At 59.7% G+C, this 112,410-nt stretch carries 102 protein-coding genes and 1 pseudogene; 51 read left to right on the forward strand and 52 right to left on the reverse strand.

From position 1 onward, the window contains the following. Nucleotides 1–202 precede the first annotated feature (202 nt). Entirely contained in the window at nt 203–901 is a 699-nt protein-coding gene (locus MHZ97_RS10095; RefSeq protein WP_239314488.1) for an RluA family pseudouridine synthase, read from the forward strand. A gap of 48 nt (nt 902–949) precedes the next feature. On the opposite strand, the gene MHZ97_RS10100 is transcribed toward MHZ97_RS10095, so the two are convergent. From MHZ97_RS10100 to MHZ97_RS10110, 3 genes are all read right to left on the reverse strand, one after another. Next, nucleotides 950–1,486, reverse strand: coding sequence for a DUF2058 domain-containing protein (locus MHZ97_RS10100; protein WP_239314487.1), 537 nt, complete (start codon nt 1,484–1,486; stop codon nt 950–952). A gap of 141 nt (nt 1,487–1,627) precedes the next feature. After that, on the reverse strand, nt 1,628–3,178 hold the full coding sequence (locus MHZ97_RS10105) for a methyl-accepting chemotaxis protein (RefSeq protein ID WP_239314486.1): 1,551 nt from the start codon (nt 3,176–3,178) through the stop codon (nt 1,628–1,630). Between the two features lie 208 nt (nt 3,179–3,386). Further along, nucleotides 3,387–3,617: a transcriptional regulator gene (locus tag MHZ97_RS10110; RefSeq protein WP_103795857.1), complete on the reverse strand. Its 231-nt coding sequence runs from the start codon at nt 3,615–3,617 to the stop codon at nt 3,387–3,389. A gap of 391 nt (nt 3,618–4,008) precedes the next feature. On the opposite strand from MHZ97_RS10110, the gene MHZ97_RS10115 reads away from it, so the two are divergent. Further along, on the forward strand, nt 4,009–4,212 hold the full coding sequence (locus MHZ97_RS10115) for a DUF3606 domain-containing protein (protein ID WP_103795856.1): 204 nt from the start codon (nt 4,009–4,011) through the stop codon (nt 4,210–4,212). A 9-nt stretch (nt 4,213–4,221) separates the two neighbouring features. On the opposite strand, the gene MHZ97_RS10120 is transcribed toward MHZ97_RS10115, so the two are convergent. Beyond that, nucleotides 4,222–5,667: a methyl-accepting chemotaxis protein gene (locus tag MHZ97_RS10120; protein WP_239314485.1), complete on the reverse strand. Its 1,446-nt coding sequence runs from the start codon at nt 5,665–5,667 to the stop codon at nt 4,222–4,224. A gap of 332 nt (nt 5,668–5,999) precedes the next feature. On the opposite strand from MHZ97_RS10120, the gene MHZ97_RS10125 reads away from it, so the two are divergent. The 4 genes from MHZ97_RS10125 (at nt 6,000) to MHZ97_RS10140 (ending at nt 10,882) form a co-directional block, all read left to right on the forward strand. Then, a complete protein-coding gene (locus MHZ97_RS10125) occupies nt 6,000–7,778 on the forward strand; it encodes a sensor domain-containing phosphodiesterase (protein WP_239314484.1) in 1,779 nt (592 codons plus the stop codon). Nucleotides 7,779–7,958: 180 nt separating this feature from the next. Further along, nucleotides 7,959–8,198, forward strand: a complete 240-nt coding sequence (locus tag MHZ97_RS10130; RefSeq protein WP_239314483.1) for a FeoA domain-containing protein — start codon at nt 7,959–7,961, stop codon at nt 8,196–8,198. Further along, the gene (feoB, locus tag MHZ97_RS10135; protein ID WP_239314482.1) at nt 8,195–10,321 is read left to right on the forward strand and encodes a Fe(2+) transporter permease subunit FeoB; all 2,127 of its coding nucleotides are present in this window, start codon (nt 8,195–8,197) and stop codon (nt 10,319–10,321) included. Before MHZ97_RS10130 ends, feoB begins: the two co-directional genes overlap by 4 nt. A gap of 288 nt (nt 10,322–10,609) precedes the next feature. Then, entirely contained in the window at nt 10,610–10,882 is a 273-nt protein-coding gene (locus MHZ97_RS10140; RefSeq protein WP_103795851.1) for a DUF333 domain-containing protein, read from the forward strand. Nucleotides 10,883–10,957: 75 nt separating this feature from the next. Here the strand turns inward: MHZ97_RS10140 and MHZ97_RS10145 are convergent, their stop codons facing one another. Beyond that, a complete protein-coding gene (locus tag MHZ97_RS10145; RefSeq protein WP_103795850.1) occupies nt 10,958–11,956 on the reverse strand; it encodes a 2-hydroxyacid dehydrogenase in 999 nt (332 codons plus the stop codon). Between the two features lie 143 nt (nt 11,957–12,099). Here MHZ97_RS10145 and MHZ97_RS10150 point away from each other — a divergent pair, with 143 nt between their 5' ends. The 3 genes from MHZ97_RS10150 to MHZ97_RS10160 are packed head-to-tail and all read left to right on the forward strand — an operon-like array spanning nt 12,100 to nt 15,226. Then, nucleotides 12,100–14,712 carry a YdbH family protein gene (locus MHZ97_RS10150; RefSeq protein ID WP_239314481.1) on the forward strand — a complete coding sequence of 871 codons (2,613 nt, stop codon included), beginning with the start codon at nt 12,100–12,102 and terminating at the stop codon, nt 14,710–14,712. Beyond that, nucleotides 14,709–14,897 carry a YnbE family lipoprotein gene (locus MHZ97_RS10155; protein ID WP_033747068.1) on the forward strand — a complete coding sequence of 63 codons (189 nt, stop codon included), beginning with the start codon at nt 14,709–14,711 and terminating at the stop codon, nt 14,895–14,897. Before MHZ97_RS10150 ends, MHZ97_RS10155 begins: the two co-directional genes overlap by 4 nt. Beyond that, nucleotides 14,897–15,226, forward strand: a complete 330-nt coding sequence (locus MHZ97_RS10160) for a YdbL family protein (protein ID WP_103795848.1) — start codon at nt 14,897–14,899, stop codon at nt 15,224–15,226. The genes MHZ97_RS10155 and MHZ97_RS10160 overlap by 1 nt, the downstream gene beginning before the upstream one ends. Nucleotides 15,227–15,281: 55 nt before the next feature. Here the strand turns inward: MHZ97_RS10160 and MHZ97_RS10165 are convergent, their stop codons facing one another. After that, nucleotides 15,282–15,881 carry an FMN-dependent NADH-azoreductase gene (locus MHZ97_RS10165; RefSeq protein ID WP_103795847.1) on the reverse strand — a complete coding sequence of 200 codons (600 nt, stop codon included), beginning with the start codon at nt 15,879–15,881 and terminating at the stop codon, nt 15,282–15,284. A 255-nt stretch (nt 15,882–16,136) separates the two neighbouring features. Here MHZ97_RS10165 and hrpA point away from each other — a divergent pair, with 255 nt between their 5' ends. Both hrpA and MHZ97_RS10175 read left to right on the forward strand, forming a co-directional pair. After that, nucleotides 16,137–20,039, forward strand: coding sequence for an ATP-dependent RNA helicase HrpA (hrpA, locus tag MHZ97_RS10170; RefSeq protein WP_103795846.1), 3,903 nt, complete (start codon nt 16,137–16,139; stop codon nt 20,037–20,039). A gap of 206 nt (nt 20,040–20,245) precedes the next feature. Then, a complete protein-coding gene (locus tag MHZ97_RS10175; protein WP_239314480.1) occupies nt 20,246–20,821 on the forward strand; it encodes an Ail/Lom family outer membrane beta-barrel protein in 576 nt (191 codons plus the stop codon). A gap of 66 nt (nt 20,822–20,887) precedes the next feature. Here MHZ97_RS10175 and MHZ97_RS10180 read toward each other — a convergent pair whose 3' ends face one another. From MHZ97_RS10180 to rstA, 5 genes are all read right to left on the reverse strand, one after another. Then, nucleotides 20,888–21,697, reverse strand: a complete 810-nt coding sequence (locus tag MHZ97_RS10180) for a serine protease (RefSeq protein ID WP_103795844.1) — start codon at nt 21,695–21,697, stop codon at nt 20,888–20,890. A gap of 284 nt (nt 21,698–21,981) precedes the next feature. Then, entirely contained in the window at nt 21,982–22,443 is a 462-nt protein-coding gene (gene asr, locus MHZ97_RS10185; protein ID WP_103795900.1) for an acid resistance repetitive basic protein Asr, read from the reverse strand. Between the two features lie 155 nt (nt 22,444–22,598). Then, nucleotides 22,599–24,086, reverse strand: a complete 1,488-nt coding sequence (locus tag MHZ97_RS10190) for a carboxypeptidase M32 (RefSeq protein WP_239314479.1) — start codon at nt 24,084–24,086, stop codon at nt 22,599–22,601. 20 nt (nt 24,087–24,106) lie between these two features. Beyond that, nucleotides 24,107–25,408: a two-component system sensor histidine kinase RstB gene (gene rstB / locus MHZ97_RS10195; RefSeq protein ID WP_103795842.1), complete on the reverse strand. Its 1,302-nt coding sequence runs from the start codon at nt 25,406–25,408 to the stop codon at nt 24,107–24,109. After that, complete coding sequence (gene rstA, locus MHZ97_RS10200; protein ID WP_103795841.1) at nt 25,405–26,133, reverse strand: two-component system response regulator RstA; 729 nt, start codon at nt 26,131–26,133, stop codon at nt 25,405–25,407. The genes rstB and rstA overlap by 4 nt, the downstream gene beginning before the upstream one ends. A 174-nt stretch (nt 26,134–26,307) precedes the next feature. On the opposite strand from rstA, the gene MHZ97_RS10205 reads away from it, so the two are divergent. Further along, nucleotides 26,308–26,724: a hypothetical protein gene (locus tag MHZ97_RS10205; protein ID WP_103795840.1), complete on the forward strand. Its 417-nt coding sequence runs from the start codon at nt 26,308–26,310 to the stop codon at nt 26,722–26,724. On the opposite strand, the gene MHZ97_RS10210 is transcribed toward MHZ97_RS10205, so the two are convergent. Both MHZ97_RS10210 and ydgH read right to left on the reverse strand, forming a co-directional pair. Further along, on the reverse strand, nt 26,721–28,112 hold the full coding sequence (locus tag MHZ97_RS10210; protein WP_103795839.1) for a basic amino acid/polyamine antiporter: 1,392 nt from the start codon (nt 28,110–28,112) through the stop codon (nt 26,721–26,723). The genes MHZ97_RS10205 and MHZ97_RS10210 overlap by 4 nt on opposite strands. A 203-nt stretch (nt 28,113–28,315) precedes the next feature. Next, entirely contained in the window at nt 28,316–29,269 is a 954-nt protein-coding gene (gene ydgH / locus MHZ97_RS10215) for a DUF1471 family protein YdgH (protein WP_103795838.1), read from the reverse strand. Nucleotides 29,270–29,805: 536 nt separating this feature from the next. Here ydgH and pntA point away from each other — a divergent pair. Then, nucleotides 29,806–31,338, forward strand: coding sequence for a Re/Si-specific NAD(P)(+) transhydrogenase subunit alpha (gene pntA, locus MHZ97_RS10220; RefSeq protein ID WP_239314478.1), 1,533 nt, complete (start codon nt 29,806–29,808; stop codon nt 31,336–31,338). A 3-nt stretch (nt 31,339–31,341) separates the two neighbouring features. Beyond that, a complete protein-coding gene (gene pntB / locus MHZ97_RS10225; RefSeq protein WP_239314477.1) occupies nt 31,342–32,730 on the forward strand; it encodes a Re/Si-specific NAD(P)(+) transhydrogenase subunit beta in 1,389 nt (462 codons plus the stop codon). A gap of 32 nt (nt 32,731–32,762) precedes the next feature. On the opposite strand, the gene uspE is transcribed toward pntB, so the two are convergent. Together uspE and MHZ97_RS10235 are read right to left on the reverse strand one after the other, a co-directional pair. Further along, complete coding sequence (uspE, locus tag MHZ97_RS10230; protein WP_103795835.1) at nt 32,763–33,722, reverse strand: universal stress protein UspE; 960 nt, start codon at nt 33,720–33,722, stop codon at nt 32,763–32,765. 174 nt (nt 33,723–33,896) lie between these two features. Next, nucleotides 33,897–34,649: an FNR family transcription factor gene (locus tag MHZ97_RS10235; RefSeq protein WP_224481751.1), complete on the reverse strand. Its 753-nt coding sequence runs from the start codon at nt 34,647–34,649 to the stop codon at nt 33,897–33,899. Nucleotides 34,650–34,967: 318 nt separating this feature from the next. On the opposite strand from MHZ97_RS10235, the gene smrA reads away from it, so the two are divergent. After that, nucleotides 34,968–35,534, forward strand: coding sequence for a DNA endonuclease SmrA (gene smrA / locus MHZ97_RS10240; protein ID WP_103795833.1), 567 nt, complete (start codon nt 34,968–34,970; stop codon nt 35,532–35,534). Here smrA and MHZ97_RS10245 read toward each other — a convergent pair. Continuing rightward, on the reverse strand, nt 35,531–36,451 hold the full coding sequence (locus MHZ97_RS10245) for a LysR substrate-binding domain-containing protein (RefSeq protein WP_103795832.1): 921 nt from the start codon (nt 36,449–36,451) through the stop codon (nt 35,531–35,533). The two genes, smrA and MHZ97_RS10245, sit on opposite strands and share 4 nt — an antisense overlap. Nucleotides 36,452–36,773: 322 nt before the next feature. On the opposite strand from MHZ97_RS10245, the gene MHZ97_RS10250 reads away from it, so the two are divergent. The 4 genes from MHZ97_RS10250 (at nt 36,774) to MHZ97_RS10265 (ending at nt 43,008) form a co-directional block, all read left to right on the forward strand. Further along, complete coding sequence (locus MHZ97_RS10250) at nt 36,774–38,108, forward strand: aromatic acid/H+ symport family MFS transporter (protein ID WP_103795831.1); 1,335 nt, start codon at nt 36,774–36,776, stop codon at nt 38,106–38,108. A gap of 69 nt (nt 38,109–38,177) precedes the next feature. Beyond that, a complete protein-coding gene (locus MHZ97_RS10255; protein ID WP_239314476.1) occupies nt 38,178–39,521 on the forward strand; it encodes a VOC family protein in 1,344 nt (447 codons plus the stop codon). Between the two features lie 98 nt (nt 39,522–39,619). Further along, entirely contained in the window at nt 39,620–41,137 is a 1,518-nt protein-coding gene (locus MHZ97_RS10260; protein ID WP_239314475.1) for a carboxylesterase/lipase family protein, read from the forward strand. Nucleotides 41,138–41,346: 209 nt separating this feature from the next. Next, the gene (locus tag MHZ97_RS10265; RefSeq protein ID WP_239314474.1) at nt 41,347–43,008 is read left to right on the forward strand and encodes a methyl-accepting chemotaxis protein; all 1,662 of its coding nucleotides are present in this window, start codon (nt 41,347–41,349) and stop codon (nt 43,006–43,008) included. Here MHZ97_RS10265 and MHZ97_RS10270 read toward each other — a convergent pair. Then, a complete protein-coding gene (locus MHZ97_RS10270) occupies nt 43,005–43,844 on the reverse strand; it encodes a LysR family transcriptional regulator (RefSeq protein WP_103795827.1) in 840 nt (279 codons plus the stop codon). The genes MHZ97_RS10265 and MHZ97_RS10270 overlap by 4 nt on opposite strands. 129 nt (nt 43,845–43,973) lie before the next feature. Here MHZ97_RS10270 and MHZ97_RS10275 point away from each other — a divergent pair, with 129 nt between their 5' ends. Both MHZ97_RS10275 and MHZ97_RS10280 read left to right on the forward strand, forming a co-directional pair. Beyond that, on the forward strand, nt 43,974–45,134 hold the full coding sequence (locus MHZ97_RS10275) for a methionine aminotransferase (RefSeq protein WP_103795826.1): 1,161 nt from the start codon (nt 43,974–43,976) through the stop codon (nt 45,132–45,134). 15 nt (nt 45,135–45,149) lie between these two features. After that, nucleotides 45,150–45,929: a transporter substrate-binding domain-containing protein gene (locus MHZ97_RS10280; protein ID WP_103795825.1), complete on the forward strand. Its 780-nt coding sequence runs from the start codon at nt 45,150–45,152 to the stop codon at nt 45,927–45,929. Nucleotides 45,930–46,010: 81 nt separating this feature from the next. Here MHZ97_RS10280 and MHZ97_RS10285 read toward each other — a convergent pair whose 3' ends face one another. Next, nucleotides 46,011–46,913, reverse strand: a complete 903-nt coding sequence (locus MHZ97_RS10285) for a pyridoxal-phosphate dependent enzyme (protein ID WP_103795824.1) — start codon at nt 46,911–46,913, stop codon at nt 46,011–46,013. 578 nt (nt 46,914–47,491) lie between these two features. On the opposite strand from MHZ97_RS10285, the gene MHZ97_RS10290 reads away from it, so the two are divergent. Both MHZ97_RS10290 and MHZ97_RS10295 read left to right on the forward strand, forming a co-directional pair. Beyond that, nucleotides 47,492–48,736 (forward strand): oligosaccharide flippase family protein, encoded by a 1,245-nt coding sequence (locus MHZ97_RS10290; RefSeq protein ID WP_255729436.1) that lies wholly within the window; start codon nt 47,492–47,494, stop codon nt 48,734–48,736. Beyond that, the gene (locus tag MHZ97_RS10295; RefSeq protein ID WP_239314472.1) at nt 48,737–49,600 is read left to right on the forward strand and encodes an ATP-grasp fold amidoligase family protein; all 864 of its coding nucleotides are present in this window, start codon (nt 48,737–48,739) and stop codon (nt 49,598–49,600) included. It abuts the gene before it with no gap. A gap of 182 nt (nt 49,601–49,782) precedes the next feature. Here MHZ97_RS10295 and pepT read toward each other — a convergent pair whose 3' ends face one another. After that, entirely contained in the window at nt 49,783–51,009 is a 1,227-nt protein-coding gene (gene pepT / locus MHZ97_RS10300) for a peptidase T (RefSeq protein ID WP_239314471.1), read from the reverse strand. A 122-nt stretch (nt 51,010–51,131) separates the two neighbouring features. On the opposite strand from pepT, the gene MHZ97_RS10305 reads away from it, so the two are divergent. Beyond that, nucleotides 51,132–52,721: an ABC transporter substrate-binding protein gene (locus MHZ97_RS10305; protein WP_239314470.1), complete on the forward strand. Its 1,590-nt coding sequence runs from the start codon at nt 51,132–51,134 to the stop codon at nt 52,719–52,721. Here the strand turns inward: MHZ97_RS10305 and MHZ97_RS10310 are convergent, their stop codons facing one another. Next, on the reverse strand, nt 52,722–53,630 hold the full coding sequence (locus MHZ97_RS10310; RefSeq protein WP_103795899.1) for a LysR family transcriptional regulator: 909 nt from the start codon (nt 53,628–53,630) through the stop codon (nt 52,722–52,724). Nucleotides 53,631–53,784: 154 nt separating this feature from the next. Here MHZ97_RS10310 and MHZ97_RS10315 point away from each other — a divergent pair, with 154 nt between their 5' ends. Continuing rightward, the gene (locus MHZ97_RS10315; RefSeq protein ID WP_239314469.1) at nt 53,785–55,206 is read left to right on the forward strand and encodes a M20 family metallopeptidase; all 1,422 of its coding nucleotides are present in this window, start codon (nt 53,785–53,787) and stop codon (nt 55,204–55,206) included. Then, nucleotides 55,203–56,477: an MFS transporter gene (locus tag MHZ97_RS10320; RefSeq protein WP_239314468.1), complete on the forward strand. Its 1,275-nt coding sequence runs from the start codon at nt 55,203–55,205 to the stop codon at nt 56,475–56,477. Before MHZ97_RS10315 ends, MHZ97_RS10320 begins: the two co-directional genes overlap by 4 nt. Nucleotides 56,478–56,733: 256 nt before the next feature. Here the strand turns inward: MHZ97_RS10320 and aldA are convergent, their stop codons facing one another. Further along, complete coding sequence (gene aldA, locus MHZ97_RS10325; protein ID WP_239314467.1) at nt 56,734–58,173, reverse strand: aldehyde dehydrogenase; 1,440 nt, start codon at nt 58,171–58,173, stop codon at nt 56,734–56,736. Between the two features lie 239 nt (nt 58,174–58,412). Here aldA and MHZ97_RS10330 point away from each other — a divergent pair, with 239 nt between their 5' ends. Beyond that, a complete protein-coding gene (locus MHZ97_RS10330; RefSeq protein ID WP_103795816.1) occupies nt 58,413–58,679 on the forward strand; it encodes a DksA/TraR family C4-type zinc finger protein in 267 nt (88 codons plus the stop codon). Between the two features lies 1 nt (nt 58,680). Here the strand turns inward: MHZ97_RS10330 and MHZ97_RS10335 are convergent, their stop codons facing one another. Together MHZ97_RS10335 and MHZ97_RS10340 are read right to left on the reverse strand one after the other, a co-directional pair. Beyond that, complete coding sequence (locus MHZ97_RS10335) at nt 58,681–58,779, reverse strand: YoaK family small membrane protein (protein WP_146053821.1); 99 nt, start codon at nt 58,777–58,779, stop codon at nt 58,681–58,683. Between the two features lie 27 nt (nt 58,780–58,806). Beyond that, nucleotides 58,807–59,130, reverse strand: a complete 324-nt coding sequence (locus tag MHZ97_RS10340) for a hypothetical protein (RefSeq protein WP_103795815.1) — start codon at nt 59,128–59,130, stop codon at nt 58,807–58,809. Between the two features lie 357 nt (nt 59,131–59,487). Between MHZ97_RS10340 and rhaT the strand changes: the two are divergent. Further along, nucleotides 59,488–60,522 (forward strand): annotated as a pseudogene (rhaT, locus tag MHZ97_RS10345) (L-rhamnose/proton symporter RhaT). Between the two features lie 91 nt (nt 60,523–60,613). On the opposite strand, the gene rhaR reads toward rhaT, so the two are convergent. Together rhaR and rhaS are read right to left on the reverse strand one after the other, a co-directional pair. Further along, the gene (gene rhaR / locus MHZ97_RS10350) at nt 60,614–61,486 is read right to left on the reverse strand and encodes an HTH-type transcriptional activator RhaR (protein WP_239314466.1); all 873 of its coding nucleotides are present in this window, start codon (nt 61,484–61,486) and stop codon (nt 60,614–60,616) included. A 12-nt stretch (nt 61,487–61,498) separates the two neighbouring features. Further along, entirely contained in the window at nt 61,499–62,320 is an 822-nt protein-coding gene (rhaS, locus tag MHZ97_RS10355; protein ID WP_103795812.1) for an HTH-type transcriptional activator RhaS, read from the reverse strand. A gap of 290 nt (nt 62,321–62,610) precedes the next feature. Between rhaS and rhaB the strand changes: the two genes are divergently transcribed. The 4 genes from rhaB to rhaM are packed head-to-tail and all read left to right on the forward strand — an operon-like array spanning nt 62,611 to nt 66,488. After that, on the forward strand, nt 62,611–64,092 hold the full coding sequence (gene rhaB, locus MHZ97_RS10360; RefSeq protein WP_239314465.1) for a rhamnulokinase: 1,482 nt from the start codon (nt 62,611–62,613) through the stop codon (nt 64,090–64,092). Further along, entirely contained in the window at nt 64,076–65,332 is a 1,257-nt protein-coding gene (locus MHZ97_RS10365; RefSeq protein ID WP_239314464.1) for an L-rhamnose isomerase, read from the forward strand. The genes rhaB and MHZ97_RS10365 overlap by 17 nt, the downstream gene beginning before the upstream one ends. A gap of 9 nt (nt 65,333–65,341) precedes the next feature. Continuing rightward, nucleotides 65,342–66,184, forward strand: a complete 843-nt coding sequence (gene rhaD / locus MHZ97_RS10370) for a rhamnulose-1-phosphate aldolase (protein ID WP_239314463.1) — start codon at nt 65,342–65,344, stop codon at nt 66,182–66,184. Next, nucleotides 66,174–66,488, forward strand: coding sequence for an L-rhamnose mutarotase (gene rhaM, locus MHZ97_RS10375; RefSeq protein WP_103795898.1), 315 nt, complete (start codon nt 66,174–66,176; stop codon nt 66,486–66,488). Before rhaD ends, rhaM begins: the two co-directional genes overlap by 11 nt. A gap of 60 nt (nt 66,489–66,548) precedes the next feature. On the opposite strand, the gene MHZ97_RS10380 is transcribed toward rhaM, so the two are convergent. Next, a complete protein-coding gene (locus MHZ97_RS10380) occupies nt 66,549–67,199 on the reverse strand; it encodes a TetR/AcrR family transcriptional regulator (protein ID WP_239314462.1) in 651 nt (216 codons plus the stop codon). A gap of 293 nt (nt 67,200–67,492) precedes the next feature. Here MHZ97_RS10380 and MHZ97_RS10385 point away from each other — a divergent pair, with 293 nt between their 5' ends. After that, on the forward strand, nt 67,493–67,750 hold the full coding sequence (locus MHZ97_RS10385) for a DUF1471 domain-containing protein (protein WP_103795807.1): 258 nt from the start codon (nt 67,493–67,495) through the stop codon (nt 67,748–67,750). Between the two features lie 31 nt (nt 67,751–67,781). Next, nucleotides 67,782–68,039 (forward strand): hypothetical protein, encoded by a 258-nt coding sequence (locus tag MHZ97_RS10390; protein WP_103795806.1) that lies wholly within the window; start codon nt 67,782–67,784, stop codon nt 68,037–68,039. 39 nt (nt 68,040–68,078) lie between these two features. On the opposite strand, the gene MHZ97_RS10395 is transcribed toward MHZ97_RS10390, so the two are convergent. From MHZ97_RS10395 to MHZ97_RS10410, 4 genes are all read right to left on the reverse strand, one after another. Beyond that, a complete protein-coding gene (locus MHZ97_RS10395) occupies nt 68,079–69,263 on the reverse strand; it encodes a sugar transporter (protein WP_239314461.1) in 1,185 nt (394 codons plus the stop codon). Nucleotides 69,264–69,434: 171 nt separating this feature from the next. Further along, complete coding sequence (gene cybB, locus MHZ97_RS10400) at nt 69,435–69,977, reverse strand: cytochrome b561 (protein ID WP_239314460.1); 543 nt, start codon at nt 69,975–69,977, stop codon at nt 69,435–69,437. Between the two features lie 124 nt (nt 69,978–70,101). Next, nucleotides 70,102–70,353, reverse strand: a complete 252-nt coding sequence (locus tag MHZ97_RS10405) for a hypothetical protein (protein WP_239314459.1) — start codon at nt 70,351–70,353, stop codon at nt 70,102–70,104. A gap of 168 nt (nt 70,354–70,521) precedes the next feature. Beyond that, nucleotides 70,522–71,781 (reverse strand): MFS transporter, encoded by a 1,260-nt coding sequence (locus MHZ97_RS10410; RefSeq protein ID WP_239314458.1) that lies wholly within the window; start codon nt 71,779–71,781, stop codon nt 70,522–70,524. Between the two features lie 93 nt (nt 71,782–71,874). On the opposite strand from MHZ97_RS10410, the gene MHZ97_RS10415 reads away from it, so the two are divergent. The 4 genes from MHZ97_RS10415 to MHZ97_RS10430 all read left to right on the forward strand — a co-directional run bounded on the left by MHZ97_RS10415 (nt 71,875) and on the right by MHZ97_RS10430 (nt 76,492). Beyond that, nucleotides 71,875–72,771 carry a LysR family transcriptional regulator gene (locus MHZ97_RS10415; RefSeq protein WP_103795801.1) on the forward strand — a complete coding sequence of 299 codons (897 nt, stop codon included), beginning with the start codon at nt 71,875–71,877 and terminating at the stop codon, nt 72,769–72,771. 138 nt (nt 72,772–72,909) lie between these two features. Then, the gene (locus tag MHZ97_RS10420; RefSeq protein ID WP_103795800.1) at nt 72,910–74,127 is read left to right on the forward strand and encodes an ROK family protein; all 1,218 of its coding nucleotides are present in this window, start codon (nt 72,910–72,912) and stop codon (nt 74,125–74,127) included. A 104-nt stretch (nt 74,128–74,231) separates the two neighbouring features. Beyond that, complete coding sequence (bioD, locus tag MHZ97_RS10425) at nt 74,232–74,930, forward strand: dethiobiotin synthase (RefSeq protein WP_103795799.1); 699 nt, start codon at nt 74,232–74,234, stop codon at nt 74,928–74,930. A gap of 182 nt (nt 74,931–75,112) precedes the next feature. Beyond that, nucleotides 75,113–76,492, forward strand: a complete 1,380-nt coding sequence (locus MHZ97_RS10430; RefSeq protein ID WP_103795798.1) for a nucleobase:cation symporter-2 family protein — start codon at nt 75,113–75,115, stop codon at nt 76,490–76,492. Between the two features lie 86 nt (nt 76,493–76,578). On the opposite strand, the gene osmV is transcribed toward MHZ97_RS10430, so the two are convergent. The 4 genes from osmV to osmY are packed head-to-tail and all read right to left on the reverse strand — an operon-like array spanning nt 76,579 to nt 80,016. Continuing rightward, the gene (gene osmV / locus MHZ97_RS10435; RefSeq protein WP_103795797.1) at nt 76,579–77,715 is read right to left on the reverse strand and encodes an osmoprotectant ABC transporter ATP-binding protein OsmV; all 1,137 of its coding nucleotides are present in this window, start codon (nt 77,713–77,715) and stop codon (nt 76,579–76,581) included. Further along, nucleotides 77,715–78,362, reverse strand: coding sequence for an osmoprotectant ABC transporter permease OsmW (osmW, locus tag MHZ97_RS10440; RefSeq protein WP_033747177.1), 648 nt, complete (start codon nt 78,360–78,362; stop codon nt 77,715–77,717). The genes osmV and osmW overlap by 1 nt, the downstream gene beginning before the upstream one ends. Before the next feature lie 9 nt (nt 78,363–78,371). After that, entirely contained in the window at nt 78,372–79,289 is a 918-nt protein-coding gene (locus MHZ97_RS10445; RefSeq protein ID WP_103795796.1) for a glycine betaine ABC transporter substrate-binding protein, read from the reverse strand. 13 nt (nt 79,290–79,302) lie between these two features. Further along, nucleotides 79,303–80,016: an osmoprotectant ABC transporter permease OsmY gene (gene osmY, locus MHZ97_RS10450; RefSeq protein WP_239314457.1), complete on the reverse strand. Its 714-nt coding sequence runs from the start codon at nt 80,014–80,016 to the stop codon at nt 79,303–79,305. A gap of 299 nt (nt 80,017–80,315) precedes the next feature. Between osmY and MHZ97_RS10455 the strand changes: the two genes are divergently transcribed. Continuing rightward, complete coding sequence (locus MHZ97_RS10455) at nt 80,316–81,779, forward strand: MDR family MFS transporter (RefSeq protein WP_239314456.1); 1,464 nt, start codon at nt 80,316–80,318, stop codon at nt 81,777–81,779. A gap of 83 nt (nt 81,780–81,862) precedes the next feature. On the opposite strand, the gene MHZ97_RS10460 is transcribed toward MHZ97_RS10455, so the two are convergent. Continuing rightward, a complete protein-coding gene (locus tag MHZ97_RS10460) occupies nt 81,863–82,159 on the reverse strand; it encodes a DUF1161 domain-containing protein (RefSeq protein ID WP_033747186.1) in 297 nt (98 codons plus the stop codon). A 55-nt stretch (nt 82,160–82,214) separates the two neighbouring features. Beyond that, complete coding sequence (locus MHZ97_RS10465) at nt 82,215–82,550, reverse strand: DUF1283 family protein (RefSeq protein ID WP_239314455.1); 336 nt, start codon at nt 82,548–82,550, stop codon at nt 82,215–82,217. Nucleotides 82,551–82,681: 131 nt separating this feature from the next. Here MHZ97_RS10465 and MHZ97_RS10470 point away from each other — a divergent pair, with 131 nt between their 5' ends. Then, on the forward strand, nt 82,682–83,011 hold the full coding sequence (locus MHZ97_RS10470; RefSeq protein WP_199187313.1) for a YnfA family protein: 330 nt from the start codon (nt 82,682–82,684) through the stop codon (nt 83,009–83,011). A gap of 37 nt (nt 83,012–83,048) precedes the next feature. Here the strand turns inward: MHZ97_RS10470 and ydfG are convergent, their stop codons facing one another. Continuing rightward, nucleotides 83,049–83,795 carry a bifunctional NADP-dependent 3-hydroxy acid dehydrogenase/3-hydroxypropionate dehydrogenase YdfG gene (gene ydfG / locus MHZ97_RS10475; RefSeq protein WP_103795793.1) on the reverse strand — a complete coding sequence of 249 codons (747 nt, stop codon included), beginning with the start codon at nt 83,793–83,795 and terminating at the stop codon, nt 83,049–83,051. A 354-nt stretch (nt 83,796–84,149) separates the two neighbouring features. Here ydfG and guaD point away from each other — a divergent pair, with 354 nt between their 5' ends. Together guaD and dcp are read left to right on the forward strand one after the other, a co-directional pair. Beyond that, complete coding sequence (gene guaD, locus MHZ97_RS10480) at nt 84,150–85,469, forward strand: guanine deaminase (RefSeq protein ID WP_239314454.1); 1,320 nt, start codon at nt 84,150–84,152, stop codon at nt 85,467–85,469. Between the two features lie 60 nt (nt 85,470–85,529). Further along, entirely contained in the window at nt 85,530–87,578 is a 2,049-nt protein-coding gene (gene dcp, locus MHZ97_RS10485) for a peptidyl-dipeptidase Dcp (RefSeq protein WP_239314453.1), read from the forward strand. A 29-nt stretch (nt 87,579–87,607) separates the two neighbouring features. Here dcp and hpxO read toward each other — a convergent pair whose 3' ends face one another. After that, the gene (hpxO, locus tag MHZ97_RS10490; RefSeq protein ID WP_239314452.1) at nt 87,608–88,765 is read right to left on the reverse strand and encodes an FAD-dependent urate hydroxylase HpxO; all 1,158 of its coding nucleotides are present in this window, start codon (nt 88,763–88,765) and stop codon (nt 87,608–87,610) included. A 278-nt stretch (nt 88,766–89,043) separates the two neighbouring features. Between hpxO and MHZ97_RS10495 the strand changes: the two genes are divergently transcribed. Both MHZ97_RS10495 and MHZ97_RS10500 read left to right on the forward strand, forming a co-directional pair. Then, nucleotides 89,044–89,304 (forward strand): hypothetical protein, encoded by a 261-nt coding sequence (locus MHZ97_RS10495; RefSeq protein ID WP_239314451.1) that lies wholly within the window; start codon nt 89,044–89,046, stop codon nt 89,302–89,304. Nucleotides 89,305–89,463: 159 nt separating this feature from the next. Beyond that, on the forward strand, nt 89,464–89,793 hold the full coding sequence (locus MHZ97_RS10500; protein WP_239314450.1) for an SMR family transporter: 330 nt from the start codon (nt 89,464–89,466) through the stop codon (nt 89,791–89,793). 215 nt (nt 89,794–90,008) lie between these two features. Here the strand turns inward: MHZ97_RS10500 and MHZ97_RS10505 are convergent, their stop codons facing one another. The 5 genes from MHZ97_RS10505 to MHZ97_RS10525 all read right to left on the reverse strand — a co-directional run bounded on the left by MHZ97_RS10505 (nt 90,009) and on the right by MHZ97_RS10525 (nt 95,363). Continuing rightward, entirely contained in the window at nt 90,009–91,076 is a 1,068-nt protein-coding gene (locus tag MHZ97_RS10505; RefSeq protein ID WP_239314449.1) for a nitronate monooxygenase family protein, read from the reverse strand. A 313-nt stretch (nt 91,077–91,389) separates the two neighbouring features. Then, the gene (locus MHZ97_RS10510) at nt 91,390–92,406 is read right to left on the reverse strand and encodes a transketolase family protein (RefSeq protein WP_239314448.1); all 1,017 of its coding nucleotides are present in this window, start codon (nt 92,404–92,406) and stop codon (nt 91,390–91,392) included. Between the two features lies 1 nt (nt 92,407). After that, entirely contained in the window at nt 92,408–93,247 is an 840-nt protein-coding gene (locus tag MHZ97_RS10515; RefSeq protein WP_239314447.1) for a transketolase, read from the reverse strand. A gap of 12 nt (nt 93,248–93,259) precedes the next feature. Continuing rightward, on the reverse strand, nt 93,260–94,558 hold the full coding sequence (locus MHZ97_RS10520; protein ID WP_103795784.1) for an MFS transporter: 1,299 nt from the start codon (nt 94,556–94,558) through the stop codon (nt 93,260–93,262). Nucleotides 94,559–94,613: 55 nt separating this feature from the next. Then, nucleotides 94,614–95,363 carry an SDR family NAD(P)-dependent oxidoreductase gene (locus MHZ97_RS10525; protein ID WP_239314446.1) on the reverse strand — a complete coding sequence of 250 codons (750 nt, stop codon included), beginning with the start codon at nt 95,361–95,363 and terminating at the stop codon, nt 94,614–94,616. A 196-nt stretch (nt 95,364–95,559) separates the two neighbouring features. On the opposite strand from MHZ97_RS10525, the gene MHZ97_RS10530 reads away from it, so the two are divergent. The 5 genes from MHZ97_RS10530 (at nt 95,560) to MHZ97_RS10550 (ending at nt 99,395) form a co-directional block, all read left to right on the forward strand. After that, the gene (locus MHZ97_RS10530) at nt 95,560–96,456 is read left to right on the forward strand and encodes a LysR substrate-binding domain-containing protein (protein WP_239314445.1); all 897 of its coding nucleotides are present in this window, start codon (nt 95,560–95,562) and stop codon (nt 96,454–96,456) included. Between the two features lie 210 nt (nt 96,457–96,666). Continuing rightward, a complete protein-coding gene (locus MHZ97_RS10535) occupies nt 96,667–97,683 on the forward strand; it encodes an XdhC family protein (protein ID WP_239314533.1) in 1,017 nt (338 codons plus the stop codon). Beyond that, on the forward strand, nt 97,680–98,246 hold the full coding sequence (locus MHZ97_RS10540; protein WP_239314444.1) for an NTP transferase domain-containing protein: 567 nt from the start codon (nt 97,680–97,682) through the stop codon (nt 98,244–98,246). Before MHZ97_RS10535 ends, MHZ97_RS10540 begins: the two co-directional genes overlap by 4 nt. Nucleotides 98,247–98,372: 126 nt before the next feature. After that, the gene (locus MHZ97_RS10545; RefSeq protein WP_239314443.1) at nt 98,373–99,056 is read left to right on the forward strand and encodes a hypothetical protein; all 684 of its coding nucleotides are present in this window, start codon (nt 98,373–98,375) and stop codon (nt 99,054–99,056) included. Between the two features lie 120 nt (nt 99,057–99,176). Continuing rightward, on the forward strand, nt 99,177–99,395 hold the full coding sequence (locus MHZ97_RS10550; RefSeq protein ID WP_239314532.1) for a hypothetical protein: 219 nt from the start codon (nt 99,177–99,179) through the stop codon (nt 99,393–99,395). A gap of 100 nt (nt 99,396–99,495) precedes the next feature. Here the strand turns inward: MHZ97_RS10550 and MHZ97_RS22460 are convergent, their stop codons facing one another. The 4 genes from MHZ97_RS22460 to MHZ97_RS10565 form a co-directional block, all read right to left on the reverse strand. Further along, nucleotides 99,496–99,912, reverse strand: coding sequence for an Exc2 family lipoprotein (locus MHZ97_RS22460; RefSeq protein ID WP_375337768.1), 417 nt, complete (start codon nt 99,910–99,912; stop codon nt 99,496–99,498). Further along, a complete protein-coding gene (locus MHZ97_RS10555; RefSeq protein ID WP_239314442.1) occupies nt 99,899–100,228 on the reverse strand; it encodes a hypothetical protein in 330 nt (109 codons plus the stop codon). Before MHZ97_RS10555 ends, MHZ97_RS22460 begins: the two co-directional genes overlap by 14 nt. Nucleotides 100,229–100,479: 251 nt before the next feature. Beyond that, nucleotides 100,480–101,613: a glutathione-independent formaldehyde dehydrogenase gene (locus MHZ97_RS10560; RefSeq protein WP_103795776.1), complete on the reverse strand. Its 1,134-nt coding sequence runs from the start codon at nt 101,611–101,613 to the stop codon at nt 100,480–100,482. A 212-nt stretch (nt 101,614–101,825) separates the two neighbouring features. Next, nucleotides 101,826–102,947, reverse strand: a complete 1,122-nt coding sequence (locus MHZ97_RS10565) for a beta-propeller fold lactonase family protein (protein WP_239314441.1) — start codon at nt 102,945–102,947, stop codon at nt 101,826–101,828. A 286-nt stretch (nt 102,948–103,233) separates the two neighbouring features. Between MHZ97_RS10565 and MHZ97_RS10570 the strand changes: the two genes are divergently transcribed. Beyond that, the gene (locus MHZ97_RS10570; RefSeq protein ID WP_239314440.1) at nt 103,234–103,974 is read left to right on the forward strand and encodes a nitroreductase family protein; all 741 of its coding nucleotides are present in this window, start codon (nt 103,234–103,236) and stop codon (nt 103,972–103,974) included. A 144-nt stretch (nt 103,975–104,118) separates the two neighbouring features. Here the strand turns inward: MHZ97_RS10570 and MHZ97_RS10575 are convergent, their stop codons facing one another. Then, nucleotides 104,119–106,473 (reverse strand): membrane-bound PQQ-dependent dehydrogenase, glucose/quinate/shikimate family, encoded by a 2,355-nt coding sequence (locus tag MHZ97_RS10575; RefSeq protein ID WP_239314439.1) that lies wholly within the window; start codon nt 106,471–106,473, stop codon nt 104,119–104,121. A 483-nt stretch (nt 106,474–106,956) separates the two neighbouring features. Here MHZ97_RS10575 and MHZ97_RS10580 point away from each other — a divergent pair, with 483 nt between their 5' ends. After that, the gene (locus tag MHZ97_RS10580) at nt 106,957–108,276 is read left to right on the forward strand and encodes an MFS transporter (RefSeq protein WP_239314438.1); all 1,320 of its coding nucleotides are present in this window, start codon (nt 106,957–106,959) and stop codon (nt 108,274–108,276) included. Between the two features lie 160 nt (nt 108,277–108,436). Here MHZ97_RS10580 and MHZ97_RS10585 read toward each other — a convergent pair whose 3' ends face one another. The 4 genes from MHZ97_RS10585 to MHZ97_RS10600 all read right to left on the reverse strand — a co-directional run. Beyond that, nucleotides 108,437–109,066 carry a DapH/DapD/GlmU-related protein gene (locus MHZ97_RS10585; RefSeq protein ID WP_239314437.1) on the reverse strand — a complete coding sequence of 210 codons (630 nt, stop codon included), beginning with the start codon at nt 109,064–109,066 and terminating at the stop codon, nt 108,437–108,439. Between the two features lie 658 nt (nt 109,067–109,724). After that, complete coding sequence (locus tag MHZ97_RS10590; protein ID WP_239314436.1) at nt 109,725–111,017, reverse strand: sorbosone dehydrogenase family protein; 1,293 nt, start codon at nt 111,015–111,017, stop codon at nt 109,725–109,727. Between the two features lie 12 nt (nt 111,018–111,029). Beyond that, entirely contained in the window at nt 111,030–111,437 is a 408-nt protein-coding gene (locus MHZ97_RS10595; RefSeq protein ID WP_239314435.1) for a DUF2231 domain-containing protein, read from the reverse strand. Between the two features lie 127 nt (nt 111,438–111,564). Next, a partial coding sequence (locus MHZ97_RS10600; protein ID WP_239323732.1) for an ABC transporter substrate-binding protein occupies nt 111,565–112,410 on the reverse strand: 846 nt, incomplete at its 5' end.

Genomic DNA, 112,410 nt, shown 5'->3' on the forward strand with positions numbered 1-112,410 from the left:
CTTGCTGTTGATAAGCTAATGCTCATCACACCCTAACGCCAGCGCCGCGTAAAAGAGAGCGCGGCGGTGCTGCTGCACGCAACCGCGCTTTGCCTTTAAACCGAAGGTCAGCGGGGCTTTCTGACTCTCAGGCGATCCGCCAGAGTCGCCAGCGCGGGCAAAATTCGCTACTATCCGCGCTCGCTCCCCAACTGGCCGCCTGATGTCTCTTATTGTCGATACCTTTATCGCCCCACCGTGCCCGGAAGAGATAGAGACGCTCTATCAGGATGCGCATCTGGTGCTGATCAACAAACCCGCCGGGCTGCTCAGCCTGTCGGGGAAAAATCCCCTTAACCTTGACTCGGTACACTATCGGCTGGCGGCGCTTTTTCCCGGCTCTACCCTGGTGCATCGGCTCGATTTCGGTACCTCTGGGCTAATGGTCATCGCGCGCAATAAAGCCATTAACGCCGCGCTCTGCCAGCAGTTCAGCCAGCGTACGGTGAACAAGGTCTACAGCGCGCTGCTGTGCGGACATGTTGAGGAGGAGAGTGGGGTTATCGAGGCGCCGATTGCGAAAGATCCGGCGCGCTTCCCCCGGATGGCGATTTGCGCCGCGAGCGGCAAACCGGCGCGCTCTCGCTACCGGGTCGTCGAGCGCTTTTATCAGGCGGGAGAGGGCGGCGCGACGCTGCCGTTAACGCGCGTCGCGCTGACGCCGGAGACCGGGCGCACCCACCAGCTGCGTATCCACTGCCAGCTGCTGGGACATGCTATTTTGGGCTGCGACCTCTATGGCGGACGGCTGCTGCCGGGCACTGAACGCACCCCGCGACTGATGCTGCACGCCAGCGAGCTGCATTTCACCCATCCGGTAAGCGGAGAGCGGATGGCCGCGCGCCATGCCAGCCCGTTTTAGCCGCGTTTCAGCGGGCGCTTCGCCCGGCAGGGCGCGATAAGGCGGGTGTTACCACATCAGATCGTCAGGGACTTTAAAGTCGGCGTAGGGATCGTCTTCATCCTGCTCTTCCTGACTGAGCGCGCTGTTTAACACGATGCTGTTGGCGTCGCGCTGCGCAATCTTATCGGCGACGCTGGCTGGAATAATGGCGTACTCGCTTTCGCCGTTCTCCGCTTCCAGCCGCGCGATGGCGAGTCGGCCGCTAATCAGCTGCGCCTGGGTCGCCTTATCCACCTCTATTTTTTTGATCAGATTATTGTCGGTGAAGTTAAACCCAATATTGCCGCGCGAAATCTCGATGCGGTTCATTTCAATCAGCTGCTTGATCTGCGCTTTGTACTCTCTGGACAAAACCGCCTGTTTCTGCTGCTCGTTCAGCAGCTTATCGCGCTCCTGCTGGGCCTTTTTATTCTCTTCTACCGCCTGGCGCGCCTCGCGCGCCTGAACGCGCGATTTTTTGGCGGTGCGCTGCACCTTGTCCATTTTCTTGCTGCTGACCAGGCCAGCTTTGAGCATCTGCTCTTGTAAGGTAAGTTTCGTCATCGTGGTTTCTGAGCCGGTTAAAAAAGTGAGCTGATTATACCTGTAAAAGGAGTAGACGCCGAGGGGCGCGCCTCAGCCTGCCGCCGCGCGCTTAATAAAAAACCTCGCATTTGCGAGGTTTTTTCAGGGTGAACCGGCCGATCAGGCGAGTTTAAAGATTGCCGTAGCGCGGCTGAGCTGAGCCGCCTGATCTTCCAGCGACGCGGCGGCAGCGGCGGCCTGTTCCACCAGCGCGGCGTTTTGCTGGGTCACTTCATCCATCTGGTTGATGGCGATGCCGACGTGCTCAATGCCGTTAACCTGCTCGCCGGAGGCGGTGTAGATTTCCGCCATGATGGTCGATACGTCGCCGATCGCCGTTACGATGCCGGTCATGGTCTTGCCCGCCTGCGCCACCAGGTCGGTGCCTTCCGCTATGCGGTGATTCGAGGCTTCGATCAGCCCTTTGATCTCTCTCGCCGCGGTCGCGCTGCGCTGGGCGAGGGCGCGCACTTCGCTTGCTACCACAGCGAAGCCGCGACCCTGCTCGCCGGCGCGGGCCGCTTCTACCGCGGCGTTAAGGGCGAGGATATTGGTCTGGAAAGCGATGCTTTCAATGGTGCCGATAATATCGACCACGTTCTTTGAGCTGTCGAAAATAGCGGACATGGTGGTAACCACTTTATCCACGACCTCGCCGCCCTGCTGCGCCACCAGGGAAGCCTCAGACGCCAGGCCGCTGGCGTTTTGCGCGTTAGAGGCGTTTTGCCTGACGGTCGCCGTCAGCTGTTCCATGCTGGCTGAAGTCTCTTCCAGCGAGGCAGCCTGCTGCTCCGTGCGCGCAGAGAGATCGGTATTGCCCAGCGCGACCTCTTTAGAGGCGTTATCAATAGAGGCGGCAGCGGTCTGAATATCGGAAACCACCGTTTTAAGCTGCTCCTGCATAGCGGTGAAGGTGGCGATCAGAATACCGGTTTCATCTTTTGAGCGCGCCACCAGCCGGGTAGAGAGATCGCCGGCGGCAATGGCTTTAGCCGCTTTGACCGCCTCTTCCAGCGGGAGGGTAATCGAGCGGGCCAGAAGATAACCCAGGGCAGAGGCGATACTTAATCCCAGCAGCGCGCCGATAAACAGCATCAGTCGCGTTTGGGTCTCCACCGCATTGACCGATTTCTGGCGATCGTTGAGCAGGTGCTTTTCACCACTGACAATCTCATCGATGGTGCTGCGCATCTGATCCATCTGCGGCTTGCCGGAATTGGCTTCAAAGGCGGCATTGAAATCCAGCTGCGTCATCGACCCGGCGTTAAGCGCACGGCGGTGATCCAGCAGGGGCGCGACGAAGTGCGCCTGCCACGCCTCCTCCTGCGCGAGTAAATTATCCAGGCGCTGCTGCTGTGCAGGGTTATCTGCGGTTAAGCCTTTGGCCTCCTGCAAAAGCTTTACAAAATCCGCTTTGCCTGCCTTCCAGGGAGCCAGCATTTCCTCTTTGCCATCAATAGCATAGCCGCGCAGACCCGTTTCCATATTTACCAGGCTCAGGGTCAGAGCGCGGCTTTTATCCACCACGCGCCAGCTATGAATATTCCAGTCGTTGGTCTTAACGATGCTGGAAAAGTTATTGTAGAACGTTGCGCACAGCGCCAGCAGTAAAACCACAACGGCGCCAAAGGCAAAAAAGAACTTTTTCTTGATCGGTAAATTTCTGAACATTTATTTCTCATTCCACAGACGTTAACAGAACAGCACAGATAGCCGTAAAACCGATAAGTTATCGGCATGAGTCAGTACGGCTTGAATTAAAAGTTCTGCCACGTCAGGCGGCGAGAAATAAAACTGAAGTCGGTCGATTTATGTTTAATTTCAGTTTGATAGCCAGATATAAACGCAATAGGCAGCGACAGGATAAATAAGCGAAACGCTAGCGCGGCGCAAGGGTAAAATGGGGGTGTTTGCCAGCCAGCAGCAGAAGAAGTTCATATTCTCCCTGGCTGAGTAATCCGGGGTTGGATGTGGCCTCCTTAAGCTGCCAGCCGCGCAGGCTGAGATCGAAGCGTTCGGCGGCGCGCTCCTGGGTCAGGCCAGCGGCAATGCGCAGGGAGCGGACATCAGACTGGACAATTACGCCAGGTTTGAAGGATTTATTAGGCATCTTTTTTCTCTCTTATGTCGCCAGCTTTGCTCCAGCAAAGCGCGTTTGGCCTACACAAAACAATCAATAAAGGGTGAACAGAGGTGAAGCATCACGGACCCTCACTTCTGTTGTGTTGGGTTGCGTTATCAGGTGCTGCGCACGCGTACGCGAAATAAACTTTCAGTTAGCGTAGCGGCTAATTCAGCGCGCTAGCCTGTTTTTAATGCTTTCAATGGTGCGCTGCCGGATTTAATGCAGCCTGCGCCACTCAGAACCCTCTCATAATTCCACGACAAAATCGTTTAGGGATAAATCCGCTTTATATCCTGAGCCAGACATTCAGGATGTGGTGCTTCACAAGATCTCTATTCTCCCGGCGTTCTGCTTTGCCGGTAATAAGGACACAAATATGAGAGACCCAATCGTTCGACGCGTTCCCGCCGATCTTTCCTGCGTGGAGGTCAGCGAACAGTGGCAAATCACCTTCTGGATGCTGACGCTGCACATTACTCAGGACCGGCTGATCCGGGCCGTTAAAGAAGCGGGCCCGGATGTGGAAAAGGTGCGCAGCTGGCTGAAAGAAAACCCGCCTCCGCGCCGTCCCTGTTCCTGATGGCGTCGGTCAGAGCACCGTGCCTGCCGTCAGCGGCGACGTAAAGCTTGCAGCGCCGCTGGCCGCCGCGTGCCCGCGCGCCTCTTCCGATAAGTCGGTCGGCATTTTAAAGTGGCTGATAACGGCGGCGAGCGTTTCCGTGCGTCCGTTCAGGCTGCCCGCAGAGGCGGAAACCTGCTGAACCAGCGCGGCATTCTGCTGCGTAACGCGATCCAGATCGGCGATAGCCAGCGTGACCTGCGAAATCCCTTTGCTCTGCTCCTCTGAGGCCAGCGCGATTTGGCCGATAAGATCGTTTACCGCTGAAACGCGCTTTGTCACGCTGCCCATGGTTTCCCCGGCGCGTCCGGCCGCTGCGGCCCCCTCCTGCACGCGCGTCACCGCGCCGCCGATCAGGCCTTCAATCTCTTTGGCCGCCGCGGCGCTACGCTGGGCGAGGATACGCACCTCGGAGGCGACTACGGCGAAGCCGCGACCCTGCTCGCCGGCGCGCGCTGCCTCAACGGCCGCGTTTAGCGCCAGAATATTGGTCTGGAACGCGATGCTGTTGACCGTGGCGGTGAACTGACGAATTTTTTCCGCTTGCTCTGCGATGTTGCGCATCAGCGTTGATACCGACTGCACCAGCGCCTCGCCCTGCTGGGTGGTCTGCGCGGCCGAGCCTGCCAGTTCGCGCGCTTCCCGGGCGCTCAGCGCGTTGTTCTTCACCGTGGCGGTCAGCTCCTCCATGCTGGCGGCGGTCTGCTCAAGCGCTGCTGCCTGGCGGGTAGTGCGATCGGAGAGGTCGCTATTGCCGGCGGCGATCTCCGCCGCTTCGCGACGCAGTACGCCGCTGTTGTCGCGCACCGACTGCACCGTAGTAAGCAAACTTTGCTGCATAAGCCGGACCAGCGGAACCAGCTGACCGACGCAGTTACGTCCAAAATCCTGCGGCTCGCGCGCGAGATCGCCTGCGGCGATGCTTTTGAAGTGTTCGCGCATCACGCCCAGCGGTTTCACCAGATGGGTGACAAGAAAGCGATCGCAAAAGGCGAGCAGTCCCAGCGTCATCAGCGCGGCGACAAGGAAGGCGATCTGCAGATGCTGACGATCGCGGGCGGTTGCCGCCTGATCCGAGGCGAGCTGACGCTGCAGCCCGTTAAGCCGTTCGCCTGACGCGGCGGAAAAGAGGGCGGGCTGGTCGTTCAGGGCGGCATTGAGGCGCGCCCAGTCGGGGCCAGCGGGCGCTTCAGCCCGCAGCGCTGCTTTTTCCGCAGCGGAACCGGAAGCCATAACATTTCCGGCGCGCGTTAAAAAAAAGAGCTGCGCGTTGAGAGCGTCTCTTGCCTCGGCGCGCTGGTGCAGGTCGCGCAAAACAGCAGAACCATAGGCACCGGCCAGCGCCACGACCAGCAGTGCGGCTAGCAAAATAACCTGTACAACCCGACGAATAGTGAAGTTTCTGAGCCAGTGCATATCTGGTTCCCTGGTGTTGTTAATGCTGTGTAAAAGGTCAACAATTTGTTGTTATTTGCATAGCCTGCTATTAAATTGCACGCAATCTTATTGAGTTCTTCATTTTGGCAGCGAATCGGGAAAAAGGAAACGATCATTTTGCAATTTTTTTGTTTTTCGGACTTTTTGATATTGTTTAAGATAATTTATTATGCCGAAGCGGCAAAAAGCGCATAAGATTTCCTTTCAGCCAGAATCTGATAGTTTCCTTTGTACGCTGGTCAGCTTTTCCCGGTCTGCTTTTAAACATTTTATTTCCGTTCGTTCCAGATCTGGGGCGGACCGGAGGAACCATGCACACAACTTCCAGTGACGATGAGAGTCGGCAGCGCGCGCTAGACGCGCTGCGCGAGCCCGACGAGAGTCGCGATGGCGTTCTTGAAAAGTTCGTTCGGCTGGCGAGCCAGGCGCTGGGTATTCCCGGCTGCTTTATCTCCATCGTTGACGATGAATTTCAGTACGTCAGAGCGGCGCGCAACTTTGCGCTGAAATTCTCGACGCGTGAAGATTCGCTCTGCCGCTATGTGATTGACTCCGCGGCGCCGATGGTGGTGCCGGATACCTGGCAGGATGAGCGCTTCGTTAATCACAGGTTCGTTATCGGCGATCCCCATATTCGTTTCTATGCAGGCGTGCCGCTGAAAAGCCGCACCGGCCATATACTCGGCACGCTCTGCGTGACCGACGGCGAGCCGCATCTGCTGAGCGCCGATCAGTTAACCGCGCTGACGCTGATGGCTGCCCTGGTGATCTCCTTTCTTGAGGCCTGGCACTCCGCCGGGTTTGTCGATCCGGTAACCGGGCTGCCTAACCGCCAGCGCCTTATCCGCGATCTGCATTACCTTACGGCAAGCGGCGACACGCTGCCCCGACGGCTGATCCTTATTGACTGCATCGATATGCCGCGCGCCTACGAGCTGGCGCGCTCGATGGGAATGGTGCCGGTTGAGGGATTGCTTAAGGATGTCGCCACGCTTTTGCCGCTGCGCCTGCGCCTCGGGCAGGGCGATCTGCTCTACACCGTGGCCACCGGCCGGTTTGCGCTGCTGACCAGCGAGAGCAGCTTAATCAGCGCAGCCTGGGTGGCGAATCGCATGGAGGGCATCAGCGCGGATCTGGGAGAGGGGCTGTCGGTGACGCTGAATACCTTTACCGGCGAAGCGGACTTTACGGCCGTGGCGTCGTCGGCGCAGGAGATATTGCGTCGCGGCATCAGCGCGCTGCATGAGGCGATCGGCAGCGGCGTGCCGACCCGCACCTATAGCGCGGCGGAAGATGTGCGCCGCACGCGCGATTTTAACCTGATGTATGAACTCGCCTCGGCGTTGCGAAACGATGAGGGGCTCTATCTGGCCTACCAGCCTAAGATTTGCCTGCAGAGCGGCGCGCCGGTCGGGCTTGAGGCGCTGATCCGCTGGCGTCATCCGCAGCTGGGCGAGCTGTCGCCCTCGGCTTTTGTGCCGCTGGCGGAGCAGACCGAGCTGCTGTCCGAGCTGAACGCCTGGGTGATCGACCGCGTCATTGCCCGCATGGCCCGGCTGCGAAACCACTGCATTCAGCTGCCGATATCCGTTAACGTCAGCCTGCATGACTTCGCGCGCCCCGGTTTTGCCGACATGCTGGAAGATAAGATGCTGAAAGTCAGGCTGCCTAACGCGCTGCTGGGCGTGGAGTGCCTTGAAACTGAACGCCTGATTGAAAGCCCGGCCGCGCTGCGCGGCCTGGAGATGCTCAAGCTGCGCGGCTTCGGCATCTCGTTAGATGACTTTGGCACCGGCTACAGCAATATCAGCTATCTGCGCCGCATGCCGCTGGACGTGATTAAGCTGGACCGCTCGTTAATCAGCGGCCTCGCCTCCGACACGGCGTCACGCATTATCGCGCGCAATATCATCACCATGCTGAAAGAGCTGGACTATGTCGTGCTGGCGGAGGGCATAGAGAGTGAAGACGTGGCCGGGATGCTGAGCGACTACGGCTGCGACCAGGCGCAGGGCTATTTCTATGCCAGACCGCTGCCCGATCGCGAGCTGGATAGCTGGCTGGACTGGCGGCTGCGCAACAAATGTTGACAAGACCCCTCTGCGCGCTTGCGCTTCGCTAGCCGCCAGGGGCGGCGAAGTATTGGGCATAGCGATCCCGCGTTAATCTCGCCATTTTTGCTCGCTTCTTGCGGTTAAAACGATCTACATCAATAACGATAATTGTTCGCAATTGCATAGTTGCGCCACAGAAATATCGGAGATGAGATCATGCTGATAAAACCCGGGAGTCAATGGCGTATTACAGGGTTCAGGAACGACCTGTCCGAGCTTTTCCGTCGCAAATTTTTATCGCTGGGCTTGGTGCCTGGCGCGGTGATCGATATTGTCAGATTCGCGCCGCTGGGTGACCCGGCGGAAGTGCGCCTTCGCCACAGCAGCTATGCGCTACGTAAAGCCGACCTGGCGATGCTGCGCCTTGAGGCGATTGACGGAGGCGAGCAGGCATGAAGCGTATCAGTGCCGTGCTGGCGGGCAATCCCAACGCCGGTAAAACCACGCTGTTCAATTTACTCACCGGGCTGCGCCAGCGCACCGGCAACTGGCCTGGCGTCACCGTTGAGCGCAAGCAGGGCACCTTTGCCACCGGCGAAGCCAGCGTGACCCTGATCGATCTGCCCGGTATCTACTCCCTCGAAAAGGTGCAGCCCGGAGATGGCCTCTCCGCCGACGAGCGCGTTACCTGCAGCTACGTGATGAGCGGCCAGGCGGACGTGCTGATCAATGTGGTTGACGCCTCCAGCCTGGAAAAGAGCCTCTGGCTTACCCTGCAGCTGCGCGAGCTGAACCTGCCGATGATTGTGGTGCTCAATATGGCCGACGTCGCCAGATCGTGCGGCGTCGCGCTGGACAGTGATGCGCTGGCCGCGCAGCTGGGTTGTCCGGTGGTGCTGATGTCCGCCTCGACCGCGGAAGGCGTGACGGCGCTGCTGGCGGCTATCGATAGCGTCGCCGCCGCGCCACCAGCGGATCTGCTGCTGAACCGAGCGGAGCTTGACGCGGAAGCGCGGCTGGCGCGCATCAGCGCCATCTGTCAGGCCGCCTGCGATCGTGGGTCGCATCGCGCCCATCGGCTGACGCGCGCGCTGGATAATCTGTTTCTCCATCGCTGGCTCGGTTTTCCCCTGTTTTTAGGGGTGATGTACCTGATGTTCTTCTTCTCTATCAATATCGGCGGCGCGCTGCAGCCGGTGTTTGACAAGGGCTCTGCGGCGCTGTTTGTTGACGGCACTGCGCAGCTCTGCGCGGCGCTTCACTTTCCCGACTGGCTCACCTCCTTTCTGGCGCAGGGCATTGGCGGCGGCATTACCACCGTTCTGCCGCTGGTGCCGCAGCTGGCGCTGATGTTCTTTTTTCTGACGCTGCTGGAGGAGTCGGGCTATATGGCGCGCGCCGCCTTTGTGGTCGATCGCCTGATGCGCTGGCTAGGGCTGCCGGGGAAATCTTTCGTGCCGCTCATCGTCGGCTTTGGCTGCAACGTGCCGGCGGTGATGGGCGCGCGCACGCTGGAAACCGAGCGCGAGCGGCTGATGACGATGCTGATGGCGCCCTTTATGTCCTGCGGCGCCCGGCTGGCGATATTCGCCGTTTTTTCCGGCGCCTTTTTCGGCAGTGCTGGCGCTGGGGCGATTTTTTCGCTCTATCTGCTCGGCATCGCGGCGGCGGTGCTCACCGGCCTGGTGCTGAAGCATACCCTGCTGAAGGGCGATTCATCCTGCGCGATTATGGAGCTGCCGCTCTGGCATGTGCCGGTGATGCGTAGCCTGCTGCTGCAGACCTGGTTTCGTCTGCACGCCTTCGTGATCCGCGCGGGTGCGGTGATCGTCGCCGCCTGCGTGGCAATTAGCCTGCTTTCTAACCTGACCGCCAGCGGCCATCTGGCGCAGCGCGTTGATGACTCCGTACTGGCCTCGGCCAGCCGCTACCTGACGCCGCTGTTTACGCCGATGGGGATTCAGCCCGACAACTGGCAGGCGACGGTGGGGCTGGTGACTGGCGCCATGGCGAAAGAGAGCGTGGTCGGCACCCTGAATGCGCTCTATATGGCGGAGCCGCAAAATGCGCCAGACGCTGCGCCCGCGCCGGGCCTGACGGCAGTTTTCGCCTCGGCGCTGGATGAGACCTGGCAGAACCTGAAAGCGGCGCTCAGCCCGCAAACGCTCTTTAACCCGGTGGAGGCCAGCAAAGGAGACGGCGAGATGAGCCAGGGCGCGGTGGGCATTATGCAGACGATGTTCGGCAGCTCGCTGGCGGCCTATAGCTATCTGGTTTTTGTGCTGCTCTATGTGCCTTGCGTTTCGGTTATGGGCGCGCTGGCGAAGGAGGCGGGGCGACAGTGGATGTGGTTCGCGCTGATTTGGGGAACGCTGATGGCCTATGGCGCCGCAACGCTGATTTACCAGATCGGCACCTTTACCCAGCATCCCGGGTTTAGCCTGCTCTGCGTGGCGGCCATCGCCGCGACGGGCATGGCGGCGGTTACGCTGTTACGCCATCTGGGCATCAATTTGCAGCCCGCTCTGCAGCCGGTAAAAGAGGGCGGCTGCGGCGGATGTAAAGGCTGTGGGCACTGACTGGGCAGTAAAAGTGCGCACCGCCGCCGCGCTGCGCAAAGCAGGCAGCGTCGATTAAAAAAATCGTGACATTGTCACTTATATGGCGGGTGACGCCGCAGCGCTGCCTGAGCAGGCGAGCCGCGCCAGAGAGGGCGGATAACCATCCTTAGCGCAGCGAAACAGGACTATTCTGCTTGCAAAGTCACAGAGAAAATTTTGTAAAAAGCTGTGTCGCCTCTCGACCGACCGCGATGCCTGTCTTATGCTTGAGCGGCCTTTAACCCTGACACTCCCGGAGTCCGACTGATGAAAGCAGCCACCTTTCTGCTGGCCGGTGCCGCGCTGCTGCTCTCGGCATGCAGCAGCAGCAGCGATAACGAACCGCCCCAACAGGCTACCGCAGCGCATATCCAGCCTCACGTCATTATGTCGTCGCTGGCGGAAAGCAACTGCGCCGGCGCAGGCGGCACGCTGGCATTTTCTCACCAGCTGGACGGCACGCGCATCGGCATGTGCCAGCTGGCAAACGGACGCCGCTGCGACGAACAGGCGCTAATAGGCGGCAACTGCGCCCGCTGATACCACAACAGGCGCTTTTAGTTGGCAACTGCGCCCGCTACTGGCACAGCAGACGCTTCTCGACGGCAACGCCCGTCAGGCTGAGGCGGAGAGCTGATTCGGGCAGGTTTCGCCCTTTTCAAGCTGGCTGAGATTGGACAACGTCGTTTCCGAAATCGCCGTCAGCGCCTCAGCGGTCAGAAACGCCTGATGGCCGGTAAACAGCACGTTGTGGCAGGCGGAGAGCCGACGGAACACGTCGTCCTGAATCACGTCGTTAGACTTATCTTCAAAGAACAGATCGCGCTCATTCTCGTAGACGTCCATGCCGAGCGAGCCGATTTTCTGCTGTTTCAGCGCGTCAATCGCCGCCTGAGAATCGATCAGTCCGCCGCGGCTGGTGTTGATAATCATCACCCCGTCTTTCATCTGGCTAAAGGCGCTGGCGTTCAGCAGATGATGGTTCTCCGGCGTCAGCGGGCAGTGCAGCGTAATCACGTCAGATTCGGTGAACAGGGTTTTTAAATCGACATACTCTGCGCCCAGCTCCAGCGCCTGTGCGCTCGGGTAGGGATCGAACGCCAGCAGACGCATACCGAACCCTTTCAGAATACGCATCGTCGCCACACCGATCTTGCCGGTGCCGACCACGCCCGCGGTTTTGCCGTGCATATTAAAGCCGGTTAAGCCGTCGAGGGAAAAGTTGGCGTCGCGCGTGCGCTGATAAGCGCGATGAATGCGGCGGTTAAGCGTCATCATCATACCGACCGTATGTTCCGCCACCGCTTCCGGCGAATAGGCGGGCACGCGCACCACCTTCAGGCCCAGCTCCGCCGCCGCGGCTAAATCGACGTTGTTAAAACCGGCGCAGCGCAGCGCGATATACTTCACGCCCAGCGCCGCCAGCTCCTCCAGCACCGGACGGCTGGCGTCGTCGTTGACGAAAATGCAGACGGCGTCGCAGTCAACGGCGTTTTTCGCCGTCGCTTCCGTCAGTAAAAAGTCAAAGTACACCAGATCGAACCGGTAGCCTTCGTTAACGTGATCGAGATACTTCTGGTCATAGTGCTTCGTGCTGTAAACCGCGATTTTCATCGTTACGCTCCTGCATTCGGGTATCCACACAGCATAACGTTTTATTGTGAATTTTGCTGCCGTCAGCGGCGCGCCTTCAACTCTGGCCAATTACGTGCCATCATCTGCGTCAGGATTCTGTCAGGAAAAGGAATAGTGCTGCCATGCCGCGGAGTTTCCGCCGACTACTCGCTGCATTACTGGCGCTGACGCTGCTGGTGCTGGGGCTGCTGCTCACCGTTACCCAATGGCTGCCGCGACTGGCCGGCATCTGGCTGCCGGCGGACACGCGCATCGTGCTGGAAGGCGCGCCGCGCTGGCGCAACGGCGGCCTCTGGTTTCCTCAGGTGCGCTACCTGGCGGGCAACTGCGCGCTGGCGAGCGTCGAGCAGGCTTCGCTCGGCTGGCATGACCAGCGCTGGCACCTCGCCGCGCGCCAGGTGACCATCGACAGCGACTGCCTGCAGCAGCTGCCGCAAAGCGAGCAGCCCGGCACGCCGAAAAGTCTCGCGCAGTGGCAGCAGCTGTTACCCGGCGCCGATATCCAGCTCGATAACCTTACGATTGCGCCCTGGCAGCAGTACGCCGGACGCTTCGACCTCAGCCTCACCCCGGCTAAACAGACGCTGCGCTATCGCGGCGACAACCTCAATATCGACGCCAGCCTGCAGGGGCAGCAGCTCAGCGTAGAGCAGCTGACGCTACGTCATAATGCGCTGCCGCAGCCCGTTACGCTTCATGGTCAGTTCGCGCTGCCCGAGTTCGCCAACGGGCTGCCGGTTAGCGGTCAGCTGGAGGGCGCGCTGCAATACGCCGGGGAACCGCTGCGGCTGACGCTCGACTGGCAGCAGCAGCAGGGCAAGCTCGAGCTCTACGCCACCGGCGACGGTCAGCCGCTGCTGATGCTGCCGTGGCAGGCAGACGCGCGGCAGATCCGCATCGTTAAAGGGCGCTACCGCTGGCCGACCGGCGAACAGACGCTCTCCGGCTTTCTCGATCTCAGCCTCGACAACTGGCGGCAAGGGCTGGAGGAGACGCAGATAACCGGCCGCCTCAACGTGCTGACGCAGGGGCGCGGCGGCAAAGGCAACGCGGTGCTGAATATTGGTCCAGGCAGGCTGAGCATGACCCGCAGCGCGCTGCCGCTGCGCCTTACCGGGGAAAGCAAGCTGGCGGCGATGCAGCTCTACGCCGCGCTGCCGGGCGATCTCAGCGGGCCGCTGCTCGACCCGCAGCTGAGCTTCCGCCCCGGCGCGCTGCTGCGCCTGCGCGGCCGCATCCTCTCCACGCTGGAGGTGGACGAGGCGCGCTGGCCGCTGGCGGGCGTGCGCCTCGCCTCGCAGGGGATCGACGGCCGTCTGCAGGCGATACTCAAGGCGCACGACCCGAGCTTCGGCCAGTTTCGGCTCCATCTCGACGGGCGTGCAAACGACTTCTGGCCCGATAAGGGCGAGTGGAAATGGCGCTACTGGGGCGCTGGCGAGATGCTGCCGCTTAACGCCGCCTGGACTATTCAGGGCGCGGGCGGCTGGCGCGACACCCTGATCCACCTCGACAGCCTTAACGCCGGATTCGATCAGATGCAGTACGGTATGGCGCAGGTGGTGCGGCCGCGCCTGACGCTGAGCGCGCCGGTTAACTGGCAGCGCGACGCGCAGCGGGCCGCCTTTAACGGCGGCTTCCGCATCGACGCGGGAGAGACGCGCTTCGATTTCGGCGGGCGGCTGCCCGCCTCCTCGCTGAGCTTTGAGGCAAAAGGTCAGGATCCCAGCCACTTTAGCTGGCGCGGATCGCTGCATGCGCAGGCGATCGGGCCGCTGCGCGTTCACGGCCGCTGGGACGGTGAGCGCCTGCGCGGCGAAGCCTGGTGGCCAACACAGTCTTTAACGGTATTTCAGCCGCTGCTTAATCCCGATCTGAAGATGAAAATCCGCGCCGGCGAGCTGCGTGCGCAGGTGGCGTTTTCCGCCGCCGCGAAAGAGGGATTTAGCGCCGGCGGCCACTGGACGGTGTCGCAGGGCAGCCTCTGGACGCCGGACAACCAGATTAACGGCGTCGACTTCTCGCTGCCGTTCCGCCTGAAAGATCAGCAGTGGCAGTTTGGCGTGCGCGGGCCGGTGCAGCTGCGCATCGGCGAAATCACCAACCAGTTCGCCATGCAGGATATTCGCGCCGATCTGCAGGGTTACTATCCCTGGAGCGAGGCTCAGCCGCTCACGCTGCAGGCGGTCAGCATGGCGCTGCTGGGGGGCGAGGTGACGCTGCCCGCGCTGCGCCTGCCGCAGCACGAGGTGGCGAAGATCGGCCTGCGCGATATCAGCCTGAGCAAGCTGGTCACCGCGCTCAAGCCTAAACAGTTCGCCATGTCCGGCAGGATCAACGGCGAGCTGCCGCTGTGGGTCAACAACCCGCGCTGGCTGGTGCAGAACGGCTGGATTGCCAACAGCGGATCGCTGACCTTCCGCATGGACAAAGATATGGCCGACGCGATTACCGCGGGCAACGTCGCGGCGGGCGCAGCGATGGACTGGCTGCGCTACATGGAGATCTCCCGCTCCTGGGCGACAATCGATCTCGACAACCTCGGCAACCTCGCCATGCAGGCGCAGGTGCAGGGGGTCAGTCGCTTCAGCAACCGCAAACAGACCGTGAATCTCAACTACCGCCATCAGCAGAACCTGTTTCAACTCTGGCGCAGCCTGCGTTTTGGCGATAATTTGCAATCCTGGGTGGAACAGAACGCCACTCTGCCGACCAAAAGGGATCAACAACCATGAGCCTCAGGGCGTTACTGGTGCTGGCCGTCGGGCTGCCGCTGACCGGCTGCGTGCCGCGCATCGAGGTGGCCGCGCCGAAGGAGCCGATCACCATCAATATGAATGTGAAGATCGAGCATGAAATTCATATCAAAGTGGACAAAGACGTGGAGGCGCTGCTGAAAAATCAGAGCGATCTGTTTTGATGCGCGCGCTCCGCAGGCCGCTGCTCGCCGCGCTGCTGCTGATGGGCGCGGCGCAGCCGGCGCTGGCGCTGACGCTCGATGAGGCGCGCCTTCAGGGCCGGGTCGGGGAAACCTTTAGCGGCTATATCGCCGCGCGCCAGTCGGACGCAGAGACCCTGGCGCTGGTAAAGCGCATCAACGCCGGACGCAGCCTGGAGTATCAGCGCATCGCGCAGCAAAATAATCTCACCACCGATCAGGTGGCGCGTATCGCTGGCGGAAAGCTGGTCGAGCGCGCGGGCGCGGGCGAGTACGTACGCGGCCTGAATGGCCTGTGGATGCAGAAATAAAAAAAGCCAGGCATCATGCCTGGCAAGCGAAACACAGTATGAATAATAATAATGATTAGGCAGAAACAATCTGTTTGATGGCGTTTTTCGCGTCGTCGGTTGCTTTGGTCGCGACTTCCGGGCCGTAGGCAATGCCTTCGGCGAAAACGAATTCAACGTCGGTGATGCCGATAAAGCCCAGGAAGAGCTTCACGTACGGCGTCAGCAGATCGCTCGGGGTATCTTTGTGAATGCCGCCGCGGCTGGAGAGAATGACCGCACGCTTGCCTTTCACCAGACCTTCCGGGCCCGCTTCGGTGTAGCGGAAGGTGACGCCGGCGCGAGCAACCAGGTCAAAATAGTTTTTCAGCTGGGTCGGGATGTTGAAGTTGTACATCGGTGCGGCGATGACGACTACGTCGTGCGCCTGCAGCTCTTCGATCAGCGCGTTGGAGAGATCCAGCGCTTCCTGCTGACGCGGAGAGAGCGGGGCGTCTGACGGGCGCAGCGCGCCGACCAGTTCGCCGTCCAGTACCGGAATCGGATCCGCAGCCAGGTCGCGAACGGTAACCTGATCGCCTTTGGCTTTCGCTTCTTCAGCATAGAAATCGGCCAGCTGGCTTGACTGTGAGTAACCTGCGAGGATGCTGGATTTCAGAACTAATACTTTGCTCATTGCTGTTTCCTGTTTGTTACGCGGAAGGCTTCCCGCTCAATGGGTTACACTCTACGGTCATTAACGACGCGGTAAAAGCGCAATATTTCGAGAGCTATGTTCGAATTTCTTGAATAAGCATGCCATGGAAGGCGCAGCCGGGCGTGTTAAAATGTGTTACTCTTTGCTCAATACAATTTTTAGAATCAGTCGGTTAACCCGGCTACCGGACGCTGCGATGTGCAGCGGCTCCGTCTGAGAAGGTACTCCATTACTATGTCATCACCGGTTTCCTCTCCTCTCGCGCCGCTGTGGTCGCGACTCGACAATCTGATGCTGCGCGACCGCCAGCGTCTCCAGCGCCGCCTGCGCGGCGCCGGCAAAGTCGCTAACCCCGCTGCGCTGCAGGGCATCGCTGACGAAATCAGCCAGGAGATCGCGACGGCGGAGCAGCGCGTTGCCGCCCGTACCGCCGCGACGCCAAAAATTACCTTTCCCGATAATCTGCCCGTCAGTCAGAAACAGCAGCAGATTGCCGAGGCGATCCGCGATCATCAGGTGGTGATCGTTGCCGGCGAAACCGGCTCAGGCAAAACCACCCAGCTGCCGAAAATCTGTCTGGCGCTCGGCCGCGGGGTCAAAGGGCTGATCGGCCATACCCAGCCGCGCCGTCTGGCGGCGCGTACCGTCGCCAACCGCATCGCCGACGAGCTGGAAACCTCGCTCGGCGGCTGCATCGGCTATAAAGTGCGCTTTAACGATCAGGTCAGCGACACCACCCAGGTGAAGCTGATGACCGACGGTATTCTGCTGGCGGAAATCCAGCAGGATCGTCTGCTGCTGCAGTATGACACCATCATTATCGATGAGGCGCACGAGCGCAGCCTGAATATCGATTTCCTGCTCGGCTACCTGCGCGAGCTGCTGCCGCGTCGTCCCGACCTGAAAATCATCATCACCTCGGCGACCATCGATCCGCAGCGCTTTTCACGCCACTTCCATAATGCGCCGGTGATTGAGGTCTCGGGCCGCACCTTCCCGGTGGAAGTACGCTACCGGCCGGTGGTGGAAGAGGCGGACGACAGCGAGCGCGATCAGCTGCAGGCGATCTTCGACGCGGTAGACGAGCTGAGCGACGAAGGGCGCGGCGATATTCTGATCTTTATGAGCGGCGAACGCGAAATTCGCGACACCGCCGACGCGCTGGCGAAGCGCGATCTGCCGCATACCGAAATCTTGCCCCTCTACGCGCGTTTATCGAACGCCGAGCAGAACCGGGTTTTCCAGTCCCACAGCGGACGCCGCATTGTGCTGGCCACCAACGTGGCGGAAACCTCGCTTACCGTGCCCGGCATTAAATATGTGATCGACCCCGGCACCGCGCGCATCAGCCGCTACAGCTATCGTACGAAAGTGCAGCGCCTGCCAATCGAGCCCATTTCCCAGGCCTCGGCCAACCAGCGTAAAGGGCGCTGCGGCCGCGTCTCTGACGGTATCTGTATCCGTCTCTATTCGGAAGATGACTTCCTCAGCCGCCCGGCGTTTACCGACCCGGAGATCCTGCGCACCAACCTGGCCTCGGTGATCCTGCAGATGACGGCGCTGGGGCTGGGCGATATCGCCGCGTTTCCCTTCGTCGAAGCGCCCGATAAGCGCAATATTCAGGATGGCGTGCGGCTGCTGGAGGAGCTGGGCGCGCTCACCCTGAATGAGGAGAGCGGTCACTACAAGCTGACCGCGTCGGGCCGTCAGCTGGCGCAGCTGCCGGTGGATCCGCGCCTGGCGCGCATGGTGCTGGAGGCGCAGAAGTTCGGCTGCGTGCGCGAGGTAATGATTATCGCCTCGGCACTGTCGATCCAGGATCCGCGCGAGCGGCCGGTCGAGAAACAGCAGGCTGCCGATGAGAAACATCGCCGCTTCGCCGACAAAGAGTCTGACTTCCTCGCCTTCGTTAACCTGTGGAACTACCTGAGCGAGCAGCAGAAGGCGCTGTCGGGCAATCAGTTCCGCCGCCAGTGTAAAGGGGATTACCTTAACTATCTGCGCGTGCGCGAATGGCAGGATATCTATACCCAGCTGCGCCAGGTGGTGCGAGAGCTGGGGATCCCGGTCAACAGCGAGCCGGCCGGATTCCGCGAGGTACACTGCGCGCTGCTGACCGGCCTGCTGTCGCATATCGGCATGAAAGACGCCGAGAAGCAGGAGTTTACCGGCGCGCGCAACGCGCGCTTCGCTATCTTCCCCGGCTCCGGGCTGTTTAAAAAACCGCCCAAATGGACCATGGTGGCCGAACTGGTGGAAACCAGCCGCCTGTGGGGACGCATCGCGGCGCGTATCGATCCTGAGTGGATCGAGCCGCTGGCGCAGCACCTAATCAAACGCAGCTACAGCGAGCCGCACTGGGAAAAAGGTCAGGGCGCGGTAATGGCACAGGAGAAGGTCACGCTTTACGGCCTGCCCATCGTCGCCGCGCGCAAGGTCAACTACGGCAGCATCGATCCCACGCTGAGCCGCGAGCTGTTTATCCGTCATGCGCTGGTGGAAGGCGACTGGCAGACTCGCCACGCCTTCTTCCGCAACAACCAAAAGCTGCGCAGCGAAGTCGAAGATCTTGAACATAAATCGCGCCGCCGCGACATCCTGGTGGATGACGAAACCCTGTTCAACTTCTATGACCAGCGCGTCGGCCAGCAGGTGGTATCGGCGAAGCATTTCGACAGCTGGTGGAAGCAGGCGAGCCGCGACACCCCCGATCTGCTCAGCTTCGACAAGCAGATGCTGATCAAAGAGGGCGCGGATAAGGTCAGCCAGCTCGACTACCCCAACTTCTGGCATCAGGGCAACCTCAAGCTGAAGCTCAGCTATCAGTTTGAGCCGGGCGCGGACGCCGACGGCGTCACGGTGCATATTCCGCTGCCGCTGCTTAATCAGGTTGAGGACCAGGGCTTTGAGTGGCAGATCCCTGGCGTGCGCCGCGAGCTGATTATCGCGCTGATCAAGTCGCTGCCGAAGCCGCTGCGCCGTAATCTGGTGCCTGCACCCAATTACGCTGACGCCTTTCTGGGCCGCGTCACCGCGATGGAGATGCCGCTGCTCGACGCGCTGGCGAAAGAGTTTCGCCGCATGACCGGCGTCACGCTGGAGCGCGAAAGCTGGCAGTGGGAACAGGTGCCCGATCATCTGAAAATGACTTTCCGCGTGGTGGATGAACATAACCGCAAGCTGAAAGAGGGCAAAGATCTCAGCGCGCTGAAAGCGGAACTGAAAGAAAAGGTGCAGGAGACGCTGTCGAAGGTGGCGGATGACGGGCTGGAGCAGAACGGTCTGCATATCTGGAGCTTCGGCGATCTGCCGCGCAGCTACGAGCAGAAGCGCGGCGGCTATCAGGTCAAGGCCTGGCCAGCGCTGGTCGATGAAAAAGAGAGCGTGGCAATCCGCCTGTTCGACAGCGAACAGGAGCAGCAGAAAATGATGTGGCGCGGCCAGCGTCGCCTGCTGCTGCTCAATATTCCCTCGCCGATAAAATATCTGCATGAGAAGCTGCCGAACAAAGCCAAGCTGGGGCTCTACTTCAACCCCTACGGCAAGGTGCTGGATCTGATCGACGACTGTATCGCCTGCGGCGTCGATAAGCTGATGGCGGAAGCGGGCGGCCCGGCCTGGCAGCAGCAGAACTTTGAGCAGCTGCACGAGAAGGTGCGCGCCGAGCTGAACGATACGGTGGTGGAGATCGCTAAACAGGTTGAGCAGATCCTCACCGCCGTGTTCAACATCAACAAGCGGCTGAAAGGGCGCGTCGATATGACCATGGCGCTGGCGCTCTCCGATATCAAGGCGCAGATAGGCGGCCTGGTTTATCGCGGCTTTGTTACCGGCAACGGCTGGAAGCGCCTGGGCGACACGCTGCGCTATCTGCACGGCATTGAGCGGCGGCTGGAAAAACTGCCGGCCGATCCGCACAGCGACCGCGCGCGCATGCTGAAGGTGCAGGCGGTGGAGCAGGCCTGGCAGACGTGGCGCAACAAGCTGCCGCCGCAGCGTCAGGATGATGAAGATGTGCGCGACATCCGCTGGATGATCGAGGAGCTGCGCATCAGCTACTTTGCCCAGCAGCTTGGTACGCCCTATCCGGTTTCCGACAAGCGTATTCTGCAGACAATGGAGCAGTTCGCGGCGTAATTACCTGGCGCTCTGCTAAGCCGCAGCATAACAGGCTGCGGCTTTTTTTTGGGCCACTATCTTCTGCGCCAGTAATTTATTTACTCGCGTGATTAAAACGGAGGAAATTGTCACGCAGGCATCGACCTTGGCCGCATTTTTTGGTTAGAATCAGCGGCGGCGCCAGATGCGCGCTGGATGATTGAATTTAATTAAGGAAGATAAATATGAAAAAGTCTGTTTTAGCCACGCTTATTATGGTCTCTCTGGGAATACACGCAAACGCCTTTGCCGATCAGCAGACTGTTACCCTCGGCTATGCACAAAGTAAAGTGCAGGATTTCAAGAATATCCGCGGGATTAACCTTAAGTATCGCTATGAGTGGGATTCGCCGCTAAGCCTGATTAGCTCGCTGACCTATATGAGCGGCAGCGGCAGCTATAACCCCCAGATTGACTCGATGGATATATTCGAGAGTGATGCGAAAGTAAAATATTATTCGCTCTCGGTCGGCCCGGCGTGGCGCGTTAACCAATATATCAGCCTCTATGGCCTGCTCGGCCTTAATTATAATAAAGTCGACTACCGTGAGAGTTGGTATAACTACGAAGGAAGCTACGTATATATGGGCGACCGCTCGCTCAGCGAGAAGAAAACGTCGCTGATGTATGGTGCAGGCGTGCAGATCAATCCGGCAAAAAATCTGGCGATTGATATCGGCTATGAGGGATCGCGTCTCGACGTGGCCGACAAGGATATGTCGATTAACGGCTTTGTTCTCAACCTGGGCTACACCTTCTGACCCTGACGTTGAGCAATAAAAAAGGCGCGCTGGCAAAGCCTGCGCGCCTTTTCTTTTCTGCTGGTTTTATTGCGCCAGCGCTTCCAGCCTGTCGCGGAACGACGTGACCGCGATAGCGCGGTTATCCGCGAGGTAGCGATCTTTCGCCGCCGGTGCCGAGCTCTGCACCGCAATCAGCTGCCAGCCATTCTCGTTTTTCAACAGCAGCGGCGAGCCGCTGTCGCCCGGCAGCGTGTCGCACTGATGCGACAGCACGGCGCGCTGCGCCCAGCCGGTAATCAGGCAGTCGCTGTGGGAGTAGAGGGTATCGAGGTGATCTTCGGGATAGCCCGCCTGAGTGACTTTCCGGCCCGCCTCTTTAAGCGCGGCGGTGAGATCGCTGCGCGAACCGTCGAACAGCGGAATCGGGTTGATCGCGGAAGGGGGATTGCGCAGGATCACCAGGCCGTAGTCAAACGGCGCGGCGTCGCTGGGGACAATCCAGCCTTCGCCGTCCGCCTTCAGCTTGCGCGCCAGCGACGGCTCGACGCGCGCGTCGATATCGTGGATCTCATAGCGCCAGCCGCTGTCGCTCGCCATAAAGCGCAGCGCCACCGGCTTGTCGAATTTGCCCGGCGGCGTCAGCAGGCAGTGTCCCGCCGTCAGCGCCAGATGGGCGGAGATCAGCGTAGCGGTGCAGAGATTGCCGCTTTCGGTTTCCAGCTGGCCAATGGCGTCCCAGGGCGCGGCAGTGATATCGCCGATCGCCTTGCGGTGATCTTTGCCAAAGAAAAGCATTTTGATTTCATCGGGATTCGGCGCATCGTCATCATCGTCGGCGTGGGCCAGAGTGGTGAAACAGAACAATCCAGTCAACAGCAAAATAGCCAGGCGCATAGGTCTCTCAATGGCGAGATTTAAGAAGAGGTTATTGTCATCACGCTTGCGCAATAACTATAGTCGGTGAGCGGTAAAAAAGGGAGATTTATTGGAATAATCAGCACGCTACAACGACTAAATAAAGAAGAAGGCCGCGATGACGCCGCAGAGGATCATCACCAGCAGGATAATTTCAAAACGATAGCGACGCACCATTTCCGCAACTCCAGTAACGAAACACCCGGCAGAACCGGGTGTTTTTATTAGTCAACGCTTCTTAAGGCGCAGGTGCGCAACCTTAATTATTTCGCAGCGGCTTTCTTCACGGCTTTATGGTGCTTTTTAGCAGCCTGGGCTTTCTGCGGAGCAGCCGCTTTTTTGGTTGCTTTGTGATGCTTTTTAGCAGCCTGAGCTTTCTGCGGAGCAGCGGCTTTCTTCGCTACTTTGTGGTGTTTTTTTGCAGCCTGTGCTTTCTGTGCAGTTTCTGACTTAGCGGCTTTCTTGTGGTGCTTTTTAGCGGCCTGCGCTTTCTGCGCAGTCTCTTTTTTCACTGCTTTTTTGTGGTGCTTTTTAGCAGCCTGAGCTTTCTGAGCGGCTTTGTGTTTTTTGTGCGCGGTTTTGTGAACGGTTTTAGCCGGCGCAGCAGAGGTCGTGGTGCTGGTCGCAGCAGGAGCTGCAGCCGGTGCCGCGGTGGTTTCAGCAGCGAAAGCAACAGAAGAGAGACCCATAGCAGCGGCGATGACCAGTGCAAACAATTTTTTCATTGCAAATTCCTCGAGCATTTTTTTCATGTGTAGCCCACTGCGGGGCCGGTGAAATGACTATATAAAATGCGAGAGGCGGTTTCCGTGGGTGTTTGGTATCGGCGTGTAACCGATTGTACAAAGCGGGAAAAGGGCGGCCGCGAGGGCCGCACAGACTAACGATTCAGGTAGCGTTGTTCAAGATGCTGGCGGAAAAAGCGCGGATTCAGCGCTTCGCCGGTGGCGTTAATCAGCAGCTGCTCGGTCGGGAAACGGCTGCCGTGCTGCCAGATGTTCTGCTGCAGCCAGTCGAATACCGGCTGCAGTTCGCCGTGCTGCAGGCGTTCGCCTAAATCGGGCAGCGCTTTTTTCACCGCCTGGAACAGCTGCGCCGCATACATGGCGCCCAGCGTATAGGTGGGGAAGTAGCCGAAGGCGCCGTCGGTCCAGTGAATATCCTGCATGCAGCCGTCGCGGTAGTTGCCGCGCGTATCCAGCCCTAAAGAGTGCATCATCTTCTCATCCCACAGCGCCGGGATATCCTCGACCTCGATCTCGCCTTCAATCAGCGCGCGCTCAATCTCGAAACGCAGAATAACGTGCGCCGGATAGCTCAGCTCATCGGCGTCGACGCGGATCAGGCCGGGCCTGACGCGCTGCGTCAGGCGCACAAAGTTTTCCGCGTTCAGCGCCGGCTGCGCGCCGAGCTTGTCGCACACCTGCGGCAGAATACGCTGCAGGAACTCGCGGCTGCGGCCCAGCTGCATCTCCATAAACAGGCTTTGCGACTCGTGGATGGCGGTCGAGCGCGCCAGCCCCACCGGCTGATCGCGCCACTGCTGCGGCAGGCCCTGCTCGTAGCGCGCATGGCCAGTCTCATGGATCACGCCCATCAGCGCGCTGAGAAACTCATCCTGGTTATAGCGCGTGGTGATACGTACATCGTCCGGCACGCCGCCGCAGAAGGGATGGGCGCTGACGTCAAGGCGACCGTGGCGAAAATCGAAGCCCAGGGTCGCCATCACGCTGAGGCCGAGCTGGCGCTGCGCTTCGACAGCGAACGGCCCCTGCGGCAGTTCGACGCGCTCCTGCGCCTGCTTCTCCACCACGCGCTGCAGCAGATCGGGCAGCCAGCTTTTCAGCTCGCCGAAGGTGGCGTCCAGCTTCGCGCTGGTCATACCCGGCTCGTAGAGATCGAGCAGGGCGTCGTAGCGCGAGGTGCCGTTCGCGTCCGCGCGCAGCTGCGCCTCTTCGCGGCTCAGGCGCACCACCTCTTTCAGGTTGGCGGCAAAGCCCTGCCAGTCATTTGCCGGACGCTGTTCGCGCCACGCGTGCTCGCAGCGCGAACCGGCCAGCGATTTCGCCTCTACCAGCGAGGCGGGCAGCAGCGACGCCTGCTGCCATGCGCGCTGCATCTCGCGCAGGTTGGCGCGTTCGACGTCGTTAAGGTCGGCCTGTTCGGCCTCCTGAATCAGCTCGCCGACGCGGGGATCGGTCAGGATGCTATGGCGCAGCACGCCCATCTCCGCCAGCGCTTCGCCGCGCGCCGGGCTGCCGCCGGACGGCATCATGGTCTGCATGTCCCAGCCCGCGACCGCCATCAGGTGGCCGAAACGGGAGAGCCGCTGGAAAGTGGCACTAAGTTGTTGATAAGCAGTAGTCACCAGAAACTCCTTGTGAAGGTTTATCGCGCCGAAGGGTCACGCAAAGGTAGATCAACCGGCCAGCAAAAGCGAACGCTGGCGCCGCCAAGCGGGCTGCCCTCTATGCTGACCTGGCCGCCAAGCGCCTGCGCGATAGAGTGAACAATAGCGAGTCCAAGGCCGCAGCCGCCGGTGGCGCGGTCGCGGCTCGGATCGAGGCGAACAAAGGGCTCGAAGACGCGCTCGCGCTCCTCGGCCGGAATGCCTGGGCCGTCATCTTCCACCTGCAGACAGCCCCGTGCGCCGTCGAACCACAGGCTGACGCGCAGCCGATGGCTGGCGTAGCGCAGCGCGTTGTTGACCAGGTTGTCCAGCACGCGCTCCATCAGGCGCGTGTCGGAGACGCCGTGGTTCTCGCGCTGCGGCAGGTCAAGGTCTATCTGCATCTGCGGGTTGAGGTCGCGCACGTCGTTAATGTGCTCGCGCAGCCAGTGCGCCAGGTCGAGCGAGGTGAGGTTGAGATCGACGCGCGGGCGATCGAGTCGCGCATAGGTCAGCAGCTCTTCAATCAAACTCTCCAGCTGGCCGATATCGCGGTTGATGGCGGCGGACTCGCCGGCGGTAAGGTTATCGCTCATCTCCAGCCGGTAGCGCAGGCGCACCAGCGGCGTACGTAGCTCGTGGGCGATGCCGTCGATCAGCTGCTTCTTGCTCGCCACCAGCGTATTGATATTCTCCGCCATCTGGTTAAAGGCGACCCCCAGGCGAAACAGGCTGGAGGTGTTGTCGAAGTGGGTGCGGACATCCAGCTCGCCGCGGCCAAAGCGCTGCGCCGCAATCTCCAGGCGCTGCATCTCTTTCCAGTGCGGTCGCATCCAGATAAAGACCGGCAGCGCCAGCGACATGCCGATAAACACCAGCAGCGCGATATCCAGCAGCCGCATCTGATGCAGGTAAAAAAGGTAGGGGATCGGGCCGACGGAGAGGACGTAATGGCTGCGCGGAATATGCTGCAAAAAGGTGTACTGATCGTCCAGCGCGACGATCTCGCCGGCGCGCAGCCGACGCATATCGGGCTCGTCGAGCTGATATTTGCTCATCGGCTCAATATGCAGGTCGAACGACAGGCCGAGATCGAGGCTCTTTATCGTTTTATTCCAGTCGCGCGGCGGGATTTCGCGCAGTTCGCTGCGGATCAGATAGAGCGAGCTTGCCATCAGATCGTTCATCGACTGTCTGCCGGCGCGCTCGGCGGTGAATTTGTAGACCAGGCCGACCAGCAGCGCCATCACCAGGAAGCAGACAAAGAGCAGCAGATAGAACTGGATAAACAGTTTTCTCATGCCTGCGTATCCCACGCCTGCGGAGCGAACAGATAGCCCTTGTTGCGGATGGTTTTAATGCGGAAAGGCTCGGTGGCGCTGTCGTGCAGCTTTTTACGCAGGCGGGAAATCGCCACGTCGATGCTGCGATCCATGCCGTCGTAGCTGACGCCGCGCAGGGTTTTCAGCAGCGCGTCGCGATTCAGGATCTGTCCGGCGTGCGTGGCCAGCTCCCACAGCAGATCGAAGTCGGCGGTGGAGAGCACGATCTGCTCGCTGAACAGCGTCACTTCGCGATTGAGCGCATCGATGGTGAGTGAGCCAAAGCGCAGCAGCTTCTGTTTTTGCGCCGTGGCGGGGGCGGGCGCATCGTCGCCCTGGCCCTGCTGCGCCTGACGCAGATGCAGCCGTAGCCGCGCCAGCAGCACCGCGGGTGGGGTGGTTTTCAAAATATAGTCCTGCGCGCCCATCTCCAGCGCCAGAATATGGTTCATGTCGCTGTCGAGCGAGGTCAGCAGCACAATCGGGCCCTGCCACTGGCTGCGCAGATCGCGGCACAGCGTCATGCCGTCTTTGCCAGGCAGCATGATATCCAGCATAACGAGATCCGGCTGTTCGGCCGCAATAACGGCTTCGGCGCGGTCGCCGCGCGTCTCGACAATCACCTCGATATCGTGGCGGCCAAGGTAGGCTGCAATCAGCGAACCCACTTCCGGTTCGTCTTCAACAAAAACGATTTTATTCATAATCCACTGCGACAAATAAGCCTGGCGAGCAGCATAGCTTTTCCCGGTCCTGAGCACTATGCCACCGCACGAAATATCCCTGCGTGACTGGTATCTGCACGGCAAAATGTGCCATCATTACAGCGCATTTAAGCAAGGTTCTGAACCATAATGAAAAACAGAGGGAGAGAGAGGGTGTCTGATAAAGAGCTGGCTTCAGCCGTATACAGTGACCGCATCTGCCTAAACTACAGTGATTTTCTCTCCGCCTCCTGCAAAAAGCGCTGGAGTTTCGTTGACGCTATCTACGGCGTAATGCCGATTTTCGGCATGGTGACGCGTAAATCCTCGGCTCGCAGTGTACAGGCGAGCGATGAGCATCTGAAAGAATTAGCATTACAAATCATTTCGACCCAGGTCAGCGACGAAATCAATATTGCCCGCCTGATCACCCTTGCCGAACAGCAGCACATCAGCCGTTTCGATATCCAGCTGCCTTATCCGCTCTCCGCGCAGCAGCTGGACGCGATCCATCAGGAATACCGCAAGCCGCTCAGCCTCACACAGCAGGACGACCTGCTGTGCGTGGCGATCCCCGGTCAGCCGCACTAAACCAGCAGCTGCCACATCGCGGGCAGCGACGCCGCCATCAGTAAGCCAATAGCCACGCGCTCCAGCTGGGTCAGCGAGACGTCACCGCGTCCGCCGCGCCGGGCGAAGAGAAACAGCAGCAGACCTGGCGCATAAAGCACCACCGACATCAGCAGATGCAGCGGCCCGGAGGCGTAGAGCAGCCAGAGTCCGTAGAGGCTGGCGCCGATCCCTACCGCCAGCGCCAGCGGCTGCGCCTTGCCGCGCGTCAGCTTCACCAGGTAGAGGCCTACCAGCAGATAAGGCACCAGGATCATTTCTGAGGCGATGGTCAGCAGCGTGTTGTAGTCGGCGTGGGTCAGGGCGATCAGGATCAGGCAGATCTGCACGCTGCCGTTGGTCAACCACAGCGAGGCGGCAGGCGCGCCGCGCGGGTTCTGACGCGCAATGCTGCGCGGGAAGGCGCCCTGCTGCGCGGCGATCAACGGCACTTCCGCCGCCATAATAGTCCAGCTCAGGTAGGCGCCGCACACCGATACGATCAGGCCAGCGGCAATGACTGCGTCGCCCCAGTGACCCATCAGGCGCGTCATCAGACCGGCCATGGAGGGGTTGCGCATCTGCGCCAGCTCGGCACGCGGCACGATGCCGAGCGACAGCAGCGTCACCAGCAGATAGACCAGCAGCGCCGCCAGCACCGCCAGCAGGGTGGCGCGGCCAACATCCTTTTTATGGCGCGCACGGGCGGAAACCACCACCGCGCCTTCCACGCCGATAAATACCCACAGGGTAATCAGCATGGTCTGCTTTACCTGCTCCCACAGCGGCTTGCCGAGCGTCAGGCCGGAAAAGTCGAACTGGAACCGATCGTAACTGAAGGCCGCTACCGCCAGCACCACGAACAGCAGCAGCGGCACCAGCTTACCGAGCGTCGCCAGCAAATTGATGCCAGCCGCGGTCTGCACGCCGCGCAGCACCAGGAAGTGCACCATCCACAGCAGCAGCGACGCGCCAAGCATCGCCTGCCAGGTATTGCCGTCGCCGAATATTACGCGGTCAGGCGTGTCGGTAAAAAAGCTGAGCGCGGAGAAGACGATCACCAGATAGGAGACGTTGGCGATCACGGCGCACAGCCAGTAGCCCCAGGCGGAGCAGAAGCCGAGCAGTTCGCCGAAGCCGGCGCGCGCATAGGTAAAGATCCCGCCGTCGAGATCCGGCTTCAGCCGGGTTAACAGCAGCATCGCCAGCGACAGAAACAGGATGCCGACGCCGGTAATCAGCCAGCCGATCAGCAGGGCGGCCGGACCCGCCACCGCCGCCATATTCTGCGGCAAACTGAACACGCCCGCGCCGAGCATTGAGCTGAGCACCAGCGCGGTTAGCGCGCTGAGACCTAATTTTTTCTCCAAAATACCCTTCCCGCTAGCATAAGTGGCTGGATTATGTTCTGAGCAACGAATTTAACCGCGCTGTTTTGCTTTTACATGACGGATTCACCTAAAAGCAGGGCGCAGATTCTACGGAGTGCGAAAAGGGATGGCAATGCGTGGTTATGCAAAATTGTGAAGGGATAATGCAAACAGCAGGGCGGCGGGCGCCGCCCTGAAGCAAATTACTTGAAGAGGTCGGCGGTGACGGTGAGGTTGCCGCCGCTCTGGTTCTGCCACTGACGGGTCACGTGGTAGAACTTCGCCCCTTTGTCCGCAGCGCGTTTCGCCACTTCTTCCGAGATTTCGGTCGGCGTGCCGAAGTGGCCGGTAAAGGTTACGGTGTCAAACGGCTGCATCTGCGCGGCAGTGATGGCGTTGACTTCCTGAATCGACTTGCCGTTGGAAAGTTTCACGGTGTAGCGCTGACCGGTAGAGCTCTGGGTTTCGAAGAAACGGCCGACGCTGTTGCTCGGGGTTTCTGAAGAGGCGACGCCCGGGATCTCCACGCGCTTCGCCGCTTCGCCGCCGGCCGCCAGCGCTGCTTTGCCCGCCTCGGAATCCGCCGGGATCAGGTTCGGGCTCTGCACCTTACGCTCTTTCGCGTCGGCCTTATAGACATAGGCGGTTACATACTGATTGCCGCCGTTGTTGGCGTCCACCTGGCGCACGATAAAGAACGAGGCAGCGCCTTTCTCTTTCGCCGCTTTACTGATGGCGTCGTTAACGTCGGGCTGGCTGGCGAAGAAGCCGCTGACGCTCACGGTGTCGAACGGCTCCAGGCGGAAGGCTTCCGCTTTCGGCAGCTCTTTCACGCCGTTCATCACGCGGTAGGTGGTGGTGTTGCTCGCTTTTGGCGCGTCCGCTTTATAGAGGTCGGCCGTCACGCGCCAGTTGCCGCTGTTGCCGTTGCTGTCGTTGATGCCCTGAATGTAGTAAGAGGCGGCACCCAGCTCATCCGCACGTTTCGACACGGCGTCAGCCGCATCGTTAATCGCGTTAAAGCGGCCGGTGACGTTAATACGTTCGAATGGTTTCAGCTCGGCCGCTTTTTCCGGGGTCAGCTCCTGCGCGGCGAATGCGTTGCCCGCGAGCAGGGATAACAAGGTTGACGCCAGAATGGTGTTCTTCAGCTTCATAAAAATGATCCTTCGCCTTACGCAAAATGAGTACGAAAACGTGCTGGACTCTTGATGTATAACAGATTAGCCGACGATTATTGCATGTTATAAACAGGCTGTCGCAGCCAATTTATGCGACAAATCTCGGGAAATTGATAGCGAAATTCATCCTGACGTCACGCAAATTTGCTACGCGCGTTTTTTGTACTGATTATCAGTAAAGGTGGTAACGCTTAGTGCTGAAACAGTTAATGCATTGTTAAATAAAGGTTTTTGTTAACCGGATATTCGTCATGACACGATTCTGCTTAGCAGAATATATTTCAAACTTTTCAATTTGCAGTCGCAAAGCGCGGCTTTTCTCTTTTGACGCTGAATAATCGTATGAATGTCACTGGCAGAGGTTCTGATTGTAGATCGCTGTTCATATTTTCAGTAGGTTATAAATACTTTGATACAAGTGCATTTCGTTCATAAGCGCCTGAAACGCCCGTTTCAGGCGCTGTGTCGTTATGCAGTCAACAGGCCATCATCAATCGATGAAAGGGATGAATATGTTAATTGGAATACCCAAAGAGCGATTGCCCAATGAGGCGCGCGTGGCGGCGACGCCGAAAACCGTTGAGCAGCTTATTAAGCTGGGTTTTAGCGTCGCCGTTGAGCATGATGCTGGCAAGCGCGCCAGCTTTGATGACGAAAGTTTCGTGGCCGCCGGCGCAACCCTCTGCGACAGCCAGCAGATCTGGCAGTCCGATATCGTACTGAAGGTTAACGCGCCCGACGACGAGGAGATTGCGCTGACCCTTGCGGGAAGCACGCTGGTGAGCTTTGTCTGGCCGGCGCAGAACGCCGCGCTGCTGGAGAAACTGGCGGCGCGTCAGGTCACCGTAATGGCGATGGATGCCGTGCCGCGCATCTCGCGCGCACAGTCGCTGGACGCGCTCAGCTCGATGGCCAATATCGCCGGCTATCGCGCCATTGTTGAAGCGGCCCACGAGTTTGGCCGTTTCTTTACCGGGCAGATTACCGCGGCGGGGAAAGTGCCGCCGGCGAAAGTGATGGTGATCGGCGCGGGCGTTGCTGGCCTGGCGGCGATTGGCGCGGCGGGCAGCCTCGGCGCTATCGTGCGCGCCTTCGATACCCGCCCGGAAGTGAAAGAGCAGGTACAGAGCATGGGCGCCGAATTCCTCGAGCTCGACTTTGAAGAGGAGGCGGGCAGCGGCGACGGCTATGCGAAGGTGATGTCGGAAGCCTTTATCAAGGCGGAGATGGCGCTGTTCGCCGCGCAGGCAAAAGAGGTCGACATTATCGTCACCACCGCGCTGATACCGGGCAAACCGGCGCCGAAGCTGATCACCGCCGAGATGGTCGCCAGCATGAAGCCGGGCAGCGTGATTGTCGATCTGGCGGCGCAAACCGGCGGCAACTGCGAGCTGACCGTCGCCGATCGCGTTACCGTCAGCGATAACGGCGTGAAGATCATCGGCTACACCGATCTGCCCAGCCGTTTGCCGACCCAGTCCTCACAGCTTTACGGCACCAACCTGGTGAACCTGATGAAGCTGCTGTGCAAAGAGAAAAACGGCGAAATCACCCTTGATTTCGATGATGTCGTGGTGCGCGGCGTGACCGTTATCCGCGATGGCGAAATTACCTGGCCCGCGCCGCCGATTCAGGTCTCTGCCGCGCCGAAAGCCGCGCCTGCGGCGGCGCAGCCGGTGGTCAGTGAGGCGGCGAAGCCTGCGCCGACCTGGCGTAAGTATCTGCTGCTGGCGCTGGCGATCGTGCTCTTTGCCTGCCTCGCCAACGTCGCTCCAGCAGAGTTCCTGTCGCACTTCACGGTGTTCGCGCTCGCCTGCGTGGTGGGCTACTACGTGGTCTGGAACGTCAGCCACGCGCTGCATACGCCGCTGATGTCGGTCACCAACGCCATCTCCGGCATTATCGTGGTCGGCGCGGTGCTGCAGATGGGGCACGGCGGCTGGGTCACGTTTATTTCGTTTATTGCGGTGCTGATTGCCAGCATCAATATTTTCGGCGGTTTTACCGTCACCCAGCGCATGCTGAAAATGTTTCGTAAGGGGTAACCGATGTCTGGCGGATTAGTAACTGCAGCATACATTGTTGCCGCGATTCTGTTTATTTTCAGCCTGGCGGGGCTTTCGAAGCATGAGACCTCAAAGCAGGGCAACCTGTTCGGCATCAGCGGGATGGCGCTGGCGCTGCTGGCGACTATTTTTGGTCCCGACAGCGGCAACGTCGCCTGGATTTTGCTGGCGATGGTGATCGGCGGCGCTATCGGCATCCGTCTGGCACAGAAGGTCGAGATGACCGAAATGCCGGAGCTGGTGGCGATCCTGCACAGCTTCGTCGGCCTGGCCGCAGTGCTGGTAGGTTTCAACAGCTTTATCGATCATGCGCCGGGCCTGCCTGCGGTGATGGAGAATATCCACCTGACCGAGGTCTTCCTTGGCATCTTTATCGGCGCGGTAACCTTTACCGGCTCGCTGGTGGCCTTTGGCAAGCTGCGCGGCAAGATTTCGTCGCGTCCGCTGATGCTGCCGCATCGCCATAAGCTCAACCTGCTGGCGCTGGTGGTCTCTTTCCTGCTGCTGCTGTGGTTTGTTCGCACCGAGAGCACCGGCGTGCAGGTCTTCGCGCTGCTGCTGATGACGCTGATCGCGCTCGCCTTCGGCTGGCATCTGGTGGCCTCTATCGGCGGTGCCGATATGCCGGTGGTAGTTTCGATGCTTAACTCCTACTCGGGCTGGGCGGCGGCGGCGGCGGGCTTTATGCTGAGCAACGACCTGCTGATCGTTACCGGTGCGCTGGTGGGCTCGTCGGGTGCCATTCTCTCTTACATTATGTGCAAGGCGATGAACCGCTCCTTTATCAGCGTGATTGCCGGCGGCTTCGGTACCGACAGCAGCGCGGGCGGCGAGAGCGAAGAGGCGGGCGAGCATCGCGAAATCAGCGTGGAAGAGACGGCCGAGCTGCTGAAGCACTCTTCATCGGTGATTATCACCCCAGGCTACGGCATGGCGGTGGCGCAGGCGCAGTACCCGGTGGCGGAGATTACCGAGAAGCTGCGCGCCCGCGGCGTTAAGGTGCGCTTCGGCATTCACCCGGTTGCCGGACGCCTGCCAGGCCATATGAACGTGCTGCTGGCCGAGGCGAAAGTGCCCTACGACGTGGTGCTGGAGATGGATGAGATAAACGACGACTTCTCCGACACCGATACGGTGCTGGTCATTGGCGCCAACGACACGGTTAACCCGGCGGCGCAAGACGATCCGCGTAGCCCAATCGCGGGCATGCCGGTGCTGGAAGTGTGGAAGGCGCAAAACGTCATCGTGTTTAAGCGTTCGATGAACACCGGCTATGCCGGCGTACAGAATCCGCTGTTCTTTAAAGAGAATACGCAGATGCTGTTCGGCGATGCCAAAGCGAGCGTGGAAGGGATACTGAAAGCGCTGTAACAAAAAGGGCGGCCAGATGGCCGCCCTTATTTTTAATCGTCATCATCCTCTTCATCGTCATCAAGCGACACGGGCGATGTGAAATCGTCAGGCTTGATCGCCAGCAGATCGCAGCGCAAATGGTCAATCACCTGTTCCGCCGTATTGCCGAGGAACGCCGCCGACAGGCCGGTGCGGCCAATGGTGCCGAGCACCACAATCCCGGCGCTGAGCTGACCTGCGATATCGGGGATCACCTCTTCAGGTAGCCCTTTGGCAACGTGAGTAAACTCTTCGCGAATGGAAAACTTCTGACGCAGCGCCTTCATCGCCACCAGATGCTGGCCGCGAATGGCGTCGTTATAGACGCTGGGGTCAAAGTCAGGCAGTTCGATAGCGATATTGATTGGCGTCACGGGATAGGCGCCCACCAGATGCACCTCAGTGTGGTTCACCATCTCCGCCAGCCGCGTGGTTTCACGGATCAGCTTCTGATTAAGCTCATCGTGATGCGGCTCTTCGCTGGCGAGATTAACCGCCACTACCGCTTTGCCGCCTTCCGGCCAGGGCTGATCTTTCACCATCCACACCGGGCAGGGGCACTTTCGCAGCAGATGCCAGTCGGTGGGGGTGAAAATCACCGCTTCCAGCCGGTCGTGCTGATGCGCCATTTTCAGCACCAGATCGTGCCCGTGCGTCAGCACCTCCTGGATAATGGCTTCATAGGGGCGGTTATGCCACACCACCTTGATCTCAATCTCCACGCCCGCCTCGAGATAGGCGTGCGCCTGCTCGCGGATCCACTCGGTGCGCTGGCTGATCACCCCTTGCCGCATGGACGCGCGCTCATCAGGCGACAGCAGCGTGGTCATCTCATAGGAGAAGTCATAAATCGGCAGGTAGGCTTTGATTTTGCCGCCGATACGCTGGTTGAGGTAAACTGCGCGGCGCAGCGCCGGCTGATCGTCTTGCTGAGGGTCGATAGCGACCAGCATATTTTGGTAGCGGGACATAGGGACTAACTCCTTAAACCAAGGCGAACTGGTTTAAAGATAGCCTAAGTTAACCGCGGGAAGAAGCGGAAAAGTTGCTGTGGGATTAATAAACTAACAAATATGCGGCGCTAATCAGAGTTGCAGAGGCGTTGCGCCCATACCTGCAACTCTAATCATTAGACGGCCAATTAATTAAGCAGCCTGAACGCTCTGACCTGCCAGTTCAGACAGCAGGTCATGATTTTCAATGGTAATATATTTGCCTTTGACCGCCAGCATGCCCGTTTTCTGAAAACGGCCCAGCAGGCGGCTGATGGTTTCAACGGTCAGGCCGAGGTAGTTGCCGATGTCGCCGCGCGTCATGGTCAGGCGAAATTCGCGCTGCGAGAAGCCGCGCTGGCCGAAACGACGGGAAAGATTCCAGATAAACGCGGCCAGGCGTTCTTCGGCGTTCTTCTTGGACAACAGCAGGATCATATCCTGGTCGCCTTTGATTTCGCCGCTCATCAGACGCATCATCTGCTGGCGCAGGGCCGGCATTTTGCCTGACAAATCGTCCAGCGTTTCGAATGGAATCTCACACACCATCGCCGTTTCCAGCGCCTGCGCGAAGCTGGGGTGGCTGCCGCTCATAATGGCGTCGAAGCCGACCAGATCGCCCGCGAGGTGGAAGCCGGTAATCTGCTCGTCGCCCTGTTCGGTGATGGTATAACTCTTGATGGTGCCGGAGCGGATAGCGTAAAGCGATTTCAGATCGTCACCCGCTTTAAACAGCGTCTGGCCTTTTTGAATCGGTTTTTTACGCTCGATAATATTGTCAAGCTGATCCAGCTCATGTTCATTCAGAGTGAACGGAATGCACAGCTGACTAATGCTGCAGTCCTGACAGTGGATGGCACAGCCACCTGACTGAATACGGCGAATGGTGCGTTTTTCAGTGATCATAATATACGCTCGACGATTATTGACTGGGGTCAATTTTAACATTTTTTGTGCTGAAGGGAACTCGTCCGAGCAGTTTTAGGCCCATAAAGAGTAGGGATGTCCGATGCGGCGCGGAGCCGCGCTGTGACAAGCCCTGCGCATCACACTTTTGCGATCTGGCACGAAAACTTTCCACTTTTTTGATCTCGATGCGCATTTTTCAAACGCCAGAATGGGGTGATCGAACGCTGGCGCACTGATTTTTGCGTTTGCTACTATTGCAATTGCAGAGGCGGAATTGATCTCTGTTCCCTTATAGACCTGGTATGAGAAATGACTATGAACCTGGACGATGAAGAGCTGTTTCGGGATGCCATGGGTGACGTCACGCCGTTAAAAGATAGCGCCAGCACCCTGTGGCTTAAATCGCCCTCGCCCAAAGCGCCGCGTCGGCCTGAGGCAGAGAAAGAGGAAGAGAACTTCCTGACGCGCGGCTACCTCGACATTATCCCCCTCGCTACGCCGCTGGAGTACAAGGCCGACGGCATCCAGCAGGGCGTTCTGGATAAGCTGCGTAAGGGAGAATATAAGATGGACGCCAGCCTGAATCTGCTGCGCCAGCCGGTAGAGACCTGTCGGCAGGCGGTGTTCAGCTTTATGCAGCAGGCGCGCAAAGATGGGTTGCGCAATTTGCTGATCATTCATGGCAAAGGGCGTGACAACGAATCCCACGCCAATATCGTGCGCAGTTACCTGGCGCGCTGGCTGCGCCAGTTCGACGACGTGCAGACCTTCTGTATCTCGCAGCCGCAGCATGGCGGCGCCGGTGCGCTCTATGTCGGCCTGCGTAAAACCGAAAAGGCGCGGCTGGATAACCGCGAGCGCCACGCGAAGCGGAGCCGTTAGTCGGGCGCCTTGCGGATGGTCGCCATCAGGATCTCCGCGCTAAGGCTCAGCGGATGGCCGGTTCGGGTAATAATGCCGACCGGCTCTCCGGGGCCCGAGGAGCTGATGGGCAGGGCGCACAGCGCATTGTGCGCCAGATCTTCTTTGATGGCGCCCGATGGCACAAACCATACGTAGTCATAACGCAGCGCCAGCTGGCGCGCCAGCGAGGTTGATGAGGTTTCGACGCAGGTGCTGGGCAGGGTGCAGCCCTGTTCATCAAGCATCTGCTGTGCAATACGGCGCGGGGCAGTGCCTTCAGGGGAGATCACCACCGGCCACTGCATCGCCCGAGAGAGAGTGACGTTGTCACTTAACAGCGGGTGTTCGGGACGTACCACCAGCTTGAGCGATTCCAGAAACAGCAGCTCATAAGTTAAGCCGGTCATCATCTCGCTATCCGCCATGCGGCCGATACCGATCTCAAATTCGCCCGCGCGTAGCCCCGCCAGCAGCACGTTATTGTGCAGCGTGGCCACCTGCACGGTGGCGTGCGGCTGCTGCTGGTGAAAGCGGTCGAGAATTTGCGGCAGCATACCCATAGCCGCCGTGGTCAGCGCGCCGAGGCGGATCACTACCGGACGGGTCGAGATCGGCAGAGTGAGGCTCTGGCCCGCGTGATTAAGGGCATCCAGCACTTTTACCGCGTGAATAAGAAACTGTTCGCCCATAGTGGTGAGCTGCGCGCCGAGCCGGCCGCGTTCAAACAAGCGTACCCCCGTCAGCTCCTCCAGCTCGTTAAGGGTCTTTGAGAGCGCAGGCTGGCTCAGGCTCAGCGTTTCCGCCGCGCGGCCCAGGGTTCCCTGCTGCGCGACCGCAACAAAGGTATGAAGATGGCGCAAGCGAATGCGCTGATTGAAAAGGATATTTTTGTCCATCTCACAAACCTAATGAGTTTGGCCGCTCTACGGCAACCAGTAAAGTTGGGTTTTGTTAACTTTGCTGCAAAATAAAATTAACAAAAAGCGTCGCCTGACGCTACTTGTTGATAAAAAGAGAAAAACAGGCTTAGCCGCAAAGCGGATGACGCGTTAACCTTATGCTCACCTCAGCAATTTCAACAGGTTAACTGATTAATGTTGAATAATTCTCAATATCATATAAAAATCAGGCGTCTTATCGTTAACGATGGGCTATCATAGCTGCCGTTTTTTTTACCAAAACTGATGCATCAGGGGTGAGCGCAGTGAGGAGTTCGCAGTGACCAGCGTCGAGGCCGTGGACGTTCGCCAGTTAATCAATCAATCAGAGCTTAGCCGCTGGCAAAAGCGTCTGATTGCGCTCTGCTTTATCGTGGTTGCCCTTGACGGCATGGATATCGCGCTGATGGGCTTTATCGCGCCGACGCTCAAGGCGGGATGGGGCGTTACTAACCATCAGCTCGGCCTGGTGATCAGCGCCGCGCTGGTCGGGCTGGCGCTCGGCGCGATGCTGGCGGGGCCACTGGCCGATCGCTATGGCCGACGTATGATGATTATCCTCAGCGTCTTTTTCTTCGGGCTCTGGACGCTCGCCACCGCGCTGGCAAACAACATCGAACAGATGATGCTGTTTCGCTTTCTTACCGGCCTGGGGCTGGGCGCGGCGATGCCCAACGTCGGCACGCTGGTGGCGGAGTACGCGCCGGAGCGCCGCCGCGCTTTTATCATCACCGTGGTGTTCTGCGGCTTTACCTTCGGCGCCGCCAGCGGCGGTTTCGCCGCCTCCTGGCTGCTGCCGCGCTATAGCTGGCATGCCGTGATGCTGCTGGGCGGCATTCTGCCGCTGGCGATCCTGCCATTTCTGGTTCGCGGCCTGCCGGAGTCGGTGCGCTTTCTGATTAGCCGCCGCGCGCCGGCGACGCGCATTCACGCCATTCTTGAGCGGATGCTGCCTGGCGCCACGCGTCCCGACAGCGCTTTTCACTCGCAGGAGCCGACGCCGCAGACCCAGGGCGCAATCGCTACCGTGGTGTCGCGCCGCTATCTGTTCGGCAGCCTGATGCTGTGGGGCGGCTATTTTATGGGGCTGTTTCTGGTCTATCTGATCGGCAGCTGGCTGCCGTCGCTGATCAATACGCTGGGCATGTCGGTCACCGAGGCGGCGATTATTACCGCCATGTATCAGGCGGGCGGCACCCTGGGATCGCTGTTCGCAGGCTGGCTAATGGATCGCTTCAACGCCACGCTGGCGCTGGCGGCCATCTATTTCTGCGGCGGGCTGGCGATCGTCTCGCTGGGCTTCTCCCCGGCGGAAGTCGGCATGATGAGCGGCATTGCCTTTCTTAGCGGCTTCTGTTTCAACGGTGCCAACACCGGCATGAACGCGCTTTCGGCCAGCTACTATCCCACGCACGCGCGCGCCACGGGCTCCAGCTGGATGCACGGCGTCGGCCGCGTCGGCGCCATCCTCAGCGCCTTTGTCGGCGCGGAGATGCTTTCGCTCGGCTGGTCGTTTAGCCTGATTTTTATGCTGCTGGCTATTCCCGCGCTGCTGACGACCCTGATGCTGGTGATGAAAAACCGCTTCGGCTTTAAGCCGATCACAAATCCGTAACTTTTTCGCCTGCCGACAGCGGGTTGCTCTACAGTAGCAGCAATCTCGATCATGTCAGGAGCAGGCACCATGAATGACTTCCTCAGCGCGGACGCTATCCGCACGCGCTTCTCACAGGCGATGTCCGCTATGTATCAGCAGGAGGTGCCGCAGTACGGCACGCTGATGACGCTGGTGCAGCAGGTCAACGCGCGCTGTTTAACCGATAGCCCGACGCTGAAAGCGCGGCTCAGCGCCGCGGACGAACTGGAGCGCCTTAACCTGGAGCGCCACGGTGCCATTCGCGTCGGCACGGCGCAGGAGCTGGCGACGCTGCGGCAGATGTTTGCGGTAATGGGCATGGAGCCGGTCGGCTATTACGATCTCTCGCAGGCGGGCGTGCCGGTACACTCCACCGCGTTTCGTCCGGTGAGCGATGAGGCGCTGCGGCGCAATCCCTTCCGCATCTTTACCTCGCTGCTGCGGCTGGAGCTGATTGACGACCTTGAGCTGCGGCAGAAGGCGGCGGCGATACTGGCGCAGCGTGATATTTTTACGCCGCGCTGCCGGGCGCTGATAGCGCAGCATCAGCAGCAGGGCGGCCTGGGCGAAGCTGACGCCGACGCCTTTGTCACTGAGGCGCTGGAGACCTTCCGCTGGCACGCGCTCAGCACCGTTGACCGCGCCACCTATCAGGCGCTCAGCCAGCAGCATCGGCTGGTCGCCGACGTGGTCTGCTTTCCGGGATGCCACATCAACCACCTGACGCCGCGCACGCTGGATATCGATCGAGTGCAGGCGCTGATGCCGGAATATGGCATCGATCCCAAGGCGCTGATAGAGGGACCGCCGCGGCGCAACGTGCCAATTTTGCTGCGTCAGACCAGCTTTAAAGCGCTGGAAGAGGTGGTGAGCTTTCAGCAGGGCGACAGCGGCACCCACACCGCGCGCTTTGGCGAAATCGAGCAGCGCGGGGCGGCGCTGACGCCAAAAGGCCGCGCGCTCTACGATCGCCTGCTGGCGGAAGCGGGCACCGGCGCTGATAATCAGCAGCACCAGCAGCGTCTGGCCGACGTGTTTCGCGCCTTTCCCGATGATGAGCGCAGCCTGCGCGAACAGGAGCTTGCCTGGTTCCACTACCGGCTGAGCGAACAGGGCGAGGCGCAGCCGCCTCAGGCGGGCGAATCCCTGGCGATGCTGATCGAGCAGGGCCGCATTATCGCCGATCCCCTGGTGTATGAGGATTTTTTGCCGGTGAGCGCGGCGGGCATTTTTCAGTCAAATCTGGGCGATCGGGCGCAGGGACGTTCCGCCGGCCACGCCAGCAGGGCCGATTTTGAACGGGCGCTCGGGGCGCCGGTGCACGATGAAATGCAGCTTTATCAGGCGCGCCAGCAGCAATCGCTGGCACGGTGCGGTTTTGCCGATGCGTAACGGCATCGATTCAGCATAATCTGCAAATGCACCAGACACATGGACAATATCTTAACGGCCTGTAGATAATGCCTTAACGCTTTATCAGGGAACAGGTAATGAAAAACAGACGACCTCTGCGCCTCAGCACAGCCGAAGGCGAGCTAAGAGGAAGTATGGATGACGATCTCTTTGTTTTTAAGGGTATTCCATATGCCGCCGCGCCGGTAGGCGCGCTGCGCTGGCGCGCGCCCCATCCGGTTAGGCCGTGGCAAGAGGTGCGAGACGCAACCGCCTTCGGCGCCGCCTGCTGGCAAAACCGCACCCTCTGTGCCGTCGCGGGCGGTGGCGATCCCGGCCCGCTCAGCGAAGACTGCCTCTATCTTAATGTCTGGACCCCCGACGTCGAGCCGGCACGACCGCTGCCGGTAATGGTGTGGCTGCACGGCGGCGGCTTTGTTATGGGATCGGGCGGGCTGCCGCCCTACAGCGGCAAGCCGCTGGCGGCGCGCGGTGCCGTGGTGGTAACGGTCAATTATCGCCTCGGCCACCTGGGGTTCTTCGCTCATCCGGCGCTGGATGCGGAGTACCGCGACGGCGGCGTGGTAAACAATTTCGCCTTGCTCGACCAGATTGCCGCGCTGCAGTGGGTGCAGCGCAATATCCCCGCGTTTGGCGGCGATCGTGACAACGTCACCCTGTTCGGCGAATCTTCCGGCGCGCGCAGCGTGCTGTCGCTCTGCTGCTCGCCGCTGGCGGAGGGGTTGTTTCATAAAGCTATCGCCCAAAGCGCCTACAGCCTGCCGGACAAGCCGCGCAAAGCGGCGCTGCAGCAGGGTGAGCAGGTTGCGGCCCATTTTGGGCTGCCCAACGCCACCGCGCAGCAGCTGCGCGCGCTGCCTGCCGACGCCTTCTGGCCGCTGGAATCGCCGCTGTGGCACGGGCCGGTGCCCATAGCGGGCGACGCCGTGCTGCCCCAGCCGATGCTGAACACCTTTATGGCAGCGCGCCAGCACCGTATTCCGCTGATGGCAGGCAGTAACAGCGACGAAGCGAGCGTGCTGGAATACTTCAACGTCGACAGCGCAGAGGTGATGCGCCAGCTGCGCGTTGGCCGTCCGCTCAGCTATCGGCTGCTGAAGTGGCTGTATGATATTCACGACGATCGCCTGCTGGGACGCGCGGCGGCGCGCGATCTGGCCTTCAGCGTGATGCCGTGGATCCTGATGCGCGCCCAGCACAACGTCGGCATGCCGGGCTGGCGCTACTGGTTCGACTATGTCTCCGAGCAGTCGCGCGATCTCTATCCGCACGGCGCCTGGCACGGCAATGAGGTGCCCTATACGCTCAATACCCTGACGGCGATGCAGCCCGTCGACAGCCAGCGACCCTATACCGCCGCCGATCGCGCCTTTGCCCGGCGCATGGCGGACTACTGGTTCACCTTTGCGCGCGACGCCAGCGCATTCAGCCACCGGCTGGAGGGCGAGATAAGCTGGCCTGCCTGGCATCCCGGCGAGGACGTCACGCTTGCCTTTGGCGAAGGGGGAAAAGAGGCGCTGCTGCTAAAGCGCAATTTTTTACGCGCTCGCCTGAGGCTGTTTCGCCTGATGATGAAAAGCATGGTGAAGCTTTGACGACTAATTGTTAAGGCGGCAGCAAGGTTTATCACCCGGTGCCGCCTGAGTAAAAAATTATAAATCAATTATTTAGCCTTGCGCTGCGCGTGATAATTGAGCAATTTTATTGCTAACTAAAACCCTGTACCTTCCTCAATCCCTGCCGATAACGCCTGTATGCCCGAGATTATCGGGCCCCCTCGGTTTTCACCGTCAAGGACTTGGCTATGGGTATATTAAAAAATTTCACAATTCGCGCCGTTATGCTTTGGATTCTCGGCCTGTTTTGCCTGCTGTGGTGCGCGGTAGGCTGGTTTAGCGTGCATTCGCTCGGCGAGCTCAGCAAGGGCAATGAGGTCGATCGTCATCTGGTGGCTCAGATGACCATCTTAGGCAAGGGCAACGACCAGTATTTCCGCGTCATCACGCGCCTGTCGCGCGTGATGGAGATAAAAGCGGTCGGCGCGCAGCCCACCGACGCCGACTGGAAACCGGTCCAGCAGGCGCTGGACAATATGAAGCAGCAGCTGGCGCAGTTTAAACAGATGGCGCCCGGCCCGATGGATCCGCAGATCGTCGATAAGGTCATCAGCAACTGGCAAAAACTGCTGGATGAGGGCGTCACGCCGCAGCTGGAGAAAGCGCGTCAGGCGTCGCTTGAGGCCTATCGCCAGCACGCCAGTACGGTAACGCCGGCGCTAAGCCGCGCCTTCGGCGCCAGCGCAGAGGCCTTTAACCAGGCGGCGGCGGTCACGCTCGATCAGACCCGCGTCAACGTCGATCGTCTGACCGTGATGACCAAAATCACCCTGGTGGCGGCGGTCTTCGTAGGCCTGCTGATCCTGCTGTTTACCGATCGCTATCTGGTAACCATGTTGGTTAAACCACTGGATCGCATCCGCGAGCATTTCGCCGTGATCGCCACCGGCGACCTCAGCCAGACGGTGCAGCCTTTCGGCCGCAACTGCGTGGGCAAGCTGGTGCCGCTGCTGAGCGCCATGCAGGAGAGCCTGCGCGAAGCGGTGAGCGCCATTCGCAGCGGCACCGAGAATATTTCGCGCGGCGCGGCGGAGATTTCAGCCGGCAATAACGATCTCTCTTCCCGTACCGAAGAGCAGGCGGCGGCGCTGGAGCAGACCGCCGCCAGTATGGAGCAGCTGACCGCGACGGTGAAGTTCAACGCCGACAATGCGCGTCAGGCCAGCATGCTGGCGGAAACCGCCTCGTCGACGGCGCAGCAGGGCGGCCAACTGGTGAGTGAAGTGGTCTCCACCATGAACGGCATCTCCGGCAGCTCGAAGAAGATCGCCGAGATCACCAACGTGATTAACGGCATCGCCTTCCAGACCAACATTCTGGCGCTGAACGCGGCGGTGGAAGCGGCGCGCGCCGGCGAGCAGGGTCGCGGCTTTGCGGTGGTCGCCAGCGAGGTGCGCAATCTGGCGCAGCGCAGCGCCGCCGCAGCGAAAGAGATCGCCGCGCTGATTGAGGATTCGGTGCAGCGCGTCGATAAAGGGGCGACGCTGGTGAGCAATACCGGCAGCACCATGAATAATATTCTCAAGTCGGTGCAGGACGTGGACGCCATCATGAAGCAGATCGCCGCCGCCTCGGAAGAGCAGAGCAAAGGCATCTCGCAGGTGGGCGTCGCCGTGACCGAGATGGACAGCGTCACGCAGCAGAACGCCTCGCTGGTGGAGGAGGTCTCCGCCGCCGCCGCCGCGCTGGCGCGTCAGACCGAATCGCTGGAGGCTTCAGTCTCCCGCTTCCGCCTGTCGTCGCAGACGCCGCTGGCCAGCGCGCCGTCTGGTCGCGACAGCGCGACGCCGCCCGCTGGAGGCACGCCACGCCTCAAAGCGGAGCAGAGCGCCGACTGGGTCACCTTTTAATCCCGCGACAGCCACGCCGCCAGATCCGCAAGGAAAGGCGGCGCATCCCTGACGGGGCGCTGCAGCAGGCTGTAGGCCGCCCCGGTTTTTACCCGGCTGGCGAACGGCGCTATGAGTCGACCGTTCGCCAGATCGCTCTCCACCAGATTAATATCCGCCACCGTTACGCCAAACCCCTGTATGGCCGCGCTAATCGCCAGATCCATGGTGCTGAAATGTTGATTACGCCCCATCGTCAGTCGGGTATTCTGGGCGCTGAGCCACAGCTGCCAGTCGCGGGTATCGCCGGTGGGATGCAGAAAGGTCATCGCCGCCAGCCCCGCGGGCAAGGCGGGCGGCGCGATATCAGCTGCCATCACCGGCGTAATCGCCTCGTCGAACAAGTGGATCGCCCCAGGCGGCGGCGTGCCGTACAGGATAGCGGCGTCGAACCCCTCCAGCTCGGCGTGATGCTCAAGCGTGGTGGTCAGCGCGACGTGCAGCTCCGGCCGCTGCTGCTCCAGTGCCACCAGCCGCGGCACCAGCCAGCGCATTGCGCAGGTCGGCGCCCTGAGGCGAATAACGCCATGCTGACGCATCGCCTTGTCCGTCGCGCCCGCCATCAGCTCAAATCCCTGCCGCAGCTCCGGCAGCAGCGCTGCGCCCTGCGAGGTCAGGCGCAGGCCGCGCGCGTGCCGTTCAAACAGCGCAAACCCCAGGTAGTGTTCAAGGGAGGCGATTTTTCGGCTTACCGCGCCCTGAGTGAGGCAGAGTTCGCCCGCCGCGTGCGTCAGGTTAAGATGCCGAGCGGTGACCAGGAAAGCGTGTATGGCGTTAAGCGGCAGAGAACGCGGCATTGTCACTCCAGCTATGCAAATTTGTCATGGCTATTATGACAACAATTCGCTTGTCGGCTCAAGCGCCGGGTCGTTGAATAGAAATTAACGAAAACAACATTTTTATGCAGCCGCGCAGGAGCACGCCCGATGAAAAGCAGCGTTAACGTCACGTCCAAACTGCCCGACGTAGGCACCACCATATTCAGCGTCATCGGTCAGCTCTCCGCGCAGCACCGCGCCATTAACCTGTCGCAGGGCGCGCCCAACTTCCCGTGCGATCCGGCGCTGGTGGAGGAGGTCAGCCGCGCCATGCGTGAAGGTCATAACCAGTATGCGCCCATGACCGGCTGGCCCGCGCTCAAAGAGGCGCTGGCGGCGAAGGTCGCCTCGCTCTACGGACAGCACTACGATCCAGCGACCGAAGTGCTGATCAGCGGTAGCGCCAGCCAGGGTATCTATATGGCGATTACCGCGCTGGTGAACCAGGGCGATGAGGTGATTTTCTTCGAGCCCGCCTTTGACAGCTACGCGCCGGTGGTGCGTTTGCAGGGCGGCATCCCGGTGGGTTTGAAGCTGCAGTTCCCCGACTATGCCATCGACTGGGAGGCGCTGCGCGCTGCGCTGACGCCGCGCACCCGCATGATCATTATTAATACGCCGCACAACCCGAGCGCGCAGGTGCTGACGCCCGCCGATCTGGCGCAGCTGGCAGCGCTAACGCGCGGCACCGATATTGTGGTGCTCTCCGATGAAGTCTATGAGCATATTCTGTTCGACGGCCGCGCCCACTGCGGTATGGCGACCCATCCGGAGCTGGCGCAGCGCAGCGTTATCGTCTCCTCATTCGGCAAAACCTTCCACGTAACCGGCTGGCGCGTCGGCTACTGTCTCGCCCCCGCCAGGCTGATGGAGGAGCTGGTTAAGGTGCATCAGTTTATGATGTACGCCGCCGATACGCCGATGCAGATCGGCTTTGCGCACTATCTGCAGCACGCCGGGAACTATCTCTCGCTCTCGGCCTTCTACCAGCAGAAGCGCGATCGCCTGGTGGCGCTGCTGCAGGCGTCGCCGTTTAAGCTGCTGCCGTGCGCCGGTTCGTTTTTTGTTTTGGCCAGCTACGGACATTTCAGTGACGAATCTGACAGCGAGATGGTAAAACGTCTTATCGTCGAACAGGGTGTGGCCACCATTCCGCTTTCGGCGTTTTATATGGACGGTACCGACAACAAGGTTATTCGGCTCTCATTTGCAAAAGACGACGTTACCCTGCAGCGCGGCGCGGAAGCGCTCTGTCGGGTGAAGGGTTAATCTCAGGGGAAAAAAATGAAAAAAGTGAACGCGATTTTTTTAGCGCTGGGCCTGATGAGTTCGGCGCACGCGCTGGCGGCGGAGACGCTGCGTTACGGCCTTGAATCGCAGTATGCGCCGTTTGAGAGCCGCAACGCGCAGGGCGAGCTGGAGGGGTTCGACATTGAGCTGGGCAAAGCCATTTGCGCGACCGGCAATTTTGACTGTCACTGGGTAGAGAGCAGTTTCGACGCGCTGATCCCGGCGCTGCAGGCGAAGAAGTTCGACGCCATTAACTCGGCGATGAATATCACCGAGGCGCGGGCGAAGAGCATCGACTTTACGAAACCGATCTACCGCATTCCGAGCATGCTGATCGTGAAACAGGGCGAGAAGCTCCAGCCCACCGCTGAAGCGCTAAAGGGCAAGAATATTGGCGTGCTGCAGGGTTCCATTCAGGAGACCTACGCTAAAAAGCACTGGGAGAGCCAGGGCGTAACCGTCACCTCCTATCAGGATCAGAATCAGGTCTATAACGATATGGTTGCGGGCCGTCTGGACGGGACGCTGGTGATGTCCGCCGCCGGCCAGTCGGGCTTCCTCGATAAACCGCAGGGCAAAGGCTTTGCCTTCGCCGGCAAGGCGGTCGAGGATGACGCGATTCTCGGTTCCGGCATCGGTTTTGGTCTGCGTAAGGGCGATACGAAGCTGAAGCAGGCGCTGGATGCGGCGATTACCAAAATCCAGGATGACGGCACGGTGAAGAAGCTGGCGGAGAAATATTTCCCCGGCATCGACGTCAGCACGACAAAGTAAGAAGAAAGGGCGGCTAATAGCCGCCTTTTTTATCGCTGCCGCTGCCGCTGCCGGGGCGAACAGAGAAGAGATTAGCCCCTGTTACCCGAGCAGACTCTCCACGGTGACCGATGCTCCGCCGCACACGATCACCAGCACATTATCTGTCGGGCTAAAGCGGATCTTACGATCGTATAAGAGGGATAAAGAAACCCCGCATGCCGGCTCGGTCAGCACGCGGTGATCGTCCAGAAATCGCCGACAGGCTGAGGTGGCTTCCTCATCGGAAACCAGCAGGCTGGTCACATTGCCCCGGCACGCAACCTTAAAGGCATTTTCGCATACCTGACTGGCCGCCAGAGTGGTGGCAATCCCGCTGACGCTATCAAGACGCACAAGTCGGCCAGCATTGAGCGAGGCGTTGAGCGAGGCCGTGCCGTAAGTCTCAACGGCGTAGACGGGAATATGACTCAGCTGGTGCTTTTCCAGACCCTGGGCGAGGCCAGACAGCAGGCTTCCACCGCCCACGGAAAGAATCACCGCGTCCGGGCGAACGCCTTCGTTAATCACTTCATCCACGATTGTGCTGATCCCTTCCCAGAGCAGCGGGTTATCGAAGGGGTGAATATAAAAGATCTCATCCGTCGCCAGAGAGAGCGCGTAATCATTCGCCTCGCTCCACACCTTGCCGTGGACAACCAGCCGTGCGCCTTCCTGCTCAATCAGCTGTCGGGCTCTGGCAGAGGTGGTTTCGGGCACCACCACCGTAACCGGCACCCCCAGTTTGCGGCCGCTGTGCGCCACCGCGATACCGGCATTTCCGCCGGAGGAGCTGACAAATGCTTTCGCGTTCTGGCTGGCGTAATAACGGCAAATATGCGCGGCGCTGCGGAGCTTAAACGATCCGGTTGGCTGGGAGGACTCCATCTTCAGCCAGACAGAGCAGCCACTCTGCTGGCTTAATGGAAGAGAGTGGATCAGCGGGGTAGAGATGCTTATTGCCATTAATATCTGTCCTTATGAAAAAATATTATTATCTCGCCAGCGAGGGCGGCAGGCTGTTTCAGAAACCATCATAGAGTTAATACGCGGCAATACCAGCCTGGGTTGAAAAACTTTCTTATTTATTGCGCTGCTTCTGAAACAGGGTGGCCCGGCGGTGCAGCCGCGTCTGCTGTCGACTGTGCTGCGGTGAGACGCCGGTTTATTGAGGCGTAAAGATTATCTGTTGTTCTCTGCGTGGTTTTATTGTGGCTCGCGATGAATGTTAAGATAAAGGCCATTAATAAGCAGCCAGCGGGCAGCTGGTTAAATAAATAGTGATCACCAGTTATAACTGGGCGCGATATTACGCCCGTGACGTCATTAATCTGATTAATTAAAAAAGCGCTTCACTATTTTTATACAAGTGGCCACACTCTTTACCAGAAAAAATGGCGCCATCAGCCAGGCGTAGCGAAGAGGTTTGCTTATTCAATCAGGCGCAGAGCAGGTTGACATTCTCTGTTTATTGGCGGGAATTGCCCCCAGCGAGACGAGTTAAATGCGGCGCATTTTAGCGCCGTGCTGATGCGAGACAGAATATGTACTCTAATGCAATATGGATTATGCTGGAGAAGTCAATTAATATCATTGGGCTGTTGTATATTAATTCGTTGATGGCCAAATATATTGGGCCAGAGAATTTTGGTAAGATAAATATCACCACCTCGCTTTTTGTTTTTGTGCAAACCTTATCCTGGTTTGGCGGGCAGAACATCATTTTCAAACGGATGAGCGAAAAGGCCGCCTCCGGGATCGCGATGGCGATCCACACGCAAAATCAGCGGCGCTTTTTCTTTCTGCTGTCATCAGGGGCGGTGTTAATCGCGCTCTCGCTTTTTTCTGATCCCGTGGTGTTTGCGTTTGGCGTGGCTAACTGCATCGCTACCTACTTTATTGTGATGGATTTCTTCTCTGTCTATAACAACACCCAGCTAAAATCAAAGATCAACACGATAACAAACGTAATCGGGCTCTCTGTTGCGCTACTGATCCGGTTCCTGGTGTCGCACTTTAAGATGCCGGTTTATTACTTCACTATACCGATCGTTATTATTCCTCTTGTGCCCTATATTATGCGCCTTATCTATTTCCACTATACCACCGAAGTAAAAGCGCGCGCGAAAGGGGGAAAGATTTATAATCTGCACCTGCTTTACACGGGCGGGGCGTTGATTCTCTCAAGCCTGTCTGCCGATATCTATACGCAGGTTTCGAGCCTTTTTTTAGCGCGGATACTCACCTATTCAGACCTGGGCGTCTATAGCGTGGCGCTCACCCTGGGTGGCGCATGGTCATTTATTGTTTTAGCGCTGATTACCAGCTTCTTTTCGCGCATCTACAGTGAAAAAAATCCGCTGGTGGTCGAACGCCTGCTGGTTAACATTAATCGCCTGGTTATCCTGCTCTCTCTGGTGATGCTCGGCGGCTTTGCTGTTTTTGGTGATGACGTTATCCGCCTGCTCTATGGCGAGAGCTATAGCGACGCCGTGGCGATTATTCCCGTTATTATCATCGGCACGATGTTCTCTTCGCTCGGCACCATTTGCTACCGCTATATCATAAAGGAATCGGGCTACAGCTACCTGGCTAAAAAGATGTTTCTATGCTGTCTGTTCACCATTCCCTTATCCTGGCTAATGATCCATGCATTTGGCATTAAGGGAGCGGCATATTGCTTTTTGATTGTAGAGCTTTTGTCCTGCACGCTGCTTAATTACTTTTTTAAAGATAAAACCATTTTCAAAATGCATCTTGGCATCTTCAAATCAAGAGGGTCTGCTTAAATGATAAAACAAACGGTAAAGTCCGCCTTAAAGATAAGTGCAAATATCTTTCCTGAGTCATGTGCAAAGGCACACTATTTTATCAGGTTCAGGAAAAGGCTTAACCTGACCAATCCCACTAACCTTAATGAGAAGATTCAGTGGCTGAAGTTTAACGAACTCGACAACGACATTTACACGCTGTGCGCCGACAAATACAAGGTCAGGGAGTATGTCTCATCAAAAGGCTGCGGTGAGATCCTAAACGATCTCTACGGCGTTTATGATAACCCCCAGGATATCGACTACAGGGCGCTGCCCGAAAAGTTTGCGCTTAAATGCAACCATGGCGCAGGCTATAATATTATCTGTAGTGATAAAGCCCGGCTCGATATTGAGAAAACCAACCGGCAGCTCAACAGGTGGCTAAAAGAGGATTTCTCATCGCTTTTTGTCGAGCCGCAGTACAAAAAAATCGAAAGAAAAATTTTGTGCGAAAAGTTTATTGAGAATGCGCGCGGCGGTTTTCCCGATGATTACAAGTTTTACTGTTTTAACGGCAGACCCTATGCGGTAATGGTCTGTGTCGGACGCGAAAAGGGAAGGCCAAAGTTCTACTATTTTGATATGAACTGGCATCCTCTTCCTTTCGAAGATACCCTTGAGCTAATCAGCAAAAACGATTATCCCGCCATGCCTGATGGCTTTGATAAAATGAAACACTATGCGACGCAGTTAGCCTCCGACTTCAAGTTTGTACGCGCCGATTTTTATCTTATCGCGGGCAGGGTTATTTTTGGCGAACTGACCTTTACGACGTCAGCCGGGCTGGATGTTACGTTACAGCAGGCGGATATCATTTTAGGCAGCCAGTTAACCCTGTAACCCGCCGCGCAATCCTCTGCCGATCCTCCCTCCCTTGCCAGCGATGGCGCAGGGGACCCCATTAGCGTCCGTGAGTCGACAGTTGAGCCGTCTGTCGATTCAGCTGCCGTTGTCTCGCCAGATGCTGACCGGCCCTGCAAATTAACAGGGCAGCGATGCAGCGACCGCACCGCCACCGATGGTCAGCTCTGCGCCGCCAGCAGGCAAAGCCTCTCCGCCACCTGATAAGATTTCACAAACGACGAGATGGGCAGAAATTCGAAGCGGGAGTGGAAGTTGTGCGCGCCGGTAAAAAAGTTTGGCGTCAGCAGCCCCTTCGCCGACAGCGCCGCCCCGTCGGTGCCGCCGCGCATGGGGATCACCTTCGGTTCAATATTGAGATCCGCCAGCGCGGCGAAGATCAGATTGATGGCGCGGCGATCCTCGCCTACGGCGTTGCTAATATTGCTGTAGATATCGCTGATGCTGATGGCGACGCTGCCGGTCGGGTAGCGTTGCGCAATCTGCGTCACCGCCTGCTGCAGCTGCGCCTTACGCGCGGCAAACTGCGCCAGATCGAAATCGCGAATCGAGGCCTTCAGCGTTGCCTGGCTGGCGCCCGCCTGCATCTCGTTAAACCAGATATAGCCTTCGCGGCCCTCGGTATGCTCCGGCGTCTCCTGACGATCGAACAGGCTGATAAAGTCGTGCGCCATCAGCAGCGGATTGACCAGCACCCCTTTGGCCGACATCGGATGGGCCGGCACGCCGGTAAAGGTGATTTCCGCTGAGGCAGCGTTAAAGTTCTCATAAACCACTTCCCCCAGCTCGCAGCAGTCGATGGTCCAGGCGAAATCGACGTTAAAGCGCCGCTCCAGATCGAGCGCTTTGGCGCCGCGCAGGCCGATCTCCTCATCGGGCACAAAGGCCACCACGATATCGCCGTGATCGCCCTGCAAATTCTCCATCAGCGTCATCACCACCGTTACCGCCGCTTTATTGTCTGCGCCCAGCACGCTGGTGCCGTCGCTGAAAATAATCTCTTCGCCGAGATAGGGGGCGATCTCTGGATGCTCGTCGCGGCGCAGCCAGATATCTTCTCGCGCGTTAAGCAACAGATCCTCGCCCTGCCAGGTGAGGATCTGCGGATGAATATCGGGCGACAGCCCCACATCGACGGTATCGATATGGGTGATAAACCCGATGCGCGGCGCATCCTGCCGGTTGCCGCGCTTCACTGCGGTCACCGTGGCGCAGTCGTCGATAACGACCTCATCCAGCCCGAGAGCGGTCAGCTCCTGCGCCAGCAGCTGCGCCATGGCGTGCTGGGATGGCGTGCTCGGCAAAGTATTCGATTTAGCGTCGCTCTGGCTACTGACCGCCAGATAGCGGAAAAAACGTTGGGTTAACTGATTTGCAAGGGCTGTCATCACTGATCCTTATTTGTCTGCCAGCAGCAGGATTCGCTATGTTACGAAAACGTGGTATCCATAAAGCGCCTGGATCATTTAGGGAATCTGACCAACGGAAGTCAATAAAAAGTGAGGAAATGATGAAAGTGAAGATAGCGATGCTGGCGTTGCTGACCGCTACCCTGGCGCATAACGCCAGCGCGAAAACGCTGGTTTACTGTGCCGAAGGGTCGCCGGAAAACTTTAATCCGCAGCTCTACACCTCGGGAACCAGCGTGGACGCCAGCGCGGTGCCGGTCTTTAACCGGCTGGTTGATTTTAAATATGGCACCACCGAACTGGTGCCGAGCCTGGCGGAAAGCTGGGAGATCAGCCCGGACGGCAAGGTCTACACCTTCCACCTGCGTAAAAACGTCCCTTTTCAGAGCAATAAAGCCTTCAGGCCCAGCCGCGATTTCAACGCCGACGACGTTATCTTCTCTTTTATGCGGCAGATGGATAGCAAAAATCCCTACCACAACGTCTCGGGCGGCACCTACGCCAACTTTGACAGCCTGGAGTTGACCACGCTGATCAAGAGCATCGATCGCGTCGATGACCACACCGTACGCTTTACCCTGAATCACGCGGAGTCGCCGTTCCTCGCCGATCTCGCCTGGTACTTCGCCTCGATTCACTCCGCCGAATATGCTGACCAGATGCTGAAGGCGGGCACGCCAGAGAAGGTCGATATGGATCCCATCGGCACCGGGCCATTCCAGCTGGTGCAGTATCAGAAAGACTCGCGCATTCTCTATAAGGCATTTCCAGACTACTGGGGAGGCAAGGCGAAGCTGGACCGCATCGTCTTCAGCATTACGCCGGACGCGTCGGTTCGTCTCGCCAAACTGGAGAAGGGAGAGTGTCAGATTATGCCGTTCCCGAATCCCGCCGATCTGGAGAAGATGCGCAGCAACCCGGCGATTAACCTGATGCAAAAGGCGGGGCTGAATACTGGCTTCCTTGCCTTCAACACCACCAAAGCACCGCTGGATAAGGTTGAGGTGCGCCAGGCGCTGGCGATGGCGATTAATAAACCCGCCATCATCGACGCGATTTTCAAAGGCACCGGCACCGCGGCGAAAAATATTCTGCCGCCGGGCGTCTGGAGCGAAAACAACGCGCTGAAAGATTACGACTACGATCCGGAAAAGGCGAAGGCGCTGCTGCAACAGGCGGGTATTAAACCCGGTACCGAGATCGCGCTCTGGGCGATGCCGGTTTCCCGTCCCTATAACCCTAACGCTCGGCGTATGGCGGAGATGATCCAGGCGGACTGGGCGAAAGTCGGCATCAAGGCGACAATCGTTACCTACGAATGGGGCGAATATCTCAAGCGGGTGCGCAGCGGCGAGCATCAGGCGGCGCTGATGGGCTGGACCACCGCTACCGGCGATCCCGATAACTTCTTCGGCCCGCTCTACAGCTGTAAATCGTCCCAGGGCGGCTCAAACTCGTCGAAGTGGTGCTATCAGCCGTTTGAAAAGCTGATCGTCGCGGCGCGCGCCGAGCCGGATCAGGGCAAGCGTACCGCGCTCTACCTGCAGGCGCAGCAGATTATGCATGACCAGATGCCGGCGGTGATGATTGCCCACTCCACCATCTTTGAGCCGGTGCGCAAAGAGGTAAGCGGCTACGATATCGATCCGTTCGGCAAACACATCTTCTATCCGGTCGATATCAAAAAGTAATCAGGCCAGTCCGGCAGCGATGGCGTTCAGGCGCTGCTGGAGAAAGGCGAGAAAGGGCGACAGCGCCGCGTTGCGCTGTCGTCCCGACACCCGTTGCAGCTGCAGCGTGCGCTGGCTGAGCTGGTCGACTCCCATCTCGCGCAGCACCAGATGCTGGGTTTGGGTGGCGTTGAGCAGGGTAAAGGCGCTGCTGATGGTGATCGCCTCGGGGGTATGAAGCAGAAACTGGTAAAGCGTGGCGAAATAGTCGCAGGTGAGCACCGGCTCAATAACGCAGCCGCGCATCTGGCAGGCGAGGTCGAACAGCTGCCGCACCGTGGTGTTTTGCTCCGGCAGCGCCATCGGATAGTGGCTGAGCGCCTCCAGCGTCACCGGCTGCTGCGCCAGCGGATGATCCTTGTGCATTGCCAGCAGCACCGGGGCGGGCCAGGATCCCATCACCTCTACGCCGCGTTCTGGATGAAGGCTGAACTGTAGCGCCACGTCGCACTCCCCGGCGCGCACCCGTTCCGCTACGCCCTGCGCGCTCTCTACCTTTAAGGCGAAGTAGACGCCGGGATTCAGCGCGCGAAACTCCGCCAGCAGGCCGGGCAGCAGACTGAACGCCATGCCGTCGGTGCAGGCGATGCGGATCAGCGTGCGGCGGATCGCCTTCAGTCCCTTAATCTCCGCCAGCGCATGCTCCATATCGAGCTGGCTTTGCCGCACCTGACGGGCAAAGATCTCGCCCGCCTCATTAAGCACCATGCCGCGCGCATGACGATCGAACAGCGGCGCGCCCACCTGCGCCTCCAGCCGCTGGATCTGGCGGCTGATGGCGGAGACCGCCACAAACAGCTGCTCGCTGGCGGCGCTCAGCGACCCGCTGTTAGCCACGGCGAGGAAATAACGGATTTCACTGCTCAGCATCATCTCACCTCTGCACCCCGGCGGTGCGTGCCTCTTTATCGGGCATTCTAGCTTTGCTCTTAAAGCAAGGCTATGTCGATAAATTGATAATTGTGGCAATGCCAGGCTTTTGGCAAAGATAGAGCGACGACACAATAAAAAAGACAGGGCAAACATGACGAAACAACAGGCGATTCAACAGGCGATGCGCTATTTCGACAGCGGGGAATTTCAGCGGCTTCTGGCACGTCGCGTGGCGTGCGTCACCGAAAGCCAGCGGGCGGATCGCGACGGCGAGCTTAATCACTATCTGCATCAGGAGATCGCGCCGCAGCTGACGGCGCTCGGCTTCAGTCTGCAGATTATCGACAACACCGTAGCGGAAAATCGCCCGTTTCTGGTGGCGACGCGCATCGAGGATGAGTCGCTGCCGACGCTGCTGGTCTACGGACATGGCGACGTGGTATTTGGCGACGATGAAAACTGGCGCGACGGCCTGGATCCCTGGCAGCTGACCGAAGAGGGCGACCGCTGGTATGGGCGCGGCAGCGCCGACAACAAAGGCCAGCACTGCATCAATCTGGCGGCGCTGGAGCAGGTCTACCAGGCGCGCGGCGGCCGGCTCGGCTTCAACTGTAAGATCCTGTTTGAAATGGGCGAAGAGATCGGCTCGCCGGGGCTGGCCGAGCTGTGTCAGCAGCAGCAGGCGCTGCTGCGCGCCGATCTCTTTATCGCCTCCGACGGGCCGCGCGTTAGCGCGTCGCAACCGACGCTGTTCCTTGGCTCGCGCGGCGCGGTCAATTTTCGCCTTACTATCAGTGCGCGGGACAACGCCTATCACTCCGGCAACTGGGGCGGCCTGTTAAGCAATCCCGGCACCCAGCTGGCTAACGCCATCAGCACGCTGGTCAACGCGCGCGGCGTGTTGCAGGTTGAGGCGCTGAAGCCCGACTCGCTGAGCGCGGCGGTGCGCGCCATTCTCAGCGATATCGAGGTGGGCGGTATGCCGGGCGATCCGGCGCTGGACGCCGGCTGGGGTGAACCCGGCCTGACGGCGGCGGAGCGCCTCTACGGCTGGAACACGCTGGAGGTGCTGGCGTTTGAAACCGGCAATCCGGCGCGTCCCATGAACGCCATTCCCGGCGAGGCGACCGCGGTCTGTCAGCTGCGCTTTGTGGTGGGCACCGACTGGGAAAAGCTGGTGACGCACGTTGAAGCGCACCTGCGCGCCCACGGATTTGACTATGTACAGGTTGAATTTCTGCGCGGCTCGCCCGCCACGCGCCTCGATCCGCAAAGCCCGCTGGTCGGCTGGGCGCTGGAGAGCCTGGCCGCCAGCAGCGGCAAAAAGCCGGCGCTGCTGCCTAACCTGGGCGGTTCGCTGCCAAACGAAGTCTTTTCCGATATTCTCGGCCTGCCGACCCTCTGGGTGCCGCACTCATATCCGGCCTGCGGCCAGCACGGTGTCAACGAGCATATGCTGAAGTCCGTCGCACGCGAAGGGCTGCAGATCATGACGGCACTGTTCTGGCAGCTGGGAGAAGAGGGCGAGGCGCTGCTGGCACGCCAGCAGGCTTCTACAGGAGCGCGCGTATGAGCAGCCTGACGCAAGCGCCGCCGCAGGTTCAGATCCGGCCGAGCCTGCATAAAACGCTGTTCGCCACCTGTATTGGCAACGCGCTGGAGTGGTTCGATATTGCGGTTTACGGCTTTTTCGCCAGCTATATCGCCCACGCCTTTTTCCCCACCAGCGACGCCTCCGTGTCGCTGCTGCTCACCTTTGGCAGCTTTGGCGTCTCTTTTCTTATTCGTCCGCTCGGCGCAGTGGTGCTGGGCAACTACGCCGATCGCCACGGGCGCAAAAAGGCACTGCTGCTCTCCATTAACCTGATGATGCTGGGCGGCGCGATCATTACCTTTATGCCGGAGTACGGCACCATCGGGCTGGCGGCACCGCTGCTGATCATGCTGGCGCGCCTGATTCAGGGCTTCTCGGCGGGCGGCGAGTTCGGCAGCTCAACGGCGTTTCTGGTGGAGCATTTTCCCGAGCGCAAAGCCTTTATCGCCAGCTGGCAGTTTGCGACGCAGGGCGCCAGCACGCTGATGGCCTCCGCCTTTGGCCTGGGGCTGACGCAGATCCTTAGCGAGGCGCAGATCCACTCCTGGGGCTGGCGCATTCCGTTTGCTTTCGGTCTGCTAATCGGCCCGCTGGGGATCTATATCCGCCGTCACGTTCATGAACCGGCCAGCTTCACGCAGCAGGCGAAAACCACGGCGCCGCTGAAGCAGCTGTTCGGGCAGCAGAAAGAGCGGATGCTGCTGGCGATCGGACTGATGGTGATTTCAACGGCGGTTAACTACATGCTTAACTATGTGCCGACTTACGCCACCAAAACGCTGCATCTGCCGGGCAGCGTCGCGTTTAGCGCCACGCTGCTGGCGGGCGCCATTTTGACGCTGGTCACGCCGCTGATGGGGCTGTGGGCCGAGCGCGTAGGGCGTGTGCCGCTGATGTGGGGCTCGCTGCTGCTGCTGCTGGTGACGATCTATCCCGCCTTCAGCTATATGGTGGATCACACCTCGCCGCTGACGCTGATGCTGCTGGTGGGCTGGATGGCGCTGCTGAAATCGATCTACTTCTCCACCGTGCCGTCGGTGATGGCGGATCTCTTCCCGGTGAGCACGCGCGCCAGTGGCATGGCGATCGGCTATAACGTTGCGGTGACCCTCTTCGGCGGCTTTGCGCCGCTGGTCTGCACGCTGCTGATTAACGCCACCGGCAGCAGCCTCGCGCCGGGATACTATCTGATGGCGGTATCGCTGCTGAGCGCCGCGGCGCTGCTGCGCAGCCGGTCGCGCGTTGCCTGAACGCGTTTTAAAGAAGGGGTTGCGGACGAGGAAAGGGGCTTAAAAGCAAAACGTCTCGCGTCGCAAGGCGCGAGACGGCCTGTTACCGGGGCGGGACAACCGTACAGCTTCGCATAACTGCGGCTTTTACAGCTGAAAAGGCCGTCTCGAGGACGGCCTTCAGGTTGTGTGCTGACAGATTATTCAGCCTGAAAAGGGCTATTGCGCTGAAAACGCTGTCGAATAGCTGTTTTGCTCCAGGAGGCCCGTATCAGCTTTACAAGGAGAACTGCAGATAGGCGACGTGCGTCTGCAGATATTCTTCCAGCCCATGCCGTCCGTCGGCACCGCCGATGCCCGATTTACGCCAGCCCGCATGGAAACCCTGCATCGCTTCAAAGTTTTCGCGGTTTACGTAGGTTTCGCCGAACTTCAGCTTGCGCAGCGCCACCATGGTGGTATTCAAATCCCGCGTATAAAGAGAGGAGGTCAGGCCGTACTCGCAGTCGTTAGCCAGCGCGATGGCTTCGTCCAGCGTTTTAAAGGTCATCACCGGCAGCACCGGGCCGAAGATCTCCTCGCGCATAATCTCCATATCCTGACGGACATCGGTGATAATGGTAGGCTGGAAAAAGAAGCCTTTCTCACCGGCGCGTTTGCCGCCCAGCACCACCTTGCCGCCCGCCGCCACCGCGTCCGCCACTTTTTTCTCGACGCGCGCCAGCGCGGCGGCGTTAATCAGCGGCCCCATATCCAGCTCGCGCTGCTCTGCCGGATCGCCGAAGGTCACGGCGTTAAACGCCTCGGTTAAGGCGCTCATAAAGCGGTCGTAAATGCCTTCCTGCACATAAACCCGCTCCGCGCAGTTACACACCTGCCCGCTGTTGATGACCCGGGAGCTGACGATCGCCTTTACCGCTAACTCGACATCGGCATCATCCATCACGATGGCGGGCGCCTTGCCGCCCAGCTCCAGCGACACTTTGGTCACGTTTTTTGCCGCCGCCGCCATGGTGGCGACCCCTGCGCCAACGCTGCCGGTCAGGCTGACCAGACCAACCTTCGCATTGGCGGCCAGCTCCTGACCAATCTCCGGGCCGTAGCCATAGACAAGGTTAAACACGCCCGGCGGCAGGCCGATGCGATCAACGATCTCAGTAAAGATGCTGGCGTTAAGCGGCGTCAACTCGCTGGGCTTGATCACAATGGTGTTGCCGGTAATCAGCGCGGGCGCAGCTTTGCGCGCGATCAAAAAGAAAGGGAAGTTCCACGGCAGGATCCCGGTGGTCACGCCGATCGCCTTTTTAAAGACAAAAATGTTTTCATTTGGGCGATCGCTGTTGACGATTTCGCCCTCATAGCGGCGCGCCCACTCGGCCATATATTCCAGATAATCGGCGGTGAACAGCACCTCGGTCTGCGCCAGCCCCTGCGTTTTCCCTCCTTCGGCGACGATAGTGGCGGTGAGTTCCGGCTCGCGGTCGCGGATCGCGGCCGCCAGCTTGCGCAGCCAGTTGCCGCGCTCAACGGCGGGCAGCGCCTCCCATGCCGGCTGTGCGCTTTCGGCGGCGTCAATCGCGCGGCTGGCGTCCTGCGCGCGACCTTCAGGTATGCGAGCCAGCAGCGCTTCGGTGGCCGGATTGATCACCTCAATCCATTTATCGCCGCTGTGCGCGACAAACTCACCGTTAATGTAATGTTTGAGTTCTGTTGTCATCTGCCGAATCTCCGATGTCGGGTACGTTAATAAAATGTTTTATAAATGCAGCGTGAAACAAAACCCAAAGCGACACCTTAGTCTCACTGCCATGTGCGGTGCGGCGCTGGCAAATATACGCAGATTGGGATGATAACGGCGGCAGAAGGTTGTATTGGTCGGCAGCGGCCCGCATATCTACCTGAGTTGCACAAAGCGGAATTTGGGCCAACACTTTCAGTAGGTATAAGGGGGATGTTATGGCTAGCGGATGGGCGTCAGACGGCGCCGTTCAGGAACAGATCGAAAGTACGGTAAATGATGAGATCGCGCGCGTGCGCGGCACCATGAGCAAAGGCGAAAGCGCCGAGTTTTGCGACGAGTGCGGCGAGCCGATCCCACAGGCGCGCCGTGAGGCGGTGCCCGGCGTGCGCTTCTGCCTGGCGTGCCAGCAGGAGCATGACAAGGCGCTAAAGGGCAGCGCGCTCTTCAACCGCCGCGGCAGTAAAGACAGCCAGCTGCGTTAGCTCAGGAGCCTGGCATGGCGAGGCCGCTGCCGATGAACCATGCCAGAAAGCCGACGCCAGCCGCGATAATCGCGATCGGAAACAGAATACCCACTCTCATTAAAACCTCGTTATCTCTATCTTTGCGTCAGGCGACCTGCATTACCGCGCGGTGCGTTTTCAGCATGCTAAACAGTTGAAACTGGGAGGCGTCGCTAACGTCGCGCAGCACTTCACCCTTTTTATAGGTAATGCGGTGTACCTGACCCAGCTGACGCCACACCACCAGCGCCGAGGCGATCAGCGCGCAGTTATCTTCCGCCTGCTGGCACTCCAGCGTGGCGTACTGCGCCTCTTCCAGTCCATTAATAAAAATCTTTAACGCGCTGGCGGGCAGTATGGCGCGCAGGTCGTCCAGCATGACGCGGCTGACCCCACGCGTTAAAAACAGCGTTAACCATTTTCCCGTCATCTCTATCCCGGCCATTGAAGATTTTTACCGTTTTATACGGTGTTAAGCGCCATTAGTGAAGCGATCTTTCTGTTGCTGCCAGCGGCGAGACAAAAGCGGCAGCCAGCTGATAAATGTGCTGCGCGGCACAGCATATTTCAAAAAAAACCTGAATAATAAGTTACTTAAAGGATGATCCCGCTGCCAGTCCGACAAAGTCGAAACTGTGATCCGCGTAGGGAGTAACTGGCGGATATTGCCATTCCGGCTTTGCAATCGGCAGCCATCCAAAGGCTGAGGCGTTCAGGCGCGCCGTAGACTGCCTGCTAATCAGGAACCCGGTTTCCTGTAGGCCTCAACCTTATGCAAGGAATAACAATGAACAGTGCCATTATTGCAGGTATCTTCTGGCATCTCGTCGGAGCTGCCAGCGCCGCGTGTTTTTACGCGCCGTTTAAACAGGTGAAAAAGTGGTCATGGGAAACGATGTGGTCGGTGGGCGGCTTTGTCTCCTGGCTGATCCTGCCGTGGGCGGTAAGCGCCGTGCTGCTGCCGAACTTCTGGGCTTACTACGGCAGCTTCAGCCTCTCTCAGCTGCTGCCGGTATTTCTGTTCGGCGCGATGTGGGGCATCGGCAACATTAACTACGGCCTGACGATGCGCTATCTCGGCATGTCGATGGGCATCGGCATCGCGATCGGCATTACGCTGGTGGTCGGCACCCTGATGACGCCGCTGATCCAGGGGCGCTTCGGCGAGCTGTTCGCCTCGACCGGTGGTCGTCTGACGCTGCTCGGCGTCGCCGTGGCGCTGGTAGGGGTCGCCATCGTTTCGCGCGCCGGCCTGCTGAAGGAGCGTGCGCTGGGGATCAACGCCGAGGAGTTCAACCTCAGAAAGGGGCTGGTGCTGGCGGTACTGTGCGGCATCTTCTCGGCCGGCATGTCGTTTGCTATGGATGCGGCTAAGCCGATGCATGAAGCGGCGGCGCAGCTGGGAATCGACCCGCTCTACGTCGCGCTGCCAAGCTATGTGGTGATTATGGGCGGCGGGGCGCTGGTCAATCTGGCGTTCTGTTTTATCCGCCTGGCGGTGAAGCCGGATCTGTCACTGCGTCGCGATCTCGCCGTGGCCAGGCCGCTGCTGATTGCCAATATCGCCTTCGCGGTGCTGGGCGGCACGATGTGGTATCTGCAGTTTTTCTTCTACGCCTAGGGCCACGCCAGCATTCCGCCGCAGTATGACTACGTCAGCTGGATGCTGCATATGAGCCTGTACGTGCTGTGCGGCGGACTGGTCGGGCTGCTGCTGAAAGAGTGGAAGTCGGCCGGGCGCCGTCCGGTCAGCGTGCTCTCCATCGGCTGCGTGGTGATTATTATCGCCGCCAATATCGTCGGACTTGGTCTGGCCGCGTAAGCCTGCAGGAATAAGGTTTTAACGCAGAGATAAAGTGCCCGCACGGGCACTTTTTTGGCGCTGCCGGAGAGATAAACGGCTGATGCTTTTTTCAGGACGGCGTTTTGTCCTGCGCTGAACTGCCCGACCGCTGCGGCACAAACTGCTGGCGCCAGGCGCTGGGGGTTAAGCCCGTGTCGCGGGTAAACACCACCGAAAAATAGTTGCTGTCGTCGAAACCGCAGCGTGCCGCCACTTCGCCAATCAGGCAATCCTGGGTGCGCAGCAGATGCTTCGCCTGACAGAGCTGCAGCTGGCGCAGGTAGTGGCCGACCGTCATGCCGGTCTGCTGACGAAACAGCTGCTTCAGTGCGCGCTCGTTCAGCGAATTCTGCTGGCAAAACGCCGCCAGATCGAAGGGGCGCGCCACCGCGCCCTGCAGCGCCGACATCAGCAGGTCGAGCTGTTCGCCCTCCGGCAGCGCCCAGGGGCGATCCGCCGCATAGCCGTGACGGCGCAGAATCAACGCCAGCTGTAAAAAGAGCGCTTCGGTGAGCTGAATCGAGAGGGAATCGCTCTTGCGGCTCTCGCGCTCCAGCTGGCTGATAACGCCGCGCGCCAGCGCCATACCGCGCGTGGTCAGCCGCCAGCAGCCGGGGGCGTCGCCCCCCTGTGGCGGCAGCAGTTGCCCCCAGTCGAGCGCCAGGCCGAAGCGGTCGCGGCAGTAAAGAATATTGTCCAGCACCAGATCGTTGACGCTGTCATAGCTGTGGCAATCCCGATCGCGGATATAGAAGACGTCGCCGCAGGTAATCAGCCAGGGGCGATCGTTAAGAATATGCAGGCCGTTGCCGCGCCAGACGATAACAATTTCGCTGAACTCATGCTGGTGAGCGGGAAAAGAGGGCTGCGGCATCCGCTCCGCCACCGTAACCGGCAGGCCTGGGGCGGCAAAATAGTCGTCCCGACTCAGTATCAGCGTCATCGCTCACTCCTTTTACATCATCTGCTGGCGCTCCGCGCGTGGGGCGCAGCCAAATTCACGTCGAAACAGGGTGGAGAAATGGTTACTGTCGCCGAAGCCGCACTGAAAGGCGATATCGGTGATGCGCAGATCGCTGTGGCGCAGCAGGTGACGCGCCTGCAGCAGGCGCAGACGGTTCAGATAGCGCTGCGGCGTGCTGCCGGTCTGCTGCTTCATCTGACGGTGTAGCGTGCGCAGCGACAGCGAAAAGCGGTCGGCCAGCGCCTCCCACAAAATTTCTTCACTGTAGTGGTCGTTAAGCCAGTCGAGCAGGCGATGCAGGCGCGCTTCCTGATCCTGCGCCTGCTCGTTGCGGCACGCTTCGCGCAGCAATACCAGCAGCTGCAGAAAGAGCTGTTCCTGTCGCGCCTGCTTCTCCAGCGACCAGCCATCATCCTGCCGCATCTTCGCCACCACATCCAGCGCCTGCGTCATCACTTTGGTATTTATCCGCCAGTGGGAAGCGTAGTTGCCCTCGCGATCGTTCGGCAGCAGCGCCTGCAGACCCGACAGAAAGCGAAACGCGCCCGGACTGCGGTAGAGCACGTTGGTCAGGCAGAGATTATCCGTCTGCTCATAGAGGTGGCGATCGTGATCGCGCACGAAGCAGACGCAGCCGGCGCAGAGCGTCTGCGGCTGGCCGTTGAAGACGTGAATGCCTGAACCCTGTTCCACCAGCACAATTTCATGAAAATCGTGGTGATGTTCGGGAAACGCCTGCTGCGGCACGCGCGGTTCGATAGCGATGGCGTAGTCGCCCGGCGGGAAGAAATCGGCACTGTGTAAAATCGTCATGGGAGCCTCGGTCATTTAACAAAAGCGTAACCGAGTTTACTCAGCGCCCGCGCGGCTCACCTTGAATTTTCAACCACGAAGCGCAGGAAATCTGCTTTTTATTCAAGATATTCCCGCCAGTTAACAGAATTGCGGCGAAGCTCACATCCATCGCCCTTGCGCCTCTGTGATCTCTCTCACGAACTTCTTTGCAAACCTGCCAGCGGCATTGCCGCGCTGGCAGTAAGGGGAAGGTGGCGGGCGCGCAAGGTTCCTACTCTGTCAGCATCATATCTAAGGAAGAGCGGACCATGAGTAAGCGAAATATCGTTGCGGTTGATTTGGGCGCATCCAGCGGACGCGTGATGCTCGCCCGGTGGGACGCCGCATCACAGCAGATCGATTTGCGCGAGGTACATCGTTTCGCCAGCCGCCGCGAACGCCGTGCCGGCTATGACTGCTGGGATCTCGATCATCTGGAGCGTGAAATTCGCGCCGGGCTGGCGCGGCTGGATGAGGAGAATATTGTGCCGGACAGCATCGGCATCGACACCTGGGGCGTCGATATGGTGCTGCTCGACAAGGCGGGCAACCGCGTCGGCGAAGCGGTGAGCTATCGCGACAAGCGCACCCACGGCGTGATGGAGCAGGCGCTGCGCGAGCTGGGAAAAGAGGCGATCTACGCGCGCACCGGCATCCAGTTTCTGCCCTTCAATACCCTTTATCAGTTTCGCGCCCTGAGCCAGCAGCAGCCCGACTGGAAAGAGAAGGTGGCCCACGCCCTGATGATCCCCGACTATCTGCACTATCGCCTGACGGGCAGGCTGAACTGGGAATATACCAACGCCACCACCACGCAGCTGCTGAATATCGAAAGCGGCGAATGGGATGCTGACCTGCTCAGCTGGGCCGGCGCGTCGCCCGCCTGGTTCGGCAAGCCGACCTCGCCGGGCAATGTGATCGGCTACTGGCAGAACGCCCGCGGCGTCGATATTCCGATAATCGCCGTCACCACGCACGACACCGCCAGCGCGGTGCTCGCCACGCCGCTGAAGCAGGACAACGCGGCCTATCTCAGCTCCGGCACCTGGTCGCTGATGGGATTCGAAAGCCTGCTGCCTTACGCCTCCGCAGACGCCCTCAGGGCCAACATCACCAATGAGGGCGGGGCGGAAGGCTATCGCGTGCTGAAAAACATCATGGGCCTCTGGCTGCTGCAGCGGGTCTGCGTCGAGCTGCAGATTGAGGATCTCTGCGCGCTGATCGCTGAGACCGAGCAGGAGCCCGCCTGCCGCGCCCTGATCAATCCCAACGACGCGCGCTTTATCAATCCCGAAAGCATGGTGAACGAAATCCAGAACGCCTGCGCCGAACAGCATATGGCGGTGCCGCAGTCCGCCGCCGCGCTGGCGCGCTGTATTTTCGACAGCCTCGCGCTGCTCTACCGTGAGGTAATCGACGAGCTGGGCAGGCTGCGCGGCAGCGCGTTTCAGCAGCTGCACGTGGTGGGCGGCGGCAGCCAGAACCAGCTGCTTAACCAGCTCTGCGCCGACGCCTGCGAAATACCGGTGCTGGCCGGGCCGGTCGAAGCCTCAACCCTGGGCAACGTCGGCTGCCAGCTTATCGCCTCAGGCGAACTGACCGACGTCGCGGATTTCCGCCGCTGCGTAGAAAAAAACTTCCCTCTGAAGACATTTGAACCGCTGACCAACAGCGCCTTTCGTGCCAGTCGGGCACGCTTTTCGGCGCTGAGTCAGCCTGCTAAGGAACTCGCATATGACAAAGCTGATTGAGCAAGCCTTTGAACTGGCTAAACAACGTTATGCCGATATCGGCGTGGATGTCGATGAAGCAATGGCGCGGCTGGATAGCGTTCCCGTCTCCATGCACTGCTGGCAGGGAGACGACGTGCGCGGCTTTGAGAATCCGCAGGGCGCGCTGACCGGCGGCATTCAGGCAACCGGCAACTATCCGGGCAAAGCGCGCAGCGCCGATGAGCTGCGCGCCGATCTGGAAAAAGCGATGTCGCTGATCCCCGGCCCTAAGCGTCTCAACCTGCACGCTATCTATCTGGAAAGCGAATCGCCGGTGGATCGCGACGCCATTGAGCCAAAGCACTTCGCTAACTGGGTGGCGTGGGCGAAGCAGCAGAAGCTGGGGCTCGATTTTAATCCGAGCTGCTTCTCGCATCCGCTAAGCGCCGACGGATTTACCCTGTCGCACGCCGACAAGGCGATTCGCCAGTTCTGGATCGATCACTGCAAGGCGAGCCGTCGCATATCGGCTTACTTCGGCGAGCAGCTCGGCACCCCGTCGGTAATGAATATCTGGGTGCCGGACGGGATGAAGGATCTCACCGTGGATCGGCTGGCGCCGCGTCAGCGTCTGCTGAGCGCGCTGGATGAGGTGATCGCCGAGAAGCTCAGCCCGCAGCACCATATCGACGCGGTCGAGAGCAAGCTGTTCGGCATCGGCGCGGAAAGCTACACCGTCGGCTCCAGCGAGTTCTTTATGGGCTATGCCACCAGCCGTCAGACCGCGCTGACGCTGGACGCCGGCCATTTTCATCCGACCGAGGTGATCTCCGACAAGATCTCCGCCGCCATGCTCTTTGTACCGCGCCTGCTGCTGCACGTCAGCCGCCCGGTGCGCTGGGACAGCGACCACGTGGTGCTGCTTGACGATGAAACCCAGGCGATCGCCAGCGAGATCGTGCGCCACCAGCTGTTTGACAAGGTGCATATCGGCCTCGACTTCTTCGACGCCTCGATTAACCGCATCGCCGCCTGGGTCATCGGCACGCGCAACACCCGGAAAGCACTGCTGCGCGCGCTGCTGGAGCCGACCGATCGCCTGCGTCAGGCCGAAGCCGCCGGGGATTACACCGCGCGTCTGGCGCTGCTGGAAGAGCAAAAATCGCTGCCGTGGCAGGCGGTATGGGAGGCCTGGTGCCTGCGCCATGACGTTCCCGCCGACGCCAGCTGGCTAAGCGATGTGCGTCACTATGAAAAACAAATTCTGAATCAACGTTAAGGGTTCACTATGCAAAGCATTCTTTCATCCTGGTTTGTACAGGGAATGGTGAAAGTCACCAGCGATATGTGGCTGAAGGGCTGGGACGAACGTAACGGCGGCAACGTCTCGCTGCGCTTGCTGGAAGAGGAGGTGAAGCCTTTTGCCAGCGACTTTTACGCCGAGCCGCGCTGCGTTGAGCTGACGAAACCGGCGCCTGAACTGGCCAACTGCTGGTTTCTCGTTACCGGCTCCGGCAAGTTTTTCCGCAATGTACAGCTCGACCCAGCCGACAGCCTGGCGCTGCTGAAGGTCGATGAGCAGGGCCTCTCCTTTAAAATTCACTGGGGGCTGAGCAACGGTGGGCTGCCCACCTCCGAGCTGGCGTCGCACTTCCAGTCCCACAGCGTGCGCAAAGCCGTTACCGGCGGCGCGGATCGCGTGATTATGCACTGCCACGCCACCCACTTTATGGCGCTGAGCTACGTGGTGGATCTCGATTCGGCGCGCTTTACCCGCCTGCTGTGGGAAGGCAGCACCGAGTGTCTGGTGGTGTTCCCGGATGGCGTCGGCATTCTGCCGTGGATGGTGCCGGGAACCGATGAAATCGGCCAGGCGACGGCTGAGAAGATGGCGTCTCACAGCATTGTGATGTGGCCGTTCCACGGCATCTTCGGCGCGGGGCCGACGCTGGACGAGACCTTTGGCCTGATCGACACCGCAGAGAAATCCTCCGAGGTGATCGTGAAGGTGCTGTCGATGGGAGGCATCCGCCAGAGCATCACCACCGAACAGCTGGTGGCGCTGGGCCAGCGCTTCAACGTTAAGCCGTGGCAGGCGGCGCTTGATGCAGGGCCAGCCAATGCTTCGTAAAGCCTTTGTTATGCAGGTAAACGCCGATTGTCATCAGGAGTATGAGCGCCGTCATTCGCCCATCTGGCCGGAGCTGGCGGAAACGCTTAAGGCACACGGCGCGCACAACTATGCGATCTGGCTGGATGCCGAACGGCATCTGCTGTTCGCCAGCGTGGAAATCGAGTCGGAAGAGCGCTGGAACGCGGTGGCGCAGACAGAGGTGTGCCAGCGCTGGTGGGCGTCGATGAAAGAGCTAATGCCGAGCAATGCCGACAACAGTCCGGTTAGCCAGCCGCTGAAGCCGGTCTTTTTCCTCGAGTAAACTGCAGAAACGAGCAGGGCGGGATATCTCCCGCCCTGATTACTTCATAGCGCAAAATATTCAGCGCGACTTCATGCACTGACCGGTCAGCGCTGGCCACATCGCCATCAGCGTGTCGATAATGTTATCGAGATCCGCTTTCGGTGCGCCTTCGCGTGCGCGCACCGACATACCCTGCAGCATACAGGCGAGATAGCGCGCCAGGGAGAGAATATCGACCTGTGCCGGAATATCGCCGCGCTGCTGACGCGCGGTGAGAAAATCGAGCAGCGTCTGCTGCTGCGCCTGGTGCTGCTGGCGCAGCATATGGGCGATCTCGCTCGATGATGAAGAGAGCGCGGTCGAGGTGCAGATAAAGAAACAGCCCGCCGGGGTGTCGCAGTGGGTGAAGCAGGCCGCCGTGGCGCGGAACCAGCCTTCAATCGCTTCGGCAACCGGCTTGCTCTCATCCTGCAGCGCGGCGTTGCGCTCGGCGCTAAAGCGCTCGATATAGCGTTCCATTGCCGCGCGGAACAGGCCCTCTTTATTCTCGAACTCGGCGTAAAGCGTCGGCGCTTTCGCACCGGTAGCGGCGACCAGATCGGAAAGCGACGTGCCTTCATAGCCGTGGGTCCAGAACAGCGTCAGCGCTTTGTCCAGCGCCGCGTCCCGGTCAAAGGTTTTGGGCCGGCCGCGACATTTTTTTACGGCTTCATCATGTTGCTGGCTCATAGATCCTCACGTCTGAAAAACACCCCATTAAATTACCGATCATTAAGAAAATATGCAAGCCAGCCCGCACGCCGCTGCAGGCAGGTTGGCATTTTGTGCGTTGACGCCTGTTTTTCACCCATATGGTTAAGTGTAAAAGGGCGCTGAAGCCCATACTCACGCCTCTTCTGCATTAAAATAACGATCGATAAATTAATGTTGACGTCACCCGGCAGGATGCTCTACTATTTATTTAACGATCGTTAATTAATTTAACGACATCTTTTACCTGACCGAATATGAGAGCCGATATCATGAAAACTACCAAACTGACCCTGGCCGCACTGGCCCTTACCACCCTGACTTTTGGCGCATTTGCTGCAGACCAGGTTGCCAGCGATCCGCTGCACCAGACGCCGGTAGGCACCATCTCCGCGCAGGGCGGCCCTAACCTGGATTCACTGGAAGCGCAGCTGAACGCGAAAGCGGATGCCGCAGGGGCGAAATCATTCCGCATCACCTCGACTTCCGGCCAGAACAACCTGCACGGCACCGCGGTAATTTATCAGTAAGAGAGCGGCGTCAGAGAGAAGGAGAGAGAGGATGAAAAGCGTGAAATATGTCGTGATGGCGGCGCTGCTCGGTACCATTTCCTTTGCCAGCGCAGCGGCCCAACCGCTTCAGGCCGCCCCCTGTTTCCAGACCGGGGCCGCAGCGGTTAACGTGAGCGGCAGCAGCAGCCTGATTTCCCTGGAGCAGCAGCTGTCGGGAAAGCAGGAGAGCGGTCGCGTAACCTCTTTCCCCATCGCTTCGACCTCTGGCGCGAGCAGGCTGTCTGGCACAGCCGCCAGCCTTAACTAAGAAAAAGGGGCTTCAGAATAGATTCTGAAGCCCCTTTTTTTATCCGTTGCTGCGCAACTGCGGGTATTTGCGGAAGATCGCGATACACCAGAACAGCGCAACCAGCCCCAGCAGCCCGCCAATATTTCCTACGTCGGCCATGCCTAAATGTTCGCTGACCTGATTGCCCAGCAGCGCGCCCGCACCGATGCCGATATTATAGATGCCTGACATCAGCGACATCGCCACGTCGGTGGCATCCGGTGCCAGCGACAGCACGCGCACCTGCATCGCCAGACCGATCATCATCATCGCCATACCCCACAGAATACAGAGCGTTGAAATCGCCGCCGGACGGACCGCGGCGAAGATCAGCAGCCCCATGCAGAGCGTAATAATGGCTATCGCGGCGATCAGCAGCGCCGACGGAAACTTATTGCCCAGCGAGCTAAAGAGCAGGCTGCCGAAGATCCCGGCGGAGCCGAACAGCAGCAGCAGCAGCGTAGTAAAGTTCTCATCCGCACTGGCCACGAACTGCATAAAGGGTTCGATATAGCTGTAGGCGGTGTAATGGGCGGTGACCACCAGCGTTACCAGCAGATACATGCTGACCAGCGCGGGGCGGCGAAACAGCATCGGCACGCTGCTGAGCGAGCCGGTATGTTCGCTCGGCAGACGCGGCAGGATGCGCGCCAGCAGCACCATCAGCACCAGCGCCGAGACGCCAATCATGCCAAAGGTGGTGCGCCAGCCCAGATATTGTCCCACCACGCGGCCGATCGGCACGCCCAGCACCATCGCCAGCGCGGTACCGGTCGCCAGCATGCTTAACGCCTGGGTCTTTTTACCGGCGGGCGCGACGCGGATCGCCAGCGAGGCGGTGATCGACCAGAACACCGCATGCGCCAGCGCGATGCCGATGCGCGACAGCACCAGCGAGGCGAAGCTCCACGCGAAGGTTGAGAGCACATGGCTAACGATAAAGATCAGGAACAGCACCGACAGCAGAATGCGCCGCTCGATATTGCGCGTCAGCAGCATCAGAGGCAGCGAAAGCAGCGCCACCACCCAGGCATAGATCGTAAGCATAATGCCCACGTCAGCGCTTTTCATGCTGAAGCTGGCGCCGATATCGGAGAGCAGACCGACGGGGACAAATTCGGTGGTGTTGAAAACAAAGGCGGCGATAGCCAGCAGCACCACGCGTAGCCAGGCCGTTTTACGGGATACAGTAGTTGGTTGCATGAAAATAGATCAGTCAGAGCAGCAGCAAAAAAGATGCGGTTCACATCCACGAAAGTGACTTACGTCACAAATTATTGACTATTGTGGAGGAATTGCACGGCAAGGGGAACGATGAAACGCAGTTTTATCCTGAAAGTTTTTTATCGCCCGACCGGCGGGCGATAAAAGCGGTTATCCGCGCGGGGTTTTGCCTGGCATCATACGCCTGAGCGTATTGTCCTTAAGAAAATAGTGATGAAACAGCGCGCCAGCGGCATGCAGGCCAATCAGCCAGTATCCCAGCGGGGCCAGGGTTTCATGCCAGCCGATCAGGGTATCGGAAAGGTCGAAGTTGGGCTCGCCTGCCACCGGCATCGGTATGCCAAACAGCCACCATTCGCGTCCGCGCAGATAGCGCGAGGTTATGCCCAGGATCGGCAGGGTGATAAACAGCGCATAGATCAGCGTATGCACCAGATGCGCCAGGCCGGTTTGCCAGCGGGCGGCAGGCGGCGTTATCGGCGGCGTGCGGTGGCGCTTGCGCAACAGCAGACGGGCCAGCATCAACAGCAGGACGGTAAAGCCTGCGCTGAAGTGGGTGATAATCATCGCGTAGCCCTGCCAGGAGCCGCGCTGGGCAAAGCCGCGCAGCTCGATGGTCGCGTAAGCTAGCGCGACCAACAGAAAGGTCAGCCAGTGAAGGGCAATTTGTGAAGCGGCATATTTTTCGCGCATAGTTTGCTCAGGCATCAGGAAGAAGAGCTCTACCTTACTGGAATAAGAGGCGAAATCTTAACAAACTGGCGCAACGGCGCAAACCCGCAGGCTGACCTCCTGAGCGAGGCCAGCATTATCAGAGTCAGGCGATATGCTTTAGTGCCACGCTATTCTGTATCCTCGGGTTTTTTTTTACCGGCAGCGGGCAGCACGCCTCGCAGCCCAGCGATCCGGGATAGTACTTGCGTGCCTGCTGAATAGCGGCGTTGGCGGTGTAAAAGGTGCCGAGAAACAGGCGGGCTTCAAGCGGGGGGAGATACTGGCAGCCAGCGGCGTGGACCACGTGATTATCGTTGTAGCCAGAAATTTTAGAAACGTAGTAGTAATGGCCCATTGGGACATCCTCATTGCTGAAAGAAAAGTACATTTATTGTTGGAGTGTGAGGAATTATAGCCGCTAACAGGGGCTTTGTTATTTTATGGATCTGAATAATAAGCATGCTCAGTATTAACAGGCTAAAAAGGACGCAGCCGCGTCCTGTTTAGCTAACGCCGTGCGGCGTCAGAGTCTTTTTTGCTGCAGGCGCCAGCCAACCAGCAGGGCAAGCAGCAGCAGCGCGGAGATAAAAAGGGTAATGCCCGGCCAGCCGTAGCTGTGCCAGAAGAGGCCACCGAGGGTGCCGGCTACGCTGGAACCCGCATAGTAGCTAAAGAGATAGAGCGACGACGCCTGACCTTTGGCACGACGCGCGCGCGGGCCTATCCAGCCGCTGGCGACCGCGTGGGCAGCGAAAAAACCGGCGGTAAACAGCATCATACCGATGAATATCCACCACACCGCGCTCAGGGCGGTCAGCAGCAGGCCCGCCAGCATCAGCGCCGTGGCGCCGAGCAGCACCGGGCCGCGTCCCAGTTTCATCGTCAGCGCGCCCGCCTTCGGCGAACTCCATGAGCCGGTCAGATAGACCACGGAAAGCAGGCCGACAACGGCCTGGCTGAGATGGTAGGGTGCGCCGAGCAGACGGTAGCCGATATAGTTAAACAGGGTGACAAAGGCGCCCATCAGCAGAAAGCCTTCGGCAAACAGCAGCGGCAGCCCGGCGTCGCGCCAGTGGAGACGAAAGTTAATCATCAGGCTGCGCGGCTTCAGCGACGCCGGACGAAAGTGGCGCGACGCGGGCAGTATGCGCCAGAACATCAGCGCTGAGGCGAGAGCGCTGCAGCCAATCGCCGCGATGGCGACGCGCCAGGAGAAGAAATCGGTCAGCACGCCGCTCAGTAAGCGGCCGCTCATGCCGCCGATAGAGTTACCGCTGATATAGAGCCCCATAGAAAAAGCGATAACGCTGGGATGGATCTCCTCGCTGAGATAGGTCATGCCCACGGCGGCAACACCGCTGAGCGACAGCCCGGTCAGGGCGCGCATCAGCAAAATCCCCTGCCAGCTGTTCATGGCGGCGGAAATCAGGGTGCAGATTGCCGCCAGCATAAGCGCGGTGACCATCACGTTTTTGCGGCCGACGGCGTCAGAAAGCGGCCCGGTTACCAGCAGCCCTAGCGCCATCAGCCCGGTGGCGACAGAGAGTGAAATACTGCTCTGGGCGGGTGAGACGCCGAACTGCGCCGACAGCACCGGCAGAATAGGCTGCACGCAGTAGAGCAGCGCAAAAGTCGCCAGACCGGCGGAGAAGAGCGCCAGCGTGACGCGCATAAACTGCGGCGTGCCGCGTTTGATCCACACGGGCGAGGCCGCGGAAGAGAGTGCCGGCGAGTCGTCTGGCTCGCCGTCGTCGAGAGTAACCGCCTGAGAAGAGCGACGCACATTAATTCCTTAACTGAAAAAAGTCCCTCTACTCTAGGAAAGCGCTAATAGGTTGTCTAATATATTAATAATCTTAATTGATATGTTAAACCTATGAATATCGAACTGCGTCACCTGCGCTACTTTCTCGCGGTCGCGGAAGAGCTGCACTTTGGCCGCGCGGCGCAGCGACTCAGTATCTCCCAGCCGCCGCTCAGCCAGCAGATTATGCAGCTGGAGCAGGCGATTGAGGCGAAGCTGCTTACCCGCACCAACCGCAGCGTCCAGCTTACCCCGGCGGGAAAGCAGTTCCTCAGCGATACGCGCGCGATTTTACAGCAGGTAGAGCAGGCAGCCGAGCGCGCCGCGCGGCTGGAGCGCGGCGAGGAGGGGGAGCTGCGCATCGGCTTTACCTCTTCCGCGCCTTTTACCGGCCTGGTCTCCGACGCGCTCTATCAGTTTCGCCAGCGCTGGCCGCAGGTGCATATCCAGATTCAGGAGATCAACACCCGCCAGCAGCTTGCGCCGCTGCATGAGGGCAGGCTCGATCTGGGAGTGATGCGTAACACCGCGCTGCCGCCCGACCTGCGTTATCAGCTGCTGCTGCGTGAACCGCTGCGCGCGGTGGTGCACTGGGCGCATCCGCTGGCGGATGAGGAGACCATCTCTGTTCGCGCGCTGGCCAGCGAACCTTTCGTTTTCTTCGATCCGCAGGGCGGCACGGCGCTGCACGGCGAAATCCTCAGCCTGCTGCGGCGCTACCAGATCAAGCCCTACATTATGCAGGAGGTCGGCGAGGCGATGACGATTCTCGGGCTGGTGGCGACCGGCCTCGGCGTGTCAATTTTGCCCGCCTCCTTCGCCCGCGCGCGGCTGGCCGATGTGGTCTGGCTGCCGCTCAGGGAGGAGGATGCGCTGTCGGAGATATGGCTGGTCTGGTCGGCGGAGCGCGAGCCGTCGATGCAGATGCGCAATATGATGCGGCTGCTCTCGCCCGCAGCGGAAAAATAGGGGTCAGGCCTTCAGCAAAGTCTGGTTTTTATGTGCTGTAAATCACATTTCAAATCAAATATTTGACGCTAAGCCGCAATCTGCCTCACCATAGCTGCTGTTTATTTAGAAGCGCGAAAATAACCGGGAGCACAGGGCGTGAAGCTGGAGAGTCAGCCTGGCCATATTGACCAGATCAAACAGACTAATGCAGGCGTGGTTTATCGCCTGATCGATCTCTACGGTCCGATTTCGCGTATCGAACTTTCCCGACTGGCGCAGCTGGCGCCTGCCAGCATCACCAAAATCGTGCGTGAAATGCTCGATGCCCATCTGGTGCAGGAAACGGAATTTCAGGAGCCTGGCTCGCGCGGCCGCCCGGCCATCGGCCTGATCCTCGATACCCTCGCCTGGCACTATCTCGCGGTGCGCCTGCACCGCGGTGCGCTGACCCTGACGCTGCGCGATCTCAGCAGCCGCGCGCTGGTAGAGGAGTCGTTGCCGCTGCCTGACGAAGCGCAGCAGCCGCTGCTCACCTCGCTAATCGACTGCGTGGACGCCTTTTTTATGCGCCATCAGCGCAAACTGGAGCGGCTGACGGCGATAGCCATTACGCTGCCCGGGCTGATTAACGCCGCCTCGGGCGTGGTGCACCGGCTGCCGGGCTACGAGGCGCGCGATATCCCGCTGGGCGATACCCTGGCGCAGCGCACCGGCGTGCCGGTTTTCGTGCAGCATGATATCTCCGCCTGGACGCTGGCGGAGGCGCTGTTCGGCGCCTCGCGCGGGGCGCAGGACGTTATCCAGATTGTGATTGACGACACGGTCGGCGCTGGCGTCATCAGCGGCGGCCAGCTGCTGCATAAAAGCGGCCGCGCGCTGGTGGAGATTGGGCATACCCAGATCGATCCCTATGGCCAGCAGTGCTACTGCGGCAATCACGGCTGTCTGGAAACGGTCGCCAGCACCGGCAGCCTGCTGGCGCTGGCAGCGCAGCGCCTGGAGGCGCAGCCCGACAGCGTGCTGCACCAGCAGCCCTTAACGCTGGCGTCGCTCTGCCTGGCGGCCCAGCAGGGGGATCGCCTGGCGCGCGACGCCATCGCAGGGGTTGGGCATCACGTTGGCCGGATGCTGGCGATGATGGTCAATATTTTCAATCCGCAGCATATTTTAATCGGTTCGCCGCTCAACCAGGCCGCTGAGGTGCTGTTTCCCGCCGTCAGCAGCACCATTCGTCAGCAGGCGCTGCCCGCCTACAGCGAGGTGATCCAGCTCGCCCCGACGGCGTTCCGCGAGCCGGGCACCCTCGGCGCGGCGGCGCTGATCAAAGACGCCCTCTACAGCGGCTATCTGCTGGTGAAGCTGCTACAAGGTTAAGCGCGACTGAACTTTGCGCTAACGCAAGCTGCCCGCCGTCCGCACTCCTTACAATGGGGTTTGCTTTTTTGTAAAACAAAACCGTTACGTTGAGGAGGAGTGGGGTGAAAAATCTGTTCATTACCGGCACTGATACCGCTGTAGGAAAGACCGTTGTTTCGCGCGCGCTTCTGCAGTATCTCGCTCATGCGGGCCTGAGCGCAGTCGGTTTCAAACCGGTGGCGCGCAACGCCGTACGGAGCGCAGAGGGCCTGCGCAGTAAAGATGCGCTGGTTTTGCAGAGCAGCTCGACGCTTACCCTGCCTTACGACGCGATTAACCCGTTAATTTACGAAGAAGACGAAGTCAGCATTCGCCCGCGCCGGCCAGTGGACTATCCGCTGCTGAGCCAAAGCCTGCAGCGGCTGGAGCAGCAGGCCGACTGCGTGGTGGTCGAAGGCACCGGCGGCTGGCGCAGCCTGATGAACGATGCGAAGCCGCTCTCTGGCTGGGTGGCGCAGCATCATATGCCGGTGGTGCTGGTGGTGGGCATCAAACAGGGCTGCCTCAGCCATGCGCTGCTGACCGCCGAGGCGATCGCGCGCGACGGGCTGCCGCTGGCGGGCTGGGTCGCGAACCGCATTAACCCTGGACTGGCGCACTATGCGGAGCTGATTGACGTGCTGCGCGACAGCATCGACGCGCCGCTGCTGGGAGAATTGCCCTATCTGCCGCGCGCCGAACAGCGCGATTTAGCCGGCTACCTCGATCTCTCTTCAATGGGCATCGCCGCGTTGCCCGATTCAGGTGCAAAGATCGCCTGACGGTGAAACATAATGCTTCAAAGCCGCTGCGGCTGAATCGATGGTTTCAGGATCCAGCCCAGCGCGCCTCTTTTTTAATTCCATTCTATTCAGCCAGTTAGCAATATTTTCTCTCGCTGCCTGCGCGCGTGGCGTGATTAATGCATTAACAGCGTTAATCAAGAGACTGCCGGAGCACGATTATGTCGCATTCAGAAGAAAAAGCATTGCTGTACGGGCTGGACGAACGCATCAGGCCTGCGCCCGCTTTTTTCGCCGCGCTGCAGCACCTGCTGGCCAGCGTGGTCGGCATTATTACACCACCGCTGATCATTGGCTCGGTACTGGGGCTGCAGGCCTATATTCCCTATCTGATCAGCATGTCGCTGCTGGTCTCCGGCATGGGAACCTTTCTTCAGGCGCGGCGCGTGGCGGGGATTGGTGCGGGCATGATCTGTCTGCAGGGTACCAGTTTCGCCTTTCTCGGCGTGATCCTTTCCGGCGGGATGATCGTCAAAAGCCGCGGCGGATCGCCGGAGGATATTATGGCGATGATCTTCGGCTGCACGCTGGTTGCCGCGCTGATCCCGCTGCTGATTAGCCGCTGCGTCTCGCAGCTGCGCCGCGTTCTGACGCCGGTGGTGACCGGCACGGTGATCACGCTGATCGGCATCAGCCTGATTAAGGTGAGCATTACCGACTGGGCAGGCGGGCACAACGCCGTGAATTTCGGCGCGCCCGGCAATCTGGCGCTCGGCGCGCTGACGCTGCTGGTGATTATTGCGCTGAACCGCATGCGCAACCGCTGGGCGCGGCTGATTGCGGTTATCGCCGGTATTGCCGTCGGCTGCCTCGCCGCGGCGCTGAGCGGTATGCTGGTGCTGAAACCGCTGCCGGCGACGGGCTGGCTGGCGCTGCCGGGCTTTTTCCGCTTCGGCTTCGCCTTCGACTGGACCATTTTCTTGCCGATTGCGCTGGTGTCGGTGATCTCGGTGATTGAGGCGGTGGGCGATCTTACCGCCAACTGTATGCTGTCGCAGCAGCCGATCAGCGGGCCGCAGTTTCAGCGTCGCCTGCAGGGCGGCATCTGCGCCGACGGCATCAGCTGTGTGCTGGCGGCGGTTTTCTCCGCTTTTCCCAACACCACCTTTGCGCAGAATAACGGCGTGATCCAGATGACCGGCGTGGCGAGCCGCTATGTCGGCATGGTAATGGGCGCGATGCTGGCGCTGCTCGGGCTGTTTCCCGCCGTTGGCGCGCTGATGCAGCAGATCCCGCCGCCGGTGCTGGGCGGCGCGACGCTGGTGATGTTCGGCAGCGTGGTGGCCGCCGGGATCCGCGTTATGACCCAAACCCCGCTGGGGCGGCGCGAGATGTTGATTGTGGCGGTCTCCTTTGGGCTGGGGCTGGGCGTCGAGGCGGTGCCGGAAGCGCTGAAGCAGTTCCCGCCGCTGGTGGGTCAGATCTTTGGCCATGCGGTGACGACCGGCGGCGTGCTGGCGATCCTGCTCAATCTGGTGCTGCCCAGCGAGCCGCGCGCGGTGGTTTTGCCGCAGGGCGAAGCGGTGGAAAAAGGGCTGTAGAGAGGGATAACAGCTAATTTGGCCCAGGCGCGATAACATTTGCGCCTGGGCCTTTTGCCTGCGGGAGGGAGGCAACCTCTGAGGCGTTACGGATTAAGGCGGCGGCGGGTGCGCCCGGAGCTCAGGTAGTCGGCGATATAGTCCTGCGAAATTTCCCCGCTGTAGCGGCCATCCTCATCCACGATCGGCATCCAGACGGTGTTGTGCTCATACAGCTTTGAGAGCACCACGCGCAGGTTCTCTTCCGCCTTGCCGGTTACCCGGAAGGTGTGCAGCCGCTCTTCGCAGTAGCCGCTGGCGTCTCGTGCCTCGCGGCGCTTGACAAAGCCGAGCGGTTTACCGTCGTTATCCACCACCGTGACCGAACGCATATCGTTTTCATCCATCAGGGCGAACGCCTCCGCCAGCGGGGTGGCGCGCTTAACGGTGATAGTGGGCTGCTGATCGGTGACGTCGCCCGCCTGCACCAGCAGCAGGCGCTTCAGCGTGCGGTCCTGGCCGACGAAAGAGCCGACGAAGTCATTTTTCGGGCTGGCCAGCAGCTCATCCGGGCTGGCGCACTGCACGATTTTCCCCTGGCCAAACACCGCGATGCGGTCGCCGAGCTTGAGCGCTTCGTCAATATCGTGGCTCACCAGCATCACGGTTTTCTTCAGCTGCCGCTGCATATCAAGAAACTCGTTCTGGATCGCCTCGCGGTTAATCGGGTCGACCGCGCCGAAGGGTTCATCCATCAGCAGCACCGGCGGATCCGCCGCCAGCGCGCGGATCACCCCAATACGCTGCTGCTGGCCGCCCGACATCTCGCGCGGGTAGCGGTGCAGAAATTTGCGGGGATCGAGCGCCACCATGCTCATCAGCTCGGTGGCGCGTTCGCGGCAGCGCTTTTTGTCCCAGCCCAGCATGCGCGGCACCACGGTGATGTTCTCTTCAATGGTCATATTAGGGAAGAGGCCAATCTGCTGGATCACATAGCCGATATTGCGGCGCAGGGTCACGGTATCCTGGGTGCTGGTATCCTCGCCGTTGATCAAAATTTTGCCGCTGGTGCTGGGGATAAGGCGATTAATCATCTTCAGCGTGGTGGTCTTGCCGCAGCCCGAGGGGCCAAGCAGCACGCACATTTCTCCCTGCGGTACATGCAGGCTGACGTTATCGACGGCGGTGACGCTGGTGCCGTTTTTCTGGGTAAAGGTTTTCGTCAGGTTTTCCAGTTTTATCATTATCGAATCCCCTTAGGAGTCAGCGCCGACTGCAGACGATGCAGCAGCCAGTCAAGAATAATGGCCAGCAGGCAGATCATCAGCGCGCCGGCGATTAACATACGAATATCGCTGCCGCTGATGCCGTCGAGCAGCAGCAGGCCAAGCCCGCCAGCGCCGATAACCGCGGCGATGGCCATTACGCCGACGTTCATGACCACGGCGGTGCGAATGCCGCCGAAAATCACCGGCAGCGCCATAGGAATTTCCACCCAGCGCAGCCGCTGCCAGAAGGTCATGCCGATGCCGCGTCCCGCCTCGCGCAGGCCGTCAGGCAGGTTCTCCAGCGCGGTATGGGTATTGCGCACAATCGGCAGCAGCGAATAGAGAAACACCGCGGTAATCGCCGGCAGCGCGCCGATGCCCTGGCCGATCAGCGAAAAGAGCGGGATCATCAGGCCGAACAGGGCAATGGTCGGGATGGTAAGCACCACGGTGGCGATGCCCAGCACCGGCGCGGCCAGCCACCTGACGCGCACGATCAGCACCCCCAGCGGCACGCCAGCGACGATGGCGCAGCCAACCGCCACCAGCACCAGCCAGGTATGCTGCCAGGTCAGCGCCAGCAGGCTGCTCCAGTTGTTGATAATGTAGTGAAAGGTATCCATAGGGCCGCCTTACAGCATGTTGTTGGCTGTGAGAAAGTCGCGCGCAACCTGCTCGGGCGACTGATGATCGATATCGACGCGCTTGTTCAGCTCGGTAATCGCCTCGCTGGTGAGCAGCGGCGAAAGCTGATTCAGCGCCGCCGCCAGGCCAGGATGGCTCTCCAGCACATCTTTACGCACCACCGGCGTGACGTTGTAGCTGGGGAAGAAGTGCCTGTCATCCTCCAGCACCTTAAGATCGAACCCCTTGACCCGTCCGTCGGTGGTATAGACCAGGCCCGCATCGACAAAGCCGTCACGCACCGCGTTATAGACCAGACCGGGATCCATCTGCCGAATCTGCGGCCGATCCAGCGTCAGGTTATAGGCGCTCTGCAGCGGCTTCATGCCGTCTGAGCGGCCGGAGAACTCCAGATCCAGCCCGAGCCGCCAGTTATGGTCGGGATCGCGCTGGCGCACCTGTTCAATTTTCGCCACCAGCTGCGACATGGTGCTGATGCCTTCTTTCTCGGCGCGCGCGCGCTGCATGGCGAAGGCGTAGGTGTTATTCATCGGGGCCGGGTTAAGCCATACCAGCCCCAGCTTGCCGTCGAGGGATTTCACCGTCTGGTACGCCTCGTCAGAGGACATCGGCTTTTTAATGTGGTTAAAGATGATCAGCGAAGTGCCGGTATACTCCCAGGTCATATCCACCTGTTTATTGAGCATGGCGTTACGGCCGATGGTGGTCGCGATATTGCGTTTGGCGATCACCTGAAAGCCTTTCTTTTGCAGCCACATCACCGTCATGGCGGAAAGGATATGCTGCTCGGTAAAGCTTTTGGTCGCCATCACCAGCGGCGCGGCGGCCTGTGCCCCCTGGCTAAATGCCAGCGTTGCGGCGAGGGCCACGGCGGTGGCTCTTAACCAGCGCGTCAGCGTCGTCATAAAAATCTCCCTGTTAAGCCGCATGTGGGCTGAGAAAGCGACCCAGCGCCGCCAGCAGCATATCGAGCAGCAGCGCGAACAGTGCCGTGGCGACCGCGCCGAGGATCAGCGTAGGAAAGTCGTTAAGATAGATGCCGGGGAAAATCAGTTCGCCGTAGCTGCTGGCGCCGATAAGAAACGCCAGCGGCGCGGTCCCGACGTTAATGGCGGTGGCGATGCGGATGCCCGCCAGCATGACCGGGTAGGCGTTGGGCAGCTCCACCTGGCGCAGGCGCTGGAATTTGGTCATCCCAATGCCGTTTGCGGCTTCAATCAGAGAGGGCGGCACCGCGCTCAGGCCGGAAAAGGTGTTGCGCACAATCGGCAGCAGCGAGGCGAGGAACAGGGCGAAGAGCGCCGGTTTTTCGCCGATGCCCAGCACCACCATCGCCAGCGCCAGCACCGCCAGCGGCGGCAGGGTATTGCCGACGTTGAAAACCTGCATCGCATATTCGGCCCAGCGGCGCGCAAAAGGGCGGCTCAGCAGAATGCCGCTGGGAATGCCGACCAGCAGCGCAAACAGCATCGACCAGAAGACCAGATAGAGATGCTGCTGGCCCAGGTAAATCAGGTCGACGCGCCGCGCGCGCAGCGTATCGATACCGATACCCCAGACCAGCAGCGCCAGCACCCCCACAATAGCCAGCAGCCCGAGTCCGGCACGTCTGACCAGTGAACCATGTTGCATCATCAATTCCCCTGTTGGTTGTTGTGCGGGCCAGCAATGCACTGACCGCTAATTTTCAGGTTTTGTTAAAAAGCCTTTAAGCCTATAGCAGCATGAAACGGGTGAAGCCAGTTTTTATCGGAAAAATCAGACAGATAGAAATAGACAGAATAGCGGCCAGAGCCGCATGGTATCTGGTTTCGGCAGGAAATTATCTCTTTACGGCTCGCTAACGTGACACCGTCACATCAGCGGCGCACGTCAGGCACACCGGCGACGCAAATTTAGGCTAGCCTTGCTGGATAACAAAAGGGAGATGTATGACTGAAAGCGCACACCTGCAGGTCAGCCACCGCGGCTGGATCCTCTTCGCCTGTATGCTGGCGATGTTTATGGCCGCCATCGAGGTGACCATCGTCGCCACGGCGATGCCGACCATCATTGCCGAGCTGGGCGGGTTTTCACAGTTTGGCTGGGTTTTCTCTGTCTATCTGCTGACGCAGGCGGTGAGCGTGCCGCTTTACGGCCGGCTGGCGGATATGTGGGGACGGCGCAAAATGTTTTTTATCGGCACCTCGCTGTTTCTGCTCGGCTCGGTGCTCTGCGGCTTCGCCCACAGCATGCTGTGGCTGATCCTGTTTCGCGCCTTTCAGGGGCTGGGCGCAGGGGCGATTATGCCGCTCAGCTCTACCATCGTCGCCGATATCTACTCGCCGCGCGAACGCGCCAGCGTTCAGGGCTGGCTCTCCAGCGTCTGGGGCGTGGCGGCAATCGTCGGTCCGCTTACCGGGGCCTGGCTGGTACAGCACTTTAGCTGGTCACTGATCTTCTGGGTTAATCTGCCGATAGGGCTTATCAGCATGGCGATGCTGGCGCGCTTCCTGCCTGCGCACTGCGCCGATGAGAAGCCGCAGCCGCTGAACGTAACGGGCAGCCTCTGGCTGACGATCTGCGTCAGCGCGCTGCTGATGGCGCTGCTGCAGGCGGAGTGGCTCGGCTACTGGCTACTCGCCTTTCTGCTGCTGGCGCTGTTCGCCGGCTGGCAGCTGAAAAAGCATGAGCAGCGCGCCGATGCACCGCTGTTTCCGCTGGAGATCTGGCGCAGCCGTTTGATTATCGCCGGTAACGCCGGCAACCTGATTATCGGCGCAGCGATGATGGGGATCAGCGCCTTTTTGCCTACCTGGATCCAGGGCATCACCGGCGGCACGCCGCTGCAGGCGGGCAGCGCTCTGGCAATGATGTCGATCGGCTGGCCGCTGGCCAGCACGCTGAGCGGGCGGCTGATGCTGCGCACCTCATACCGCTTCACCGCCCAGCTCGGCGCGCTGCTGCTGGTGGCGGGCAGCGCCTTGCTGCTGCTGCGCGCGGAGAGCCCCGTCTGGCAGGCGGGGGCGACCGCCTTTGTCATCGGCACCGGCATGGGCATGACCAGCACCACCTTTCTGGTGTCGGTGCAGAACCATGCGCACTACGATATTCGCGGCATCTGCACCGCGTCGATTATGTTCAGCCGCATGATGGGGTCCGCTGTCGGCACCGCCCTGATGGGTGCCGTGCTGAACCTTAATCTGGCGCAGCGGCTGCCGCACGCCGAGGATCCGGTGCAGCAGGTTATGTCTGCGCCAACGCGCGACGCGCTCTCCAGCGAGAGGCTGCACCATATGGTGCAGGCGATCGCCGCCTCGCTGCACTGGGTGTTTGTGGTGGCGCTGATGATTGCGCTGTTAGCGCTGGGGGTCGCCTGGATGATGCCGCGGCAGCGGCCGGAACAGGCAGAATAGAAAAGGGCGACGGCGTCGCCCTTACTGAATGCCGACGCGGATAAGATGGCCTTTATCCGCGCCGCGTTGTCAGCGGATTAAGATTACTGCGCAGGCGCGTCCTGCGAGCTGCCTGCGCTGTCAGGCACGCTGCCTTCGTCGCCGCGGCCCACGCGCTTATAAACAATTTTCTGCGTGTCGTTTTCGCAATGGCCCACCACCTGACCGCCCGCCTGGTCGACCTGATCGTTAGGCACGATATCCAGCGAAAAACCCGATTCCGGGACGCCGTTCTGAATAATTTTCTGGCTGATGTCCGCTTTAACGGACTCGCAGGAGGCGTGCGCCAGCATCGGCAGCGCCAGTAAAGTTGCGATTAACATTCCGGTCTGTTTCTTCATCATCTTCTCCTTTTGCGTAGTGAACCTTACTGACTATAGCAGTCCGCGAAAAAAATCAGGGCGTGACCGGTCGGCCGGTGCGGCGATCGAGACAGCGCAGGGTATTGGCTTCCCAGTAGGCGTTGATGTTATAGCTCTTTTCGCAGGCGTCGCGGGTATCAAAGGCGCGGTCCGCTTTATCGAACTCTTTCTCTACGCGGCTGTTTACCTTATTGCGCAACTGCCGGGTGTCATTCCATTGCTCTTTGCTCTGACGCGCGGCTTCATTACTGGCGGCGTTGTTGCCATCTTCAATAATCAGGCGGCTGGTGTTGGCGCTGGCCGGCGCAGCGGTCAGCATCGCGCTGCCGGCCAGCAGCACGGCGAGCAGGGTCGGAAACAATTTGTTCATCATCTTTTCCTTCGGTTAACGCCTGGCGCGCAGGGATGGTTCCGGGTTGCGGCAGGCCGGGCTTAGTATATCATCGCGCTTTATTTGCTCACCAGTAGTGGGCGCTCTGTTTAACTTTCCGAGAGGGTTCCATGCTGATCAAAACCGCGCTGCTCTTTTTTCTTACCGCCATCGCGGAGATAGTCGGCTGCTTTTTACCCTGGCTGTGGCTGAAAAAAGGCGGCTCCGCCTGGCTGTTGCTGCCTGCTGCGCTGAGTCTGATGGCCTTTGTCTGGCTGCTCACGCTGCATCCTGCGGCGAGCGGGCGTGTCTATGCGGCCTACGGCGGCGTCTATGTGCTGACCGCGCTGCTCTGGCTGCGCGTGGTGGATGGCGTGAAGCTGAGCGCGTGGGACTGGAGCGGGGCGCTGGTGGCGTTTTGCGGCATGCTGATCATTGTGGCGGGCTGGGGACGCGCCTGAGCGGAGGAGGCCAGCGGCAGGCTGGCCTCGGGCGGCGTCAGGGCTTGTGTACTTTCAGGCCGGCCTGCGTCTGGCTTACCGGCATCATCTCAAGGGTATTGATATTGACGTGCTTCGGCAGCGTGGCGACCCAGTAAACCGCCTCGGTCACATCTTCCGCCGTCAGCGCCGTTGCGCCTTCGTAGACCTTATCCGCTTTCTCATCGTCGCCTTTGAAGCGCACGTTAGAGAACTCCGTGCCGCCAACCAGGCCGGGTTCGATATCGGTGACGCGCAGCGCGGTGCCGTGCAGATCGGTGCGCAGGTTAAGGCTGAACTGACGCACAAAGGCTTTGGTCGCGCCGTAGACGTTGCCGCCCGCGTAGGGCCAGCTGCCGGCGACAGAGCCGATATTGATAATATGGCCGACGTTGCGCTCCACCATATCCGGCAGCAGGGCGCGGGTCATAAAGACCAGGCCTTTGGTGTTGGTGTCGATCATATTTTCCCAGTCTTCGACGCTGGCGCGATGCGCCGGCTCGATGCCGAGCGCCAGGCCGGCGTTATTGACCAGCACGTCGATGTTGCGCCACCCGGCGGGCAGCGAGGCGACCGCCTCTTCGATGGCGGCGCGGTTGCGCACGTCGAGCTGCAGGGGATAAAGGTTCTCGCCCAGCTCCTCTTTCAGCGCCTGCAGGCGCTCAGCGCGGCGGCCGCTGGCAATCACTTTGTGGCCAGCTGCAATGAACCGGCGGGTGATACTTTGACCAAAACCGGCCGTCGCGCCGGTAACAAAAATAATCATCTCACTGTTCCTTATACGTTTTCAGGTTGACCTGTTTTCACCATACCACTTCGGCAGCGCCGCTGCGCGGCAAATGCGCGCGCGGGCGGTCAGGGTCGTTTTCAGGGGAGGCGCTGCGCTATGGTGGCGCGCGCTGCACCACCGTCGGGCAGAGCCCATGCAGGCTTTTTTTAGCCTTCCTTAGCCGCCAGAGAGGCAACCGGTTGCGCACACGATATCGTTTTTACCGCCGCGGCAAAAATGCCTTTTTCACATAACATCCTGATTAATCGTCTTGTTCTGGCATGCAGGTTGCAATTTATCGCTTATTGACCGACGGCAAACCGCGCCCGGGCGCGGAATTAAGGAAAGAGTATGTCATCACCCCTCACGGCCATTCGCGCCAGCTTTTTTGACTTTACCGATGTCGCGCATCAGCCCGATGCGATCGCCTCGCAGGCGCGCTATATCGACGATGGCGTGCTGCTGCTGGAGGCAGGGCGTATTGTCGGACTGCATCGCTGGGAAACGCTGTCCCATGCGCCAGCCGATCTTATTGATCTGCGCGGCCGGCTGATCGTGCCGGGCTTTGTCGACACCCATATCCACTATCCGCAGACCGAGATGATTGGTGCCTTTGGCGAGCAGCTGCTGCAGTGGCTCAGCCACTATACCTTCCCGGTGGAAAGTCAGTACCACTGCGCCGACCACGCCGCCGCCATGTCCGCCTTTTTCCTGCAGCAGCTGCTGGCGAACGGCACCACCAGCGCGCTGGTATTCGGCACCGTGCATCCCCAGTCGGTCGAGGCGCTGTTCAGCGCTGCCGAAGCGATAGAGATGCGGCTGATTGCCGGCAAGGTAATGATGGATCGCCATGCGCCGGAAGCCCTGCTGGAAACGCCGGAGCAGAGCTATGCCGACACGCGGGCGCTGATTGAGCGCTGGCACGGGCGCGGTCGACTCAGCTATGCGCTGACGCCGCGCTTCGCCCCCACCTCGACGCCGGCGCTGCTGGAGAAGGTGCGGCAGCTGCGGCAAGAGTATCCCGACGTCTGGCTGCATACCCACCTGAGCGAAAACCCGCAGGAGGTTGCCTGGGTGAAGTCGCTGTTTCCGCAGCACGACGGCTATCTTGACGTTTATCATCGGCACCAGCTTACCGGACGACGCAGCCTGTTCGCGCACTGCCTGCATCTGGAGGATCACGAGTGGCAGTGTCTGCATCATACCGATTCCGCCATCGCCTTCTGCCCGACCTCGAACCTGTTCCTCGGCAGCGGGCTGTTCAACCTGAAGCGCAGCTGGCAGCAGGGGGTCAGGATCGGCATCGGCACCGACGTCGGGGCGGGCACCACCTTTAATATGCTGCAGACGCTGGGGGAAGCCTATAAGGTCGGCCAGCTGCAGCAGTATCGGCTCAGCGCGGCGGAGGCGTTCTACCACGCCACCCTCGGCGGCGCGCACGCCCTCGATCTGCATCACCATATCGGCAACTTCGCGCCCGGCAAAGAGGCGGACTTCGTGGTGCTGGACCCGGCGGTTTCGCCGCTTCAGCGGCTGCGCATCGGCAACAGTAAGGATATCTGGGAGCGGCTGTTCGTACTGATGACGCTGGGCGACGATCGCAATATCGCCGAGACCTGGGTTAACGGACGCCCGGTATGGCGGCGCGACGAGGCGGAAACGCAGCGCTGAGTTGTTGCGGGCGCGGCAACCTGCCAGGATAAACCTTTGCACGGTAATCAGGAGCGAGGCATGAACGTCAGACAAAATCCGTTTTTTCAGGTAAGCACGCTGCCCTGGCAGGCACCGCCGTTTGACCAGATTCAGGAAGAGGACTTTCTGCCCGCGCTGCAGGCGGGTATTGAAGAGAAGCGCAAGGAGGTGCAGGCGATTGCGCATAATCCCGATGCGCCCACCTTTGCCAACACCTTCGAGGCGCTGGAGCGCAGCGGACAGCTGCTCGAACGCGTTAATCTGGTTTTTAGCGCCATGACCTCGGCCAATACCAGCGATTACCTGCAGCAGGTGGATGAAGAGATCGCGCCGCAGCTGACCGCGCTTAACGACGAGATCGTCCTGAACGGCGCGCTCTTTGCCCGTCTTGACGCCGTCTACCAGCAGCGTGAGACGCTGGAACTCGATCCTGAATCGCTGCGGCTGGTGGAGGTGACCTGGCAGCACTTTCAGCTGTCAGGTGCCAGTCTGGAGGAGGAGGCCAAAGAGAAGCTTAAGGCGCTTAATCAGCAGGCGGCGCGCCTCAGCACGCGCTTTACCAATAAGCTGCTGGCCGCCACCAAAGCGGGCGGGCTGGTGGTGCAGAACGCCGAGGCGCTGGCGGGGCTGAGTCCGGCGGATCTGGCGGTAGCGCAGGCGGCGGCACAGGCGCGCGGGCTGGAAAACGCCTGGCTGCTGGTGCTGCAGAACACCACCCAGCAGCCGGCTCTGCAACTGTTGCGCACGCGCGCGACGCGTCAGGCGCTGTTCGACGCCTCGGTCAGCCGCAGCGAAAAGGGCGACGAGAACGATACCCGGGCGCTGGTGCTGGAGCTGGCACAGGTGCGCGCGCAGCAGGCGCAGCTGCTCGGCTTCGCCAGCTTCGCCGAATGGCAGCTGCAGGATCAGATGGCGAAAACCCCCGATGCGGCGTTCGCCTTTATGCGCCATATCGTTCCGGCGGCGCGGGCACGTGCCGAACGCGAAGCGGCCGCCATCCAGCAGACCATCGATCGCCAGCAGGGCGACTTTACCCTGGCCGCCTGGGACTGGAGCTTCTACGCCGAGCAGGTGCGTAAAGCGCAGTACGATCTCGACGAAAGCGAGATCCGCCCCTATTTCGAACTCAACAACGTGCTGGAGAAAGGGGTTTTCTGGGCGGCGAATCAGCTTTACGGCATTCGCGTCACCGAGCGTCACGATCTGCCGGTCTACCATCCTGACGTGCGCGTCTATGAGATCTTTGATGTCGACGACTCGCCGCTGGCGCTGTTCTATACCGACTACTTCAAGCGCGACAATAAAGGCGGCGGGGCGTGGATGAGCAACCTCGTTAACCAGTCGCGGCTGCTGGCGACGCGTCCGGTGATCTACAACGTCTGCAACTATACCCGACCGCCGGAAGGCGAACCGGCGCTGCTCAGCTGGGATGAGGTGATTACGCTGTTCCATGAGTTCGGCCATACGCTGCACGGGCTGTTCGCCACCCAGCGCTATCCGAGCCTCTCCGGCACCGCCACGCCGCGCGACTTTGTCGAGTTTCCTTCGCAGTTCAACGAACACTGGGCGAGCGAGCCGCTGGTGTTCCTCAACTATGCGCGCCACTACCAGAGCGGTCAGGCGATGCCGGAAGCGCTGCACCAGAAAATCGTGCGCGCCAGCCGCTTTAACAAGGGCTATGACATGAGCGAGCTGCTGGCCGCTGCGCTGCTGGATCTGCACTGGCACAGCATCGGCACCGGCGAGACGCCGCAGTCGGTGGAGGGGTTTGAGCAGCAGGCGCTACAGAGCGACGGTCTGGCGCTGAAGGCCGTTCCGCCGCGCTATCGATCCAGCTATTTCCAGCATATCTGGGGCGGCGGCTACGCGGCGGGCTATTATGCCTATATCTGGACGCAGATGCTGGCGGACGACGGCTATCAGTGGTTTGTGGAGAATGGCGGCCTGTCGCGCGAGAACGGCGACCGCTTCCGCCAGATGATCCTGTCGCGCGGCAACAGTAGCGATCTGAAACAGCTCTATGAGAAGTGGCGCGGCGGCGAGCCGCAGCTGGAGCCGATGCTGAAAAATCGCGGCCTGGCCGACTAATATTAAGCGGGCGCAACGCCCGCTTTTTTTTATCCCAGCGGACCGCCCTCAATGGTCTCGCACATGCCGGCCAGCACGCGCTCGCCGGTCTCCTGACGCAGCTCCTGATACCAGACCGCCGTCGCCGCGGGATCTTTGCCGTGGGTCACGTCGCAGCGCTTGCGCGCTTTCAGCACCAGATCGCGGGTACGGCTCACCCGGCGCGCCTCATAGCGCCGCAGCGCATCCTCAATGCCCAGCGAGTGGGCGGCGAGAGAGGTCGCCAGCACCAGCGCATCCTCCATCGCCGCGCAGCCGCCCTGGCCAATATCCGGCGTGGTGCTGTGCGCCGCATCGCCCAGCAGCGCGACGCGACCGCTGACAAAACGGCTAAAGGGATCGATATCGTGGATCTCGACGCGGTTGGTGGTCGCCGGATCGATGGCGTCGATAAGCCGCTGCACCGGCTGCGCCCAGCCCTGGAAGTAGCGGCGCAGATCCGCTTTGACCGTGCTGCGATCTTCCGCCAGGCCTTTCGGCAATGGCACGTCAAAAAAGAAGTAGAAGCGGTTGCCGCTCACCGGCATCAGCGAGACGCGTTTGCCTTCGCCGACGAAGGTGGTCCACTGATCGGCGGGCGCCAGCGCGGCATCGATCTCCACCAGCCCGTTCCAGTTGACGTAGCCGGCGTAGCGGCGCTCGACCTTTTCCCCCAGCACGCTCTGCCGAATAACCGAATGCGCACCGTCGGCGGCGATCAGCAGATCCCCCTGCGCGGTGGTGCCATCTTCGAACAGGGCGGTGACGCCGTGCTCATGCTGTTCAACCTGCGCCACGCGCTTGCCGAAGCTGACGCGTTCGCGCCCGTAGCTGTCGATCAGCATCGCCTGCAGTTCAGCGCGCGCCACCGGAGAGGGATATTCTCCTACCTGGCGCACCAGCGGTTCCATACTGAAACGCGTCAGGGTCGCGCCGCTGGCGAAATCCTGATAGGCCATAAAGGCCATATTGCCGCTCAGGGCGCGCAGCTGCGCTTTCAGCCCCAGCGCGTTAAGGCATTTAACGCCGTTCGGCCAGACAGAGATGGCGGCGCCTACCGGCTTCATCTCTTTTACCGCTTCAAAAACTTCTGTTTCAATGCCCGCCTTCTCCAGCGCGAGCGCCGCGCTCATGCCGCCGATGCCGCCGCCAATTACAATCGCTTTCATAGATATCTCCTTGTCGATAACCTGAAGCTGCAACTTTTGTACCAACCCGGCAGCCCCCGTCTGGCGGGCTTTTACTGACAGCAGAGGGGCAGGGACGCGCCAGCAGCAGGCATAAGGAGAGAATAAATGCCTCTTTTTGGTGCTTTGTAGTTTGCCTGAATCTTTCGTTTCAGGCAGGAGGCGGAAGTGTGACCGCCTGGCGCTTTTCCGCGCGCGGCGCAGACGTTTGTCTGTTCACCAGCCATACTTAGCCGGTGTCGAACCCAGGGAGAGTAAAAATGAAAAGTCGTTACATCATACTGCTGCTCACCGCCTTACTGCTGGGGCAGAGTGCCATCGCTCAGCCGACGGCCTCGTCGACGCTGTTTAGCGGCCGGGCACCTGTGCCCCAGCTGACGCCTGTGGCGGCGAAGTGCGACCTTGCCAGCTGTCAGCAGAACTGCTACGTGGAGCGATCCCACTGCAATACGCGCGGCAACGGCTCCTGCAGCAGCCAGACGCAGATTTGCGTGCAGAACTGCGCCAGCCAGTGCAGATAACGCCATAAACGGCAAATCAGCAGGTTTGCCGTTTATAGATCGCGATCAAACCATCCTGCCGCCGTTTCCCTTTCCTGTGGGCCATCACCTAAAATAGGGCTTTTCTGCTGCCTGAACCGGGCTACTGGCGGACAAGTTCCGCCTCTTTTTAGGGATGTTATGACTTACCTTTATCTGTTTATCGCCATCGTGGCGGAAGTGATTGCAACCAGCAGCCTTAAGACTTCGGAATCCTTTACCCGGCTCTGGCCTGTCGTGGTGTCGCTTGTTGGCTATAGCATCGCATTCTATTTCCTGGCGCTGGTGCTGCGCACCATGCCCACCGGCATTGCCTATGCGATCTGGTCGGGCGTCGGCATCGTGCTGATTTCCGTCGTCGGCTGGGTGGTGTTTAAGCAAAAGCTCGATCTGCCCGCGATTATAGGCCTCGCGCTGATTATCGCCGGGGTGCTGGTAGTGAATCTTTTTTCTAAAACGGTAGGGCACTGAGGGAGTCTGGTTCACCTTATCCGCTACAACGCCTCCTGTGTCAGCAGCGACCCGCTTTTTATAACCCATGTCGCCACCGATCTGGACGTTGTTGATATGGCAGCAGACCAGGATAAGGTAATGGCCACCGGCTGGTTTACCCGCGCGGGAATGGGTCAGCTGAGCGCTGACGGCAAGATACCCGGCGGGCTGTCGCTGCTGATGCAGCCCTGCTATCAGGCCTGCTGCGCTGCGCGGTACTCCGCGATCAGCGTGTTAACCAGCTCCGCTGCCGCCATTTCCCGCGCCCGCATAACGCCCTGGCCCGCCCACTGCGCGTCAAAGCCGTGCTCGCCCTGCGACGTCGCGGCGGCGGCCAGCGCTTTGCCAAGGGAGTAGGTCAGGGGATAGGCAGGGATCGCCGCTGGCGGCAGGTCGCGCGTCGCACGGCAAAAGGCGTTGCTGAGGCAGCGCGCCGGACGACCGGAGATCGCGGCGGTCATTTCGGTTCCGGCGGCCGCGTCGTTTTTCAGCGCCGCGCGCCAGGCAGCATTCGCGGCTGACTCAGGGCAGAGCACAAACGCCGTGCCCAGCTGTACCCCTGCGGCTCCCAGCCTCATCATTGCGGCGATATCGCTGCCGTCCATAATGCCGCCTGCAGCGATAACGGGCAGGTCGCACGCCTTGAGTATCGCCTGCAGCAGCGTCCGGGTGCTCATCTGCGCATCCGCCTGTTCTGGATCGAAAATGCCGCGATGGCCGCCCGCCTCAAAACCTTGCGCCACCACGAAATCGATACCGGCGTCAGCGACCTGGCGCGCTTCATCGACCGAGGTGGCGCTTGCCAGGGTTACAATGCCTTGCTTTTTCAGCCGCTCAATAACCGCTTTTTCCGGCAGGCCGAAGTGAAAACTGACCGCGGCGGGCGCGGCATCGATCAGCAGCTCAAGCAGCGGGGAGTCGGCGTTGAACGTGGGGTAGATCTCGGTCAGCGTCGCGGGCGGCGGGACGTCATACTGCGCAAACAGCGGCGCAAAGCGCGCCAGCCAGGCGCGTTCGCGTTCGGCATCGCGCTGCGGTGGGGCGTGACAGAAGAGGTTTACGTTGACCGGGGCGGCGGTAAGCTGCCGCAGGCGGCTCAGCATAGCGCTGGCCTGCACCGGGGTAGAGGCACCCACGCTGATAGAGCCGAGCGCGCCCGCATTACTCACGGCGGCCGCCAGTTCGGGGGTAGAGACGCCCGCCATCGGCGCCTGAATCAAAGGAAAAGCGATCTGTAACGCGCGGCAGAGGGGATTGTCCATCTTCGCTCCTCCTGGTGGAATTAAGAGCGGGCAGCATCGCGTTGTGGGAGAGGAAACGCAACTCCGGTGTTCAACTCTGCGCGTCAGGCAGCAAAAAACCATACATCCGCAGCAGCCTCTGCGGCGGCGATAGATCCAGATGCAAGAGCGAGTGTAGAGAGTTAGATCATCACTTTATATTAGTTACAGCATACATTGGCCATATAGGTATAAATCATCATAACCTCCTGTGCAGATACATCTTGTCTTACAGATAAAAGGGCAGCTGGCTTAACCGTCCGGAAGCGCAAGGCTTCCGGATAGTTGCCGCCTGTCAGACGCCATGCTCCAGCCACGCCGTAATCTGCGTCACCATTGCCTGAGTCGAGATGCCATAGCGATCGTGTAGCGTTGGCAGCGCGCCCGCGTCGAGGAAGGCATCGGGCAGGGCGATTTGCCGGAAACGGGGCGTCACGCCGTGGCGCAGCAGCGTCGCCGCGATGGCTTCGCCCAGGCCGCCGGTAATCGAGTGGTTTTCCGCCGTAATGACCAGCCGTCCCGCGCTGACCGCTTCGCCGGCCTCGCGCAGTATCGTCGCCTCGTCCAGCGGCTTGATCACCGGAGAGTGCACCACAGCGACCTCAATGCCGCGGCTTTCCAGCTGTTCAGCCGCCTCCAGCGCGCGCATCGTCATTAAGCCGCTGCTGATAATCACCGCATGTTTGCCTGAGCGCAGCCGCTGCGCTTTGCCGTGCTGATAGCGATAGTCATACTTATCCAGCACCAGCGGCACCTTGCCGCGCAGCAGGCGCATATAGACCGGCCCCTTATGATCGACGATGGCGGGCACTACCTGGCTGATTTCCCGCGCATCGCAGGGATCGATAATCGTCAGGTTGGGCATACCGCGAAATATCGCCAGATCTTCGGTCGCCTGATGGCTTGGACCGTAGCCGGTGGTGAGACCGGGCAGGGCGCAGGCGATTTTCACGTTCAGATTCTCTTCGGCGATCGCCATGCAGATAAAGTCATAGGCGCGGCGCGAGGCGAACACCGCGTAGGTGGTGACAAAGGGGGTAAAGCCTTCGCGCGCCATGCCGGCGGCGGCGCTCATCAGCAGCTGCTCCGCCATCCCCATCTGAAAGAAACGGTCGGGGAAGGCGTCGGCAAAAAGGTGCAAATCGGTATATTTGCTCAGATCGGCGGTTAAGCCGACGATATCCTGACGCTGACGCGCCAGTTCGACCAGCGCATGGCCAAAGGGCGCGGCTTCCGTTGGCTGGCCCTCGGCGGCAATCGAGGCGATCATCGCCGAGGTCGTCAGGCGTTTTTTTAACGTTGAAGTGCTCATCTTATTCTCCCTGTTCCAGCGCAGTAAGGGCTTTATCCCACTCATCGGCATCGACGCGGATAAAGTGGGTTTTCTCCCGGGTTTCCAGAAAAGGCACGCCTTTGCCCATTCGGGTATCACAAATAATTACGCGCGGCTGCGCTTGCGGCCAGTTGCGCGCGGCGTCAAAGGCGGCAACCAGCGCATCGATATCGTTGCCGTCCACCCGCTGCGCATACCAGCCGAAAGCCTGCCAGCGCTCGACGACAGGCTCGAACGCCAGAATCTCGCTGCTGTGGCCATCCGCCTGCTGGTTGTTGACGTCGATAATCGCGATCAGATTATCAAGCTGCCAGTGCGACGCCGACATGGCGGCCTCCCAGGTCGAGCCCTCATTCAGTTCCCCGTCGGAAAGCAGGTTATAGACCCGCGAGGTCGAGCCCTTACGCTTCAGCCCCAGGCAGGCACCAACCGCAATGCCCAGTCCGTGGCCGAGCGAGCCGCCGGTGATCTCCATACCGGGGGTATAGGCCGCCATGCCCGACATCGGCAGACGGCTCTCGTCGCTGCCGTAGGTTTCGCGTTCCGCCTCGGGGATCACGCCCGCTTCCAGTAGCGCCGCATAGAGGGCGATAGCGTAGTGGCCGATAGAGAGATAGAAACGATCGCGGCCTTCCCATTCGGGATCCTCGGCGCGATAGTTCAGCGCATGGAAATAGCTTACGGCGAGCAGATCGGCGGCACCCAGCGCCTGACCGATATAGCCCTGGCCCTGAACCTGGCCCATCAGCAACGCATGGCGACGAATGCGCGCGGCGCGCTGCCGCAGGGTCAGCGGCGCCGACGAAGTAAGAGTATGCATAGAACCTCCTGATTAACGATTAACGTCCGCTGCCCGAATACGCAGCACGCAGAGCGCGCCGAGCAGCAGAACCGCAGCGATAAAGTACATGCCCGACGCGGGCGAACCGGTAAGCGTGGTAATCGATCCGATAAGCCAGGGCGAAAAGAATCCGGCGAGATTGGCGAGGCAGTTCACCGCCGCGATGCCCGCAGCGGCAGAGACGCCGCCCAGCAGATTGGTCGGCAGCATCCAGAACAGCGACGAGGCGGAAAGAATGCCCGCCGCCGCCAGGCAGAGGAAGAACAGCGACAGCGTGACGCTGTGGCCCAGCAAGGTCGCCATCGTCAGGCCCGCCATGCCGAGCACCATCGGCACGATAAGATGCCAGCGCCGTTCGCGATGGCGATCGCTGCTGCGGCCCGCCATCAGCATAAACACGATGGCGCACAGATAGGGCAGACTGGTGAGCAGGCCGATATGCAGCGGCTCGCGGATGCCGGCATTTCTTACCAGCGTCGGCAGCCAGAAGGTCAGGGCGTATTGACCCATCACCACGCAAAAGTAGATCGCCGCCAGCGTCCAGAGGCGTTTGTCCGCCACAAACTCTTTAATAGTGCCGTGATGCGACTTTTGCTGGTTATCCTCATCCAGTTCGGCGCGTACCATGCTTTTTTCGCCTTCATCGAGCCAGCTCGCCTGCTCGACGCGATCCTTCAGCACCAGCAGCACTACAAACCCCATCAGGATGGTGGGGATCGCCTCCAGCATGAACATCCACTGCCAGCCGGCCCAGCCGTGCGATCCGGCGAAAGTTTCCATAATCCAGCCGGATAGCGGGCCGCCGATCATGCCGGAGAGCGGAATGGCGACGAACCAGAGCACCGTCATGCGCGCCCGACGATGGGCGGGAAACCAGTAGGTGAGATAGAGCAGCAGCCCGGGCGCCAGTCCGGCTTCGGCAACGCCAAGCAGGAATCGCAGCAGATAGAACTGCCAGGCGGTCTCGACAAAGGCGAAGGCGCCGGAGATCAGGCCCCAGGTGATCATAATGCGGGCGATCCAACGGCGCGCACCGACGCGATGCAGGATCAGATTGCTGGGTACCTCAAAGAGAAAGTAACCAAGAAAAAAGATCCCGGCGCCGAGGCCGTAGACCGTTTCGCTCAGTGAGAGATCGTCCATCATTTGCAGCTTGGCGAAGCCGACGTTGACGCGATCCAGATAGGCGCAGAGGTAACACAACATTAAGAACGGCATCAGGCGCCAGGCGATTTTGCGATAGGCGCCGTCGCGCGCAGCGACCGCCGCACCGATATTCAGCGTTGTCATGATTATCACTCCGGGAGTGAACCAGCAGCCAGGCTGCTGGAGAAAAGGGGGACGATCAGTGGATCAGCATGCCGCCGTTCACGTCTAAGGTGACGCCGGTAAGGTAGCTGGAGAGATCGCTGGCGAGAAACAGCGCCGCGTGCGCCACGTCGTCAGCTGCGCCAAGACGCCCGAGGGGGATCGAATCGATAATGGCGTGACGGCGCTCGTCGTGCAGCAGTCCGCCGGTGATATCGGTCTGGATCAGGCCGGGCGTCAGGGCATTGACGCGGATCTGATCCGGCCCGAACTCGCGCGCCATCGCTTTGGTCAGACCCAGAACGCCCGCCTTCGCGGCACTGTAGTGAGGACCGCCGAAAATGCCGCCGCCGCGCTGCGCCGATACCGACGAGAGACAGACGATGCTGCCGCCGCCCTGACGCTGCATCGCAGGGATCACCGCCTGCGACATCAGCAGCGTGCCGCGCAGGTTGACATCCAGAATACAGTTGTAGTCTTCGAGGCCGATCTCCAGCGTTTTCACCGGCTGCGTAATGCCGGCGTTATTCACCAGCACGTCGATGCGGCCATACTCCTTCATAACCTCAGCGACGGCACGCTGAATCGCCTCGGCGTCGGTGACGTTGGCCGCAAGGCCCAGATGGCCGGATCCCAGCTCCAGCGCGGTGCGCTGCGCTGCCGATTCATCAAGATCGAGCACCACCACGCGCGCGCCATGGTGAGCGAAGCAGGCGGCCGTAGCGCGTCCAATACCGCGCTGAGACGCGGCGCCCGTAATAATCGCAACTTTCTCTTTCAGCAACATAACTGGCTCCAGATTCTTTTTTTATAGGGTTCGGTATCGCTACCGGCAGGGTTCATCCTCAGCATCAGAAATAGCGCGTAAAGTGGCAATGCAAAAAAATTCATTTGATGCTGAATGAAATTGCTGGTTTGATGCAGTTAACATTTTTTAATCTTTTAAACGGACATAAATCACAAAATCGCGAGCGGAAACAGTTATGGAAAAACCAGTCAGCCAGCTTCCTTCATTAAAATCGCTGCGCGTCTTTGAAGAAGTGGCGCAGTCAGAAAATGTGGCTCGCGCGGCGGAAAAATTAAATATCACGCCGTCGGCGGCGAGCCACCAGCTGGCAAAACTGGAAAAGGAGCTGGGCTCGATTCTGTTTCACCGATCGGCAAAAGGGGTAGCGTTAACCCTGGCGGGCGAGCGCTATTTGGCGGAGATTCGTCCGCTGATCCTCAGCCTGACGCAGGCTACGGCGCGGCTGCGCAATGAGAAAGATCGCAGCGCGCTGCGCATTCACTGCGCCCCCAGCTTTGGACTGTTATGGCTGCTGCCGCGTATTCATCAGTTTCGCGAAGCGCACCCGGACATACAGGTTTCGCTCTCCTGCTCCTATGAGAACTTATCCTTCAGCCGCGATAATATCGATATTGCGGTACGCCACGGCTTTCCGGAATGGAAGGCGTTTGAAATAAAAACTATTCGCCATGAAAAAATGTCGGTGCTGGCGTCGCCCGACTATCTGGATAAATATCCGCTGCGTGCGCCGGACGAATTAAATAACCATGCGCTGATCCTTTCCGAATCGCCATTAATTCAGTGGCCGCAGTGGTTCGCCACGCAGCAATTGCCGCAGCCGACTCAGGAGTGGCTGTTTCGTTTCGATCGCTCCTATATGAGCCTTGAGGCAGCGATGCTCGGCCACGGGCTGATTTTCGAAAGCGAACTGCTGGCTGCCGACTATCTTCGCAGCGGCAAACTGGTCAGGGTATTTGATGACGCCATGAGCCTGCCGGTCAGCGCCCATCACCTGGTTTATCCGCGCGGCTATGCGCAGTTCCCGCGCGTCAGTTACTTTTTGCAGTGGACTCAGGCGCAGCTGGACGCCTGATGGGAAAGCGCCAGTCGCGCTACTGTCACATTCGCGCCAGACGGACTAGTTTTTATTGCTGGACGCGCGATGCTGATCTTCTCGACTATCTTTGTCGTGCTGGCGAGCCGCCGCGTTCGTCACCGACATGACGTGCGCCAGCAATATTGTCGACTTAATTACCGCCGGGGCACGCGCCCTGGCTTTAACCGTTGCCGGAGACATCAGGTCATGCACAACCTTGATATGCAGGTATTGAACACAGGATTGCAGTGGGTTGACGCGCATGAGGTATGGCTCTGTACGGTGCTTTCAACCTACGGATCGTCGCCGCGACCGCCCGGCGCGATGATGATCATCCGCAAAGAGGGGCATCACTGCGGCTCGCTGTCAGGCGGCTGCGTTGAAGAGAGTTTTATTGAACATATCGATCGCAACGCTTTTCCGGCCGCCAGCCAGGTGGTGCGCTACGGTGAAGGCGGATTTGAGCCGGACAGGGCGCTGCCGTGCGGCGGCGTGCTCGATATTCTGGTGGAAAAGCTGCCGCCCGGCGCAGAGAGCCGCGCCTATTTGCAGCAAATGCACGATGCGCTGGTCGCCGCCACGGCGGTGAAAAAGAAAATTATTCTGCCGCATCCCTGTTATGCGCTGGAGCCGGCCGCCTATACCAGCAGCACGCTGACTTACCGCGACGGGGCGGCGATAACGCTGACGCTCTCGACCGCACCCAGGCTGGTTATCGGCGGGCTTTCCAGCGTCGCGGTGTTCTGCGCCAATTTTGCCGTTGCGCTCGGCTTTGAAACCATCGTCTGCGAACACCGCGACGAGGCGCTGGCGAATATGGCCTCGGCGCTGGACCCAAACGTCAGGCTGATCAAGCAGTTTCCCGCCGTTTATCTGGAGCGGGAGGGCTGCCATGCCGGGACGGCGATCCTGTCGCTTACCCACGATCCGCGCATTGACGATCTCACCATGATGGAGGCGGTAAATCTGCCTGCGTTCTATATCGGCGCGATGGGATCGAAAAAGAACAGCCTGAGAAGAAAAGAGCGGCTGGGCCAGTATGGCGACCTGGCACCCGATCAGATCAGCCGCATTCACGCGCCGGTCGGGCTCGATATCGGCAGTAAAACGCCATCGGAGATCGCGCTGTCGGTAATGGCGGACATTGTGCGCTACAAAAACGGCTGCGTAGCGGCGGCGCAGCCGAGGCTGGCAGAAGTGTGCGGGCAGGGAAGTTTGCTATGAGAATCGCCATTCTGGTGATGGCGGCCGGCTTTAGCCGCCGCTTTAAAGCGAGCGGCGGCGAGCATAAGCTGCTTGCCTCGCTCAACGGCAGGTCGGTTTTACAGCATACGCTGGACCATGCCGTTGCTACCGGACTGGATGTTTTCGTGGTGACGCGGCCGGAAGACAGGGCAATCCATACGCTGATTCCTGCTGGCCGCGCGGTTATCTGCCGCAGCGCGGGTATCGGCGACTCTATCGCGGCGGGGGTAAAAGCCACAGCGAACTACGACGGCTGGCTGATTACATTAGGTGATATGCCGTTTATCGCGGTGGAAAGCCTGCTGGCCGTGGCGGATGCGCTGCATCATGCACCGCTGGTTCGCGCGCAGGTTGAAGGCAAGCCAGGGCACCCGGTGGGATTTCAGCGCGCGTTTTATTCCGCGCTAGCAGCTCTGACCGGCGACAGCGGCGCGCGTGGGGTGCTTAACAGCACGCCATGTCGGGCGGTGGCGTTATCGGACAAGGGATGTCTGCTGGATATTGATACCCGTTCAGATCTTCAGCGTACTGTTGCGCTTTAGCGGCTCAGCCGGAGAGGTTTCCGGCTGAGAAGGGGGTTAAATAGTCACTCCGCCGGCAAGCAAGTTGAAATGCGCCCGCCGCCCGTTATTATCGGCATGACGGCGGCGGTCAAATAAAGGTCTGTTATGAAATCAACAGCTCTGCAAAGCATGTATCGTTCTGCAAGCGAGAACACGATCGCAGCCTGGGCGAAAAATGCAGGAATCGGGGACATCCGCGAGGGAAACTACTACGATCCCGTAAAACTCTCTCTTGCAGCAGGTATAAAGCCGCCTGTGTTCCCTGATGTCTCACGCCTTATGAGTGAATTGAAAGAGCTTACAAAAGACGATCTGCTTGCCGATACGTTGCCAACACACGGCTTTCATTTTACTTTCTTACCTCTGACTCTGCCGCTTTATAATCCTCACGAGCAACTGCCAGCGAAAGTAGAGCAATTGACCCGTATCTGGGGTGAGTTTCATGCAAAAAAAATTGTTATCAGGCATCTTCGGTTAGTTGCGCTGCCTGGCCAGCTGTTGCTTGCAGGCATTCCTGAGAGTCCTGCAATAGCTTTGCGCCAGTCATTCTGCGAGAAGGTGCTGAATTCCCAATGGAAAAATGAGCTGCTGATGCGCCACACCGGCAGCTCATTGCCGGCACCATTCTGGCACAGTACCGTTTTACGCTACAGCGCGACTTTTTTACCCGTGACCCTGCGTCAGTTCTTTTTTGAACGTCAGGGCATTAATTTCGGCGATGTGACTGGAGAGCTGATATTAGCGAGATGCAACTACAACTGGACAGAGTGTTATCCGCTGGCGTGTTAACTGAGGCGAGGTAAGAGCCTGTGTTGCTGGCCGGGAAGTTAAACTCTGCAGATAACATCTCAGCGTTATGGCTGATTCGGCGCAGCAGCGTCATTACAAGGGAGAATGATGAAAAGATTCATTACGCATCACGAGTTACGGCAACAACTTCTGCAAGATCCGGCGTTCCGGGCTGCTTACGAGGCTGAATGCCAGAATCCTGAACCGGATTATCAGATTATCCGCCATCACGATGATGGAACTGAAGAACTGGTGTATGACTCGCGGCAGGAGAAGCAGGACAGGCAGGCTATCAACGATTCTACTGAACGCGCCGATCGGATTGCCGATGATAAATAGAGCGAGCAGAACTGGGATAGTCGCAAAGATATGACCAGAGCAGTTACGGCCCCAAAACGGCAGTTTCCCGCTACCGGTACTTGGGTGCACATAATGTATATTATGTTAAATGAGATATTAGCCGCAGCAAACAGAGATCTCTCAAAGAGCCTTTATTCTCCCTCCTCTTCTCTTTTGACTCGAACCTTTCTATACAGTATGTCGCGGTGGCGCTCTCCAGCAATATCTGACTCTGTTCCTTCGGACGGTCAGCGCTGTAAACCTGCGAAACTATGTGGCTGGTCTGCGCCTCTGGTCTGAAAGGCTCCGTCGGACATTCGCTAAATGCTTTAACGCGCTGTTCAGCCTGCACCTGCGTCAGGCTGTTTGCCCGGTCTTTTTTATCCTGATTGTAAAACTGCCGCAGAAACGCCGTCATCCATCGATAATTATCCGCCCGGCGCGGACGCGTATTGGGATCGAAGTGAATGCTGGAGAGTTTCGCAACGGCATGGCTGGCGGTGTTAGTACGCGCCAGTTGCGTTAAGGTCGATAACTGGCAGGATGGCTACGTTACCGGCGTAAAAGAGATCTGAATTAGTAAACGAATAAATTCGGCCTGTTATCGTCACATTTACGTGCGAACCATAGCCGGTTATTCTGGCGCTGCCGGTGTCAGCAACCATAAAAGGCGTGCGCTTTTTAAGGTGCTCCCGCGGATTACCCTGTTGCTTTGTGTCCAGGTAATAACGATAAACATCCGAATAGTGAATAGTCGCATATCCCACCACAATCAACAGAAGTAAAGCAGTGAGCGCGCGGTGCAACCACTTAATAACCGTGCTGTTTGGCATAAACTATTCCCTGTTTAATCCAGATTCCATTGATAACAGATGCGGGTAAATAATTACCCATTTAGCCTGTGGGTTCAATTGACACGCACCGCTTATGGCGTTAAAGGCGTTCTCTTTCTACGCCCTCTTCTCCTTTCGGCTTCTTATGCGCGCCACGCATCAAATCAGAGAACCAGAATGAAGCCACAGACAAGCGGTCTCCGTTTCCTCGGTACCGAGCCTGAATGCGGCTTTTATCAGGTGTTCAGCATTCAGGGTTTCAGAATCACTTTGGTCCACCCCTCGTCGCGGTTGTCAAAGTGCTTATACCCCTCGGGCGCTTCTGCCAGCTGCAGCCGGTGCGAAATAATTTGCGCCGGATTCGCCTTGCCCTGATGGATAAGTCTGGCAAGCTGACGGTTATAGGCCTTAACGTTGCACTGACCGGTCTTAATCGACTGACCTTTAAACCAGAAGTTGCCAAAATCGAAAGGCATCTTGCCCTGTTTAGCCAGTTCGCTTGCCGCACCGGGATCCTGCGGAACAAACACGCCTACCGCGCCAATGCCGCCCGTCGCTTTGGTTGATGCCACCAGACTGTTCATGGTGGCGGAGTTATCCTCATGGCCATGTTTATTACAGCACTGGTAGCCTACGCATTCGCAGCCGCAATCCGTGCCGCGCCCGTCAGTTAACTCAAGAATTTTATTTACCGCCTCATCGCCAACGCCATTGATGGCCACTGCGCCGATTTTTTCCGCTAGCGCCAGTCGATCGGGATGCGTATCAACCACAAACACCTGTGATGCACCCTTAATGATGGCGGAATGCGCAGCCATCAAGCCGACCGGACCCGCACCATAAATGGCGACGCTTTCTCCTGGTCGCAACCCCGCCAGCTCGGTGGCATGCCAGCCGGTGGGAAAGATATCGGACAGCAGGACGTAGTCTTCCTCCTTTTCAACCGCATCCGGCGGCAGTACCAGACAGTTAAAATCAGCAAAGGGAACGCGCAGTAATTCCGCCTGGCCGCCATCCCACGGCCCCATTTCGGCAAAGCCATAGGCCGCGCCGGCCGTTCCGGGGTTGGCCGTCAGGCAGTAGCCGGTTAACCCTTTTTCGCAGTTTTCACAGAATCCGCAGCCAACATTGAACGGCAGGCAGACATAATCACCCACTTTTATCCGCTCTACGGCGCCGCCGACCTCAATGACCTGCCCCATATTTTCATGACCAAATATGCGCCCCTGTTCAAAGCTGGTGCGCCCCTCGTACATATGCAGGTCAGAACCGCAGATGTTGGTGGTGGTGATACGGACAAGCACGTCGGTTGGCCGAACAATTCTGGCATCCGGAACATCTTTTACTGAAACATCGAAAGGCCCGTTGTAAACGACTGCTTTCATAATGTTCTCCTCTTATGAGTGATCGGTTTATGGCGGCGACTGCGGCTACTTGCTGTCGCCCCCATAGTGACACCGCCTCGTCAATCAAATATTTTGACTGACTTTTAAGTGTAGAACATCTTTTAGCTCACATTTTAATCAACCATGTCACTTTGTAACAGTGATTACTGGCTGCGCTTAGCCAGTTTTTTTGAACGAAGCGCGGGCCGGGATTACTGGATGCTGGCAATAGCGACCCAGTTTGCATCCTTGCCAACGGGCGCTTCGGCAACCCGTTGCAGTTCGCCGCTCTCTTTAATGGCATAGCTGCCGATGACCGCACTCTTTTCGCCGCTGGCGATCAGCCAGCGCCCGTCTGGCGTAATGGCGATGCCGCGCGGCTGTTTTTCAACCCGCCAGCTGTTGATGAGCTGCAGCTTTCCATCCTGTGGGCTGACGCGGTAGCCGGTTACCGTGCTGCTGGTGCGCTCCGTCACGTAGAGAAAGTGCCCGTCTGGCGTAATGTGGATATCAGCTGCCCAGATGCGCGGCGTGGCGTCGCTGTAGCTGGCGGTACGCTCCACGCCGTGCTGCAGCTGATATTTCTCCGCAACCGCGCTGGGATAGTCTGCCACCTTTGTCAGCGTGCCGTCGGGCTGCCGGGTGAACTGCGTGATGGCACCGCTCATTTCGCCGACGTTATAAAGGAAGCGATTATCCGGCGACAGCGCCGAGTGACGCGGCCCGCTTTTCTCCGCCGTGGCGACGAAACCTGGCTCCAGCGGCGTCAGCTGGCCATCCGGATGCAGCGCGAGCTGCAGAACGCGATCGGTGCCCAGCACGCCGACGTAAGCTGAGCGATTAGTCGCATCCACAATGACCGAATGCGCGGCGTGACCGGTCTCTACCTCCGATATGAAGGGCGCCGCCAGCTTCCCGTCCGCGCCGAGACGATAAACATGCACCAGGCCGCTATCGTAGGAAGCCGCCAGCAAAAAGCGCCCTTGCCTGTCCAGGCTGATATAGGGATAGCTTGCGGCCGCCACGCACGCTGACGACGGCGTCAGCGCCCCGCTCTTACCGTTAACAGACCAGCTCGCCAGCCGCATCGGCTGGCTGCGCACGGCAGCATAGAGCGTCTTTTTATCGGGGCTGATTGCCATCGGCATCACCTTGCCGCCCGCTGGCGTATCGCCTAGGTGCTTCAGCGCGCCGGTCCGTTCATTCAGGGCGTAGCGCGCGATATTGCCATCCTCCGCCGCCGATACGTAGACAAAGGTCTGCGCCAGCAGTGAACCGCTAAAGGCCATGCCCAGCAGAAGAATCGACTGGCGCAGCGCCAGGGAGTTATTCATGTGTCACCTCAGTGGGTTAAGAGTTGCCGCTTCAGGTATACGCAGCCGGACGCGACCGGGTTATGTGTGGCTGCCAGAGGCCTGTTGGGGATTTGCCCAAAATGCCAGCGTATTCATATTGTTACATAGTTGTTATCTTTTATCATTTATTCAGAAATGTGTGCTGGCTCACTGCCGATTAGCCCGCTAATCCTCTGAAACGCAGCCGGTTGCCCGCAATGACCAATGCGGTTAAATCTCGCCTGGCCCGAACCTGCTACTCTTAGCCTCCACATCTGGAGGATCCATGAATTCACTAATTGATATTTTTACCAGCCATAAAAGCGAACGCAGTTTTACCGAGCAGCCGATTGATGACGCGATTCTGGATCGCATTATCAGCACCGCTTACCGCGCGCCGACCTCGGTTAACTCGCAGCAGGTCTCTGTGGTGGTAACCCGCGATGCGGCGAAGCGTCAGGCGATCTCGCAGATTGCCGGCGGCCAGCCGTGGATCGCTAAAGGGCCGGTATTTCTGACTTTTGTGCTGGATATGCATAAATCGCGCGTGGCGATGGAAGCGATCGGCCGCGAGCAGATCGCGCAGCAGAGTATTGAAAGCATCGTTTCCGGCGCCACCGATGTGGGCATCGCGCTGGGCTCGGTGATGGCTGCCGCGCGCGCGGAAGGCCTCGGCATCGTGCCGATTGGCGGCATCCGCCGCGACCCAGAGGCGCTGATTAGCCTGCTTGAGCTGCCGGAATATACCTTCCCGGTCGCGGGCGTGGTGATTGGCTATGTCGATGAGCCGTCGCACCAGAAACCGCGTCTGCCGCTGGAGACCTTCCGTCACGAAGAGGCCTACCGCACAGCGGGCCTGGAGGAGAAGATCGCCGCCTACAATCAGGAGATGGTGCAGCACTGGCAGAACATCGGCCGTTCCGATGGCGAAAGCTGGAGCGAAAGCGTCAGCGGCTATTATCAGAACATCTATTTCCCGCACGTGCTGGGCGCACTGAAAAAACAGGGTTTCGGCAACGATAAATAACCCCTGCCGCCGCGCTGGCCCGCGGGAGCGCTACCTCTTTAAGCCAGCGCGCTCGAAATCCAGACTCAGCCGTTATGCACGACAAAAAAAAGCGCCCGATCGGGCGCTTTTTTCTTTCTTTTTGCGCGAGGCGCATGGCTGGCGTTATTTCAGACGGAACGCCACCACGGTGTCGCCGCCTTTGGTGCCGAGCGACCCGTGGCCACCAGCGGCAATCACCACATACTGCTTGCCATCTTTCCCCATAAAGGTCGACGGCGTGGCCTGCGCGCCCGCACTCAGCTCGGTCTGCCACAGCAGCGCGCCAGTGGTGCTGTCATAGGCGCGGAAGAAATTATCCGCCGTCGCACCGTGGAACACCACATCGCCCGCCGTTACCAGCGGCCCGCCGTGCGCCACCATCCCCATCGGAAAGCCAATCGGGAAGCGGCCCGGCAGGAACGCCGTGTTGAGGTTTTTGGTGGTACCGACGCGGCGCAGCCATTCGGTCTTGCCGGTTTTCAGATCGACGCCCACCATACGACCCCACGGCGGCGCAATACAGGGTATGCCCAGCTCTGACGAGAACTGCTGAATATGGATAGCGTAATCGCCGTGGAAGTTTTCATTCCAGTAAGGCGAACCATCCTTAGTAAACAGACGCTCGGTGGCGGTGTCCGGCGTACGCTTGATCAGGTTGTACTTATAGGCCAGACGCACCGGGGCGGCGATCAGCAGCTGACGCTCAGGATCAACCGCTACCGAGCCCCAGTTAAACACGCCGAAATTGCCCGGGAAAATAAGCGAGCCCTTCTCGGTCGCCGGCGTCCACGGATTGCCGTCATAGCGCAGCTCGCGGAAGCCGATACGGCAGCTCATCTGGTCGAACGGCGAAATACCCCACATCGCCTTTTCCGTCAGCGGCTGCGGAATAAAGTTCAGGCTGGAGACCGGCTGCGTGGCAGCGAACTTCTCGCCCGGGACGCCCCCTTCGGTCGACACCTTCACCTGATTAACCGGATAGATCGGCTGGCCGGTCAGACGGTTGAGCACAAACAGGTTGCCGGTTTTGGTCGGCAGGATCACCGCCGGCTGCGGGCTGCCCTGATAGTCGATATCCACCAGCGACGGCTGAGACGGGTTGTCGCGGTCCCAGAGGTCGTGGCTGGCGCTCTGATAACGCCATTTAAAGGCGCCGGTTTTCAGATCCAGCGCCACCAGCGCATCGCGGAATTTCTCCGTGTTGCTGTTGGGATCGCGCTCGATGCCGACTTCATCCGGCGAAGCGTTGCCAAACGGCACGTAGACCAGGCCGTTTTTCAGGTCGGCGCTCAGCGTCGCCCAGGCAACCGGAGTGTCCTGCGGATAGGTTGCATCCGCCGCAATCGGCTGGGTCGCTTCTGGCTGAGACGGATCGAAGTTCCACACCAGACGGCCGGTGACGGCGTCCCAGGCGCGGATGACACCGGACGGGTTGCCGCGGTTAAAGCCGTTGTCCATCACCGAGCCGCCCACAATCACCAGATTGCCCGCCACCAGCGGCGCGGAGGTTTGCATCAGCGCATGCGGACGCACCTCGCCCATATTGACATGCAGGTCGACCACGCCGTTCTGACCGAAATCGGCGCACGGCTTGCCGCTGTCGGCGTCCAGCGCCACCAGCTTCGCATCGGTGGTCGCGTTATAAATACGTTTACGGCAGAGCGCAGGCTGCGAGCCGCTGTCTGCCCCCGCCGCGCTGCTGGCGTCGTAGAAAGCAACGCCGCGACAGGTCTGGTGCTGCTGCATATAGGAGCGATCCTGCGGCGGCGCATATTTCCACTTCACCGCGCCGGTTTCTGGATCGAGCGCGTGCACCTCATTATGCGGCGTACAGAAGTAGAGCATGCCGTTCACCTTCAGCGGCGTCGCCTCAAAGGTATACTCGGTCGCGTCATCGCTCTGGCGCAGGTCGCCGGTGTGGTAGGTCCAGGCTACCTCAAGATCTTTTACGTTCTCTTTGGTGATCTGATTTAGCGAGGAGAAGCGCAGCGCATTGGTGGAGCCGCCGTAGGCTGTCCAGTCATTGCCGGCGCCGGTGGAGGCGGACGGCGTGCGCGCAGTAGTAATGGTGCCCTGCTGCGGCAGCGGATCGTAAAAGCAGAGGCCGATCACCAGCGCGATCATCACCACCACCGTAGAACCGAGGAAAGGATGGAATTTGCGCTGGGTCAGCGGACGCACCACCCAGGGAAGCGCCAGCCAGACGCCAAGCAGGCCGAACAGGTCGCCGCGCGGGATCCACTGCCACTTGTCAAAGCCGACTTCCCAGATAGTCCAGAACAGCGTGATCCACATCAGCAGCGCGTAAAGCGAGAGCGCGCTGCGTTTATTCAGGAACAGCAGCAGTGCGGTAAGCAGCAAGCCTGCGGCCATCAGCGCATAAAAGGCGCTGCCCCCCAGCAGCAAAAGCTTCCCGCCCATATACAGCATCGCAACGGCGACAATCGCCATCACGATACTGGTTAGCTTGTTAATCATGATCCTTCTCTTCCTCATTCCAGCGACGAAATAAAATAAATAAACATAACTTCAACGTTATTTTAACTTAGGTAAATTTTTCGTAAAAACACAATATCTTGCGAGCCTTTAGCGAGACTAACGAATTAGCGACAGCAAAAAACGCGACAGGCTTGCTGTGCAGAGATGCGACGCCAGAAGCTGCCCGTAATGGTCCGATACGGCTAATAAGTTACCGCGTTTTACCGCATCTTTTGTTCAAGCTGATGACAAATAAGACACACAAAATTAACACAATAGTCCGCGATGCCCTTTTCGTCCCCGATCGCCACCGCCTGCATCGCTTTACTGCACCTTAATGATGCGCAGGCGAACCATTAGTCTGTTAATTTGATGCCTGTATCGCCTTCCCGGGGTGCCAGACGCCCGGCCAGCGCGGCAAACGCCATTCCGGCACCGTTCTTGCTTCTGCCTTGCTGACCCTATTCAGGCAGGAGAAGCTCTATGCAGCCAAGTCGCTATCGTTACGTTATCTTTTCTCTGTTGTTCTTCGTGGCATTGATTAACTACATCGACCGCGGCGCACTGTCGTTTGCCGCTAACGCCATCTCGCAGGAGTATCAGTTCAGTAAAGTGCAGCTGGGCGCGGTGCTGGGCTATTTCGGTTTCGGCTATCTGTTCGGTTCGCTGTGCGGCGGCTTCCTCGCGGATCGGCTCGGCACCCGCAAGGTGTGGCTGATAGCGGGCGTGCTCTGGTCGCTTCTGGAGATTGCCACCGCCTGGGCCGGCGATTTAGGCATGGTGCTGTTCGGCGGCTCGGCGATTATGGGCTTCGCCGCCCTGCGCATTCTGTTCGGCTTCTCCGAGGGGCCGGCCTACGCGCTGATGAACAAAGCGATCGCCCACTGGGCGCCAGATAACGAGCGCGGCTTCGCGCTGAGCATCGGCCTGCTCTCCACGCAGGTAGGATCGCTGCTGACCGCGCCGATTGCGGTCGGTCTGCTGCTGCTGACCCACGACTGGCGCATGATGTTTATTCTGCTGGGCGTCTTCTCGCTGCTGGCGATGCTGCTGTTTGCGCGTACCTTCAGTGACACCCCGGCGCAGCACCCGGCGGCGAACGCGGCGGAACGGGCGCTGATCCGCGACGGACAGCATCAGGAGGCGCACGGCGATACGCCGCTGCCCTGGTGGCGCTTCTTCACCAGCCGCACGCTGGTGTGCAATGCGCTGGGCTACTTCTCCTTTCTCTATATCACCTTTACCCTGGTGACCTGGCTGCCGAAATATCTGCAGGACAGCTTCCATTACGATCTCCATTCCCTCTGGTATGTGGCGATGATCCCCTGGAGCGGCGCCTGCCTGACGGTGCTGCTCGGCGGCCGACTCGCCGATCGCCTGCTGGCGCGCTTCAGTAATCTGCGCGTAGCGCGTAATCTGTTTGCCGCCGTGACGCTGCTGGGCACCGCCTGCTGTTTTATGGCCATTCCCTGGGCCGGATCGGCGGCGGCGATTATTGCGCTGATGACGCTGGGCAACGCGCTCAACGCCATGGTGAATAACGTTTACTGGTCGGTGGTGATCGACGTGACGCCAAAAGCCTCTGTCGGCGCCTTTAGCGGCATGACGCTGGCCATCGCCAACCTCGCTGCCATTGTCTCGCCAATGCTGTGCGGCTGGCTGGCAGAGTATTACGGCTACAATGCGATGTTTACCGTCACCGCCCTGATTGCGCTGGGCAGCATGCTGGCGATGACGCTGCTGCAGCCAGAGAAGCGTCTTCAGCCGCAGCCTGCGGCGGCCGTGGCGCAGCAGGCGCTGTAACCGTCGGGGGCGCACGACAGGCCGTAACGCGCCCCTCCCTTGCCTGTACGCGCTGCGCAGTTCCCTCACCGCCTCGCGCGGCGGATCGAAGCCGTTTGCGGTACAGGTAACCGTTCCCTCCGCCGGGTACGCCGCAGAGCCTCAACCTGCGGCGCTGCCCTCAGCCGTGGCGTGCACAGAAGCGCGCAATGTCACCCGACTGGAAATCAGCCAGGTTCGCCATCAGCTTTTCCAGCGGCCACTCCCACCAGGCGATCTGCTGCAGCCGTGCCGCAATCGCGGGCGTAAAGCGCATGCGGATCGGTTTCGCTGGCACGCCGCCCACGATACTGTAGGGGGCGACATCTTTGGTCACCACCGCGCCCGCCGCCAGCACCGCGCCGTCACCTACCGTGACGCCCGGTAGCACAATCACGCCGTGACCGATCCAGACGTCGTTGCCGATAATGACGCGTGCGGCGCGGCGGCTGGCGAAAAAGCCGCTGTCGCGCGTCGCGCGGGCGTCGTAGTACTCAGGACAGTAGGTAAAGCGATGCTGTGAGGCGCGATCCATGGGATGGTTTGGCGCGCCGAGGCGCACCTGGTTGGCGATAGCGGTAAAGCGGCCAATCTGCGCGTCCGCCACGCTGCAGTATTCGCCGAGATAGGAGAAGTCACCCAGCGTGCTGTATTCGAGACAGCTGTGCGCCAGGATTTCGCACTGCTGCCCGACGGTAGCGTCGCGCAGGCGTACGCTGTCGTGGATAAAGGTCTGCTGCAGTCGGGCGGAAGAGAGAGCGTGCAAAGACATAGTGGCCTCGTCTGGTCGGATGTCTGGATAAGCGGCGCGCGCGGCGCGGCGGAAACAGCGCTGACGGTAACGGGCGAAGATGACAGGCAGAAGACAGCGAGGTTGCGGCCGGGCAAGACGAGGACGGGACAAGGCGACGAAAAAGGCGGAGTGGTCAGCTCCGCCTTTATTCAAGTTCCGGCTAGTGATCCTGGCCGGTCAGTTGCAAAAGGGCAACGATGATCTGCAAGATGATCCGGATAAGATCCAGGATCAATCTAATCAGTTCCATCACTTTCCTTCTCCTTTAACAGGAGCGCGCTGTTCGGCTACCGAGGCTTTGACTCTACCCGCCGGGCGCCTAAGCACATCTTGTGGAGAGCGCTGAGCGGCACTCGTTGCTAAAGCCACAGGCCAGCACCACCTGATGCCTGCCGGGATTTTCAAAACCGTGCCCCTGGGAGCGGCCAGTCAGCAAGTCGGCTCAGCTACGCGCTCAACACCTGTATAACCATACAGTATTTTGGCGAAACTTGAAATATTTCTCCGCGCTATTTAGAATCGCAGGTGTGGAGAGTGCTGAGCACCTCGTTCGCGGCGCGGTCACCAGCCGTTAAGCGAACAAAAAAAGAAAGGATTTGGCCGTGACGCCAAATCCTTTTTTTATGCCCGCAGAAAGCTACTTCGCGCTGACGCGCCACACCGTGTTGCCGGCGTCATCCGCAATCAGCAGTCCGCCCTGACTATCGGCAGCCAGACCGACCGGCAAGCCTCGCACCTGCTTCTGATCGTCGGTCAGAAAGCCCGTCACCACCGGCTGCGGCAATCCGACCGGCTTACCGTTTTCAAATTTCACCCACACCACCTGATAGCCGTTAAGCGGCGTGCGGTTCCAGCTGCCGTGTTCGCTGACGAAGGCGCCGCCGCGATACTGCGGCATATTGTCCGCCTGGTAGAAGAGCAGCCCCAGCGGCGCAACGTGCGAGCTGAGCGCATAGTCTGGCTTAATCGCCTTCTCTACCAGGTCGGGACGCTGCGGCTGGGCGCGCGTATCCACATGCTGACCGAAATAGCTGTAGGGCCAGCCGTAGAATCCATTCTCCTGCACCGACGTCATATAGTCCGGCACCAGATCGGAGCCGATCTCGTCACGCTCGTTAACGATGGCCCACAGACGGTTGCTCTGCGGCTCCCACTGAAGGCCGGTCGGATTGCGCAGCCCGCTGGCGTAAACGCGCGCCGCGCCGCTGGCGGCGTCCACTTCCAGCACCGCCGCACGATGATATTCCGCGCCGATGCCGTTCTCGGTGATATTGCTGTTGGAGCCGATGCCAACATAGAGCTTGCTGCCGTCCGGGCTGGCGACCAGCGCTTTGGTCCAGTGATGGTTAATCGGCCCGCCCGGCAGATCGGTCACCCGCTGAGGCGGCGTGCGGATCTCCGTTTGCCCCTCCTGATAGGGGAACTTCACCAGGCTGTCGGCGTTGGCGACATAGAGCGTATTGCCGATCAGCTGCATACCAAAGGGGGAAAAGAGGTTGTCGATAAAGGTGTGCTGCTCCCATTTACCGTTGACGTTGCGCAGCAGCGTGATGCGGTTGCCGCCCTCGCCGCCTTTTCCTGACGCCTTCTGCACAATGCCCATAATCAGCTGCTTGGGTCGCGTGGTGGGTTTGGCCGGGCCGTTCGATTCCGCCACCAGCACATCGCCGTTAGGCAGCGTCAGCACCTGACGCGGATGCCTGAGGTTTTCCGCGATTTTTTCAATTTTCAGCCCCTGCGCCACCTTCGGCATCTCGCCCTGCTTCCACGGCACCCCTTCCGGCACCTGCATCGGCGGCATAAAGAAGTTTTTCGCTTCAGGCAGTTCCGGGTTCGGTCCGATCTGCTTTTGCGGATCGAGCTGGGCGCCGCTGTCGCAGCCTGCCAGCAGCGCGGTCAGCGCCACGGCGATAAGCGTTTGCTTTTTCATCGGTGCCTCTCCTTAAGCGATGCGCTGACGCAGCGCGAGTTGAACATTGGCGATCAGCATCAGCACCACCACACAGGTGGACAGCGTTACGCCGGACGGCACGACAGCGTAGGCGTCGCGGCTGTGAACGAAGGCGTTGACGATGGCCAGCACAATCGCCAGCAGCGTCAGCCAGAAATGGACCTTCTCCGCGCGGCTGCTGCCGCGGAACAGATCAATCAGGGCGATAAGACGCGGAATAATGGCGATAACCAGCCCGATGGCGATTAGCCAGCTGGCGGCGTGCGTCCACTCCACGACATAACTGTTAAGGTAAATAATGTCGAAGATCCATGCCGCTACAAAAAAGCCGAGCGGCACAGGTTCCAACAGCGTGTAAAGCGCCACGGCAAAAGCCGATCGTCCCGAGTGTCTGGTCATTCTCATCTCCATATCATTGAGCGTTACAGCACATAAAACGCGCTGCGCCTGTAAAATATTAGTAAATATGAAGAAAAGTGACGGAAAGATTCAGGATGTGATGCGGCGTCCCTGCCGCAAAACCGCGTCAGCCCTTGTCAGCGGGCAGCGTGACCCAGTAGCCGGGCTGGTAAGGCAGGGGTAAAAATTTCTCATGGAATTCGCGGAAGGTGGCATCCGGATCGAGATCGGCAAAGAGATCGGGATGCAGCCATTTCGCCAGCACCTGGATGGCGACAAACTGATAAGGACTGTCGTAGAACTGATGCCAGATGGCGTGCGCGTGGCCGTTGTGCGCCACCGGCAGGGTTTTAAAGGCGTCGCGCATCATCAGCACGTGCAGGCGCTTTTCCGCCTCTTTCGTGTCGGCGCCCGGTCCGACCCCGACCCATTTGCCGACGGTGTTGTAGTTCTTCCAGTTCGCGCCGGTCACCACCACCACGTCGGGACGGCTGGCGATAATCTGTTCCGGATTCAGGGTGCCGAAGGTGCCGGGAATAAGATCTTTCGCGATATTGTTGCCGCCCGCGATCTCCACCATCTGCCCGAAGTTTTCATTGCCGAACGACATGCAGCACTCGTCGGTATAGCCGCCTGCGCGGTCGATCATCACTTTCGGGCGCGGGCCGTGAAAATCTTTCAGCCGCGCGGTGACGCGCTCAATCTGCTGGCGGCGGAAGTCGATAATCGCCTGCGCGCGCGCCGGCTTATTCAGCAGCTCGCCCATAATGCGAATGCTTTTTTCCGCGTTGACCATCGGCGCTTCGCGGAAATCGATAAACACCACCGGAATGCCAACCGCCTGCAGCTTCTCAATCAGTTTGCCTTCGTCGGTCGCCGCTTTCGACTCCAGATTCATCAGCACCAGATCGGGCTTAAGCGTCAGCGCCTGCTCAATATTGAAGGTGCCGTCTTTAGCACCGCCGAAGGTCGG

Source organism: Pantoea sp. ACRSC (genome assembly GCF_022346785.1).
Lineage (GTDB): Bacteria > Pseudomonadota > Gammaproteobacteria > Enterobacterales > Enterobacteriaceae > Pantoea > Pantoea alvi.

Excerpts from the sequence above, each read along its gene's own strand:
- MHZ97_RS10280 (WP_103795825.1), top strand. The coding sequence starts at position 45,150 with ATGAAAAAAGTGAACGCGATTTTTTTAGCGCTGGGCCTGATGAGTTCG.
- MHZ97_RS10320 (WP_239314468.1), top strand. The coding sequence starts at position 55,203 with ATGAGCAGCCTGACGCAAGCGCCGCCGCAGGTTCAGATCCGGCCGAGC.
- MHZ97_RS10110 (WP_103795857.1), bottom strand. The coding sequence starts at position 3,617 with ATGCCTAATAAATCCTTCAAACCTGGCGTAATTGTCCAGTCTGATGTC.
- MHZ97_RS10515 (WP_239314447.1), bottom strand. The coding sequence starts at position 93,247 with ATGCATACTCTTACTTCGTCGGCGCCGCTGACCCTGCGGCAGCGCGCC.
- MHZ97_RS10265 (WP_239314474.1), top strand. The coding sequence starts at position 41,347 with ATGGGTATATTAAAAAATTTCACAATTCGCGCCGTTATGCTTTGGATT.
- MHZ97_RS10555 (WP_239314442.1), bottom strand. The coding sequence starts at position 100,228 with ATGCCAAACAGCACGGTTATTAAGTGGTTGCACCGCGCGCTCACTGCT.
- MHZ97_RS10575 (WP_239314439.1), bottom strand. The coding sequence starts at position 106,473 with ATGATTAACAAGCTAACCAGTATCGTGATGGCGATTGTCGCCGTTGCG.
- MHZ97_RS10235 (WP_224481751.1), bottom strand. The coding sequence starts at position 34,649 with ATGATCACTGAAAAACGCACCATTCGCCGTATTCAGTCAGGTGGCTGT.
- MHZ97_RS10295 (WP_239314472.1), top strand. The coding sequence starts at position 48,737 with ATGATAAAACAAACGGTAAAGTCCGCCTTAAAGATAAGTGCAAATATC.
- MHZ97_RS10180 (WP_103795844.1), bottom strand. The coding sequence starts at position 21,697 with ATGCGCCTGGCTATTTTGCTGTTGACTGGATTGTTCTGTTTCACCACT.
- pntA (WP_239314478.1), top strand. The coding sequence starts at position 29,806 with ATGTTAATTGGAATACCCAAAGAGCGATTGCCCAATGAGGCGCGCGTG.
- MHZ97_RS10500 (WP_239314450.1), top strand. The coding sequence starts at position 89,464 with ATGACTTACCTTTATCTGTTTATCGCCATCGTGGCGGAAGTGATTGCA.
- MHZ97_RS10510 (WP_239314448.1), bottom strand. The coding sequence starts at position 92,406 with ATGAGCACTTCAACGTTAAAAAAACGCCTGACGACCTCGGCGATGATC.
- MHZ97_RS10445 (WP_103795796.1), bottom strand. The coding sequence starts at position 79,289 with ATGACGACGCTGACGCGCTGGTTAAGAGCCACCGCCGTGGCCCTCGCC.
- MHZ97_RS10505 (WP_239314449.1), bottom strand. The coding sequence starts at position 91,076 with ATGGACAATCCCCTCTGCCGCGCGTTACAGATCGCTTTTCCTTTGATT.
- MHZ97_RS10160 (WP_103795848.1), top strand. The coding sequence starts at position 14,897 with ATGCGCGCGCTCCGCAGGCCGCTGCTCGCCGCGCTGCTGCTGATGGGC.
- MHZ97_RS10460 (WP_033747186.1), bottom strand. The coding sequence starts at position 82,159 with ATGAAGAAACAGACCGGAATGTTAATCGCAACTTTACTGGCGCTGCCG.
- MHZ97_RS10285 (WP_103795824.1), bottom strand. The coding sequence starts at position 46,913 with ATGGCAATAAGCATCTCTACCCCGCTGATCCACTCTCTTCCATTAAGC.
- cybB (WP_239314460.1), bottom strand. The coding sequence starts at position 69,977 with ATGCGCGAAAAATATGCCGCTTCACAAATTGCCCTTCACTGGCTGACC.
- MHZ97_RS10255 (WP_239314476.1), top strand. The coding sequence starts at position 38,178 with ATGAATGACTTCCTCAGCGCGGACGCTATCCGCACGCGCTTCTCACAG.
- rhaD (WP_239314463.1), top strand. The coding sequence starts at position 65,342 with ATGCAAAGCATTCTTTCATCCTGGTTTGTACAGGGAATGGTGAAAGTC.
- MHZ97_RS10150 (WP_239314481.1), top strand. The coding sequence starts at position 12,100 with ATGCCGCGGAGTTTCCGCCGACTACTCGCTGCATTACTGGCGCTGACG.
- osmW (WP_033747177.1), bottom strand. The coding sequence starts at position 78,362 with ATGGATACCTTTCACTACATTATCAACAACTGGAGCAGCCTGCTGGCG.
- rhaB (WP_239314465.1), top strand. The coding sequence starts at position 62,611 with ATGAGTAAGCGAAATATCGTTGCGGTTGATTTGGGCGCATCCAGCGGA.
- dcp (WP_239314453.1), top strand. The coding sequence starts at position 85,530 with ATGAACGTCAGACAAAATCCGTTTTTTCAGGTAAGCACGCTGCCCTGG.
- hrpA (WP_103795846.1), top strand. The coding sequence starts at position 16,137 with ATGTCATCACCGGTTTCCTCTCCTCTCGCGCCGCTGTGGTCGCGACTC.
- MHZ97_RS10120 (WP_239314485.1), bottom strand. The coding sequence starts at position 5,667 with ATGCACTGGCTCAGAAACTTCACTATTCGTCGGGTTGTACAGGTTATT.
- MHZ97_RS10155 (WP_033747068.1), top strand. The coding sequence starts at position 14,709 with ATGAGCCTCAGGGCGTTACTGGTGCTGGCCGTCGGGCTGCCGCTGACC.
- MHZ97_RS10595 (WP_239314435.1), bottom strand. The coding sequence starts at position 111,437 with ATGACCAGACACTCGGGACGATCGGCTTTTGCCGTGGCGCTTTACACG.
- MHZ97_RS10390 (WP_103795806.1), top strand. The coding sequence starts at position 67,782 with ATGAAAAGCGTGAAATATGTCGTGATGGCGGCGCTGCTCGGTACCATT.
- MHZ97_RS10165 (WP_103795847.1), bottom strand. The coding sequence starts at position 15,881 with ATGAGCAAAGTATTAGTTCTGAAATCCAGCATCCTCGCAGGTTACTCA.
- MHZ97_RS10245 (WP_103795832.1), bottom strand. The coding sequence starts at position 36,451 with ATGGACAAAAATATCCTTTTCAATCAGCGCATTCGCTTGCGCCATCTT.
- MHZ97_RS10260 (WP_239314475.1), top strand. The coding sequence starts at position 39,620 with ATGAAAAACAGACGACCTCTGCGCCTCAGCACAGCCGAAGGCGAGCTA.
- MHZ97_RS10415 (WP_103795801.1), top strand. The coding sequence starts at position 71,875 with ATGAATATCGAACTGCGTCACCTGCGCTACTTTCTCGCGGTCGCGGAA.
- MHZ97_RS10585 (WP_239314437.1), bottom strand. The coding sequence starts at position 109,066 with ATGTCTTTGCACGCTCTCTCTTCCGCCCGACTGCAGCAGACCTTTATC.
- MHZ97_RS10105 (WP_239314486.1), bottom strand. The coding sequence starts at position 3,178 with ATGTTCAGAAATTTACCGATCAAGAAAAAGTTCTTTTTTGCCTTTGGC.
- MHZ97_RS10525 (WP_239314446.1), bottom strand. The coding sequence starts at position 95,363 with ATGTTGCTGAAAGAGAAAGTTGCGATTATTACGGGCGCCGCGTCTCAG.
- MHZ97_RS10495 (WP_239314451.1), top strand. The coding sequence starts at position 89,044 with ATGAAAAGTCGTTACATCATACTGCTGCTCACCGCCTTACTGCTGGGG.
- MHZ97_RS10145 (WP_103795850.1), bottom strand. The coding sequence starts at position 11,956 with ATGAAAATCGCGGTTTACAGCACGAAGCACTATGACCAGAAGTATCTC.
- osmY (WP_239314457.1), bottom strand. The coding sequence starts at position 80,016 with ATGCAACATGGTTCACTGGTCAGACGTGCCGGACTCGGGCTGCTGGCT.
- uspE (WP_103795835.1), bottom strand. The coding sequence starts at position 33,722 with ATGTCCCGCTACCAAAATATGCTGGTCGCTATCGACCCTCAGCAAGAC.
- MHZ97_RS10130 (WP_239314483.1), top strand. The coding sequence starts at position 7,959 with ATGCTGATAAAACCCGGGAGTCAATGGCGTATTACAGGGTTCAGGAAC.
- osmV (WP_103795797.1), bottom strand. The coding sequence starts at position 77,715 with ATGATAAAACTGGAAAACCTGACGAAAACCTTTACCCAGAAAAACGGC.
- MHZ97_RS10590 (WP_239314436.1), bottom strand. The coding sequence starts at position 111,017 with ATGAAAAAGCAAACGCTTATCGCCGTGGCGCTGACCGCGCTGCTGGCA.
- rhaS (WP_103795812.1), bottom strand. The coding sequence starts at position 62,320 with ATGACGATTTTACACAGTGCCGATTTCTTCCCGCCGGGCGACTACGCC.
- MHZ97_RS10340 (WP_103795815.1), bottom strand. The coding sequence starts at position 59,130 with ATGACGGGAAAATGGTTAACGCTGTTTTTAACGCGTGGGGTCAGCCGC.
- MHZ97_RS10530 (WP_239314445.1), top strand. The coding sequence starts at position 95,560 with ATGGAAAAACCAGTCAGCCAGCTTCCTTCATTAAAATCGCTGCGCGTC.
- hpxO (WP_239314452.1), bottom strand. The coding sequence starts at position 88,765 with ATGAAAGCGATTGTAATTGGCGGCGGCATCGGCGGCATGAGCGCGGCG.
- MHZ97_RS10535 (WP_239314533.1), top strand. The coding sequence starts at position 96,667 with ATGCACAACCTTGATATGCAGGTATTGAACACAGGATTGCAGTGGGTT.
- MHZ97_RS10175 (WP_239314480.1), top strand. The coding sequence starts at position 20,246 with ATGAAAAAGTCTGTTTTAGCCACGCTTATTATGGTCTCTCTGGGAATA.
- rhaM (WP_103795898.1), top strand. The coding sequence starts at position 66,174 with ATGCTTCGTAAAGCCTTTGTTATGCAGGTAAACGCCGATTGTCATCAG.
- pepT (WP_239314471.1), bottom strand. The coding sequence starts at position 51,009 with ATGACAGCCCTTGCAAATCAGTTAACCCAACGTTTTTTCCGCTATCTG.
- MHZ97_RS10335 (WP_146053821.1), bottom strand. The coding sequence starts at position 58,779 with ATGAGAGTGGGTATTCTGTTTCCGATCGCGATTATCGCGGCTGGCGTC.
- MHZ97_RS10455 (WP_239314456.1), top strand. The coding sequence starts at position 80,316 with ATGACTGAAAGCGCACACCTGCAGGTCAGCCACCGCGGCTGGATCCTC.
- feoB (WP_239314482.1), top strand. The coding sequence starts at position 8,195 with ATGAAGCGTATCAGTGCCGTGCTGGCGGGCAATCCCAACGCCGGTAAA.
- MHZ97_RS10380 (WP_239314462.1), bottom strand. The coding sequence starts at position 67,199 with ATGAGCCAGCAACATGATGAAGCCGTAAAAAAATGTCGCGGCCGGCCC.
- MHZ97_RS10470 (WP_199187313.1), top strand. The coding sequence starts at position 82,682 with ATGCTGATCAAAACCGCGCTGCTCTTTTTTCTTACCGCCATCGCGGAG.
- rstA (WP_103795841.1), bottom strand. The coding sequence starts at position 26,133 with ATGAATAAAATCGTTTTTGTTGAAGACGAACCGGAAGTGGGTTCGCTG.
- MHZ97_RS10520 (WP_103795784.1), bottom strand. The coding sequence starts at position 94,558 with ATGACAACGCTGAATATCGGTGCGGCGGTCGCTGCGCGCGACGGCGCC.
- MHZ97_RS10100 (WP_239314487.1), bottom strand. The coding sequence starts at position 1,486 with ATGACGAAACTTACCTTACAAGAGCAGATGCTCAAAGCTGGCCTGGTC.
- MHZ97_RS10545 (WP_239314443.1), top strand. The coding sequence starts at position 98,373 with ATGAAATCAACAGCTCTGCAAAGCATGTATCGTTCTGCAAGCGAGAAC.
- ydgH (WP_103795838.1), bottom strand. The coding sequence starts at position 29,269 with ATGAAGCTGAAGAACACCATTCTGGCGTCAACCTTGTTATCCCTGCTC.
- MHZ97_RS10095 (WP_239314488.1), top strand. The coding sequence starts at position 203 with ATGTCTCTTATTGTCGATACCTTTATCGCCCCACCGTGCCCGGAAGAG.
- MHZ97_RS10330 (WP_103795816.1), top strand. The coding sequence starts at position 58,413 with ATGGCTAGCGGATGGGCGTCAGACGGCGCCGTTCAGGAACAGATCGAA.
- MHZ97_RS10565 (WP_239314441.1), bottom strand. The coding sequence starts at position 102,947 with ATGAATAACTCCCTGGCGCTGCGCCAGTCGATTCTTCTGCTGGGCATG.
- MHZ97_RS10275 (WP_103795826.1), top strand. The coding sequence starts at position 43,974 with ATGAAAAGCAGCGTTAACGTCACGTCCAAACTGCCCGACGTAGGCACC.
- MHZ97_RS10270 (WP_103795827.1), bottom strand. The coding sequence starts at position 43,844 with ATGCCGCGTTCTCTGCCGCTTAACGCCATACACGCTTTCCTGGTCACC.
- MHZ97_RS10395 (WP_239314461.1), bottom strand. The coding sequence starts at position 69,263 with ATGCAACCAACTACTGTATCCCGTAAAACGGCCTGGCTACGCGTGGTG.
- MHZ97_RS10405 (WP_239314459.1), bottom strand. The coding sequence starts at position 70,353 with ATGGGCCATTACTACTACGTTTCTAAAATTTCTGGCTACAACGATAAT.
- MHZ97_RS10315 (WP_239314469.1), top strand. The coding sequence starts at position 53,785 with ATGACGAAACAACAGGCGATTCAACAGGCGATGCGCTATTTCGACAGC.
- MHZ97_RS10290 (WP_255729436.1), top strand. The coding sequence starts at position 47,492 with ATGTACTCTAATGCAATATGGATTATGCTGGAGAAGTCAATTAATATC.
- MHZ97_RS10310 (WP_103795899.1), bottom strand. The coding sequence starts at position 53,630 with ATGCTGAGCAGTGAAATCCGTTATTTCCTCGCCGTGGCTAACAGCGGG.
- ydfG (WP_103795793.1), bottom strand. The coding sequence starts at position 83,795 with ATGATTATTTTTGTTACCGGCGCGACGGCCGGTTTTGGTCAAAGTATC.
- MHZ97_RS10385 (WP_103795807.1), top strand. The coding sequence starts at position 67,493 with ATGAAAACTACCAAACTGACCCTGGCCGCACTGGCCCTTACCACCCTG.
- pntB (WP_239314477.1), top strand. The coding sequence starts at position 31,342 with ATGTCTGGCGGATTAGTAACTGCAGCATACATTGTTGCCGCGATTCTG.
- aldA (WP_239314467.1), bottom strand. The coding sequence starts at position 58,173 with ATGACAACAGAACTCAAACATTACATTAACGGTGAGTTTGTCGCGCAC.
- MHZ97_RS10540 (WP_239314444.1), top strand. The coding sequence starts at position 97,680 with ATGAGAATCGCCATTCTGGTGATGGCGGCCGGCTTTAGCCGCCGCTTT.
- MHZ97_RS10560 (WP_103795776.1), bottom strand. The coding sequence starts at position 101,613 with ATGAAAGCAGTCGTTTACAACGGGCCTTTCGATGTTTCAGTAAAAGAT.
- MHZ97_RS10115 (WP_103795856.1), top strand. The coding sequence starts at position 4,009 with ATGAGAGACCCAATCGTTCGACGCGTTCCCGCCGATCTTTCCTGCGTG.
- MHZ97_RS10365 (WP_239314464.1), top strand. The coding sequence starts at position 64,076 with ATGACAAAGCTGATTGAGCAAGCCTTTGAACTGGCTAAACAACGTTAT.
- MHZ97_RS10125 (WP_239314484.1), top strand. The coding sequence starts at position 6,000 with ATGCACACAACTTCCAGTGACGATGAGAGTCGGCAGCGCGCGCTAGAC.
- smrA (WP_103795833.1), top strand. The coding sequence starts at position 34,968 with ATGAACCTGGACGATGAAGAGCTGTTTCGGGATGCCATGGGTGACGTC.
- MHZ97_RS10430 (WP_103795798.1), top strand. The coding sequence starts at position 75,113 with ATGTCGCATTCAGAAGAAAAAGCATTGCTGTACGGGCTGGACGAACGC.
- MHZ97_RS10580 (WP_239314438.1), top strand. The coding sequence starts at position 106,957 with ATGCAGCCAAGTCGCTATCGTTACGTTATCTTTTCTCTGTTGTTCTTC.
- MHZ97_RS10570 (WP_239314440.1), top strand. The coding sequence starts at position 103,234 with ATGAATTCACTAATTGATATTTTTACCAGCCATAAAAGCGAACGCAGT.
- rstB (WP_103795842.1), bottom strand. The coding sequence starts at position 25,408 with ATGAGAAAACTGTTTATCCAGTTCTATCTGCTGCTCTTTGTCTGCTTC.
- MHZ97_RS10140 (WP_103795851.1), top strand. The coding sequence starts at position 10,610 with ATGAAAGCAGCCACCTTTCTGCTGGCCGGTGCCGCGCTGCTGCTCTCG.
- guaD (WP_239314454.1), top strand. The coding sequence starts at position 84,150 with ATGTCATCACCCCTCACGGCCATTCGCGCCAGCTTTTTTGACTTTACC.
- MHZ97_RS10465 (WP_239314455.1), bottom strand. The coding sequence starts at position 82,550 with ATGAACAAATTGTTTCCGACCCTGCTCGCCGTGCTGCTGGCCGGCAGC.
- asr (WP_103795900.1), bottom strand. The coding sequence starts at position 22,443 with ATGAAAAAATTGTTTGCACTGGTCATCGCCGCTGCTATGGGTCTCTCT.
- rhaR (WP_239314466.1), bottom strand. The coding sequence starts at position 61,486 with ATGACGCTGATACTGAGTCGGGACGACTATTTTGCCGCCCCAGGCCTG.
- MHZ97_RS10305 (WP_239314470.1), top strand. The coding sequence starts at position 51,132 with ATGAAAGTGAAGATAGCGATGCTGGCGTTGCTGACCGCTACCCTGGCG.